The 115,343-nt window shown below is 71.1% G+C and carries 99 protein-coding genes and 1 pseudogene; 46 read left to right on the forward strand and 54 right to left on the reverse strand.

Translation table 11 applies throughout. The features are described from left to right. From AB0C12_RS32795 to AB0C12_RS32810, 4 genes are all read right to left on the reverse strand, one after another. The coding region (locus AB0C12_RS32795; protein ID WP_360553749.1) for a non-reducing end alpha-L-arabinofuranosidase family hydrolase at positions 1 to 1,673 on the reverse strand (1,673 nt) is incomplete at its 3' end. A 463-nt stretch (positions 1,674 to 2,136) separates the two neighbouring features. Next, the gene (locus AB0C12_RS32800) at positions 2,137 to 2,997 is read right to left on the reverse strand and encodes a hypothetical protein (RefSeq protein WP_360553750.1); all 861 of its coding nucleotides are present in this window, start codon (positions 2,995 to 2,997) and stop codon (positions 2,137 to 2,139) included. Positions 2,998 to 3,014: 17 nt separating this feature from the next. Continuing rightward, on the reverse strand, positions 3,015 to 9,872 hold the full coding sequence (locus AB0C12_RS32805) for an RHS repeat-associated core domain-containing protein (RefSeq protein ID WP_360553751.1): 6,858 nt from the start codon (positions 9,870 to 9,872) through the stop codon (positions 3,015 to 3,017). A 49-nt stretch (positions 9,873 to 9,921) separates the two neighbouring features. After that, entirely contained in the window at positions 9,922 to 11,067 is a 1,146-nt protein-coding gene (locus AB0C12_RS32810) for a kelch repeat-containing protein (RefSeq protein WP_360553752.1), read from the reverse strand. Positions 11,068 to 11,302: 235 nt separating this feature from the next. Here AB0C12_RS32810 and AB0C12_RS32815 point away from each other — a divergent pair, with 235 nt between their 5' ends. The 10 genes from AB0C12_RS32815 to AB0C12_RS32860 all read left to right on the forward strand — a co-directional run bounded on the left by AB0C12_RS32815 (position 11,303) and on the right by AB0C12_RS32860 (position 21,195). Next, entirely contained in the window at positions 11,303 to 11,941 is a 639-nt protein-coding gene (locus AB0C12_RS32815; RefSeq protein ID WP_360553753.1) for a response regulator transcription factor, read from the forward strand. 98 nt (positions 11,942 to 12,039) lie between these two features. Next, positions 12,040 to 12,387, forward strand: coding sequence for a hypothetical protein (locus AB0C12_RS32820; protein WP_360553754.1), 348 nt, complete (start codon positions 12,040 to 12,042; stop codon positions 12,385 to 12,387). A 114-nt stretch (positions 12,388 to 12,501) separates the two neighbouring features. After that, positions 12,502 to 13,182, forward strand: coding sequence for a hypothetical protein (locus AB0C12_RS32825; RefSeq protein ID WP_360553755.1), 681 nt, complete (start codon positions 12,502 to 12,504; stop codon positions 13,180 to 13,182). A 159-nt stretch (positions 13,183 to 13,341) separates the two neighbouring features. Next, entirely contained in the window at positions 13,342 to 13,866 is a 525-nt protein-coding gene (locus tag AB0C12_RS32830) for a MarR family transcriptional regulator (RefSeq protein ID WP_360553756.1), read from the forward strand. 127 nt (positions 13,867 to 13,993) lie between these two features. Beyond that, the gene (locus AB0C12_RS32835) at positions 13,994 to 14,200 is read left to right on the forward strand and encodes a hypothetical protein (protein WP_360553757.1); all 207 of its coding nucleotides are present in this window, start codon (positions 13,994 to 13,996) and stop codon (positions 14,198 to 14,200) included. A 53-nt stretch (positions 14,201 to 14,253) separates the two neighbouring features. Further along, positions 14,254 to 14,928 (forward strand): putative glycolipid-binding domain-containing protein, encoded by a 675-nt coding sequence (locus AB0C12_RS32840; RefSeq protein ID WP_360553758.1) that lies wholly within the window; start codon positions 14,254 to 14,256, stop codon positions 14,926 to 14,928. A 33-nt stretch (positions 14,929 to 14,961) separates the two neighbouring features. Beyond that, on the forward strand, positions 14,962 to 16,266 hold the full coding sequence (locus AB0C12_RS32845) for an FAD-dependent oxidoreductase (protein ID WP_360553759.1): 1,305 nt from the start codon (positions 14,962 to 14,964) through the stop codon (positions 16,264 to 16,266). Between the two features lie 46 nt (positions 16,267 to 16,312). Beyond that, the gene (locus AB0C12_RS32850) at positions 16,313 to 17,374 is read left to right on the forward strand and encodes a glucose 1-dehydrogenase (RefSeq protein WP_360553760.1); all 1,062 of its coding nucleotides are present in this window, start codon (positions 16,313 to 16,315) and stop codon (positions 17,372 to 17,374) included. Positions 17,375 to 17,380: 6 nt separating this feature from the next. Next, complete coding sequence (locus tag AB0C12_RS32855; protein WP_360553761.1) at positions 17,381 to 19,210, forward strand: glycoside hydrolase family 15 protein; 1,830 nt, start codon at positions 17,381 to 17,383, stop codon at positions 19,208 to 19,210. 332 nt (positions 19,211 to 19,542) lie between these two features. Then, positions 19,543 to 21,195, forward strand: coding sequence for a S8 family serine peptidase (locus AB0C12_RS32860; protein ID WP_360553762.1), 1,653 nt, complete (start codon positions 19,543 to 19,545; stop codon positions 21,193 to 21,195). An 89-nt stretch (positions 21,196 to 21,284) separates the two neighbouring features. Here AB0C12_RS32860 and AB0C12_RS32865 read toward each other — a convergent pair whose 3' ends face one another. After that, entirely contained in the window at positions 21,285 to 22,070 is a 786-nt protein-coding gene (locus AB0C12_RS32865) for a methyltransferase domain-containing protein (protein WP_360553763.1), read from the reverse strand. A gap of 141 nt (positions 22,071 to 22,211) precedes the next feature. Beyond that, positions 22,212 to 23,636, reverse strand: a complete 1,425-nt coding sequence (locus AB0C12_RS32870; protein WP_360553764.1) for a M1 family metallopeptidase — start codon at positions 23,634 to 23,636, stop codon at positions 22,212 to 22,214. A gap of 349 nt (positions 23,637 to 23,985) precedes the next feature. On the opposite strand from AB0C12_RS32870, the gene AB0C12_RS32875 reads away from it, so the two are divergent. From AB0C12_RS32875 to AB0C12_RS32905, 7 genes are all read left to right on the forward strand, one after another. Beyond that, positions 23,986 to 24,540: an RNA polymerase sigma factor gene (locus AB0C12_RS32875; RefSeq protein ID WP_360553765.1), complete on the forward strand. Its 555-nt coding sequence runs from the start codon at positions 23,986 to 23,988 to the stop codon at positions 24,538 to 24,540. Further along, on the forward strand, positions 24,537 to 25,358 hold the full coding sequence (locus tag AB0C12_RS32880) for a zf-HC2 domain-containing protein (RefSeq protein WP_360553766.1): 822 nt from the start codon (positions 24,537 to 24,539) through the stop codon (positions 25,356 to 25,358). Before AB0C12_RS32875 ends, AB0C12_RS32880 begins: the two co-directional genes overlap by 4 nt. Continuing rightward, positions 25,355 to 26,218 (forward strand): ATP-binding cassette domain-containing protein, encoded by an 864-nt coding sequence (locus AB0C12_RS32885; RefSeq protein ID WP_360553767.1) that lies wholly within the window; start codon positions 25,355 to 25,357, stop codon positions 26,216 to 26,218. The genes AB0C12_RS32880 and AB0C12_RS32885 overlap by 4 nt, the downstream gene beginning before the upstream one ends. Continuing rightward, complete coding sequence (locus AB0C12_RS32890) at positions 26,218 to 27,102, forward strand: hypothetical protein (protein WP_360553768.1); 885 nt, start codon at positions 26,218 to 26,220, stop codon at positions 27,100 to 27,102. The genes AB0C12_RS32885 and AB0C12_RS32890 overlap by 1 nt, the downstream gene beginning before the upstream one ends. Next, positions 27,087 to 27,809, forward strand: a complete 723-nt coding sequence (locus AB0C12_RS32895) for a hypothetical protein (protein WP_360553769.1) — start codon at positions 27,087 to 27,089, stop codon at positions 27,807 to 27,809. Before AB0C12_RS32890 ends, AB0C12_RS32895 begins: the two co-directional genes overlap by 16 nt. 159 nt (positions 27,810 to 27,968) lie before the next feature. Next, positions 27,969 to 28,283 (forward strand): sigma factor, encoded by a 315-nt coding sequence (locus AB0C12_RS32900; RefSeq protein WP_360553770.1) that lies wholly within the window; start codon positions 27,969 to 27,971, stop codon positions 28,281 to 28,283. Then, complete coding sequence (locus AB0C12_RS32905; protein WP_360554300.1) at positions 28,211 to 28,540, forward strand: sigma factor-like helix-turn-helix DNA-binding protein; 330 nt, start codon at positions 28,211 to 28,213, stop codon at positions 28,538 to 28,540. Before AB0C12_RS32900 ends, AB0C12_RS32905 begins: the two co-directional genes overlap by 73 nt. Positions 28,541 to 28,622: 82 nt before the next feature. Here the strand turns inward: AB0C12_RS32905 and AB0C12_RS32910 are convergent, their stop codons facing one another. After that, on the reverse strand, positions 28,623 to 29,045 hold the full coding sequence (locus AB0C12_RS32910) for an ester cyclase (RefSeq protein ID WP_360553771.1): 423 nt from the start codon (positions 29,043 to 29,045) through the stop codon (positions 28,623 to 28,625). 130 nt (positions 29,046 to 29,175) lie between these two features. Between AB0C12_RS32910 and dhaK the strand changes: the two genes are divergently transcribed. From dhaK to AB0C12_RS32930, 4 genes are all read left to right on the forward strand, one after another. After that, complete coding sequence (gene dhaK / locus AB0C12_RS32915) at positions 29,176 to 30,177, forward strand: dihydroxyacetone kinase subunit DhaK (protein ID WP_360553772.1); 1,002 nt, start codon at positions 29,176 to 29,178, stop codon at positions 30,175 to 30,177. 4 nt (positions 30,178 to 30,181) lie between these two features. Then, entirely contained in the window at positions 30,182 to 30,823 is a 642-nt protein-coding gene (dhaL, locus tag AB0C12_RS32920) for a dihydroxyacetone kinase subunit DhaL (RefSeq protein WP_360553773.1), read from the forward strand. After that, a complete protein-coding gene (ptsP, locus tag AB0C12_RS32925) occupies positions 30,792 to 33,242 on the forward strand; it encodes a phosphoenolpyruvate--protein phosphotransferase (protein WP_360553774.1) in 2,451 nt (816 codons plus the stop codon). The genes dhaL and ptsP overlap by 32 nt, the downstream gene beginning before the upstream one ends. Before the next feature lie 81 nt (positions 33,243 to 33,323). Continuing rightward, positions 33,324 to 34,487 (forward strand): MFS transporter, encoded by a 1,164-nt coding sequence (locus AB0C12_RS32930; RefSeq protein WP_360553775.1) that lies wholly within the window; start codon positions 33,324 to 33,326, stop codon positions 34,485 to 34,487. Between the two features lie 22 nt (positions 34,488 to 34,509). Here the strand turns inward: AB0C12_RS32930 and AB0C12_RS32935 are convergent, their stop codons facing one another. Further along, positions 34,510 to 35,097 carry a cupin domain-containing protein gene (locus AB0C12_RS32935; protein WP_360553776.1) on the reverse strand — a complete coding sequence of 196 codons (588 nt, stop codon included), beginning with the start codon at positions 35,095 to 35,097 and terminating at the stop codon, positions 34,510 to 34,512. Between the two features lie 77 nt (positions 35,098 to 35,174). Here AB0C12_RS32935 and AB0C12_RS32940 point away from each other — a divergent pair, with 77 nt between their 5' ends. Beyond that, positions 35,175 to 36,098 (forward strand): NAD(P)/FAD-dependent oxidoreductase, encoded by a 924-nt coding sequence (locus AB0C12_RS32940; RefSeq protein ID WP_360553777.1) that lies wholly within the window; start codon positions 35,175 to 35,177, stop codon positions 36,096 to 36,098. 32 nt (positions 36,099 to 36,130) lie between these two features. Next, entirely contained in the window at positions 36,131 to 36,391 is a 261-nt protein-coding gene (locus AB0C12_RS32945) for a hypothetical protein (protein WP_360553778.1), read from the forward strand. A gap of 229 nt (positions 36,392 to 36,620) precedes the next feature. Here AB0C12_RS32945 and AB0C12_RS32950 read toward each other — a convergent pair whose 3' ends face one another. The 9 genes from AB0C12_RS32950 to AB0C12_RS32990 form a co-directional block, all read right to left on the reverse strand. Next, complete coding sequence (locus AB0C12_RS32950) at positions 36,621 to 37,772, reverse strand: acyltransferase (protein WP_360553779.1); 1,152 nt, start codon at positions 37,770 to 37,772, stop codon at positions 36,621 to 36,623. Between the two features lie 79 nt (positions 37,773 to 37,851). Continuing rightward, the gene (locus AB0C12_RS32955; RefSeq protein WP_360553780.1) at positions 37,852 to 39,603 is read right to left on the reverse strand and encodes a HAMP domain-containing sensor histidine kinase; all 1,752 of its coding nucleotides are present in this window, start codon (positions 39,601 to 39,603) and stop codon (positions 37,852 to 37,854) included. Beyond that, positions 39,600 to 40,283 (reverse strand): response regulator transcription factor, encoded by a 684-nt coding sequence (locus AB0C12_RS32960; protein ID WP_360553781.1) that lies wholly within the window; start codon positions 40,281 to 40,283, stop codon positions 39,600 to 39,602. The genes AB0C12_RS32955 and AB0C12_RS32960 overlap by 4 nt, the downstream gene beginning before the upstream one ends. A gap of 117 nt (positions 40,284 to 40,400) precedes the next feature. After that, positions 40,401 to 40,940: a hypothetical protein gene (locus tag AB0C12_RS32965; protein ID WP_360553782.1), complete on the reverse strand. Its 540-nt coding sequence runs from the start codon at positions 40,938 to 40,940 to the stop codon at positions 40,401 to 40,403. Further along, a complete protein-coding gene (locus AB0C12_RS32970) occupies positions 40,940 to 42,991 on the reverse strand; it encodes an RICIN domain-containing protein (RefSeq protein ID WP_360553783.1) in 2,052 nt (683 codons plus the stop codon). The genes AB0C12_RS32965 and AB0C12_RS32970 overlap by 1 nt, the downstream gene beginning before the upstream one ends. Positions 42,992 to 43,329: 338 nt before the next feature. Further along, on the reverse strand, positions 43,330 to 43,827 hold the full coding sequence (locus AB0C12_RS32975) for an NUDIX hydrolase (RefSeq protein WP_360553784.1): 498 nt from the start codon (positions 43,825 to 43,827) through the stop codon (positions 43,330 to 43,332). A 46-nt stretch (positions 43,828 to 43,873) separates the two neighbouring features. Further along, entirely contained in the window at positions 43,874 to 45,691 is a 1,818-nt protein-coding gene (locus tag AB0C12_RS32980) for an NAD-binding protein (protein ID WP_360553785.1), read from the reverse strand. A gap of 12 nt (positions 45,692 to 45,703) precedes the next feature. Next, positions 45,704 to 46,090, reverse strand: a complete 387-nt coding sequence (locus AB0C12_RS32985) for a DUF6394 family protein (protein WP_360553786.1) — start codon at positions 46,088 to 46,090, stop codon at positions 45,704 to 45,706. Positions 46,091 to 46,207: 117 nt separating this feature from the next. Further along, on the reverse strand, positions 46,208 to 46,516 hold the full coding sequence (locus AB0C12_RS32990; RefSeq protein ID WP_360553787.1) for a hypothetical protein: 309 nt from the start codon (positions 46,514 to 46,516) through the stop codon (positions 46,208 to 46,210). Positions 46,517 to 46,735: 219 nt separating this feature from the next. Between AB0C12_RS32990 and AB0C12_RS32995 the strand changes: the two genes are divergently transcribed. Together AB0C12_RS32995 and AB0C12_RS33000 are read left to right on the forward strand one after the other, a co-directional pair. Beyond that, positions 46,736 to 47,224, forward strand: a complete 489-nt coding sequence (locus AB0C12_RS32995) for a SigE family RNA polymerase sigma factor (protein WP_360553788.1) — start codon at positions 46,736 to 46,738, stop codon at positions 47,222 to 47,224. Next, complete coding sequence (locus AB0C12_RS33000) at positions 47,221 to 47,907, forward strand: hypothetical protein (RefSeq protein ID WP_360553789.1); 687 nt, start codon at positions 47,221 to 47,223, stop codon at positions 47,905 to 47,907. Before AB0C12_RS32995 ends, AB0C12_RS33000 begins: the two co-directional genes overlap by 4 nt. 1 nt (position 47,908) lies before the next feature. On the opposite strand, the gene AB0C12_RS33005 is transcribed toward AB0C12_RS33000, so the two are convergent. From AB0C12_RS33005 to AB0C12_RS33035, 7 genes are all read right to left on the reverse strand, one after another. Then, entirely contained in the window at positions 47,909 to 48,241 is a 333-nt protein-coding gene (locus AB0C12_RS33005; RefSeq protein ID WP_360553790.1) for a hypothetical protein, read from the reverse strand. Between the two features lie 15 nt (positions 48,242 to 48,256). Beyond that, positions 48,257 to 48,718: a hypothetical protein gene (locus AB0C12_RS33010; RefSeq protein WP_360553791.1), complete on the reverse strand. Its 462-nt coding sequence runs from the start codon at positions 48,716 to 48,718 to the stop codon at positions 48,257 to 48,259. Positions 48,719 to 48,826: 108 nt separating this feature from the next. Next, positions 48,827 to 48,994: a hypothetical protein gene (locus tag AB0C12_RS33015; RefSeq protein WP_360553792.1), complete on the reverse strand. Its 168-nt coding sequence runs from the start codon at positions 48,992 to 48,994 to the stop codon at positions 48,827 to 48,829. After that, entirely contained in the window at positions 48,994 to 49,494 is a 501-nt protein-coding gene (locus tag AB0C12_RS33020) for a hypothetical protein (RefSeq protein ID WP_360553793.1), read from the reverse strand. The genes AB0C12_RS33015 and AB0C12_RS33020 overlap by 1 nt, the downstream gene beginning before the upstream one ends. After that, the gene (locus AB0C12_RS33025) at positions 49,491 to 49,988 is read right to left on the reverse strand and encodes a hypothetical protein (RefSeq protein WP_360553794.1); all 498 of its coding nucleotides are present in this window, start codon (positions 49,986 to 49,988) and stop codon (positions 49,491 to 49,493) included. The genes AB0C12_RS33020 and AB0C12_RS33025 overlap by 4 nt, the downstream gene beginning before the upstream one ends. Before the next feature lies 1 nt (position 49,989). Next, complete coding sequence (locus AB0C12_RS33030) at positions 49,990 to 50,532, reverse strand: MauE/DoxX family redox-associated membrane protein (RefSeq protein ID WP_360553795.1); 543 nt, start codon at positions 50,530 to 50,532, stop codon at positions 49,990 to 49,992. Next, a complete protein-coding gene (locus AB0C12_RS33035) occupies positions 50,532 to 51,278 on the reverse strand; it encodes a hypothetical protein (RefSeq protein WP_360553796.1) in 747 nt (248 codons plus the stop codon). The genes AB0C12_RS33030 and AB0C12_RS33035 overlap by 1 nt, the downstream gene beginning before the upstream one ends. Positions 51,279 to 51,721: 443 nt before the next feature. On the opposite strand from AB0C12_RS33035, the gene AB0C12_RS33040 reads away from it, so the two are divergent. Further along, positions 51,722 to 52,093: a hypothetical protein gene (locus AB0C12_RS33040; RefSeq protein WP_360553797.1), complete on the forward strand. Its 372-nt coding sequence runs from the start codon at positions 51,722 to 51,724 to the stop codon at positions 52,091 to 52,093. After that, positions 52,090 to 53,919, forward strand: a complete 1,830-nt coding sequence (locus tag AB0C12_RS33045; protein WP_360553798.1) for a serine/threonine-protein kinase — start codon at positions 52,090 to 52,092, stop codon at positions 53,917 to 53,919. The genes AB0C12_RS33040 and AB0C12_RS33045 overlap by 4 nt, the downstream gene beginning before the upstream one ends. A 26-nt stretch (positions 53,920 to 53,945) precedes the next feature. On the opposite strand, the gene AB0C12_RS33050 is transcribed toward AB0C12_RS33045, so the two are convergent. The 4 genes from AB0C12_RS33050 to AB0C12_RS33065 form a co-directional block, all read right to left on the reverse strand. Then, positions 53,946 to 54,524 carry a hypothetical protein gene (locus AB0C12_RS33050; protein ID WP_360553799.1) on the reverse strand — a complete coding sequence of 193 codons (579 nt, stop codon included), beginning with the start codon at positions 54,522 to 54,524 and terminating at the stop codon, positions 53,946 to 53,948. 303 nt (positions 54,525 to 54,827) lie between these two features. Further along, positions 54,828 to 56,069: a family 16 glycosylhydrolase gene (locus AB0C12_RS33055; RefSeq protein WP_360553800.1), complete on the reverse strand. Its 1,242-nt coding sequence runs from the start codon at positions 56,067 to 56,069 to the stop codon at positions 54,828 to 54,830. Between the two features lie 116 nt (positions 56,070 to 56,185). Continuing rightward, the gene (locus AB0C12_RS33060) at positions 56,186 to 56,974 is read right to left on the reverse strand and encodes an SDR family oxidoreductase (protein ID WP_360553801.1); all 789 of its coding nucleotides are present in this window, start codon (positions 56,972 to 56,974) and stop codon (positions 56,186 to 56,188) included. A gap of 16 nt (positions 56,975 to 56,990) precedes the next feature. Continuing rightward, positions 56,991 to 57,353: a nuclear transport factor 2 family protein gene (locus AB0C12_RS33065; protein WP_360553802.1), complete on the reverse strand. Its 363-nt coding sequence runs from the start codon at positions 57,351 to 57,353 to the stop codon at positions 56,991 to 56,993. Between the two features lie 78 nt (positions 57,354 to 57,431). Between AB0C12_RS33065 and AB0C12_RS33070 the strand changes: the two genes are divergently transcribed. Then, a complete protein-coding gene (locus AB0C12_RS33070; RefSeq protein WP_360553803.1) occupies positions 57,432 to 58,226 on the forward strand; it encodes a MerR family transcriptional regulator in 795 nt (264 codons plus the stop codon). A gap of 5 nt (positions 58,227 to 58,231) precedes the next feature. Here AB0C12_RS33070 and AB0C12_RS33075 read toward each other — a convergent pair whose 3' ends face one another. The 7 genes from AB0C12_RS33075 to AB0C12_RS33105 form a co-directional block, all read right to left on the reverse strand. Further along, a complete protein-coding gene (locus AB0C12_RS33075; RefSeq protein WP_360553804.1) occupies positions 58,232 to 59,275 on the reverse strand; it encodes a Gfo/Idh/MocA family oxidoreductase in 1,044 nt (347 codons plus the stop codon). Continuing rightward, positions 59,272 to 60,273 carry an ABC transporter permease gene (locus tag AB0C12_RS33080; RefSeq protein ID WP_360553805.1) on the reverse strand — a complete coding sequence of 334 codons (1,002 nt, stop codon included), beginning with the start codon at positions 60,271 to 60,273 and terminating at the stop codon, positions 59,272 to 59,274. The genes AB0C12_RS33075 and AB0C12_RS33080 overlap by 4 nt, the downstream gene beginning before the upstream one ends. After that, positions 60,270 to 61,229 (reverse strand): ABC transporter permease, encoded by a 960-nt coding sequence (locus tag AB0C12_RS33085; protein WP_360553806.1) that lies wholly within the window; start codon positions 61,227 to 61,229, stop codon positions 60,270 to 60,272. The genes AB0C12_RS33080 and AB0C12_RS33085 overlap by 4 nt, the downstream gene beginning before the upstream one ends. Further along, a complete protein-coding gene (locus AB0C12_RS33090) occupies positions 61,222 to 62,754 on the reverse strand; it encodes a sugar ABC transporter ATP-binding protein (RefSeq protein ID WP_360553807.1) in 1,533 nt (510 codons plus the stop codon). The genes AB0C12_RS33085 and AB0C12_RS33090 overlap by 8 nt, the downstream gene beginning before the upstream one ends. Positions 62,755 to 62,829: 75 nt before the next feature. Then, positions 62,830 to 63,909, reverse strand: a complete 1,080-nt coding sequence (locus AB0C12_RS33095; RefSeq protein WP_360553808.1) for an ABC transporter substrate-binding protein — start codon at positions 63,907 to 63,909, stop codon at positions 62,830 to 62,832. A 199-nt stretch (positions 63,910 to 64,108) separates the two neighbouring features. Continuing rightward, a complete protein-coding gene (locus AB0C12_RS33100; protein WP_360553809.1) occupies positions 64,109 to 64,918 on the reverse strand; it encodes a DeoR/GlpR family DNA-binding transcription regulator in 810 nt (269 codons plus the stop codon). 41 nt (positions 64,919 to 64,959) lie between these two features. Further along, a complete protein-coding gene (locus AB0C12_RS33105; protein WP_360553810.1) occupies positions 64,960 to 66,411 on the reverse strand; it encodes a rhamnulokinase family protein in 1,452 nt (483 codons plus the stop codon). Between the two features lie 197 nt (positions 66,412 to 66,608). On the opposite strand from AB0C12_RS33105, the gene AB0C12_RS33110 reads away from it, so the two are divergent. From AB0C12_RS33110 to AB0C12_RS33120, 3 genes are read left to right on the forward strand one after another with little or no spacing between them, the layout of a single operon-like run. After that, entirely contained in the window at positions 66,609 to 67,199 is a 591-nt protein-coding gene (locus tag AB0C12_RS33110; protein ID WP_360553811.1) for an NUDIX hydrolase, read from the forward strand. Beyond that, positions 67,183 to 67,416 (forward strand): hypothetical protein, encoded by a 234-nt coding sequence (locus tag AB0C12_RS33115; RefSeq protein WP_360553812.1) that lies wholly within the window; start codon positions 67,183 to 67,185, stop codon positions 67,414 to 67,416. Before AB0C12_RS33110 ends, AB0C12_RS33115 begins: the two co-directional genes overlap by 17 nt. A gap of 1 nt (position 67,417) precedes the next feature. Continuing rightward, positions 67,418 to 67,867 carry a hypothetical protein gene (locus AB0C12_RS33120; RefSeq protein ID WP_360553813.1) on the forward strand — a complete coding sequence of 150 codons (450 nt, stop codon included), beginning with the start codon at positions 67,418 to 67,420 and terminating at the stop codon, positions 67,865 to 67,867. Here the strand turns inward: AB0C12_RS33120 and AB0C12_RS33125 are convergent. The 5 genes from AB0C12_RS33125 to AB0C12_RS33145 all read right to left on the reverse strand — a co-directional run bounded on the left by AB0C12_RS33125 (position 67,853) and on the right by AB0C12_RS33145 (position 77,891). Continuing rightward, complete coding sequence (locus AB0C12_RS33125) at positions 67,853 to 70,381, reverse strand: hypothetical protein (RefSeq protein WP_360553814.1); 2,529 nt, start codon at positions 70,379 to 70,381, stop codon at positions 67,853 to 67,855. The two genes, AB0C12_RS33120 and AB0C12_RS33125, sit on opposite strands and share 15 nt — an antisense overlap. Then, the gene (locus tag AB0C12_RS33130; protein ID WP_360553815.1) at positions 70,374 to 71,786 is read right to left on the reverse strand and encodes a hypothetical protein; all 1,413 of its coding nucleotides are present in this window, start codon (positions 71,784 to 71,786) and stop codon (positions 70,374 to 70,376) included. The genes AB0C12_RS33125 and AB0C12_RS33130 overlap by 8 nt, the downstream gene beginning before the upstream one ends. A 26-nt stretch (positions 71,787 to 71,812) precedes the next feature. Next, positions 71,813 to 74,770, reverse strand: a complete 2,958-nt coding sequence (locus AB0C12_RS33135) for a CHAT domain-containing protein (protein WP_360553816.1) — start codon at positions 74,768 to 74,770, stop codon at positions 71,813 to 71,815. A gap of 168 nt (positions 74,771 to 74,938) precedes the next feature. Continuing rightward, a complete protein-coding gene (locus AB0C12_RS33140) occupies positions 74,939 to 76,246 on the reverse strand; it encodes a hypothetical protein (protein ID WP_360553817.1) in 1,308 nt (435 codons plus the stop codon). 16 nt (positions 76,247 to 76,262) lie between these two features. Next, positions 76,263 to 77,891: a hypothetical protein gene (locus AB0C12_RS33145; RefSeq protein WP_360553818.1), complete on the reverse strand. Its 1,629-nt coding sequence runs from the start codon at positions 77,889 to 77,891 to the stop codon at positions 76,263 to 76,265. A gap of 259 nt (positions 77,892 to 78,150) precedes the next feature. On the opposite strand from AB0C12_RS33145, the gene AB0C12_RS33150 reads away from it, so the two are divergent. Then, complete coding sequence (locus tag AB0C12_RS33150) at positions 78,151 to 78,624, forward strand: hypothetical protein (RefSeq protein WP_360553819.1); 474 nt, start codon at positions 78,151 to 78,153, stop codon at positions 78,622 to 78,624. Between the two features lie 86 nt (positions 78,625 to 78,710). Here AB0C12_RS33150 and AB0C12_RS33155 read toward each other — a convergent pair whose 3' ends face one another. Next, positions 78,711 to 80,969: an MMPL family transporter gene (locus tag AB0C12_RS33155; protein WP_360553820.1), complete on the reverse strand. Its 2,259-nt coding sequence runs from the start codon at positions 80,967 to 80,969 to the stop codon at positions 78,711 to 78,713. A gap of 175 nt (positions 80,970 to 81,144) precedes the next feature. Between AB0C12_RS33155 and AB0C12_RS33160 the strand changes: the two genes are divergently transcribed. The 3 genes from AB0C12_RS33160 (at position 81,145) to uvrA (ending at position 85,547) form a co-directional block, all read left to right on the forward strand. After that, positions 81,145 to 82,317, forward strand: coding sequence for a sensor histidine kinase (locus AB0C12_RS33160; RefSeq protein WP_360553821.1), 1,173 nt, complete (start codon positions 81,145 to 81,147; stop codon positions 82,315 to 82,317). Next, positions 82,292 to 82,954: a response regulator transcription factor gene (locus tag AB0C12_RS33165; protein ID WP_360553822.1), complete on the forward strand. Its 663-nt coding sequence runs from the start codon at positions 82,292 to 82,294 to the stop codon at positions 82,952 to 82,954. The genes AB0C12_RS33160 and AB0C12_RS33165 overlap by 26 nt, the downstream gene beginning before the upstream one ends. Positions 82,955 to 83,078: 124 nt before the next feature. Beyond that, positions 83,079 to 85,547 carry an excinuclease ABC subunit UvrA gene (gene uvrA / locus AB0C12_RS33170; RefSeq protein WP_360553823.1) on the forward strand — a complete coding sequence of 823 codons (2,469 nt, stop codon included), beginning with the start codon at positions 83,079 to 83,081 and terminating at the stop codon, positions 85,545 to 85,547. Between the two features lie 7 nt (positions 85,548 to 85,554). On the opposite strand, the gene AB0C12_RS33175 is transcribed toward uvrA, so the two are convergent. Next, positions 85,555 to 86,694 (reverse strand): hypothetical protein, encoded by a 1,140-nt coding sequence (locus tag AB0C12_RS33175; RefSeq protein ID WP_360553824.1) that lies wholly within the window; start codon positions 86,692 to 86,694, stop codon positions 85,555 to 85,557. A 5-nt stretch (positions 86,695 to 86,699) separates the two neighbouring features. Here AB0C12_RS33175 and AB0C12_RS33180 point away from each other — a divergent pair, with 5 nt between their 5' ends. The 3 genes from AB0C12_RS33180 to AB0C12_RS33190 are packed head-to-tail and all read left to right on the forward strand — an operon-like array spanning position 86,700 to position 93,020. Continuing rightward, positions 86,700 to 92,222, forward strand: a complete 5,523-nt coding sequence (locus AB0C12_RS33180; protein ID WP_360553826.1) for a VWD domain-containing protein — start codon at positions 86,700 to 86,702, stop codon at positions 92,220 to 92,222. 28 nt (positions 92,223 to 92,250) lie between these two features. Then, a complete protein-coding gene (locus AB0C12_RS33185; RefSeq protein ID WP_360553828.1) occupies positions 92,251 to 92,559 on the forward strand; it encodes a hypothetical protein in 309 nt (102 codons plus the stop codon). Next, a complete protein-coding gene (locus AB0C12_RS33190; RefSeq protein WP_360553830.1) occupies positions 92,556 to 93,020 on the forward strand; it encodes a DIP1984 family protein in 465 nt (154 codons plus the stop codon). The genes AB0C12_RS33185 and AB0C12_RS33190 overlap by 4 nt, the downstream gene beginning before the upstream one ends. Before the next feature lie 265 nt (positions 93,021 to 93,285). On the opposite strand, the gene AB0C12_RS33195 is transcribed toward AB0C12_RS33190, so the two are convergent. Next, positions 93,286 to 95,118 carry a ricin-type beta-trefoil lectin domain protein gene (locus AB0C12_RS33195; RefSeq protein ID WP_360553831.1) on the reverse strand — a complete coding sequence of 611 codons (1,833 nt, stop codon included), beginning with the start codon at positions 95,116 to 95,118 and terminating at the stop codon, positions 93,286 to 93,288. Positions 95,119 to 95,298: 180 nt separating this feature from the next. Beyond that, complete coding sequence (locus AB0C12_RS33200) at positions 95,299 to 95,811, reverse strand: MarR family transcriptional regulator (RefSeq protein ID WP_360553833.1); 513 nt, start codon at positions 95,809 to 95,811, stop codon at positions 95,299 to 95,301. 85 nt (positions 95,812 to 95,896) lie between these two features. On the opposite strand from AB0C12_RS33200, the gene AB0C12_RS33205 reads away from it, so the two are divergent. Genes AB0C12_RS33205 through AB0C12_RS33215 form a run of 3 tightly spaced genes read left to right on the forward strand, consistent with a single transcriptional unit; the run spans position 95,897 to position 97,909 of the window. Further along, positions 95,897 to 96,487, forward strand: a complete 591-nt coding sequence (locus AB0C12_RS33205; protein WP_360553834.1) for an NAD(P)H-dependent oxidoreductase — start codon at positions 95,897 to 95,899, stop codon at positions 96,485 to 96,487. A 26-nt stretch (positions 96,488 to 96,513) separates the two neighbouring features. Then, positions 96,514 to 96,963, forward strand: a complete 450-nt coding sequence (locus tag AB0C12_RS33210; RefSeq protein WP_360553835.1) for a nitroreductase family deazaflavin-dependent oxidoreductase — start codon at positions 96,514 to 96,516, stop codon at positions 96,961 to 96,963. Positions 96,964 to 96,976: 13 nt separating this feature from the next. Further along, a complete protein-coding gene (locus tag AB0C12_RS33215) occupies positions 96,977 to 97,909 on the forward strand; it encodes an NADP-dependent oxidoreductase (RefSeq protein WP_360553836.1) in 933 nt (310 codons plus the stop codon). Between the two features lie 43 nt (positions 97,910 to 97,952). On the opposite strand, the gene AB0C12_RS33220 is transcribed toward AB0C12_RS33215, so the two are convergent. Genes AB0C12_RS33220 through AB0C12_RS33250 form a run of 7 tightly spaced genes read right to left on the reverse strand, consistent with a single transcriptional unit; the run spans position 97,953 to position 106,086 of the window. Continuing rightward, positions 97,953 to 99,194 (reverse strand): iron-containing alcohol dehydrogenase, encoded by a 1,242-nt coding sequence (locus AB0C12_RS33220; RefSeq protein WP_360553838.1) that lies wholly within the window; start codon positions 99,192 to 99,194, stop codon positions 97,953 to 97,955. Between the two features lie 39 nt (positions 99,195 to 99,233). After that, entirely contained in the window at positions 99,234 to 100,694 is a 1,461-nt protein-coding gene (locus AB0C12_RS33225; RefSeq protein ID WP_360553840.1) for an NAD-dependent succinate-semialdehyde dehydrogenase, read from the reverse strand. 5 nt (positions 100,695 to 100,699) lie between these two features. After that, positions 100,700 to 101,776: an ABC transporter ATP-binding protein gene (locus AB0C12_RS33230; RefSeq protein ID WP_360553841.1), complete on the reverse strand. Its 1,077-nt coding sequence runs from the start codon at positions 101,774 to 101,776 to the stop codon at positions 100,700 to 100,702. Further along, positions 101,776 to 102,843, reverse strand: a complete 1,068-nt coding sequence (locus tag AB0C12_RS33235; protein WP_360553843.1) for an ATP-binding cassette domain-containing protein — start codon at positions 102,841 to 102,843, stop codon at positions 101,776 to 101,778. Before AB0C12_RS33235 ends, AB0C12_RS33230 begins: the two co-directional genes overlap by 1 nt. Beyond that, a complete protein-coding gene (locus AB0C12_RS33240) occupies positions 102,843 to 103,754 on the reverse strand; it encodes a carbohydrate ABC transporter permease (RefSeq protein WP_360553845.1) in 912 nt (303 codons plus the stop codon). The genes AB0C12_RS33235 and AB0C12_RS33240 overlap by 1 nt, the downstream gene beginning before the upstream one ends. After that, complete coding sequence (locus AB0C12_RS33245; RefSeq protein WP_360553846.1) at positions 103,754 to 104,686, reverse strand: sugar ABC transporter permease; 933 nt, start codon at positions 104,684 to 104,686, stop codon at positions 103,754 to 103,756. The genes AB0C12_RS33240 and AB0C12_RS33245 overlap by 1 nt, the downstream gene beginning before the upstream one ends. 14 nt (positions 104,687 to 104,700) lie before the next feature. Continuing rightward, positions 104,701 to 106,086 (reverse strand): extracellular solute-binding protein, encoded by a 1,386-nt coding sequence (locus tag AB0C12_RS33250; protein WP_360553847.1) that lies wholly within the window; start codon positions 106,084 to 106,086, stop codon positions 104,701 to 104,703. A gap of 321 nt (positions 106,087 to 106,407) precedes the next feature. On the opposite strand from AB0C12_RS33250, the gene AB0C12_RS33255 reads away from it, so the two are divergent. The 3 genes from AB0C12_RS33255 to AB0C12_RS33265 all read left to right on the forward strand — a co-directional run bounded on the left by AB0C12_RS33255 (position 106,408) and on the right by AB0C12_RS33265 (position 108,688). After that, positions 106,408 to 107,151 (forward strand): GntR family transcriptional regulator, encoded by a 744-nt coding sequence (locus tag AB0C12_RS33255; RefSeq protein ID WP_360553848.1) that lies wholly within the window; start codon positions 106,408 to 106,410, stop codon positions 107,149 to 107,151. Between the two features lie 90 nt (positions 107,152 to 107,241). Continuing rightward, entirely contained in the window at positions 107,242 to 107,811 is a 570-nt protein-coding gene (locus AB0C12_RS33260) for a DJ-1/PfpI family protein (protein WP_360553849.1), read from the forward strand. Between the two features lie 97 nt (positions 107,812 to 107,908). After that, on the forward strand, positions 107,909 to 108,688 hold the full coding sequence (locus tag AB0C12_RS33265; RefSeq protein ID WP_360553850.1) for an alpha/beta hydrolase: 780 nt from the start codon (positions 107,909 to 107,911) through the stop codon (positions 108,686 to 108,688). 61 nt (positions 108,689 to 108,749) lie between these two features. Here the strand turns inward: AB0C12_RS33265 and AB0C12_RS33270 are convergent, their stop codons facing one another. After that, complete coding sequence (locus AB0C12_RS33270) at positions 108,750 to 111,341, reverse strand: tetratricopeptide repeat protein (protein WP_360553852.1); 2,592 nt, start codon at positions 111,339 to 111,341, stop codon at positions 108,750 to 108,752. A 257-nt stretch (positions 111,342 to 111,598) separates the two neighbouring features. Between AB0C12_RS33270 and AB0C12_RS33275 the strand changes: the two genes are divergently transcribed. Both AB0C12_RS33275 and AB0C12_RS33280 read left to right on the forward strand, forming a co-directional pair. Then, positions 111,599 to 112,234, forward strand: coding sequence for a hypothetical protein (locus AB0C12_RS33275; RefSeq protein WP_360553853.1), 636 nt, complete (start codon positions 111,599 to 111,601; stop codon positions 112,232 to 112,234). 116 nt (positions 112,235 to 112,350) lie between these two features. Further along, the gene (locus AB0C12_RS33280) at positions 112,351 to 112,830 is read left to right on the forward strand and encodes a hypothetical protein (RefSeq protein WP_360553854.1); all 480 of its coding nucleotides are present in this window, start codon (positions 112,351 to 112,353) and stop codon (positions 112,828 to 112,830) included. A gap of 70 nt (positions 112,831 to 112,900) precedes the next feature. Here the strand turns inward: AB0C12_RS33280 and AB0C12_RS33285 are convergent, their stop codons facing one another. Both AB0C12_RS33285 and AB0C12_RS33290 read right to left on the reverse strand, forming a co-directional pair. Further along, on the reverse strand, positions 112,901 to 114,025 hold the full coding sequence (locus tag AB0C12_RS33285; RefSeq protein WP_360553855.1) for a peptidase: 1,125 nt from the start codon (positions 114,023 to 114,025) through the stop codon (positions 112,901 to 112,903). 896 nt (positions 114,026 to 114,921) lie between these two features. Then, positions 114,922 to 115,317 (reverse strand): annotated as a pseudogene (locus tag AB0C12_RS33290) (cellulose binding domain-containing protein); the annotation flags it as partial. Positions 115,318 to 115,343 lie beyond the last annotated feature (26 nt).

Here is a 115,343-nt window from a genome sequence, read left to right on the forward strand (position 1 = left end):
CCGTACGAGCCGTTGGACACGTTGGACGCATAGACCAGGTGCTTGCCGTTGTAGACGACGTTGGTGAAGTCCTTCAGCGACGTCCAGCCGTTCTTCGGACTGGCCAGCGCACCGGTCGACGACCAGCGGTAGCTCGACGGCAGCGTGCACGTACCGCCCGGCGTCGACGGCGAGACGGTCGGAGTCACGGTCGGGGTCGGGGTGGTGGTGCCACCGCCGAGGGAGACGAGCTGGAACGTCTGGTTGGCCTGGCCGTTGCAGTCGTAGATCTGGACCTGCTGGCCGTTGCCGGTGCCCCAGACGTCGAGGCAGCGTCCGGACTGGACTCCCGTGATGGTGCCGTTGCTGTTGACGTTCCATTGCTGGTTGCCCTGTCCGTGGCAGCTGTAGATCTGCACGGCCGAGCCGTTGCCGGAGCCGGCGGCGTCCAGGCACATGGTGCCGTACACCCGCAGTTGCTTGTCGGAGGTGTACGTCCACTGCTGGTTGGTCTGGCGGTTGCAGTCGTACAGGGCGACGCGAGTGCCGTTGCTCTGCGAGGCGTTCGGCACGTCGATGCACCGGCCCGACTGCGTACCCCTGATCTCGTTGGCGCCGCCCGGCGGGTTGGGCGTGGGACTGCCGGGCGTGGAGGCGGAAGGTGTGGGGCCGGACGGCGTCGGGGTGGCCGCGTTCAGGGCGTTCAGGACCGAGGTGTACGCGGCCTTCTTGTTGCCGTTACCGTCGAACAGCAACGGGTTCTCGTTCGAACGCCACGAGTCACTGTCACGCACGCCCCATACCGTGATGCCCACACAGCGCGGCACGTTCAGACACGCCTGCGTCAATCCCTGATACTGCGAGGTCGACGAGTTCGTCACGTCCACCTCGGTCAACGCCACATCCACATCCAGCGCCGCGAAGCTCGACAACGTCTGCTGGAAATTACCCGGCAACGAACTTCCACCGGTGAAATGCGTCTGCAGACCCACACAGTCGATCGGCACACCCCGGGACTTGAAATCCCGGATCATGTTGTACACACCCTGCGTCTTACCGTACGACCAGTTCTCGATGTTGTAGTCGTTGTAACACAGCTTCACACCCGGATCAGCGGCCCGCGCCGCCCGGAACGCCGCCTCGATCCAGTCGTTACCGGTCTGCTGCAGGTTCGAGTTACGCCGGCTGCCGTTCTCCTCGAACGCCTCGTTCACCACATCCCAGTACGCCAGCTTGCCCTTGTAATGCGCCATCACGCCGTTGATGTGATCGATCATCGCCTGGCGCAGACCGCTCCCACTGAGGCTGCCCCAGAAACCCGGCTGCTGCGCGTGCCACGCCAGGGTGTGGCCGCGCACCTTCAGACCACGCTGGGTCGCCCAGTTGTAGATCTGGTCGCCGGCGCTGAAGTTGAACTGGCCCCGGTTGGGCTCGGTCGCGTCCGGCTTCATCTCGTTCTCAGCCGTGATCATGTTGAACTCACGCGCCGCGATCGTCGCATACGCCGAGTTACTGAGCCGGCTCGCGGCGATCGCCGTACCGAAATAGCGGCCCGACTGCGCCGCCGCCGCACCCAAGGTGCTCTCCGCGGCGTTCGCGTCCGGCACGAGAACCGCCATGCCGGCTGCCACCAGCAGACCCGTTGCGGACGCCAGCATCACCCGATACCGGCTGGATCTCTTCAAGCGTTCCATGACTCTCCCTTGCGACCTCGTGCTCAGCGGGGCCATCTGCTGCACAGGCTCGATGTGCGTACCGGTTGCCGCTGTCGGCTCAAGGGGATGACCGCCGTCGCGAAGTCTCCGTGAGGGCGGACGAGCCCCGGAAGCTTTCGAGAGTGATCGGTAACAATTCCGAAAGTTCCGAAACAATGCGGCAACTTTCGGCGAACGCTACTCGACGGATGGCTACCGGTCAATGCCTCACTGAGGGTGCAAGATTCGCGATCGGGCGGTTCCTTGCTGGCAATATCGGCGCAAGCGGGCGATCGGGTCATTGACCTGTAGCGATGGGTCGTTCAGACCCGCATTGACCGATGTTGCAGTTCGCGAAACGGCTGTGGACCGAAACTACCGGTGACTTCTGAAACTTCCGGTGATCGGGCGGTGGTCGTGAGGGAACGGCTCTCCGTGACCGCGGTCAGCCGGCCCCCTCGGGTCACGTGATCCCCAGTGCTGCCTTCACCGCGGCGAGCGGTGGGACGTAATGCCGCCGGTTCATCATCCGGAGGTCTTGCAGGTGGTGCAGGCCTAGCAGTGGCCGCAGGTCACCGTCCGTGATCCGGGTCGACTCGCTGAGGTTGAGCCGGGTCAGTCCGGTCAGCCCGCCGAGGGGGCCGGCGGAGGCGATCGGACCGCAGTTCGCCACCGCCAGCTCCGTCAGCCCGGTCGACGTGGCCAGATCGTCCAGCGCGGTGATCCCGCCGCAGCCGCGGAACCAGAGGTGCCGCAGCGCCGTCAGCCGGCCCACCTCCTCGATGTCCTGAAGCCCGGGCGCAGCGAAAATCTCCAGGCTGGTCAGCGTGCCGGGGGCCGCTCCGAGGGCGGCCAGGCCGGGAGCCTGTTTGATGCGCAGGGAGGTCAGTCCGGTCAGCCCGTCCAGCGGCCGCAGGTCGATCTCGTCGTATCCGCCGGTGCCGAGATGGGTGAGCCGTTGCGCCCGCGCGACGGTCGCGCTGATCTGCGGCCAGTCGGAGGCGATCAGCGACGTCAGGTTCGGCAGCCGCGCGCAGTCCAGCGCCGCCCGGGGCGAGCTGGTCACACTGAGCTCGCGCAACGTCCCGGCCAGCCGGTAGATCGGCGTGAGGTCGGTGAGCGTCCGGGCCAGCACGTCGAGCCGCTCTATCGGCCAGGGCCGCAGCATCTCGAGGTCGCGCTCCCGGAAGCCGCGCGCGTAGTTGAGCACCAGGCCGCGGACCCGGCCGGACGCCAGGACCGCGGAGATCTCCGCGGTCCAGCCGCCGGCGACCACCAGCACGTCGCCACTCGGGTCAGGTTCGATCGCGAACGAATCCGGCACTGTCTCACCTGGGCGGGTCATGGGCGGGTGTACCCCGGCGGCATCAGGTGCAGGCGGGCGTCGCCGATGGGATTGACCTCGTTGAGGATACCCGGGGCGTCCCGGCCACCGAACGAGTCGAGTTTGAGCTGCTCGGCGATTTCTCGTTGCGTCTTGCCCCCTGGCACCGAGAACCGCTCCGCGCATTCGACCTCGGCCTGGGTGAACTTGCCCCGGGCGACGTGCTGTCCCAACCGGCGGGACATGTGGCCGGACTGTCCGACGTAGATGCCGTCGGCGCTGCGAACCACGTACACGCCCTCCTCGACGAGCGCGGCACCCTCGGCCTCGGCCAGCCCGGCCGCCACGGCGGCGCCGGCCCGCAACTCCAGCACGGCCTCGATCGCCAGCGGGACCGCAGCGATCACGGCGCCGGTGACGCAGCCGGTCAGGGCCGATCTGCCGACGTCACCCCAGGTGGTCTTCTGACCCTTGTGCAGCAGCGTGCCGAGGACGTCGAAGGCGGCCCCGATCAGGCAGCCACCAAGGATGGCCGGGTTCTCGCCGTACGGGTCCGCGACGTCGGTCGGGTTGTTCCCGGCGTACGAGTAGAGGTTGGTGTCGCCGCCCGCCATGCCCCGCGGGTCGGGGCTGACGAAACGCTGCTGGTCGGCGTTGTACCAGCGGGCCCGGTTGAACTGCAGTCCGGCGGGAAGCAGCCCGCCGGAGGGCCGGCTGGTCCACCGCGTCGTGTTGGCGTCGGCACCGGCGCCGGCCGGGGCCGCTCGGCCGAACGGCTCGTAACCGTAGGTGGCGGGGGTGCCGGCGAGCGCCAGGACCGAGCCGAGACCGTCGCGCAGGAGCGCCTTGGCGCCGGAGCCGTCGGTACGGGCGAGCGGATCGTCGGTGCCCGGCTCGGCCAGGTAACTGGCCGCGGGCGGCGCGTTCGGCGCGGCCGACGAGAGCTCGACGGCGACGTTGTCCCCGTCGTAGCGGTAACCGCCGGACACGGCTCCGGCGGTGAGGGTCGCCGGCCGGCCCAGCGGGTCGTAGGTCACCGCCGTGGTCGTCCCGCCGCCGGTCACCGAGGAGAGCTGCCCGCGGGCGTTCCAGTGGTAGGCGTGGGTGCCGTCGTCGGTGAGGTTGCCGGCCGCGTCGTAGGTGTGTGCCGTCCCGCCGTCGTCGACCAGGCGGTTCGCCGCGTCGTAGAGCAGGCCGCCCCGGGCGTCCGGCAGCACGGCCGAGGTCGTGGCCGGGGTGTTCCGGCTGCCGGTGCGGCGGCCCACCTGGTCGAAGTCATAGTCGACGGTGGCCAACGAGGTGCCGCCGGCCGCGGTGTAGGTCACGCCGGTCAGCTGGGACGCCGCGTCGTAGCCGTAGGTCGCGGTGACACCGCCGGGCAGGGTGGCGCCGTCTCGGCGCCCGGACGGGTCGTAGCCGAACGTCGCCTGCTGAGCGCCCTGCTCGACGGAGATCAGCGCGTCGCTGTCGTCCCAGCCGTAGGTGACCTCCGGCTGGCCGGAGATCGTCATGCCGGTCCGCCGGCCGGCTCCGTCGTACGTGTAGCTGACGCTGCCCTGGGCGGTCGACTCGCCGTTGACCCGGTCGAACGCGTCATAGCCGAAGGTCGCCGTGCCCGCACCGGGCGTGCTGTCGGCAACCTTGACGATCCGGTCGCCGGCGTCGTGGGTGTACTGCAGCACCGACTCGAAGCAGTATGCGCCGGCGGTTCCGCTGCGGCCGAAGCCGACCTGCGCGACCCGCCCGAGAGCATCGTAGTCGGTGGCGGTGACCTCGCCGCGGGCGTCGGTGCGCAGGATCGGGCGGCTGAGTCGGTCGTACGCCGTGGCACTGACCTGACCGAGCGGATCGGTGCGCGACGTCGTCCGGTCCATCGCGTCGACCGTGTAGGACGTGACGTGTCCCAGCGGATCCCGCACCGACATCAGGTTGTCGCCGGCGTCGAAGGTGTAGCCGGTCGTCCGCCCGAGCGGGCTGACCGTCGCCACCGGGCGGCCGGCGTCGTCGAAGGTGCCGCGCCACGCGGCACCGCCCGGCAGCGTGGTCTGGATCCGCTGGCCACGGCTGTCGAAATCGAACGACGTCACCCGGCCCAGCGGATCCTTGAAGCCGGCGAGCTGCCCGGCCCGCCACGTGACCGCGGTCGCGGTGAGACCCGGCGGCGTGGTGGTCGCCGGTGATCCGTCCGGCAGGTAGCCGATCCGGTTGACCCGCTGCATCGGATCGGTCTGAGTGAGCAGGTCGCCGTCGGCGTCGTAGGTGAAGCGGGTGGTCCGGCCGAGCGGGCCGGTCATCGCGTCCGGCAGTTGCGGCAGCGGCGCTTTCCCGTACGTCATGGTGGTCGTCTCGGCCGCCGCCGTGCCGTCGGCCGCCGTGACCGAGCGGATCTCCGCGTCCGGGCCGTACGAGATGCTGGTGAGCCGGCCGAGCGGGTCGGTGACGCGGTCGGGCAGGTGACTGCCGTCGAGCCGGTGCGTGATCGTGGTGCGCGCCAGCGGTGTGCCCACCGCCTCGTCCAGCCGGATCAGGTAGCCCGCGTCGTCGTAGCCGTAGCGCTGAACCGCGCCAACCGGATCGGTCACCGTGGCGGCGGCGACCCGGGCCCCGGTCAGCGTGTAGGCGATCCGCCACGTCCCGCCGTCGGCCAGCGTCTGGGCGACGACCCGGCCCGCGTCGTCGTAGGTGTTGGTCAGCCGGGTACCGCCGCGCGGATCGGTGATGGTCCGCATCCGACCATCGCCGTCGTAGGTGTACGTGGTGACCCGGCCGAGCGGATCGGTCACCGCCGACAGTCGGCCGTCCGGGCCGTACGCGTACCGCACGGTGCGTCCCGCACTGTCCCGCGCGGCCACCACGTGCTTGTCCGCGTCGTCGTACTCGTAGTGGATCCAGCGGCCGTTCGGGCTGCGGACGGCGACCACGTTGCCGCTGCCCCGGCCACTGTCGGCGGTGAACTCGCGGACCACGGTGATGGTGTTGCCGTGCCGGTCCCGGATCTCCTGCAGCGGCATGTGGTCGCCGTGCACGTAGACGGTGCCGTCCGGGGCCGCCAGGTTCCAGCCGTCCCCGTTCCAGGCGAGCACGGCGTGGTAGAACGGGCCCGGAGTGGCGTCGGCGAGGAAGACCGCGTCCGCGAAGCCGGTGCCGGGACTGATCCGAGCGAATCGGATCTGGCTGCCGTCGGTCAGATTCATCTCCGCGTCGGCGTAGTTGCCTATCGTGGTCAGCTCGTCGGTGTCCGAGGACAGGAATCCGCTGAACAGGTCGTTGCCGCCGACCCCGAAGGCCCGGTCCTTCCGGTCGCCGGAGTTGTAGGCGCGGAGCACCTGCAGCGGCAGCGTGTCCGGCAACGCGAGATCGGTCCGGTCGAAGGTGAACAGGCCGGTCGACAGATCGACCGGGTCGCCGCACTGGCCGAGCGAGCAGGGCGTCGGGGCGTCATCGGCGGGCGGCTGGTTCCCGATGTTGATCATCGCGCCGTCGAAGTCGTGGACGAAGGCCGCTCGATCCGGGACGACCTGGCTCGCGTCGGCGGAGACGGTGCCGTGCCCGTACGTCTGCCAGCCGTCGAGATCGTCCGGCTCGGCGTCGTAGTGCCAGAAGTTGACCCGGGTGCCGGGCCGCTGGTGCCGGAAGTTGGGGTAGAAGATCTGGGCACCCGGTCCGGTGATCGAACCGCCGGCGGGCTGGATCGTGTAGAAGACCGGCACCTGGACGCCCCGGGGGAGCGGAACCGGGGTGCGGTCCAGGGGGAGCGGTGTGATGCCGAGCCGGGTGACCGGGAGACCGTCGGCGTCGTACACCGTGGTGCCCTCCGGCAGGTGTACGGCGAGGCCGGGGATGCGCGGGTTGGTCAGCACGACCGGAGCGGCCAGCGGCATCCGGACGGAGATCTCGTGCACCGTGTCCAGTGGGGTGAGATAGGAGGTGAAACCCAGCTGGTTCACCCGGCCCGGCCGCAGCCGTACCGGGGTGCGGTAGGTGCCGTACCGCTCCGGGCCGGCCACCGTCCGCCCGTCGATGACCAGCGCCCGGGTGCCGGCGGGCAGGCCGACGAGATTGAACCGGCCGTCCGCGCCAGTGCGCGCCGAGGTGTTCTCGACGGTCACCGTGACCCCGCTGAGCGGCTCTTCGCCGGCGTCCAGGATCTGCCCGGTCAGGCTGGTGGCGGCCACCGGAGGGGTCACCACGACGCCGGTGCCCGCCTCCGCCTCCGGCCCGGCGGCGCGGAGGCTTCGTGGTGCGAGGGCCGGCGGAGCGGGGGCGACGGTCAGGGTGAGACCGCCGGTGGCGGCGCCGTCCGGATCCACGAGGACGCGGTACGTCCCGGTCGCCGGCAGTGACGCGTCCCAGTCGGTGGTGGTGTCGTCGACGACGGTGCTGGTGACCGTCTGCCCGGCCGGGTCGACGAGGCGCAGCGAGGTGTACCCGGTCAGCGTCGTGGCGGTCGCGGTGAAGCGCAGGTCCTGTCCGGCCGTTCCGGAGAAGGTCACCGCCGCGTCCTGGCCCGGCTTGGTGGTCGTCACCGTGACCGGGGCACCGGAGACGGTGGCGGCCGCGGTCGCGTCCGGCGGCACCGAGGTCACGGTCACCGTGATCGTGCCGGCCGCCACACCGTCAGGGTCGAGCGTGATCAGCTGCGTACCGGCCGCGGGCAGCGTGGCGGTGTCGATGAACGAGTCCGGGTACCGGCAGGTGCCGTATCCGATCGAGGTGGTGTCCGGCTGGTGCAGCACCGCGGTCGTGCACGAGCTCTCCGGGTACTGCTCGTGGATTGCCACGAACACTTTGTCGCCGGCGTTGCCCGGGAAGCCGACCGTGGCGTTCTGGCCGGCGGTAGTGGTCAGAATGACGGCCGAGCCGTCGACGGCGGCGGTCGCGGTCACGTCGGCCGGGGCCGAGGCGATGGTGACCACGGTGTCGCCGGTGGCCGCACCGGCCGGGTCCAGCCGCAGGTGGTACTGGCCGGACACGGGCGGGGTGTACTCCAGGAACCCGGAGTCCTCGGCGCATCGCGAGGCCTGCATCGTGTCGCCGTCGTCGTCGACCAGGGTCAGAGCCAGCGGGCACGGGCCGGTCCAGCCCGGCGTCGCCCGTACGATCAGTCGCTGCTGTGCCGTCGCGGTGAAGGCGACGTCGGCGTTCTGGCCGGGTGCGGTGCTGATGGTCTGCGCCGGGCCGTCCACCGTGGCGGTCACCGCGACGTCGGGTGGCACGCTGCGGACCGTGGCCGTGACGACGCCGGCGGCCTCGCTGTGGCCCGGATCGGCCAGGATCAGGTACCGGCCCACGGCGGGCAGCCGCATCCGGTCCAGGCTGACCGTGCACACCGGGCCGTCCGCGGTGGTGGCAGAGACCGGCATCGGATAACCGCCGGGATCGCGCAGGACGACGGTGGGGCAGTCGCCGTCCAGTGCGGCGCTGACGTCGAGCTGCACGGTGCTGCCGGCGGCGGCGGCGAACCCGAAGGCGGCGCGCTGCCCGGCGACAGTAGTGGTGACCGATACCGCCGGCCCGTCCACCGTCGCCGTGGTGACAGCGTCGTCCGGGATCCCGTGGACCGTGGCCGCCAGCTTCCGTGCCTGGTCGTCGGCCGCCACGACGAGCCGGTAGGTGCCGCGTACAGGCAGCGTGACCGGTCGGATGACACCGCAGCTCGCGTCGCCCAGCGAGGCGCCGGTGGGGGTTTCCAGGTGTACCGCCGGGCAGCCCGACGCGGGACTGTCGACGGAGGCGGTGATCCGCTGGCCGGCGGTGGCGGAGAAGGTCACGATGCCGCCACGGCCGGCGGCGAGGTCGAGTTCGGCCGGATCGCCGTCCACCTCGACCGGCACCACCACGTCGGCGTCGACCGGCACCGGCTTGATCGTCAGCGACCCGGCCTGCCCCTGCGGGTTGACCACGACGACGTAGTCCGCCGCCGTCGGCGACGTCAGCGGCGGTGACGTGTCCCCGGCCTGCGCACAGGACGACCGCCAGACCGGCCGTTCACCGGGCGCGAAGACCCGTACGTCGGCGCAGTCGCCGAAGTTCTCCTGGGTCACCGAGACCGCGAAAGGCGCGCCGGCGGTGACCGGGACGAAACCGGCGGCGACCTTCCCGACGGCTGTCGTCACCGTGGTGGCCTGGCCGATCGGCAGCGCCCCGGTCCACCCGACGTCCGCGGCCAGGAACGGGAACGGCGCGACCGTCACCGGCCCGGGCGACGTACCGGCACCCGTGGTGGTCCGTACGGTGAGCGGCCCGGCCGGCCGGAACGGGGGTGCCTGCACGGTCAGCGAGGTGGTGGTGGCCGCGGTCACCACGGCCTGGGTCCCGCCCAGGTAGACCGTGTTGTCGGCCGGTGTCGTGCTGAACCCGGTGCCGGTGACGGTCAGGCTGGTGCCCGGATCCACGATCGCTGGTGTGACGGCGGTGATCGCCGGTGGGCCGGTGAGGTCCACGCTGAACTGGCCGCCGGGAGCGGACTCGCCGTCCTGCGTGACGACCAGCGGGCCGGCCGTCGCCGTGGCCGGCACGGTCACCCGCAGCCGGTTGGCCTCGACCAGGGTCGGGGTCGCCGGTGTGCCGTTGAAGCCCACCACGGCGGTGCTGGTGAAGTGGGTGCCGTAGATGTCGACGGTCGCGCCGCGGCGGGCGCTGCGCACGGAGACCTCCGCGACGGCCAGCGTTGCGGCGGGCATGGCGACGACGGACGTGAGGTTGCCGGCGCCGTCGTAGACGTATCGGCGGCCCGCGCCGGTCGGGTCGAAGACCGCGGTCAGCCGCCCGTCGGAGTCGTGCGCGTAGGTCGTCGAACCGGCGGCGGCGCTCGCCGCGCCGCCGGCGGGTGTGACGACGTGCGTTCCGGCGGCGACGACCAGCAGCGCCAGCACCGCCGGCCACCGCCGGCGTCCGCGGTGTGCCCCTCGCGTCCGCATGACCTCACCGACCCGCGCAGAGTTGGAAGATTTCCGCGGTCGCCAGCGGCTGGCCGTCCGCGCCCAGGCCACCGGCGACCAGGAACCGGTCCGGTGCCAGGCCCGTCGCGGCGTGGTTCGCCCGGTGGTGGGCCATCGGGCCGAGCGCCGTCCACGTGCCGGTGTCCGACCGGTAGGCCTCGGCGGAGGCGGCCGGGCCGTCGTCGTCGTAACCCCCGGCCACCACGACGATGCCGCCGCGCAGGACCGAGGCGGTGTGCCCACCGCCGCGGGGCGCCGTCATCGCGGAGGCGGGTGACCAGGTGCCACTCGCCGGGTCGTATCGGTCGGCGGAGGCGAGGGTGCCCTCGTGCCAGCCACCGATCGCCAGCACGCCGGCGTCGGGCAGGACCGCCTCCTGGTGGCAACAGGCGTCGTCGTGGTCCCGCGGCGTGGTCATCGCACCGGACGCCGTCCAGGAGCCGGCCGCCGGGTCGTAGACCTCGGTACCGGCCAGGCCGTCCTGGTGGTCGGTGTTCACGCCACCCGCGACCAGCACCCGTCCGTCCGGGAGCACGGTGGCGTGGTGCAGGTACCGGGGCGTGCTCATCGGTGGCCCGGGTGACCACCGGCCGGTCTCCGGGTCGTAGATCTCGGAGGTCGCCAGCGCGGCGCCGGCCGGCCGGTCGTATCCGCCGGTCACCAGGACCTTGCCGGCGATCAGGACGGCCGCCGCGGACTCGCGCGGGCACAGCATGGGCGCGGTGGCGGTCCAGACGCCGAGCCGGGCGTCGTAGATCTCGGCGCTGCGGACCGGCTGGTCGCCGTTCCATCCGCCGAGCACGAGCACCTTGCCGTGCGGCAGCGGCACCGCGATCTGGCCGCCCCGGGCATCGGCCATCGAGCCGGTGGGTGTCCAGGTGCCGGTCTCCGGGTGGTAGATCTCGGCGCTTGCGGTCGCGGTCGCGGCGTCGTCGGCGATGCCGCCCGCCGCCAGGATCGAACCGTCGTCGAGCCGGGTGAGCACCGCCGCCCAGCGGGCGGTGTGCATCGAGCCGGTTGCGCTCCAGACGCCGACGACGCCGGCCCGCGGGGCATCGGCCCGGGCGACGGCCGGCGCCGGGACGAGCAGCAGAGCCAGAAGCGGCCATAGTCGCTTGCGGGCGTTCATGCCTTGCGACGCTAGGGTTCCGGACCGACCCGGGAAATGAATCCCGGTGTCTGTAAGGGATATCCACCGGGTCTGGGTCCAGGCACTCGAGCAACGCCGGATCGCCGGTGAGACCGCAGGTCAGGCGGCAGAGGGCGGGATACAGACCGGTGTCGAATCGTGGACAGAGCACCGTGGTGCGGCTCCGCGTACCGATAGCTTCAAATCCGCTTCAGCAAATCCCGGGGGTGGCGCCATGCGCGTGCTCGTGGTCGACGACGTCGCGGTGCACCGGACCGCACTGGCCGAGTGCCTGGGGCGCGAGCCCGCCATCGCGGCCGTGCTGACGGCCGCCGACAGTGTCGCCGCACTGCGGCACCTGGCCGCGGTGGCCCGGCCATCCGTTGTGATCCTGAATATGGCGACGCGCGGGAGCCTGCCGATCCTGCGGCGGCTCGGCGCTGCGGTGCCGGTGATCGCACTCGCGGTGACCGAGGCCGAAGAGGAGATCATCGCCTGCGCCGAGGCGGGCGCCGCCGGGTTCCTCTTCCGGGAGCAGCCGCTGATCGACCTGCTCGCGCTACTGGAGAGCGTCGCCCGGGGCGAGACCCGCTACTCACCGAGCGTCGCGGCGACCCTGCTGCGTCACGTCGGCCGGCTGACCGTGAACAGGCGGTCGGCGGCGCCGGCGGCCCGGCTCACGCCGCGCGAGCGGGAGGTGCTCGAACTCATCGAGCAGGGGTTGTCCAACAAACAGATCGCCCGGCGGCTCTCCATCGAGCTGCGTACCGCCAAGAACCACGTGCATCACATCCTGGAGAAATATCAGGTGCACCGGCGTGCCGACGCGGCCGAGCGGTACCGCCGGAGCTTCCCGGAGCCGGCGAGGTTGTAGACCCCGGCCGGTATCCAACATAGATCCCGCGGTTCATTCGCGCCCCGCGTGGCCCGCCCTACGCTGTCGGCAACAGCAACAGGCAAAGGCCGGTCCTCATGGCGATCCGGGTGTTCCTCGCCGTACCACCGCCGCTGCGGGTGGCGTTGCAGGAGGCCATATCGGCGGCTGGTGACTGTGAAGCCGTCGGTACGGCGGACCGGCCGCTCGACACGCTGCTGGCCACCGGCGCCGCCCATGCGGACGTCGTGATCCTCGGCGCCGAGGGCAACGGTGAGCCACCGGGGATCGTCAGTCACCTCCTGGCGGAGTACCCCGACGTCAAGGTGCTTTGTGTCGCCCCGGACCGGGCGATGTTCGTCCTCCTGCAGCCGGTCGAGGTCCCGGTCGCCGACATCTCACCGGCCGCGCTGTTGAACGCCATCCGGACGCTAACGCACGAGTGAGGTCAGAACACCATGACAGCTCGACATCGCGCCAGCACCGCTCCGGCCCGCCCGTCGGGACGGCACCGTCGCGCACGGCCTCGGCCGTCGTACCGGAAAGTACTCTCCCTCGCCGTGCCGCTCGCGCTGTCCGGTGCGGCGGTGTTCGCCTCGGCGGCGAGCGGCGGAGCGGCCGGGCCACCGGCCCGGCAAGCCGCCGTGCCTTTCATCGAGAGCAGCCCGGCCACCGCTGCGGCCGGCGACGAGGTGGGCTTGCGCGGTTCCTGCGGTGACGACCCCGCGACGTCGGCGCAGGTCTTCTCCTCGCTGGCCGGGCCGGTCACGCTGAACCCGGCGGGGGGCTTCCTCGTCGCCACTTTCCGGGTGCCGCTCGACGCCGAGGAGGGTGACTACCAGCTGGCTCTGCGCTGCACGGACGGTCAGAGGGCGAACAGCGTTCTGCACGTGCGGGAGGGCGGCACCGAACCAGAGACGCCGACGTGCCCGCAGTCCTGTCCGCCGCCGACCACTCCACCGGCCTGCCCGCAGACCTGCCCGCCGACCACCACTCCGCCGACCACCACGCCGCCGGCCTGCCCGCAGACCTGCCCGCCCACGACCACCCCACCCACGACCACTCCGCCTACGACCACTCCGCCTACGACCACTCCGCCCACGACCACTCCGCCCACCATCTGCGTGCCGACGACCACGCCGCCTACGGATTCGCCGGACGAGCCCCTGCCCGGCTCCTCCGAGCCGGACTCGGACCCGGACCCGGGGAGCCTCCGGATGCCCTTCCCCGGCAGTGGATGACGCCGGGGAGGCGGGACGATATCGGCCCGGGTGCCGCGTGCCTCGGTCAGCGCGCCCGCCTCCGGCGAACGATTGTCCGATCGCAGCCGAGTCGATCCGGTCCGCGGGCAGAGATCAACTGCTCGTATCGATCGACGCGCGCAATGCAATGATGACCCTATGCAAAGAATTTCCTCAGAGGCCGGCGAGGCTGCCGTGCAGGCGTTGATGCTGGCCAGCCGCGCGTTCGTCGGGCTGACCGCGCGCTCCCTCGCCGCCGTTGAGGGCGAGGTCACCCTGCCTCAGTTCCGTGCTCTGGTTGTGCTGGCCGTACGCGGCCCGCAGCGCAGTATCGACATCGCGGAGGAACTGCAGGTCAACCCGTCCACCGGCACCCGCATGCTCGACCGCCTGATCCGTAAGGGCCTGGTCCGGCGCCTGCGCTCGACGGCGGACCGCCGGGTCGTACGGGTCCGGCTCACCCCGGCGGGGCACGACGTCGTCGAGCAGGTCCTCACCCGCCGTCGCGCCGATCTGGAGCAGCTCGTCGCCGCCACCGCAGACCTGTGGCAGCCGGCCGTGACTCAAGCGCTCACCGCGTTCGCCGAAGCGGCCGGGGAGATCGGCGAGAAGGACTGGTGGCTCGGCTGGGCCGCACACCGCGACGACACGGACGACTACGAAGCGACGCCCGCGGACACCTGAGCTCGCCGGCCCGTGACGCGCGGCGCTGATATCTCACTGCGACAGCACTGGCCGGAACACTTGCATAGTGCAAAGATGGTCTAGTGCACGTCAAGAGGAGTGCGACAGGCAGAAAAGAGGAGGACACATGGACGCCACCGGTGAACACCATGTGGCTCGCATCGACGACACCGTGACCTCGGAGAACTTGCATGCCCGCGCCGAGGCGGTCGCGGTACCGGATTTCAACTATCTGGAACAGATGGTCGAGGGAATCGTCGCAGGGCTGACGCGCGGGCGCCGCCGCCGCGATGACAGCCCGACAACGTCGGATACCACTGCGCCGAAGCGTTGATGATCCCGGTGGCGGGAGTCCGCGGTTGTCACGCACGCCGAAAGGTAATGATCATGAGCATCGACTCGGCCCGGATCACTCACACGCCAGGACCCGTGCTCACCGGCGGAGACCGTGGCCCGTACGGGCCGCTGGTGTGGCAGCGCACCGACATTGTCGGCACAGAGCTCGTCTTCCAGTCCGGGACGGAGCCGCGCACAGTAACCGGATGTTCCGTGGTCGCGGGCGTGCTGCCCCACACCACTCGCTTCCACGCCGAGATCGACACCGGCTACGCGGTCAGCGCGCTCACAGTGACCTGCGCAGGCGCGGACTGGAGCCGGGAGCTGCGGATGAGCCGCGACCAGGACGGCGGCTGGTCCTGCCGTACCGCGGAATCCGGTGATTTCGGACGATCAGCGGCGCACAGCGGCCACCCGGCGCCGCTGCCCGGTATCGACGACCCCGATCGACTCACCGGCGCCCGCGTACTGCGACTGGCCGACTCACCGATCTTCGTGACCTGGGCACTGCGCCACTTGCACCTCGCCGCCGGCGAGCCGTCCAAGGTCGCGCCGACGATCCGCGTGCTCACCCCGTCGCTGGTCGTGGAGCCGGCCAGGTCGGCCTACCAGCTGGTCAGTGAGCATCGGCTGCGGATCAGCGGCGGCGAACGGCCGACGACCTACGAGCTCGACCGCGGCGGCCTGGTGCTGGCCCAGCCGGCGCGGCTGAGACTCGCCCGCTGATCGCGCCAGACGTCCACCAGGGGAAGGATCGCCGTGAGCAACGAGGACATCGTCATCGTGGGTGCCGGGTTCGCCGGCTATCACGCCGCGCGGCGCTTGGCGAAACGCCTGCGCGGCACGGCTCGGATCACGGTGCTGAACCCGACTGACTACTTCCTCTACCTGCCGCTGCTACCAGAGGTCGCCGGGGGCGTCCTCGAACCTCGGCAGATCACCGTCCCCTTGGCCGACACCCTGTCCGGGGTGCGCATCGTCCTCGGCCAGGCCACCGGGGTCGACCCGGCTCAACGACGGGTGGTCTACCGCGACCCGGAGGGCCGCGACGGCGAACTGCGCTACGACCGGCTGCTGCTGACCGTCGGCAGCGTCAACAAGCTCCTGCCCGTTCCCGGGGTTGCCGACAACGCCCACGGTTTCCGCGGTCTTCCTGAGGCGCTTTACCTGCGCGACCATCTGATCCGGCAGGTCGAGATGGCCGCCGCGAGCGATGACCCCGCCGAGCGGCAGGCGCGGTGCACCGTCGTCGTGGTCGGCGCCGGATACACCGGCACCGAAGTCACCGCCCAGGGGCAACTGCTGACCGTGCAGGTCGCCGCCCGCCACCCGCGGTTGGCTGACGTGCGTCCACGCTGGCTGCTGGTCGACCAGGGGGAGCGGATCCTGGCTCACCTGGATCGGCGCCTGTCCGACGCGGCCACGCGAACTCTGCGGGGACGCGGAGCCGAGATCCGCACCGGTACCTCCGTTTCCGAGGCCACCGCCGAGGGCGTGCACCTGGACGACGGCACGTTCGTGGCCAGCCGCACGCTGGTGTGGTGTGTCGGCGTGCGCCCGGACCCGTTGGTCGACACCATCGGCCTTCGCACCGATCAAGGACGGCTCGTGGTCGACGCCGGCCTGAGGGTTCCCGACCGGCCGGACGTCTACGCCTGCGGTGATGCGGCCGCCGTGCCCGACCGCGCCCGGCATGGCGAGTTCTGCGCGATGACCGCCCAGCACGCTCAACGGCAAGGCGTCCTCGCCGCCGACAACATCATCGCCGACCTGCGCCACCGACGCCGTCGCGCCTATCGGCACGCCGGCCTCGGCTTCGCCGTCGATCTCGGCGGACGAGCCGCCGCCGCGAACCCGCTCGGGGTGGCCCTGACCGGCCTGCCTGCTCTGGCGGTGACCCGTGGCTACCACCTGGCCGCCCTGCCGGCCAACCGGGTCCGGACCACCGCGGCGTGGCTGTTCGCCGCCGCCGGGCGCCGTCCCGACACCCAGCTCGGCCTGGTGCCGAGCGCCGCGGTGCCGCTGGACACCGCCGATCCGGAAGTGGCGCACACCGGCACCTGAGCCCGAACGGGATCTCACCGTTCGCATCGATCTGTTGGGAGACCACATGCGTGCCCTCACCGTGCAACCGGGAACCGCCGGCCCGGCCAGGATCGACGACCTGCCCGATCCGGTCGCCGGCGACCACGAACTGCTGGTCGAAGGCCTGGCGCTGGGAGTCTGCGGTACGGACCGGGAGATCGTCGCCGGCGGCTACGGCTGGGCACCGCCCGGTCGTGACCGGCTCATCCTCGGCCACGAGTCGCTGGGCCGCGTCCGTCAGGCCCCGTCGGGCAGCGCCTTCACCGCCGGCGACCTGGTGGTGGGGGTGGTGCGCCGACCTGACCCGGTGCCCTGCGGGGCGTGCGCGCACGGCGAGTTCGACATGTGCCGCAACGGCCGCTACACCGAACGCGGCATCAAACAGCTCGACGGCTACGCCGCCGAGCTGTGGACCGTCGAGACCGACTACGCCGTCTCCCTCGACTCCCGGCTCGCTGACGTCGGGATGCTGATGGAGCCGACCACCGTTGTCGCCAAGGCCTGGGAGCAGATCGACCGGATCGGCGCCCGCGCCTGGAACGAGCCGAAGACGGTACTGGTCACCGGGGCCGGCCCGATCGGGCTGCTCGCCGCCTTGCTGGGCGTCCAGCGGGGCCTGGACGTGCACCTCCTCGACCGGGTCACCGACGGGCCCAAGGTCGGCGCCGTCGCGGCGCTCGGTGCCACCTACCACCACGACCCGGTCACCGACGTCGCCGGCAAGCTGCGACCGGACATCGTCATCGAGGCCACCGGTGCCGGATCGGTGGTGTTCGACGCCATCGCCAACACCGGCACGTACGGCATCACCTGCCTGACCGGCGTCTCCACCGCCGGCCGGACGATCACCATCGACGCCGGCGCCGACAACCGGCAGCTCGTGCTGGAGAACGACGTCGTCGTCGGCAGCGTCAACGCCAACCTGCGCCACTACCAACTCGCCGCGCAGGCGCTCGCCCAGGCTGATCTCGGCTGGCTGCATCAGCTGATCACCCGTCGGATACCCCTCGAGCGTTTCGCTGACGCGCTGACCGCCCGCCCGGACGACATCAAGGTCGTGCTGACCCTCACCGACCAGGGCCGGTGACGCGGCGTGCCGTCGAACATCGAGGACTATGCCCTGGTCGGAGACCTGCACACCGCCGCGCTGATCAGCCGCGACGGATCGGTGGACTGGCTGTGCCTGCCCCGATTCGACTCACCGGCCTGCTTCGCCGCCCTGCTCGGCGACGACAACAACGGCCGCTGGCGCATCGCCCCGGCCGGTGCCGGTGTGGCAACGCGCCGCCGGTACGCCGGCGACACACTCATCCTGGAGACGGAGTGGGACACCGGCGACGGCACAGTGCGCCTGATCGACTTCATGCCACCACGCGGCGAAGCCGCCGACCTCGTCCGTATCGTCGAAGGCGTCACCGGCTCGGTACGGATGAGCTCGGAACTCTCGTTACGCTTCGACTACGGCCACGTCGTGCCATGGGTGCGGCACCACGACGACGGCATCTCCGCCATCGCCGGGCCCGACGCGATCTGGTTGCACACCGACGTACCCCTGCACGGCCGTGACCGGAGCACCACCGCCGAGTTCACCGTCACGGCCGGCCGGCGCATCACCTTCGTGCTCACCCATCAGCTCTCCCATCTCCCGGAGCCGAAGTCGGCGCACCCGGAGCAGGCGCTGCGTGACACCCGCCGATACTGGGACGACTGGATCGGCCGGCACACCTACGACGGGCCGTGGACCGACGCTGTGCGCCGTTCACTGATCTTGTTGAAGGCGCTGACCTACGCGCCGACCGGCGGCATCGTCGCCGCCGCGACCACCTCGCTGCCCGAACAGGTCGGTGGCGTCCGCAACTGGGACTACCGCTACTGCTGGCTGCGTGATGCCACATTCACCCTTCAGGCGCTGCTGGGCACCGGTTACATCGCCGAGGCCACGGCGTGGCGGCAGTGGTTGCTGCGCGCGGTCGCCGGCGATCCGGCCGACCTGCAGATCATGTACGGCCTCGACGGCACCCGCCGGCTACCCGAGTCCACTCTGGACTGGCTGGCCGGATACCAGGGCTCCGGTCCGGTCCGGGTCGGTAACGCCGCCGCCGGGCAGTTCCAGCTCGACGTGTGGGGTGAAGTCCTCGACGGGCTGCACCTGAGCCGCGAGGCCGGCATCGCCGCCACCGACGACGGCTGGGACGTCCAACGCGCCCTGCTCGACTTTCTCGAAAGCCATTGGCAGGACCCGGACAACGGCCTGTGGGAGGTTCGTGGACCCAGACGGCACTTCGTGCACTCCAAGGTGATGGCCTGGGCGGCATTCGACCGCGCCACCACCGCCGTCCAGGAACACGGGCTGCCCGGGCCCGTCGGCCGATGGCGAGCAGTGCGCGACGCCATCCACGCCGACGTCTGCGCTCACGGCTACGACCCCGCCCGCAACACCTTCACCCAGTACTACGGATCCACCGCCCTCGACGCGGCCCTGCTGATGCTGCCCCGGGTCGGCTTCCTGCCCTACGACGACCCCCGCATCATCGGTACCGTCGACGCCGTTCAGCGACAGCTGAGCCACGAGGGATACCTGCTGCGCTACCGGCCCGAGCACGACGGCGTCGACGGCCTGCCCGGCACCGAGGGCGCCTTCCTGGCCTGCACCTTCTGGCTGGTGGAAGCGTTGCACGGCATCGGACGTCGCGAAGAGGCGGCCACGCTGTTCGAACGGCTGCTCACCTTGCGCAACGACGTCGGCATGCTCTCGGAGGAATACGACCCGGGCACAGCGCGACAGCTCGGCAACACCCCACAAGCTTTCACCCTCGTCGGCCTGGTCAACGCCGCGCGCCGCCTCGGCGGGTCCACCACCACGACCAGCGACGACACCTCCGCCCAGCGCCTCGACACGCCGGCGCGCGCAGACCATCGATGACGGACACCTGGTGAGGAAGGGAATCCATGCCGCACCGGCCGCCGGCCGGGGGGCCTGCTGTTGTCGCTCGTCACATCCGCGATTCGCGTCAGAAAAGGTCAAGTGCGGGGCGAGCCGGCCGATGCGATGGCGGTCAACCCGGCGACCGGGCACGGCCACCCCCGGCTGTGCACCGTCGCCCAGGAGGAGCCTCAATGCGGGCGAGAACGTCACGCAGGACTACGGCCACCGGACTCGCGGTTCTGCTCGCACTCGGCGCTGTCACCACGACGGCCACTCCTGCCGCCGCCGGGCGGGCAACGTCCGTAACGTCGGCGCCCGGTGCTGAGGTCGTGGTGCGCGCCGACTCGGTCGCGGCGCTGACCGCGGCGCGGGCGCTGGTACGGCGCAGCGGTGGCACGGTGAAACAGGATCTCGGCGTGATCCACGGCTTCTCGGCCACAGTTCCGGTCTTCGCGGTGCCTCAGCTGAACACGATGCCGGGTGTACGAGTCACCAGCGACGCCGCCGTACGGATGAAGGGTATGAACAGCTGGGCCGACCAGGTCGGCATCACGATGCTGGCCCCGGTCATCAAAGCGGCCGGCGGTGACAAGGCGGACAAGGACAGCCCCGACGACGGCGTCACCCCGACCGGCTCGGTGCTGACCGGCGCCGGCGTCGGTGTCGCGTTGATCGACTCCGGGGTCGCGCCGGTCAAGGGCCTCTACAACGTGGGCCAGGTCGTCTACGGCCCCGACCTGTCGTTCGAGTCGCAGATCGCCAACCTGCGCAACCTCGACACCTACGGCCACGGCACCCACATGGCCGGCATCATCGCCGGCAACGACCCGACCAGCGGCACCGGTCTGCACGGCATGGCGCCCGGCGCGAGGATCATCAGCTTGAAGGTGGCCACGGCCGATGGCGCCACCGACGTCTCGCAGGTCATCGCCGCGATCGACTGGGTGGTGGCGCACCGCGACGATCCGGGCCTCAACATCCGGGTGCTCAACCTGTCGTTCGGCACCGATTCGGTGCAGTCGGCAGCTCTGGACCCGTTGTCGTTCGCGGTCGAGCAGGCGTGGAACAAGGGCATCGTGGCTGTGGTGGCCGCGGGCAACGACGGCTTCGCCGCCGGGAACCTGACCATGCCGGCCGCCAATCCGAAGGTGATCGCCGTCGGCGCCGCCGACCCCATGGGCACCGACGCCCGCGGGGACGACACCGTCGCCTCGTTCACCAACCGGGGCAACGCCGTCCGGCATCCTGACGTGCTCGCGGCCGGCCGGTCGATCGTGTCGCTGCGCGCGCCCGGCTCGTACATCGACCGCACCTATCCCACCGCGCGGATCTCCGCCGCCCTCGACCCGGAGCAGCGGCTGTTCCGCGGCAGCGGAACCTCGCAGGCCGCCGCGGTCGTCTCCGGGGCGGTCGCACTGCTGCTGCAGCAGCGGCCCGGCCTGACCCCGGACCAGGTCAAGAATCTGCTCATGACCACCGCCATACCGATCAGGAACGGCGACCTGTACGCGGCCGGCGCGGGCCAGATCGATGTCGTCAAAGCGGCCGGCAAGAAGACACCCGCGTACCAGCAGACCACCACCGCCACCGGCCTCGGCAAACTCGAGGCGTCTCGCGGATCGGCGCACGTTTACGACTCGGTCACCGGCGCCGCACTGACCGGCGAGACCGACATCTTCGGCAAGCCCTGGGCACCGGCCACCTGGACCGCCGCCGCCAAGGCGCAGCGCAGCTGGACCGGCGGCACCTGGAACGGTTCCGCGTGGACCGGAACCACCTGGGGCGCCTCCGCGGTCGGGCAGCAGGCCTGGACCCCGGTGACCTGGAGCGGACGGTCCTGGTCCGGCGCGGCGTGGACCGGCCGTAGCTGGTCCAGCGCGGTCTGGACCGGCCGAAGCTGGTCCTCCGAGACGTGGCTCGGCCGGTCGTGGAGCGGCCGCAGCTGGTCGTCGGCCGGCTGGACCGGAGACCCCTGGCGGTAGCAACGAACGAGCCGGGCGGACGACACCGCCCTACGGACGGTGCCTCTGTGCGGCTCGGGTCGTGCCGGCCGGGGGTGTCCCGCCGTGGATCAACGTGCCGTGACGACCAGGGCGGCCATGTCGGCACGCACTTCGCCGTGGCCGAAGGTGTCCGTCAGGGCGGAGCGCACCGCGTCGGTGACCGCCGCCAGGTCTGCGCCACGGCTGACGATCTCGTTGCGGATCGGGGTGCCCTGGCAGAAACCGATGGCCGCGTCCCCGGCGGAAGGCGAGACGCTCGGCAGCGTCACCGTCGCCACGTCGACCTCATCGAAACGGGCAGCTCGCAGCGCCTCGCGAATCGTGGACGCGTCGTGGTAGCCGTGCGGTATCCGGGACAGGAACTGCGGCGGATCCTCGGGGAAGTAGCCGGCCAGCGCCGTCTGGACGGTCGCGGCGATCGGGTTGTCGTCGATGCCTTTCCAGACGCTGATCAGCAGCGTGCCGCCGGGGCGCAAGACCCGGCGCATCTCCCCGTACGCCCGCGCCTTGTCCGGCAGGAACATGACGCCGAACTGGCACAGGACCGCATCGAAGCTCCCGTCGTCGAACGGCAGATCCTGGGCGTCGGCGGCCTGGAACATCACCCCGGACGTTTCCTCGCGGCCGGCGGCGACCTCCAGCATGGCCGGGCTGAGGTCGGTGGCCACGAGGTGCGCGCCGGGCAGGGCCTGCGCCGCCCGGGCGGTCACGATGCCTGTGCCGGCCGCCAGCTCGAGCACTCGCCCTGGCCGCTCAGCGGCCAGCCGGGCCACGAGGTCCTCGGCGTACGGCCGGAACAGCAAGCGGCCCAGGTGGCGGTCGTAGATGGCGGGAATCGATCCGGCGAAGTCCACAGACTCACCTTAGGCCCAGCGGACGCGCCGAACGACCATCAGCGGTCAAGCCGCGCACGATGCCGGCGAGCATGGCCACGATCGACAACGCGGCGGCGACAAACATACGGACTGATCGCTGTCGCCCAGCGCTGTTTCCCGTCACGGCAGTGCCGGGCGCGCCGGGGAGTACAGCCAGGTCTTGAAGAAGCCACCCAGGTTGCGGCCCGACACGCGGCTTGCCGTGGCGGTGAAGTCGGCCGTGGTCGCGGTGCGGTGCCGGTAGGTCTGCGTCCAGGTCCGCAGGACGGCGAAGAACGTCGCGTCGCCCAGCTCTTCGCGCAGCATCTGCAGCACCATCGCGCCGCCGAAGTAGATCCGTTCGCCGGCCTCGTCGGTCGGTTGCGCCGGGCCGGTGAGGGGCACGCTCCAGAAGGGATCCCCTTCGGGATGGTCCTGGTAGATCTGCCGCGCCCGGTCGTGGGCGCTCGCCCGGCCGTTCAGCTCGTCCCAGTACCAGGTCGCGAACATGGCGAAGCCCTCGCTGAGCCACACCTCGTTCCACCGGGCGAAGCCGACGCTGTCGCCGAACCACTGGTGGGCGAGCTCATGGGCGACGATCGTGTCGCTGTCCGCCGCCGAGTACACGGGACGCGTCTGGGTCTCCGCGGAGAACGGGATCTGCACACCGTCGTGACTCGCCCACACGACGATCGCGCCGGTGGAGTCGAACGGGTACGGACCGAAGCTGCTCGCCCATCGGTCGGTGACCGCGGCGGTCGTACGCCAGAAGTGCGACATCAGATCCGGCCCGGTGAGCGCGGGATCGACCGCGACGTACTCGGGGATCCCGCCGGGCGTCGCGCCGCTGCGGACCTGCCACCGCCCGACGTCGACGGTGGCCAGATAGGTCGCCATGGGCGCGCGCTCCGACCAGACGTGGGTCGTCCACGAGCCGTGGGTGCTGCGCCCCACCCGACGCCCGTTCGCCACCACGTCCAGATCCCGGGGTACGCGTACCGTGAAGGTGAACGACGCCTTGTCCGACGGATGGTCGTTGCCCGGGAACCAGGTCGACGCGCCGTCCTGCACGTTCAAGGTCACCATGCCGTCGTCCGTACGGACGAACCCGTACGGCGTGTCCGCGCCCAACGGCTGCGGGACACCCCCGTAGGCGACCTCCACCTCGAACCGCGACGACGCCGGCAACCCCCGCCGCGGCGTGACCACCAGCTCCTGACCGTCCCGGCGGAACGCCGCGGCCCGGCCACCGACGGACACCCGGGTAACGGTCAGCTGTTGCAGGTCCAGGTCGAAGCGGGACAGGTCCTGCGTCGCCACGGCCGTGATCCGGGCGACCCCGTCCAGCCGTCCGCTCGCCGGGTCGTAGGTGAGATCCAGCGCGTAGTGCTCCACGTCGTATCCGCCGTTGCCCTCCATCGGGTACCACGGGTCACCCACCCCGGCGGACCCCGGCCGGAAGTGGTGCCGCGCCGCCGCGGCCGCCGGGGTGCCGGCCCCGATCAGCAAGGCGCACACCAGCGCCGAACTTGTGAGCTGCAGCCCCGTCGATCCATGCCGTTTCATCGTCCGCCTCCTGTCGCAGCACCGTCGTCGAACTCGATGCTTTCCGACGGCACGGGCGCGGGACACCGAGCCAGCCGCCCATCGCCGGTGCGGCTACCTCACCGCCCGGCAGCCGGGTCCGTGAGGGGCGACCGGCAGGATCAGCCAAGGGTCTCCCGTTGTCCCGAGGCGGCGGAGCGCACGATCGCGTCCAGGAGCCGGTGACGTCCGAGCAACCTGCACGATTCCGCCGATATCCGCCGCCACCTGACCGCCTGAGGCCTCTCGGCAATCGGGCTCTCGCGTACCCATTTTGATTCCGCCGGAATTCTTGTGATCCGATCGGGGCCCGCCGCGCGACAGTGTGTTCGTGGAGACGCCCTCGGATGCGCAGCTCCTCGGCCGGATCGCCGAGGGCGATGAACTCGCCCTGCGCGAGCTGGTCGAGCGGCACACCGCGTGGCTGACGCTGCGCCTGCGCCGCCGCACTCCGGACGAGGACCTGGCCGCCGAGGCCCTGCACGACACCTTCGTCGCCGTGTGGCGCCGGCCGCGGGCTTTCCGCGGCGACGGCGATGTCGGCGCCTGGCTGTGGGGCATCGCCATCCGGCAGCTGGTGACCCGGCTGCGCAAGCGCGCCGAGCCGACCCCCGTGACCGGCCAGGTGATCTCGGCCCTGTCGCCGTCGGTCCGCAGCGCCGAGGACGAGCTGCTCATCGCCGTCGAGCACGGCCCGGTCGGTGCGGCGTTGCGGACGCTGTCGCCCGAGCTCCGGCGGGTCATGCAGGCGACGGTGATCGACGGGCTCTCCACCCGGGAGGCCGCGCATCTGCTCGGCATCCCGCAGGCCACGGTCAAGAGCCGCGCCCGGATCGCCAAGTCGCGGCTGCGCGAGCAGCTGATCTCTCCGGAGGGATGGTCATGAGCTGGCACCTGGAGGAGGACACCTGGGCGGCCTACGCCGCCGGGCGGCTCGACCCGGTGGCCGAGGCGAGCGTCGAGACCCACGTCAGCGGATGCCCGCAATGCCGGAACGCCGCGCGGTCGACCGTCCCGGCCGCGCACACCACGGCGATCTGGGACGCGGTCCGCACCTCGATCGCCGAGCCCGTGCTACCCGCGCCGCTGCGGTTGTTGCGCCGCCTCGGGGTGCCGGCCCATGACCTGGTGGTGGTCTCGGCCGCCCATTCGCTGCTCGTCCCGTGGGCCGCTTCGGTCGGCTTCGCGGTCGTGGCGGCCTGCCTGGTCGGGCTCACCGGTCTGGGCCCGGCCGACCGGGACGCCACGTTCCTCGTGCTCGCCCCGCTGGTGCCGGTGCTGGCCGTCGTCCTGGCCTACGATGCCCTCGACCCGCTGCGCGAGGTCGGTCAGGTCACGCCGTACAGCAAGCTGCGGCTGGCCCTGCTGCGGGCCACGGCCACGCTGGCCGTCGCGGCCCCGGCGACCCTGGCCGTCGGCCTGGTCGTACCCGGCATGCAGGATCTTGCGTTCGTCTGGCTGCTGCCGTCCCTGGGCCTGACCACCACCGCGCTCGCGCTGCTCAACTGGCTGCGGGCGGCCGCGGCCGCCGCGATCGTGGCGGGCGCGTGGGTCGGCGTGGTGGGTTTCCTGAGGTACGGCGGGAACGTTCTGCTGCTCACGTCAGCGCCGGCCCAGTTCGCCGCCGTCGGGCTCGCCCTGGCCGCGGGCGTCCTTCTGCTGATGTGCACCTCGACCCTCCGGCTGCAGGGGGGCCACCGATGACCACGACGGCGAGGCTGGCCGGGGCCTGGAAGACGTTCGGCGGCGTCCCCGCGGTCCACCCGACCTCGATCGAGTTGCGGCCGGGAGTCGTCGGCCTGCTCGGCCCCAACGGCGCCGGCAAGACCACCCTGCTGCGGCTGCTGTCCACCGCGCTGGCGCCCAGCGGCGGCCGGATCGAGGTGACGGGGCTGGACGTCACCGCGTCGCACGCCAACCGGGTGCAGGCCCGCCGCCGGATCGGCTACTGCCCGCAGGAGGTCGTGTACCCGCGCGGCATGACCGCGGTCTCGTTCCTGGACTACATCGCGGTGCTCAAGGAGTGGAAGAACGCCGCCTCCCGAGCCGCCGAGGTACGGCGGGTGCTGGATCTGGTCCACCTCGGCGACCGGGGTGCCATGAAGGTCTCGAAGCTGTCCGGCGGCCAACGGCGCCGGCTGGCCATCGCGCAGGCCCTGATCGGCCGGCCCGACCTGCTCATCCTCGACGAGCCCACCACCGGGCTCGACCCTGAACAGCGCGCGTCCCTGCGAGGCCTGCTCTCCGGCCTCGCCGGGACGGTGTTGACCTCGACGCACCAGACCGAGGACGTCTCGGCCATGTGCGATCGGGTGCTCGTCATCGACGACGGAGCGATCCGCTTCGACGGCACGGTGCCCGAGCTCATCGCCACGGCAGCCGGTCGTGTGCACCTCGGACCGTCCGCCTGTGCCGGCGCGGTCCAGACCTGGAAGACCGGAACCGGGCTGGTCCGGTCCGTCGGGGGACAGCCCGCTCCCGACTCCTGCGTCGTCGACCCCTCGGTCGAGGACGCCTACCTGCTGCTCCGCTCCGCGGGGCGCACCCGACAAGGAGTCACCTGATGAGTTCTGCGACCAGCACCGGATCGACCGTGGGTGTGCTCGCCCGCCAGGAGATCCGCAACTATCTGCGCCACAAGTTGTTCTGGTTCGGCGCTGCCCTCGTCCTCGTCGTCGACGTGGTCATGGTGCTGCATCTGGACGACGACCCGAGCTCCAGCGGGTCGTACATGATCGCCCCGGCCGCCCTGCTCGGCGTCCTCGGCGTGGTCGTGATGTTCGGCCTGACCCGACGCTCGGACCGGGCCGCCGAGGCGGCCGGGGTGGTCGCCGTACCCGAGAGAACCCGGACCCTCGCCCTGGCCGGCGCGACGGTCGTGCCTTTCGCGCTGGCGCTGGTCTCCTTCGTGGCCGCCGTCGTCGCCTGGAACGTGCATCCGCCGGCCGACTACGTCGTCCCGCCGGGTGTGTCCGACACCTTCGTGTACGCGCAGATGTTCGGCGACGGCGTGCTGTGCGCCGTGGGCGGACCGTTGCTCGGCCTGCTGCTCGCGCGATATCTGCCGCGACGCGGGGTGGCCGCCGTGGCGTCGGTCGTGCTCGTGCTCGTGACCATCCTGCTGCAGGGCGGCCTCTTCCCCGGCGGGCAGCCCTACCGGGTCTTCTGGTTTCGGACCTACTTCCTCAGCCAGAGCATCGAGGGCGGCCCCGGGCAACACCACTTCACCACCTTCCCCGGCAATCCGTACATCTGGATCGGCTACCTGGTCGTCGTCTGCGCCCTGGGCCTGGTGCTGGCGGTTCGGCACGATCCGGACGCCGACCGGGCCACGCTCGACAAGGTCGCCGGCGGACTCGTGGTGGCGGCGGTGGCGCTCGGCGTGCTCGCCATGACCGTCGGGTTCACCACGAGCATCGTGCACCCGGCCGTGTGCCCGACCTGCTGATGATCCGGTACGCCGTGAAGGGCGTCCCGTGGACGCGGGTCGCCCTGGGCGCCGGTCTGGTCGTGCTGCTGATCGAACTGGTCCGGTGGAATCCGTGGGTGCTGTGGCCGCTCCAGGGCACCGCGGTGGGCCTGCTCGCCGGCACCGCAGGCTGGTGCTTCGACGAGACGTCGGCCGTCGTGGTCGACGTGACGCCGCGCAGCCTGGCCTGGCGGACGGCCGCGCGGACGCCGGCGGTGCTGGCCCTGGGGCTCGTCTGGTGCGGGGCCGTCGCGCACGCCGGGGACGAGGCGCTCTTCGGCCGGAGTGCGAGCGTCCTCGTCGAAGGGTTCGCCGCCCTCGCGGCCGGGTCGGCCTACGCGGGCTGGCGGCGGGCCTGGGGCGAGCCGACGCCGGGCCTGCTGCTGGCGGCAGCGGCGGTGCCGGCCACCGCGGCGTGGGCGCTGGTGCGGCCGTTCGACGCGCGGCTGCCGGTCTTCCCGTACGGCACCAGCTCGGCCGCCGCGTGGACGGCCAGTACGGCCGGATGGGTCACGCTCGGTGTTCTCGCCGTGGCCGTGCTGGCAGCCGCACTCACCGATGCGCCGTGGTGGCGCTGCTGCTGCAGAACCTGCCGGAGGGCAGGACCAGCCAGTACGCCGGCAACGTCGAATACGGCGACGTGTCGGTCCAGACCTTCCTCGACCGGGGGCAGGGGCCGGGCATGATCCGGTTGCACGTGATGGGCAGATGACGTCGCCCCAGATCCTGACCGCCGGTGAAGCCGCCCAGGTGGGCGCGGATCCCCGGTGGGGCGTGAAGATCGATCCGGCCATCAACCGGCAGGGCGCCGCTGACTTCCCGCACCTGTCGACGGAGTTCGACCGGTGGGCCGAGCCGACGACGACTTCGTGGAGGACGCCCGGGCCTCCGCGAACCAGTTGCGGCGCACCGCCTACCTGCTGTGCCGCGACTGGGACCTGGCGGCCGATCTGACCCAGACGACGCTGGCGCGGATGTTCGTGCACTGGCCGCGGATCACCCGGCGCGACAACCCGCACGCGTACGCCCGGCAGGTGCTCTCCCGCGCTTTTCTGGATCACCACCGCCGCGCGACCGGGCGATCGTGGTGCTGCGCTACTGGGAGGATCTCAGCGTCGAGTCGGTCGCCGAGATCCTCGGGCTGCCCACCGGCACGGTGACCTCGCAGAGCGCCCGCTCGTTGGCTCGACTACGCCACCTGCTCGGCCAGCCGGCCGGGGTGGGCGCCCGGAAACTCGTTGTTCGCCTGAACTCCGCCGAACCAGACCGGGATCGGGGCCCCGGACGTCGTACGGGCCAGCTGGGACGCGAACGGCTTCGTTCCGCTGGTCGAATCCGCCGAGCCGGCCCAGGGCCGCCCCGGTCTGGCCGCGAAGATGACCGGAGAGGGATACCTGCCGACGGACTGGAATCGTGAGCAGAGGTTCCACCGCCGAGCCCATGGGTGGTCGCCGGACGTCGCCGCCGGGGTGATCGAGGTCTGCACGGACGCCTTGCCCTCAGGCCGGCACCCGGGGGTCGTGCACCTGCAGGATGCGCTGCAGTTCGTCGGCCAGCACCCAGATCCGGGTGATCCGCTGGTCGGCGTCGATGGTGAGGACGTCGATGCCCAGGCCGCTGACCGTACGCCCGGTCGGGGGCAACACCCCCAACGGGGTGTGCCACGGCCCGGTGTGCCGCGCGCTGTGCCGGAACGCGATAGTCAGCTTGCCCGGCGCGCCGACCCGGTCGACGATCTCGATGACGTGGTCGGTGAACGCGCTGTGCAGCGCCTCCGCGCGCGCCACCAGGTCGGCGACGGACATCGGGGTGCCGTTGATGACGACGGGATCGGCGTAGAGCCGGGCGAAGGCCGCGGCCGGATCCGGATGCACGCCGGGCGGCACCCGCCACAGATCGAACAGCTGCTGCTCGATGTCCACGGGACCCAGGATCGCGCTGCGCGGCCCGGCTGGCAAGCCTGCACCGCGGGACGGTTCCCTTTCGGAGATCCGGGCGTAATTTGTGGGGTAGCAGGTCGTCCCTCCGGCACTCAGCGGCGAGGAGTCATCGATGAACCAGCTGATCAACGACCCGGCGAAGGTGGTCGCGGACGCGCTCCGCGGCATCGCCGCCGCCCATCCCGAGCTTCACGTCGATCATGAGAACCGCATCGTCCGGCGCGGCGACGCCCCGGTCCAGGGCAAGGTCGGACTGGTCTCCGGCGGCGGCTCGGGTCACGAACCGCTGCACGCCGGTTTCGTCGGTCCGGGCATGCTGGACGCGGCCTGCGCCGGCGAGATCTTCACCTCCCCGGTGCCCGATCAGATCATGGCGGCGACGAAGGCCGTCGACGGCGGTGCCGGGGTGCTGCACATCGTCAAGAACTACACCGGCGACGTGATGAACTTCGAGATGGCGGCCGAGCTCGCCGCGGCGGAGACCGGCGTCACCGTCCAGGCCGTCGTGACCGACGACGACGTGGCGGTGCAGGACAGCCTCTACACCGCCGGGCGCCGCGGGGTCGGGGTGACCGTGCTGGTGGAGAAGATCGCCGGTGCCGCCGCCGCGCAGCGCCGGCCGTTGGCCCAGGTGGCCGACATCGCCCGCAAGGTCAACGCGAACGGCCGCAGCATGGGCGTGGCGCTCTCCTCGTGCACGGTCCCGACCGCCGGCAAACCCACGTTCGACCTGCCGGACGGCCAGATGGAGGTCGGCATCGGCATCCACGGCGAGCCGGGACGCCGCCGCGTGCCGCTGGCGCCCGCCGCCGAGATCGCCGAGATGCTCGTCAGCCCGATCCTCGGCGACCTGGACTTCACCGGGCGGGACGGCGTGATCGCGTTCGTCAACGGCATGGGCGCCACCCCACTCATCGAGCTGTACGTCATGTACCACGAGGTGGCGGCGATCCTCGCCAAGGCGGGCGTCTCCGTCGCGCGCTCGCTGGTCGGCCCGTACATCACCAGCCTCGACATGGCCGGCTGCTCGGTCACCCTGCTCAAGGCCGACGACGAGATCCTGCGGCTGTGGGACGCGCCGGTGCGGACCCCGGCCCTGCAGTGGGGGACCTGACCCGATGGACGGCAAAGTGGACACCGTGGCGCTGACGAACTGGGTGCGGGAGTTCGGCCGGCTCGTCGCGGTCGAGAAGGAACGGCTGACCGAGCTGGATTCCGCGATCGGCGACGCCGACCACGGCGTCAACATGGACCGCGGGATGACCGCGGTCCTGGCGGTGCTCGCCGGTGAAGCGCCCGCCACCCCGGCCGACGTGCTCAAGCGGACAGGAATGACCCTGGTCAGCAAGGTCGGCGGGGCCAGCGGCCCGCTGTACGGCACGGCGTTCCTGCGAATGGCCGCCGCGGCCGGGGGCGCCGACGCGCTCGACGCAACGGGTTTCGCGAAGGTGCTGCGGGCCGGGCTCGACGGGGTGGTCACCCGCGGCAAGGCCGAGGCCGGCGACAAGACGATGTACGACGCGCTGGCCCCGGCGGTGGACGCCCTGGACGAGGCGCTGGCCGCCGGTCAGCCGCTCGGTGAGGCGTTGCGGACAGCGGTCGCCGCCGCCGAGCGCGGCCGGGACGCGACGATCCCGATGGTGGCCCGCAAGGGCCGCGCCAGCTATCTGGGGGAGCGTAGTGCCGGTCATCAGGATCCGGGGGCGACCTCGGTGACGCTGCTGCTGAGTGCGGCCGCGACAGTGCTCGGCGAGGGCTGAGGGTGTGGTCGGCCTGGTGGTGGTCAGCCACAGCCGGGCCCTGGCCCGGGCCGCGGTAGGACTCGCGGCGGAGATGATCCGGGGCGCGGCGGTGCCGATCGAGATCGCCGCCGGGGTCGACGACACGGCGTTCGGCACCGACGCCGTCGCCATCACCGAGGCCGTGGCCGCCGCTGACCGTGGCGACGGCGTGGTCGTGCTGATGGACCTCGGCAGCGCCGTACTCTCCGCGGAGCTCGCGGTCGAGCTGCTGGCGGACGACCTGCGCGAGCGGGTCGTGCTGTGCGCGGGGCCGCTGGTCGAAGGGCTGCTGGCCGCGGCGGTGGCTGCCGCCGGCGGAGCCGGCCGCGACGAGGTCGCCGCCGAGGCCGACGCCGGGCTGGCGGGCAAGCAGTCCCAGCTCGGCGGGCCGGTCGCCGGCGCACCGGACACCGGCAGCGGAAAGGGGGACGGGCCCTCGGCCACGGTCACCGTGCTCAACCGGCACGGCCTGCACGCGCGGCCGGCCGCGCGGCTCGTCACCCTCGCCCGGTCGTTCGACGCGGAGGTGCGGGTCCGCAACGCCGAGACGGGATCGCCGTGGGTGCCGGCGTCGAGCCTGTCGCGGATCGCCACCCTGGGCGTGCTGCACGGACACCGGATGCAGGTACGCGCGTCGGGCCCGCAGGCGCGGGCGGCTGTCGAGGGGATCGTGGCGCTGGCCGGGCGCGCGTTCGATGAGACCGAGCCCGCCGCCGAACCGGAGGGCCCGGCCGCGCAGGGCCGGGCGGCGTCACCGGGGATCGCCATCGGGCCGGCCCGGCACCTGTCCTCCGCACCGCTCGACATTCCCGACCGGCCCGCGCGCGGACCGGCGCAGGAGTGGCAACGCATCGACGACGCCCTCGCGTCCGTGCGGCAGGACCTGGCGAAGCTCCGGGCCGGCGCCGGCTCCATCTTCGACGCGCACCTGCTGCTGCTCGACGACGCCGATCTGCTCGCCGAGGTCCGATCGCGGATCGACGCCGGCGAGGCCGCGCCCCCGGCCTGGGCGGCGGCCACGGCCCGGGTCGCCGGCGAGTTCGAGGCGCTGGCCGACCCGTACCTGAAGGCGAGGGCGGCCGACGTCCGCGCGGTCGCCGACCAGATGCTGCGCGCCCTGCTCGGCGTGCCCGCCGCGGTCACGCGGGGGTCCGGCGTGCTGATCGCCGCCGACCTCACACCGGCCGAAGCCGCGGCTCTCGATCCGGGGCAGGTCGCCGGTGTCCTGCTCGCGTTCGGCAGCCCCACCGCGCACAGCGTGATCCTGCTGCGGACCCGCGGCATCCCGGCCGTCGTCGGTGCCGGGCCGGCCGCGCTCGAGGTCGCCGACGGTACGCCGGTCGCGCTCGACGGCAGCACCGGCGAGGTGCTGGTGGCACCGTCGGAGGCGGCGCTGGCGGCACTGCGCGAACGGGCCCGCGGGCAGGCTGCGCGCCGGGAGCAGGCGGCCGGCCGAGCCTCGGCGCCGGCCGTGACCCGCGACGGCGTGCCGGTCGCCGTCGGCGCGAACGTCGGGTCGGCGGCGGAGGCACGCGCCGCCGCGGAGCACGGCGCCGACCTGATCGGGCTGATCCGTACCGAGTTCCTGTTCCTGGACCGCGACGCCGCGCCCGGGGTCGAGGAGCAGGAGGCCGCGTGGCGTGAGATCGCCCAGGCGCTCGGCGGACGCCGGATCACTGTGCGGACCCTCGACGTCGGCGGCGACAAGCCGCTGCGCTATCTGCCGGCACCGGTCGAGCAGAACCCGTTCCTGGGCGTCCGCGGCCTGCGGTACACGCTGCGGCATCCCGGGCTGCTCGCCGACCAGCTGCTGGCCGTCGTCCGGGTGGCCCGCGACGTGCCGGTCAGCCTGATGTTCCCGATGGTCAGCACCGTGGACGAGGTGGTGCACGCCCGCCGGATGCTCGACGAGGCCGTCGCGCGGCAGGGCGGCGGCGAGCCCGCCGGCCTGCGGGTGGGAATCATGGTGGAGGTGCCGGCGGCCGCGCTCAAGGCCGCCGCGTTCGCCCCGTACGTCGACTTCATGAGCATCGGGACCAACGACCTGACCCAGTACGCGCTCGCGGCCGAACGCGGCAACCCGGCGCTGGCCGCGCTGGCCGACGGCCTCGACCCCGGGGTGCTGCGGCTGATCGAGGCGGTGTGCCGGGGCGTCGGCGAGCGGGTCACCGTCGCGGTCTGCGGCGAGCTGGCCGGCGACGAGGCGGCGGTGCCGCTGCTGACCGGGCTTGGCGTGCGGGAACTCAGCGTGGCGCCGCGCAGCGTACCGGCCGTCAAGGAGGCCGTCCGCGCCACGGACCTGGCGACGGCCGCCGCAACGACGCGGGTGGCCCTGGAGATGCCGGACGCCGCCGCCGTGCGGGCTCTGCCTCGACGAGGAACTGCGAACGAGTGCTGACCGCCGCCGTCGGGGACATCCACCCGGCCTCGCTGACCTAACCTGGTGGCGCAGGGCCGCGGCGTACCGAATGATCGGACGGTGGCTCCCGTCAGCATCCGCGCGTCTTCGCCCCGCCGCGTCGTCGTTCTGGTCAGCGTGATCGTTCTGATCGACGTGTGCTTCTTCTCAGCGGTGGCGCCTCTGCTGCCGTCGTACGTGGTGGAGCTGGGCCTGTCCAAGAGTCAGGCCGGTGTGCTGGTCGGCGCCTACGCCGCGGGGACGCTGCTGGCGTCCCTGCCGGCCGGGTGGCTGACCGCGCGGCGCGGCGCCCCGCGGGTGCTGGTCTCCGGGCTGCTTCTGCTGGCGGTGGCCAGCGTCGCGTTCGGTGTGGGCTCCTCGTTCGTGGTCCTCGCCGGTGCGCGCCTGCTGCAGGGGGTGGGCGGTGCCGCATCGTGGGCCGCGGGGCTGACCTGGCTCGTCCAGGAGGCGCCCCGCGAACGGCGTGGCCAGATGATCGGCACGGTTCTCGGAGCCGGCGTCGCCGGCGCGATCGGCGGTCCCGTGCTGGGTGCGCTCGCCCACGCCAGCAGCCCCCGGCTGGTCTTCAACGTGGTCGGGATCGTGGCGCTCGGTCTGGCCGCGGCCGTGGTGCTGACTCCCTCCCGGAAGCACACGCCGCAGGAGGGGACGCTGCGCCAGGCGTTGCGTCAGCCGGCGGTACGCGTCGGGGCCTGGCTCACCGTCCTGCCGGCCATGTACTTCGGTGTCGCCGGTGTTCTGGTCCCGCTGCGCCTCGACGAGCTGGGACTCGGTGCGACCGGTGTCGCCGTGGTGTTCCTCTGCGCCGCCGCGGTGGAGGCCGCGGGCAGCCCGCTGGTGGGTCGGCTCTCCGACCACTTCGGCCGGCTGCTGCCGCTGCGGGCCGGTCTCGGCGGCGTGCTGGGCGGCTGCCTGCTGCTGCCGCTGCCGGGCCGGGCCGTGCTGCTGGCCGTGGTGGTGGTCTTCGCGGCGGCCATGAGCGGGATGCTGATGACCCCGGCGTCCGCGCTGCTGTCCGACGGGGCCGAGGCGGCCGGCCTGCCCCAGGGGCTCGCTTTCGGCCTGTTCAACTTGGCGTGGGCGGCAGGTCAGGGCATCGGCTCGGCGGGAGGATCACGCTTCGCCGAGAGCGTCGGTGACACCGCGTCGTATCTGGCGGTTGCTGTCCTGAGCGCGGCGACGCTGGCCGTGCTGATCGTCCGGGCACCCACCGGAGTGCGCTGACGCTCGTGGCGCGCCCGGCGCATCACGTCTGGGGCGGCGGTGTTCGGACGTTCATGCGTTCGCCCGGTCGCGCGAAGATGCTGAGGATCTCGGCGGGTTCGTTGCCGGTACTGCCGAACCAGTGCGGCTCCTGGGTGTCGAACTCGGCGACCTCGCCGGGTCCCAGTACCCAGTCCTGGTCACCGAGGACGAGACGCATGTGCCCGGACAGCACGTAGATCCACTCGTGGCCGTCATGGCCGCGTGGTTGCGGGTCGACCTTGCTGGTGGGGATGACGATCTTCCATACCTGCATGCCGTCCGGCTGCCGGGTCAACGGGATGACCGCCCTGCCCTTGACCCGGTCGGGCCGGAGCCGGACACGCGGGTCGCCCACCTCGGGCGCGCCGACGAGATCGTCCAACGGCACCCGGTATGCCTGCGAGAGTGCCAGCAGGAGTTCCAGGGTAGGTCGGCGCTGCCCGTTCTCCAGCCGTGACAACGTGCTCTTCGAGATGCCGGTGGAATCCGCCAGGGCAGTGAGGGTGATCCGGCGGCGGGTGCGGACCCGCTTGAGGCGGGTTCCGACCTGATCGAGTACGGCGGTGATGGCCGCTGACGTGTCATCCACGCCCTCATCCCACTCCGATTTCCCAGGAACGGCAACGTTCGTTGGTCCGCGATTCATCGGGGTCCAGCGTGGTAGCCATGAGTCAGTACGACGTAGCCATCATCGGCGGCGGGGCCGCCGGATTGTCCGCAGCCTTGGTCCTGTCCCGGGCCCGCCGCAAGACGGTCGTGATCGACGCTGGACATCCGCGCAATGCCCCCGCCGCTCACCTGCACGGCTACCTTTCGCGGGACGGCATGCCGCCCAGCGATCTCATCAGGTCCGGCCGTCATGAGGTTCAGCACTACGGCGGGGAGATCCTCGACGCGTCAGTTGCCCAGCTGGGGTCGGACGGGCGCGGCGGGTTCGAGGCCGGCCTCGCCGACGGGCAGCGGATCTCGACGCGCCGGCTGCTTGTGACAACCGGCCTGCGGGATGAGTTACCGGACCTGCCGGGACTGCGCGAGCGGTGGGCCCGCGACGTCCTGCACTGCCCCTACTGTCATGGATACGAAGTCCGTGACCGCCGGCTCGGCGTCATCGGTGGTGCCGCGGGTTCGGTGCGGTACGCGCAGATCGTCCGGCAGTGGACCCACGACCTCATCTACTTCACCGCCCCCGGCACCCTCACCGCCGTCGAGCGAACCGAGCTGGCCGCCCGCGGCATCGGCATCGTCGAGGGCACCATCGACCGGCTGGTCATCGACGACGACCAGCTGCGCGGGGTCCAGCTGCACGACGGCTGTGTCGTGGCCCGCGACGCGTTGTTCGTGCCGCCCCGCTTCCTTGCGAACAACTTCCTGCTCACCGGCCTCGGCTGCGACGTCGACGACGACGGCTGGGTCACCGCGGACGCCACGGGACGCACCAGCGTCGCCGGAGTCTGGGCCGCCGGCAACGTCATCGACCCGCGCGCGCAGCTCATCACCGCCGCCGGCGCCGGCTCCGCGGCCGCCATCGCACTCAACGCCGACCTCGTCGACGAGGACGTCCGCGCCGCCGTCCGACACCACCAGCCCTGACAAGCCACGAACCTGTAATCGAAGGAGTCACCATGACCGATCCGATGTCGAATCCCCGGCCCGCCGCGGTCGGACCGCCGAGCAAGCACCAGCTGGCTCTGATGATCTGGCTGGCCGTCTTCCCGACCCTCGTCGTCCTGAACGTCACCCTCGACGACTGGCTCAGCAGGCTCACCCCCGTGGGGCGCACCTTCGTCCTGGTCACCATCGCGGTGCCGATCGTGATCTACGGACTGATGCCACAGCTGCACAAACTCCGCGGCAGGCTCCTGACGCGCCTCGCCAGCCGCTAGCTCATCAGCGACGCCGCGCCCACCTTCATCGCCATCATGCTCGGCGCCACCGAACGCGGCTCCGCGCTGCCGGGCATCGCGACGATCCCGGCCCGGCGCGAACGGAGGCTGGTCCCCGGTCGGCGCCGGCTGCGCGTCAGCACGTACCCGGCATAGGCGGCAAGCGTGACCGCAGCGAATGCCGCGGGTCATGCCGTACGCCGGTCCTCAGACCCTTGCCGGCGCAACGCTAGCGACCGGGATGGACCAAAGACTGAGGCTCTCCGTCCAAGGAGGGACGTCCGGCTTCCGGCAGCGGAGGATCGACTCGCGGTTGGCTCGGGCGGATGGAGCCGGTGGCGATCCAGCGGCGCAGAGCGGGGGCGACCGGCCGTTCGATCAGGCGGTGGACCAGCCAGGCGGCCACGATCAGGATCGCTACCGCGGTGATGATGAGGGCGGGCACCGGTACGCCGGTGCGGTCGTAGGCGTACCGGATCATGGTGTAACCGATGCGCGGATGCAGCAGATAGAGGGGGTAGGAGATGGCGCCGGCCACGGCCAGCCAGCGCCAACTCCAGCGGTCGGTGACGCCCAGGGCGATGGCCAGCAGCACGATGTACGCGAGGGTGATGAGCAGCCACGCGGGCCAGACCGGCACCGGGAAGCCGGGGTTCGTGAAGAGCACGCGCTCGCGTACGCGGAAAAGGCTGAGCGCCCAGGCCGCGGCCAGCAGGGCCCACAACGGCAGGGCGGGGCCGTGGCGGCGGATGAGGTAGATCGTGATGCCCGCCACGAAGTAGGGGGCGAACTCGGGCATGACCAGCTCGGCGAGCGGCGCCTCGACCGGGACGAGGACGGACAGGACCAGCCAGCCGGCGCCGATGGTGATGACCCGGCGGCGGGTGGGGCCGATCAGGACCAGGATGGCGAACAGGGCGTAGAACCGCAGCTCGTACCAGAGGGTCCAGTAGACGGTGTCGACGTACGGCACGTTCAGCGGTTTGGCGAGCATGGTGAGGTTGACGGCGATGTCGGCGGCGCTCAGGCCGTGCGGCAGGGGGATGCCGTCGGTGAGCGGCAGGAAGGTCATGACCGCCGTGGTGATCAGGACGCAGGCCCAGAAGGCGGGGAGGAGCCGGGCGGCGCGGGAGGCGAGGAAGTCGCGCGGGGTCCGGTCCCAGCCACTCATGCAGATGACGAAGCCGCTGATCATGAAGAACATCTCGACGCCGAGGAAGCCGTAGATCAGCACCGAGTTCACTTCCTGCGGCAGGTACGCGGTGGTCGGCCGGACACCGTCGACCGACCAGGCCATGCCGAGGTGGTGGAAGGCCACCGCCAGAGCGCACAGCAGGCGCAGGCCGTCGAGGGCCAGCAGCCGGTTCGTCTTCGCAGCCACGATCGGCCGCCTCCAATGCGGGGGTCGTCGCCGCGAGTCGGCCGGGCCGCTCACGGTGGGGGATGGGGGATGGGGGATGTCAGGTGGGCAGGCGCAGGGTGAAGGTGCTGCCGTGACCGAGCCGGCTGGTCGCGGTGACAGTGCCGCCGTGGGCCTCGGCGAGTTTACGGACGATGGCCAAACCCAGGCCGCTGCCGCCGGTGCTCCGGTTGCGCGACTTGTCGGCGCGCCAGAAGCGGTCGAAGACGTACGGCAGGTCGTGCTCGGCGATGCCGGGACCGGTGTCGGCGACCTCGATCACCAGGTGGTCGCCGTCGAGCCGGGAGCGGACGGTCACGGTGGCACCGGGCGGTGAGTGCCGGACAGCGTTGGAGAGCAGGTTGCCGACTGCCTGCCGGATCCGGTTCGGGTCGAGCATGACCTCCGGGTCGCCCGCCGCCTCGACCTGGATAGTGACGCCGTCGGCGCGGCCGGCGTGCGCCGCGGCGACCTGACCGAGCAGTTCGTTGACGTAGAGCAGCTCGGGGTGCAGGCGGAGCCGGCCGGCGTCGGCGGCGGCCAGGTCGCTGAGGTCGTCGATGACGTGCTGGAGCAGCTCGGCCTCGTCGGCGAGCAGGTCCAGCAGCTCCGGGTCGGGTTCGGCCACGCCGTCGCGGGCGGCCTGGAGCCAGGCGCGGATGTTGGTCAGCGGGGAGCCGAGCTCGTGCGCGATGTCGCTGATCATCGCGCGTCGTTGCCGTTCGACGGTCTCCCGGCGCTCGGAGAGGTCGTTGAAGGCGGCCGTGAGCCGGCCGATCTCGTCGCGGCCCCGGACCGGGAGGTCACTCGCACCGCTCTCCACGGCGTGGGTGAGCGCGCGCAGCGGCCGGGAGATCCGCAGGCCGACCAGCAGAGTGACCGCGAACGCGACGGCCAGGACCAGCCCGGCCACGGTCGCGACCCGCGAGGTGCCGGCCCGGGAAAGGTCGAACACCGTGCCGGCCTCCCGGGCCGGGCCGGCGACATAGAGGTAGGCGCGCGGGGCCACGTACGGCGCGAGCTGTTTCCGGCGGGACGCAGTGATGCAGTCCTGCGGCTGGCCGGGGTCCAGTGAGGCCTGGCGGGTCGGCTTCCAGACGAAGCCGGGCAGCACGGTCACCACGGGCTCGGCTGCGGGTCCCACCAGGCACGCGTTGGTGAGCGCGGTCAGCTGGGCCAGAGCCGCACGTTCGGTGTCGGTGACCACGTCAGCGCCGGACTCCCGATAGCAGCCGGCCAGTTGCGCGGAGACCAGGTCGGCACTCGTGAGCAGTGGCGACAACGTCGGCCGGCCCGGGCCGGAGGTGTCGGTCCCGGCGGCTATGCCCTGCCCGGTCATGCACTCCTCAGCGCGGATGAACCGGCCGGACAGCATGCGGTGCTCGGCGGCGGTCAAGCGGTACGGACCGAGCGCCCGGTTGTAGATACCACTGGCGTCCGACTCGTCGGAGGCCAGAAATCCCTCGACCTGAAGGGGGTCGACCAGCGCCGACCGCCGGGCCGGAAGGTCCGGCCGCTTCCCCTCGGAACTGGCCAGGAAGGTGCCGTCCTCACCGGTGAGCGTGATCTCCCGGCCGGTCAGCACGCGCAGGTCAGCCAGCATCGGCTGCACACCGGACCACGTGGTGTGCACGGCGGCGTACTCGAGCACCTGCTCGTAGATCCGGGCGTCGAACGCGATGCCCTGGCCCAGCTCCTGCCGCAGCTGGGCCGTGGTGCTGTTCACCACCAGCCACGTGCTGGCCAGCACGGCGCAGAGCATCACCAGCAGTGACATGGCCAGCAGGCGCCCCACCAGGCTCGGGGACCTCACAGTGACCCGTCCGTGAGCTTGTAGCCGATGCCGTACACGGTCAGCAGGTACGAAGGCCGCCGCGGATCCGGCTCGATCTTGCGCCGCAGCTTCACGACATGCATGTCGACGGTCCGGTCGGTCGCCGAGACCTCGAACCCCCGGGTCTTCTCCAGCAGCTGCGCCCGGGTGAACACCCGGTCCGGGGCGGCGGCCATCGCGGCCAGGATCTCGAACTCGCTGGGCGTGCAGTCGACCCGGCGCCCACTGACGGTCACATGATGGCCCGGTACGTCGACCGCGACCGCCCCCACCCGCAGCGGGGCGTCCGGCGTCCATTCGTTGCGGCGCAGCATCGTCCGGATCCGCGCCATCAGCTCACGCGGGTTGTACGGCTTCACCAGGTAGTCGTCCGCGCCGGCCTCGAGCCCGAGGATCAGGTCGTCCTCGTCGCGCCGGGCGGTCAGCATGAGCACCGGTACGTTGCTCTCCCGGCGCAGCGCGCGGCAGACCTCGATCCCGTCCGGCCCCGGCATCATCACATCGAGGACCAGCAGCTCCGGCCGCGACCGGAGAACGAGCTCGATCGCGCTCCGGCCGTCGTGCACGACCGACGCCCGGTAGCCGGCCGCCCGCAGGTAACGCCGGACCACCTCGGCCTGCCGCACGTCGTCCTCGGCAACCACCACGTGCGCGCTCATGGCATGGACTATAGGAATGCCGGGCGGCCTGACTTGCGAACACTGACATTGCCGAGACATTTGCCCTGCGGAGTCAGGCCTCCGTGCGCAGCCAGGCCGGCCCGACCGTCACGGAAACTACGGGCGGCCGGCACGCCACCACGCCGCGGCCGCGATCACAGCTGCCGCGCCCGCCACTGCCAGCACCACGGTGAGTCCCACCGGCCAGGTGGCGCCGGAGTCCGGCGCGCGGGAGACCGCCGCCGGTTGTGGGGACGCGGCGCACCTGGTGGTGCCCGGTTCGGCCGGGGTGTCCGCCGCGGCGACGATGACCGGGGCCACGCAGTGGCCGATGGCCGGCAGTGCGACATCCACCGTGACCTGCCATGTTCCGGGCCGCAGCGTGCCTTCGTGAACCAGCGTCGAGGCGCCGGGCAGCCGGGTGAGCGGAGTCGGGCCGACCTGCGCGCCGTCGGTCCGGATCGCGAGCAACGTGCCGGCGATCGGCTCGGCCACCGGGTGGCCGTCAGCCCAGGTGACGTCGACCGACATGCTGCCCCGACCGTCGTTGTTGACCATCAGGGCCAGGCTGGCGTGGGCCAGCGCGGGCGTGGGCGCGGCAACGGCCGCCGCCAGGATGGCGGCGGCCGTTGCCAGCAGACGTCGTGTCGTGCTCATCAGGCGGGTGCCGCGACCCATGTCTGGTGGCGTACCTGCTCGCGCTGCTGCAGGACCAGGACACTCTGTCCGCCGTACCGCTGGCTGCCGAGACCGACCACCAGGCTGCCGTCAGCGGCAGCGCTGGTGAGGGTCAATCCGGCCGGGGTTGTGGAGATCTTGAACACCTGGGCCCGGTCGGTGGAGCACGCCCGCTGAGCCAGGGGTACGCCCGCAACGACTTTGCCGGCGAGCGGTGTGACGCATTTGCCGGTGGCGCGGGAGACCAGCCGGACGCCGCCGTCGACCGTCTCGAAACGCCACTGTTCGCTCGCCGCGCCGGTGGCCTGGTGCAGGACGAGGGGTGTGCGGTCGGCGGCGCGGGCGCCGTACAGATCAGCGGTGGTTCCGGTCAGTGCGTTGGTGAGCGCGAACCATCCATCACCTCGCGGCGTGACCGCCGCATCGGTCGTGAGGGACACCTCTTCGGTGTACGGCTGTCCGCCGGCGGTCACTTGCAGCCGGTACGCGGTGCCGGGGCGCAAGCCGACGATCTGCACGCCGGTGCCGGCGACCTGGCCGAGCGTCCGGCCGTTGACGACCACGCCGTACCGGGTGGTGCCGGACCTGGCCGGCCAGCTCAGCCGGACCGAGGTCGGCTGGGCGTCACTGACGGTCAGCGTGGTCAGGCCCTTGCCCGGACCGGACGTGGGGGTGGTGGTGGGAGAAGGAGGCACCGTGGGCGACGAACTCGTCGGCGCCGGTGAGGAGGGGGACGGCGAGGACGGGGACGGTGAGGAGGGGGACGGCGAGGACGGAGACGGTGTGGAGGTCGTCGGCTTCGTCACCGAGGGAGACGGAGCGGCGCTGCTCGGCCGCGGCGATGACGGCGTGGGAGACGGTGAGCCGCTCCCGCCAGGGGTACCGGCGATGAGGAACTGGTTGTCCGCGACGTTCCAGTGGTCCGCGAGGTAGCTGCTGGGCTTCACGTCGGTGCTGTAGTAGTCGTCATGGTTGCAGTCCAGGCGGTTCTCCTGCGCCCGGTTCGGGCAGACCGTCTTCAGCACGGTCGTGGCGGTGTCCTTGTAGCACATGACGTCGTAGTCATCGACGCAGTGGCCGGCCTTGCTGGAGTTCGGCGCGCTGTTCGACACGGCACCCAGGTTGTGGCCGAGTTCGTGGGCCGCGACGGCGGCCGTCCAGCATCCACTGTCGTTGCGGCCGTACGACGCTCCGGAGTTGTTGCGGTTGGTCGCGTCCTTCCGGTCGTCGCCGGTGAAGGTCCCGATGCCGCAGTACACCTGGGACTCGGCGAAGATCATGTACTTACGGTCAGCGCGGTTCCAGCTGAGCTTCTTGAGCGCGGACATGGTGGCGCTGAAGTCCTTCAGGCCGCCGGCCGGAACCTCGACCTCGCGAGCGTCGACCTGACAGTCAGCGGTGGTGACGTAGCGCAGGTGGCGGGACCCGCCGGTCTCCTTGGCGCTGGCGTCGTAGATGGTGTCGACACCGGCCGCCCAGGTGCGGAACGACGCTTCGTACTGGGCGAACCGGCTGGTGGTGCCGACCTCGTAGACGTACAGCACCTGGACCCGCTTGCCGGTCTGCCCGTCGCCGTCGCAGACGATGCCGTTGGCGCCGACCTCGGGCGCGGCAGCGGCAGCGACGCCGGCCGCCAGGGCCGGGGTGCTGTAAGTGCCGGCGTCCGGGACGACGGTGAGTGCGCCGCCATCGGCCAGGCGGCCACCCGCGGCTTCGGCCGCGTCCGCGTCGGCCGGGACGGACCTGCTGCCGGCGGTCAGCTCGGGCGCGGCCGCGGTACGGGCGATCGGCGCCACGCGCTTCTTGACGTCCAGGCCCGCGGGCGGCTCGTCGGGGCCGTGCGAGCAGTTCGCGGTCCCGACGATCTGATATTCACCGGCGCAGTGTTCGCCCTTCTTGCCCGGCCTCAGGCCGGAGTGGACAAGGCCCCGGCCGCGGTCGTCGCCGGGAACCTCGGTGATGACGTCGGCATTCGCGGCGAGACCGACGGCCGACTCGGCACCGTTCTGGTTCCAGGGTTGCCAGGCCATGCCCAGCGCGGACGGGACACCGGCGAACGCGACAGCTGCTACGGCTGTGACGACAATGATGACGCGCCGGGAGCGGCGACGAGTGGGTGACGCGGGTGCCGGAGTTCCGGCTGGGCGGCGTCGATACGCGGACACGCGTGTGGCCTCCGTGTGACGAGGTGGCCTGCCCGGTGGTCGTGGGGGCACCGGGCGGACATCTGAGGGGGTAGGGACCGCCGGTGACGTCGGCGGGCCGCGATCACCCTAGGCGGCATCGGGACTGCCGCAATGCCACTTAATCCAGGCATAAGGCAGCCCTAGAGCCTGGTAAATATGGGGAGCTGTCGGCGCTGAGTGCCTCAAGGAATGATCCCCGGTACGGGGCGGCCGTCCTCGAGATAGCGCACCTGTTTCGTCTTCCAGGCGGCGCGTACCCGACGTCGGACCGGTCCGCTGAGCAGCGGCAGGGCCGTGTCGACCGGCAGGATCCGGCTTTCGGCGATCTCGATCGGCTGGATGACCACGGTGTCCAGGAAGGCTTGGTCGAAGACGCCGCAGTCGAACAGGAACCGCATACCACCCGGGCGGTCGGGCCGTGGGCGCAGGAAGTCCACGCAGACGAGCCGCCCCGTGGTGACGTCGAGGCCGCACTCCTCCTTGGTTTCGCGGCGACACGCTTCCCAGGGTGACTCGCCGATCTCGACGATCCCGCCCGGGATCGTCCAGCCGCCCTTGTACGTCGGCTTCAGGATGAGCAGCCGGCCCTTGCGGCCGCGTACCAGAGCTCCGGCGGACGCCGGGATGGTCGGGAGTGTGAACGTCAGCTCGGGCAGCTCACCGGCATTGACGTCGCTCATGGAAATCATGCTAGAGCCGGCGTGACCGATCGGCTGAGTGCGTCCTTCAGGCGTCTGGAAAGCCCTCATACCGGGAAGAGTGCGGCACCCGGCCGGTCAACCGTTGCCACAGCCAACCCGACGGGACGGACCGTCCGGTCAGGACGTACTCGCTGACGGCATGGTGGGTCATGGTGTCGAGCAGGGACCGGCGTGCCGAGGGTCGTCCGACGAACAGGAGCTGGTCGCCGGGCGCCAGGATGGTGTCGCCGTTCGGACCGAGGATGCTCTCGGAGTCACGTTGCAGCAGCAGCGGCACAGCGGCGAGGGGCGTGCTCCGGTCCTGCGGGCTGTTCAGCATGGTTCCCAGCCGGGCGTCGCCCGCACGCAGCCAGGAGACAAGGGCGGGTGCGTCGCGGTCGTTCAGGGTGACCTTCCAGACGCTGCCGAGGCGTCGGCCGCACTGCTGACGGAGGCGGCCGATGACTTCTGCTGCCCAGTCGTCGCCGCGTGCCGGCATGTGCTGCAGGAAGCGCCACAGCAGTGGGGTGCTCAGCTGGGCGTAGACCTCGCGCGCCACCATCTCGGTCGGCACCAGCAGCCGGTCGACGTCCATCGCCGCGAACAGCGGTGCGCTGGCGGGCCGGTTCTGCCGCGAGGCGATGAACAGTGCGGGGTTCACCTGGCGGGCAGCGGCGATCAGGGACAAGTTCGTCGTGTCGTTGTCGGTGCCGGCGACGAAACCCACCGCCTGCTCCAGGCCGGCGCGCGCCAGCACGGCGGGCTCGGACGCGTCGCCCACGACGACCGCGGTGCCCGTCAGGTCGTCCGGCTGCCGGTCCAGGATGACCACGTCCAGGCCCTCGGCGCGCAGGTCCTCGGTGAGCTTCCGGCCGAACCGGCCGTAGCCGCAGATGACCCAACGTCCGGCCCTCGGCAGCCGGCCCGGCTCGGGCAGGTCGGCGCCCGGGCCGCTCTCCAGCCAGGACATCAGCTGGTACGACGCGGGGGATCGCAGGGCGAGCCCCAGATGGTCGCCGAAGCGGTCGAACGGGTTGACGACCGTCGGTGAGCCGAAGGCCCGCATCCGGTGCTCGATCGCGGGCGAGACGGTCCGGGCGATGACCGGTAGGTCCGGGCGGACGAGAGCGGCGGTCATCGCGACGACCAGGTTGACCTCGTCGTTGTCGGTGAGTGCCAGCACTCCTTCACACCGGGGGTGCTCCAGACCGGCGACGGCCAAGGTGTGCGGGTTGCCGGCGTCCCCGGCCAGCCCGGGTACGTCGGCGTGGTACGAGTCGACGTCCAGCGAGTCGACGCGTTCCCCGGACATGTCGAGCACGACGAAGCGCCGGCCGATGGCGTCCAGCGAGCGACCGAGCAACTTGCCGGTTTGCCCGTACCCGACGATCAGCAGGAACGGCTCGCGCAGCCTGCTCACCGTACGGGTGAAGCGCTGCAACCGCAGCGCCTGCCGGAACGCCCGGTCCTGCAGCAACGTCAGCAGCGACCCGATGGCGTACGCCCACCCGATCACGGTGAGGTAGATGGCGGCCATCACCCACAGCCGCTGGGCGCCGGTGAACGGTTGGGGAATTTCGCCGTACCCGATCGTGGTGGCCGTGTAGCTCATGAAGTAGAACGCGTCGAAGAACCCCATCCGGGTGGGGTGTCCGGCGGCGTCCCGGCCGGGAATCAGGGTCAGGCCCAGGACGCTGACGGCGAAGATCGTGATCAGGACGATCAGCGGGGCCCGCATGCGGCGCAGGATCAGGAAGACCGTGGACGACGTCTCCGCCGACCGGGCGGAGAACGCCCGCCGGGGTCGCCAGTGCCGCCGGTTGTCGCGGTCCCGGAACCGGTCCTGCCTCGCCGGATCAGCCACGACTCCTCCCCGTCACCGGCGGTGGAACGACACGGTCTCGATCACCAGGAGCACGACCGAGACGAGATTGGCCAGCAGTGCGCCCCCGGACAGCGACACGACGCTGGCCATCGCCGCCCCGTTGAGGCCGCTCGACGCGATCTGGGAGGCGTACCCCCAGGCCAGCGCGGCGGCGATCAGTTGCAGGTCGGCGACGAGGCTGGTGGCCAGGTGCACCGCCCCGATCTGGGTACGGTCGCCGAATTTCAACACGGTCGCGATGAGGCTGACCACGATCGCCGCGAACAGCTCGTACACGTTGTGCAACGACGGGTCGGACAGGTCGCCGATGAAGAACCCGAAGTTGAGCGTCGCGGCCAGCAGCACGAAAAAGCCGAAGATCACCTTTTCGAGACTCATGCGTGCCTCCTCCAGGTCGGAAACTCACGCTAGCTCGATACCGCCTCAGCCGCTGGGCCGCCCGCGGAATGCTGGACCGCCTGGACGAGGCGACCGCCGCCGTCACCAGGCCTGCCGTCACCGGTGACCGGTGGGACGCAGAAGCACGGCGTACAGGTCACGGGAGCCGGGCTCGTGGACGTTTCCGTCGGCATCGCGTCCGAGCGGAGCCGACTCGCCGGTAGCTGGGAAGTACCAGACCTCTTCCACATCAGCCAATGGTGAACAGTCATCCCCTCCTGTTTCGTCCAGGCCGACGATGACGACGGCCTCGCCGGGAAGGTCGGCCAGGATGCCGCGCAACTCCGCGACGGTGATCGTCCCGAGGGTGAGCATCGGATCCACGCGCGCATTCTGATCCCGAACGTAAGTGTTGTCCTCGGGCACACTGCCTCCGTTCGCCGTGACGTCACCATGGGATGTCGCTGTTCGACGATAAAAGGCCGAGGCTGCACGAGGTGTGCCAACGCCCAGCCGCGCCGGTCGCGGCTGTCACCGCTCGGTCATGGCTGTTTCCGGGGCACTGCGGGACACCGCGAACGGCAGTTTGCTCGAGTTCCTCGCGACGGCATGCAACAAAGCCGGTCCCCGGCGTGTAATCAAGGTATGAGGGGTGCGGACTTCGAGGCGTACGTGCGTGAGGTCAGCCCTGGGCTGCTTCGGTTCGGGCACGTCCTGACCCTCGATCGGTCCGAGGCCGAAGATCTCGCGCAGGAGACGCTCATCCGGGTGGGACTGGCCTGGTCGCGCGTGCGGCAGGACGGCAACCCGGTCGGTTACGCCAACCGGACCATGGTCAACCTGTTCCTCAACCGGCGCCGCGGACGCGTGGACATTCCCGTCGCGGCGATGCCGGAGCGGGGCGAGGAGGATCTCGGCATCGCTGCTGTCGATGCCGCGGGCGCCCTGCGCGACCTGCTGGCCGGGCTGCCACCGCGGCAGCGGGCAGTGGTCGCGTTGCGGTATGTCCACGACATGCCGGACGACGAGATCGCCGCGCTGCTCGGATGCAGTCCGCAGACCGTGCGCTCCCAGGTGTCCCGGGGCCTGGCCACCATGCGCTCCCACCGGCCCGACGAGGAGGTGACGTCGTGACCGACCGTGAGCTGGCCGAGTTCGACATCCCGGTGCCCCAGGATTTCGTGCAGCGCGTGCAGCGGGGCGTGCGTCGCCGCCGCCTGCGGCGGGCCGCGGCGACCGGGAGCGCCGCGCTGGCCGTCGCCGGGGTTGTTGCCGGCGGCTTCGCGCTGGCGCAGGGCGGCTCGCCGCAGGCGCCGGTCACGCCGCCGGTCGCCGCGTCGTCCGGGAGGAGCGGGCCGGCCGGCTCCGCCCTGGACGGCTATGTCGTCACCTCGCTGCCGCAGGGCGCGGTCCGAGCCGGTGAGGACAGCTTCTACACGGCCCGGGTCACTGACCAGGGCCTGGTCAACGACGGTACGGGACCAGGGCCGGGTGACCCGGGCGCGTCGGTGACCATGCGGCGCTACGACCGGGCCGATGGCGCCAGCTTCTTCGTCACGGTGATGCGGCCGGTGACCGGTGACGCCGCCACCGTCGGGGCTCAGCTGTTGACGGGTGCGACGGCCGGCGTGACGCCGGCCGCCGCCCGGTTCGACACGTCGGTCGGTACGGCTCAGGTGTTCCGGAGCGTGGGCGACGAGATCACCACGTACCGGGCGGTCGTCGCCACCCCGGAGCACGTGGTGATCACGGTCGAGGGCAACGGGAAGGCCCGCGCCCCGGAGATCCAGGATCTGGCCCGGAGCATCGACCGCTGAGCTAGCAGCGGGGGATCGTTCCACTGGTGACGCTGATCTGACCGGAGTGGCTGTACCCGGTCACGCCGGTGGCCCGGTTGCGGTGGTAGTACCAGATGTTGGTTCCGCCGGTCTGTTCGCCCAGTTTGTAGCAGGTGATGTTGGCGCCCTGGCCGGGATACCCGAGGCCGTGCACCGCGCAGCCGGAGGTCGTCTGCGGACATTTGCGGATGCGTACGCCCGAACCGGTGTAGTCGCCGCTGGCGGCCGCGAAGGCCGGGGCGGCCGGGATCAGCGCGACCGCGCTCAGCAGCACACCGGCCGCGGCCGTGCCCAGTATTCTCCTCGTTCTCATGGCATCTCCTCTTCGCTAGGTCACTGCGTGGATCACGCCGGCGACGGCCAGCAGCGTCGTCGCCACCGTCGTCAGCCGGAACGGCCGGCCGGCGACGCTGTACCGCCTGTCCCAGTCGGAGCCGTCGCCCCAGCCGAGCCGGACCAACGGCATCACCGCCCGGCCGGCCCCGAACGCGGCACCGGCCAGTAGTGCACAGGGCCACCAGGCCAGCAGGGCCACGGTCAGCGCGGCCAGGTGCGGCACACTGCTGGTCATGAACGTGCGCAATCCGGTGCCCATCTCGAAACCGAACTGCCAGGCGCCGATCCGGCCGCCCTCCTGAATCACGGTGGACGGCACCTGCCGGCCGTTCTGGGGCAGCCACACCCGTACCAGACCGGACTCGTTGCCGACCACCACGACCGCGAGCACCCCGATCAGGGCCAGGCGCAGCCAGGTGGGCAGCACCGGCCGCAGCAGCGACCCGAGCAGCACCAGCAGCGCGCCGGTCGTGACGCCACCCAGTACCTCTCCGGCGGCGAAGTGCCACCGTGCGTTTCCCCGCCAAACTGACGAGCTCAGCAGATCTGCCGAGTTCAGGCTTCAAACGGAGCCGGAGATGGCGTACCCGGACACCAGCCCGAGCAGCAGCCACCACAGGACAGCGACCGGCGGCCCGCCGGCCAGGACCGAGGCCGCGGCGGCGGCGGCCGCCGCGGCGAGGACGACGGCCGGTGTCCACGGATGGAACAGGGGCCGGACCAGGAGCATCAGATGGCCGTCCGGCAGATGCTGAACGTGTTGCGCGACGTGCTGCCGTCGCGGTAGACGGTCCAGCCGTCGGAGCACTTGCGGTGGACACCGCCACCGGTCCAGCGCCACGCGTTCCGGCTACTGCAGCTGGTGTTGTCGAAGGTGTAGTTGTAGGTCACGGAACTGCCGGAGTAACTGTCGTTGCGGTGCCAGGAGCCGTTGCAGGTGCTGCTGTACCAGGCGCTCGCGGGGACGCACGTGGACGGGGAGCCCGAGTAGTAGCCGCGGCAGTCGTTCCACACCGACAGCACCGGGTTCGGGTTGGTCGCGCGGCTCGGCAGCACCCGGGTGACCAGGTCCAGGGCGCTCAGGCCGAGGCCCAGCGCGCCACCGCCGACCAGCCGCAGCAGCGTGCGCCGGCCCAGGCGGGAGCCGCGGATCGTCGCGGTCACCACGCTCGGGGTGGCGTCCGGGGGCGCGGTGTGGAAATCGGGCAGGGCGGCTGCGGTGATCGTCATGACGGGACCTCCGTGGTGGGCGTGGATGTGGGGTCGAGGGCAGCCCGGAGCGGTCTCAGGTCACCACCGGGAACCGCCTCGATGACAGTGCCGTCGGCGGCGATGACGACGATGCCGGGCGACCAGGACGGGGCGAGGTCCCGGTACGCCTGCGCGTCGACCAGCACCTCCACGCCGTCCGACCGCTGGTAGTCACCGGACGCGGCGAGGACGGCGAACTCGGCGGCGCCCGCGTACGTCGCGGCCAGCTTCCGGAACTCCGGCAGGACCTCGGCGCAGATGCTGCACCCCGGTTCGGCCGTGAACACGTACCGTCGGGAAGCGGTGAGCGGGCGCAGTGACCGTGCGGAATCGGGCAGGCCGGCGCGGGCGCCGGCCGGCAACCGCAAGGCCGCCTGCAGAATACGGACCTGTTGCAGCAGTGCCGCGAAGCCGAAGGCGAGCACGATGATCGCCAGCCAGGCGAGGATCAGGGCAGCGGTGGTGAAGCTCATCTCAGAGTGTCCTCCGGGGTGTCGGAGCGGCGACGGCGGTCAGGACGACGGCCGCGCCGGCACCCACCATGGCGGTGAGCGCGGCGAGCAGTCGCCAGCCGGCGATCTCGGTCAGGGCAGGTGCCGGCCACGGCGAGGCCAGGGCCGCGCCGGCGGCGAGCATCGCGACCGCCCGCAGCAGCGACCGGCCGGCCCGTTCGCCGGTGGCGCCGAGGCACCCGCAGGAGGCAGCCGGGTCGCGGTAGGTCAGGACGGCCAGGTAACCGGCGAAGATCAGGTAGACGAGCGCGACCGCGGCGCCCGCCAGCCGCGCCGCACCGGGGGAGTGCACCGGCGCGACGGCGGAGGCGACGCCGATCCCGATCGACCCCGCCGGCAGCAGCCCGGCGACCGCGTCGATCCACCGGCGGGGAACGATCCGGTGCGCGCGCAGGTGGTGGCGCAGCATCGGGGGGTCACGGTGGTGCCGGAACCCGGCCACGACCAGCAGAGTCGCCCCAGCCTGAACGACGATCAGCAGGACCAGGGCCGCGAGCGCCGCCACTACTTCCAGTGCAGTGCGCTGAGTCCGGTCAGGAAGGCGAGGGCCTCGTCCTCGGAACTCTCCCGTGGATTCAGCGTGGCCACCGCGGTCGGCGTCGCGCACACCAGCACGGGCTTCGGTGCGGCCTCCTTGGCGTCACTGATCTGCCGCCACACCTCGCCGACCGCCACCCGGTGACCGGACCAGGCCGGGAGGCTCGCCTCTTCGGTCTCCGCCTTGCGGACGGTGAGGTAACCGACCGGAGGCAGGTGCTTGAACGCGGTGATCCGCTGCCACGACTGCCCGGACGGCAACCCCACCTGGAGCCCGGCCGGGGCGTCGGCGAAGGTGAGATCGTCCAGCTTGCTCAGCATCTGCGCGTGGGTCGCGCGCGGTTCGTTGACCCAGCAGTACGCCTCATGCCAGCGGCCCTGCCACGCGACGAGGCCGACCGATCCGTCGACGTTGGCAGCGAGCAGAAAGGTGCCGCCCTGGGCCGGGTACTCGGCGATGTACTTTCCGTTCAGCAGCACCGCGACATGACCGTCCACAGTGCCGGCCGGGCCGGTCTCGAACGCGCGCCCCCCGATGCTGCTCGCCTCGGGGGTTCCGCTGAACCGGACCCGGTTCTCGGTGAACCACGGCTCGATCAGGCCGGAGTCCGCGTGTTTGACCGTCAACGTGCTGCCGTCGGGCGCGACGAGTCGTCCGCCGGACCGTGGGCGCCACGCTCGGACCGCCTCGCGATCGATCGTCCGCACTGCCATGGAGATCCCCCCGCTCACTCTTGGTGTGACACACGTTACGGAGCGGAAAGATCCTTCTCGATCTCCGAGGGGACATCATCCACAAACGACAAAGCTGCGCACACCGACCGATCTCCGCGTTGTTCGGATTGAGCGCGATATGGCTGTCGGGCTCGCAAATGCCGACGGCGACGCTGCTCGGGGAGAGGCACGCGGCAGCTGCGCGGCCGGCGATGCGTCCTCGCGCCCATCATCATGCTGGCTCGCGCGCTGGGCGCCCCGGCTCGCAAGGGCGGCCAGCCGGGCTGCAGATCAATATGTCCACTGTCGACGGCAGTGCGCCGGCCGACGGCGCCCGCACCGGCCCGGTTGGTGTTGTATCCGGCCGCGCCGCTGGAGATCGGCAGCGGAGTGACCGGTGACCTGCTGGAGCCCGGCCCCGCACGGTGCTTGAGGAGACGCCGGTGACCGTGATCATGCTCGCCGGGCCACCGCCGGCGCCGGTATGTGCGATCATCGCTCGGATCACCGGCGACGCGTCCGCGAACGCCGTCCTCCGGGCGGCGGCCGAGCCGGCCTCGGCGTACGGGGTCGAGCTGGTCGTCGACGCGGGTCTCCGGCAGTGTCGCGGCGGCCCTGCGCGAGCTGCGCCGCCATGGTGTGGCTGTGCGGCCGAGCCGGCCGTCGTGGCCGGCGACGGGTCGGACGGCGCGCATGTCGTCGTGCGACCCGGAGCGGATCAGGTCGAGGAGACCCCGGCGCAGGGGGTGCCCCGACTGCGCAGCCCGGCAGGCATCGGATCGGATGGGGAAGCGACGCAGGTGACGAGAGCATGACCGGTGGTGCAGGCCCGGCGGACGGGCGGCCGCTGCTGCCTGGCGACCCGCGGCAGCTGGGCCGCTACGAGCTGATCGGCCGGCTCGGTGAGGGCGGCATGGGTACGGTCTACCTGGCGTCGACGCCGGAGGGCCGCCGGGTCGCCATCAAAATCATCAAGTCCGATCTGGCCGACGACCCGCAGTTCCGGCAGCGGTTCCGCACCGAGGTGGAGCGGGCCCAGGACGTCCCGCCGTTCTGCACCGCCGAGGTCCTCGACGCCGACCCCGACCACGCCCAGCCGTACCTGGTCGTGGAGTACGTCGCGGGGCCCAGCCTCGCCTCGGTCGTCGCCGAGCACGGGCCGCTGAGCTCCTCGAACCTGCACGGCCTGGCCATCGGGGTGGCCACGGCGCTCACCGCGATCCACGGCGCCGGCGTGATCCACCGCGACCTCAAACCCAGCAACGTGCTGCTCGCTCCCGGCAGCCCGAAGGTCATCGACTTCGGGATCGCGCGGGCTGTCGAAGGGGCCGTGAACCACACCCGGACCGACCAGATGGTCGGCACCGTGACCTACATGGCGCCGGAGCGCTTCGACTCCAGCACCGGCCGCAACCTCACCCCGGCGGCGGACATCTTCGCCTGGGGGGCGGTGATCGCCTACGCCGGCACCGGCCGCACGCCCTTCGCGGCGGACCTGCCGCACGTGGTCGCGGTGCGCATCCTGACCATGCCACCCGTCCTGGAGGGCCTCACCGGACCCCTGCGCGACCTCGTCGAGCAGGCGCTGGCCAAGGATCCCGCCGATCGGCCCACCGCGCGGGAGCTGCTCGACCGGCTCCTGGCCACCGGGCCGTACCGGGCCGGCAGCGCCGCCGCCGCCCTGGAGCGGCAACCCGCGCTGCGCGAGGCGGTCGCCGACGCGCGTGCCGCCGACGACGTGCAGGCCCGCGAGCGTACGGCCGCGATGCAGCTGCCCTCGCCGACGACCCGGTCCGACCTGCCGGGCCGAGGCGCCGCGGAGGGGGCCCTGGCGGGAGCAGAGCCGACGGTGGTGATTGCGCCGCAGATGGTCCCTCAGCGTGCGTCAGTCCCGCGGCGCGGATTCCGGGCGGCGGCCACCGCCGTCCTCGCCGGCACCGCCGTGATCGCGGTGACCTTGCTCGTCGGCATCGTGACCGGGTTGATCCCGGTGAACCGGGGCAACGACGAGAATCCCCAGGCGGTCGGGCCGAGTGCCACGCCGGGCGTTTCGGCTGCGGCACCGTCGGTCGCGCCGGACGGCGTCACCGTCATCGCCGACCCGCTGACCTCCGAACGGGACTGGCGGGTCGTGCGGGATCCGGCGAACAAGGCGAGCTGTGAGTTCGACGGCGCGCTGGTGGTGGAGAAGCGGTCGGCCGGACCGTACAGGTGCCCCGGGCCGCGGCGGCTGCTCACCGACTTCACCGCCACCGTGACGGCCAAGCTGCTCACCGAGGGCGCGTGCGCGGCCGTCTGGCTCCGCTTCGACAAGGTCGATGCCACGGCGAACCGGGAAGCCGGCTACGTGCTGGCGATCTGCGCCGACGGCTACACGCTGATGACCCATGGTGCCACCGGGGTGAGCGACATGGCCGAGCTGGCGTCGTTCCCGTTCGCCGAGCCGGTAGGGCTGGGTGAGCCGATCGCGGTCGCCATCACCGCCGACGGGTCCAAGCTGTCGTTCAGCCGCGACGGCACCGAGGTCGGCAGCTGGAAGGACTCCGAGTTTCCCAGCGGGCGGGTGGTTTTCGGCATGCTGAACAAGTCAACGAAGTCGCCCGCCCAGGTGTCGTTCAACGACGTGGCGATCCGCGCCTGAGCTGTCGGTCCGCTCGGCGTGGGTGGTCAGAGGTCGGCCGCGGCGTCGTACCGGCGGCGCAGGTCGGCCATTTCGGAATCGGTCAGCGCTTCCTTGGTCGCCTGCTCCGCGTACTTGGCCGGGAACATCTGCCGGAGCCGGTCGATGAACTTGACGTCGTCGGTCGCCTCGACCACCTGGATGCCGACGGGCTCGGTCGACATGTCCAGGATCACCGGGCCGGCGAGCTTCACCGCCACGTCCCACGGGCGCTTCTTCTCGGCGACCCCGCAGAAGTGGAAGCCGTAGACCGTCCGCACCTCGGCCAGAGTGGTTGCCTGAGCGGGCTCGTGGCCGTACACGTGGACCCCGCAGATCACCGGCGCCGACTGTTCCTCGGTCGCCACCTGCTGGCCACCGTGACCGGTGTGGTTGTGCTGCTCCGGTTTCGACTGTTCGAGCGTGGTGCGCATCCGATTCATGATCTGCCCTCGCAGATCCTCCGGAGCCGCCTCCGGGCCGGCCGATCGGGTGAGGGCGACCACGCCGGCCGACAGCAGCAGGATGAGCGTCGCCCACACGTAGCGGTTCCGGTGCCACCCTGCGATGCCCGCCCAGAACTTCATGATCGCTTCTCTCGTCGCTCTTGCGCCGCCGCGGAAACGACCGGTGACGCGGCGCGCTTGCGCGAAGCGGCGGATCGCGGGCCTCCGCACGGAACGTCAGGCGATGTCCTGGGCCGCAGCGTCGCCGGAGTGGTGGCAGCGGGTGGAGTCACGGAAGGTTCCCCCGTTCTTCGGCGCGAGCATGGGAGCGCTCCCAGACAGAATGACACCGATCTGCCCAGCTATCAACCGACGTCGATGGATTTCCGTGACGAAAGGTCAGCAGGCAGGAGCCTGCTGACCTTTCTGGCGCTCACCGATGACTCAGGCCCGGGTCCATTTCTGGCTGCTGGCGCCCGAGCAGTCCCAGAGGTGGAGCTGCGAGCCGTTGGCGGTGCCTCGGTTCACGATGTCCACGCAGCGGTTGGCGGCCGGATTGACCAGGTCGCCGGCGGCCGAGAGGGTGAACTTCTGCGCGTTCGTGCCGTTGCAGGTGTAGAGCTGGATCGCCGTACCGTTGGCGGTGCCGGCGGCCGCGGCATCCATGCACTTGCCCAGCGCGCGGACGCTGCCGTCGCTGTTGAACGACCACTGCTGCGCGGCGGTGCCGTTGCAGTCGTAGGTCTGCAGCCGGGCGGCGTCCACCGGGTTGGCCCCCGGGATGTCGATGCAACGGCCGCTGAGGCTCGACTTGAGCGCGGTGCCACCGCTGGGCGGCGGCGTGGTCGGGCCCGAGTTCGACGTGCTGACGTGCACGTAGTCGATCAGCATCCGGCTCTCGGCGGGCAGCCCGGCGGGGTTGCCCTGACCGAAGTTACCGCCGACGGCCAGGTTGAGGATGATGAAGAACGGATGGTTGAAGACCCAGCTCACGTTGCCCTTGGCGGCTGACAGCGAGGCCGGGGTGGCCCGGAAGTACTCCTGGCCGTCCACGGTCCAGACGATCAGGTTCGCCGACCAGTCGACGGCGTAGTTGTGGAAGGCCTGGTACCACGGCGAGCCGGCGACGAGGGTGTTGCCGTACGAGCTGCCGCCGGAGTAGCCGGGGCCGTGCAGCGTGCCGAACAGCCGGTTGGGGTCCCGGCCGACGACCTCCATGATGTCGATCTCGCCGTCGGCCGGCCAGTTGCCGCCGCCGAGCATCCAGAAGGCGGGCCAGAGGCCGGAGCCGTTCGGGACTTGGATGCGGGCCTCGATGTGACCGTACTGCTGGGTGAACTTGCCGGCGGTCTGGATGCGGCCGGAGGTGAACTGGCAGGTGCCGTTCCAGCAGTCGTTGTGGCCGCCACTGCCCTTCCGGGCCGTGATGACCAGGTGGCCCTGCCCGTCCATGGCGACGTTGTTGGTGCCGCTGGTGTAGTACTGCAGCTCCTGGTTGCCGAAGCCGCTGCCGCCGGTGTCGAAGTTCCACTTCGACGAGTCGACGCCGGTGCCGGCGCCGCCGTTGAATTCTTCGTTCCAGACCACGGCTGCTTCGGCTGTGTCGCCGCGTGAGGCGACGGCGAGGCCACCGCTGAGTGTCACCACGACGGCTGCCGCGGCGATGAGGAACCTGGACTTTCGCATGGGGGATGCCCTCCGGGGGAGAGGTTATATATGTTAATAGTCTTGTGAGATTGATTGGCATCAGTCAAGCGAAACCGGTTCCGGAACTGTTTCAGCAGCTCGAACCCGTTGGCGGCTCAGACGGTCGGGACTGTTCCGCCATCGATCACGTACTCGGCGCCCACGATGGCCGAGGCGCGGTCCGAGACCAGGAACCCGACGAGGTCGGCGATCTCCTCGGTGTGGGCGAACCGTCCCAGCGGTACGCCTCCGAGAGAGTCGAAGATGCTCTGCTTGGCTTGTTCGCGGCTGATCCCCTTGCCCTCGGCGATCCGGTCCACGAACCTCTCGTAGGCCTCAGTCTCGATCCCGCCCGGGCTGATCGCGTTGACGCGGACGCCGCGCGGGGCGAGTTCGTTGGCGAGCCCCTTGCTGTAGGTGCGCAACGCGGCTTTCGCTGCCGCGTAGGCCAGGGACGCTTCGTACTGAGGAAGCTCACGCTGGATCGAGGTGAAGTGCAGCACGACCGCCGACCCGGCCTCGATCATCGCCGGGAGGAGAGCTCGATCCAGCCGCACCGCTCCGAGGAAGTTCAGGTTCAGCTCGATCATCCACTGGTCGTCGGTGATGACCGCGAACCCACCGGACGGCGTCGAGGCACCTCCGACGACGTGCACCAGGATGTCCAGTGCGCCGCCGGTCTCGGCGATCCGGTCGGCCACCGCCCTCGCGCCCTCGACCGTCGAGGTGTCGGCCGCGATGAACCGGTCGGGGCGCTCGTAGCCCTCGGGCATCGTCCGGGCCGTCACGTAGACGTCGGCGCCCATCTCCCGCAGTCTTGCGACGACGGCCGCGCCCGAGCCTTTCGATCCGCCCGTGACCAGCGCGCGGCGTCCATCGAGACGATCGCGATCTGAAGTAGGCATGCTCTCTCCTCCGACGTCAGGATCCGTGGTTGGCGATGACAAGTTCGGTCACAACGTCCTCACGGATCGTGAACCGGTAGTCGAGCTCAGCCACGCCGCCCGGGAAGGTCCCCTCGAGCCGCAGGGTCACCACCCAGTGGTCGTCGTCGACGCGGGCAGCACCGATCTGCTCGGTCGTGTACTCGAACTCCGAGCCGGCGTCCCGCAGGAACGCGTGAATCTGCTCTCGGCCGTGGAAGGACTCGCCCTGATCGACGGCCACCGCATCCTCGGCGAAGAAGGACGATGCTGTGTCGGCATCGCGGACGATGTGAGCGGCGAGGAAACCGCGGACGGTGGTGGGGAGTGAATCGGACCGGAGGTCGATGTGGTGTGTCATGAGCCCACCGTGTGGCCTCGCGGCGCAGGAAGGTCAAACGCTGGACTCTCTCCCGGGGAGAGCCCTCATACTGCGGGGGTGCTGACGATCGGCGAGTTCTCGCGCCTGACCCACCTGAGCGTGCGGACCCTGCGCCGGTACCACGAGGGCGACCTGCTGAAACCCGCCGTGGTGGACGAGACCTCCGGCTACCGCTACTACGCCGTCGAGCAGATTCCGACCGCCCAGGTCATCAACCGGCTCCGCGAACTCGACGTCCCCTTGAGCGACGTGCAGCGGATCCTGGGGTCCCCGGACCCCGGTGTCCGCGCGAGCCTGATCGCCGACCACCTGCAGCGCCTGGAGGCCGAACTCGACCGCACCCGAGTCGCGGTCGCGTCGCTGCGCCGCCTGCTCCGGCCCGACCCGGCGCCGATCGAGGTGGAGCTCCGCGCCGAGCCCGCCCGCACGGTCGCGGCGGTGGCGGCTGTCGTCGACGAGGGCGAGGTCGAAGCCTGGTTTGCGGGCGCCATGGCCGAGTTGAAGGTGGCCGTTGGCGACGCGCAGACCGGTCCACCGGGTGGCACCTACGACAATTCCCTGTTCGAGCAGGGCCGCGGTCACGTGCTGGTCTACCTGCCGACGGACGCTCCACCTCGTACCGGGCGGGTGCACGCCGCGACCCTGCCCGCCGCGGAACTGGCCGTGGCCACCCACGTCGGCGAGCACGACGGCGTCGAGGTCACCTACGGCCAGCTCGGTACCTGGGTCGTGAAGAACGCGATGTCGGTGGCGGGGCCCGTGCGGGAGGTCTACCTCGTCGGACCTCAGGACGCGGACGATCCGGCCGCGTGGCGCACCGAGATCGGGTGGCCGGTGTTCCGAGTGACCTGAACCGGTCATTCCACGGTCGCGACCCGGGTTCCGCTCTCGAACGACCGGATGACGGCTTCGGCGAGCAGCAGCGCCCGCCGACCGGCGCTGACAGGTACGGGAGGAGGGCCGCCGGCCCGCAGCGCGGCGAGCAGCTCGTCGACGTGCCGGTCGAAGGTGGCGTGGAAGCTGCGGTCGGTGTCGTTGAAGTATCCGGCCTGCCAGACGTGGGCGGTCTCGTCCGCGGCGCGCTGGAAGCTGTAACGGCGCACGGTGTCGTCGATGAGAATCCTTCCCGCGGTGCCGTTGAGCTCGAGCCGGTGGGTGTCCTGGTAGGCGTAGGACGAGTCGTACGAGCCGACCAGGCTGCCGACCGCGCCGTTGCCGAACCGCGCCGCCACGACGAGCGTCGACCAACCGTGCCCGCTCGGGTCGGTCATCTGCGCCATGACCGACTCGATCGGGCCGCAGAGGTGTTCCAGCAGATCCAGGCCGTGGCACTGGGTCTCGATGAGGTTCGCGTGCGAGTGGCCGCTGGTGCCGGGCTCGCCACCGAAGCGCCAGGTCGCGAAGGCCAGCCGGCCGAGGTCTCCGCGGTCGATGGCTTCGGCCGCCAGGCGCACGGGTCTGGCGTACCGGTGATTGAAGTTGATCCCGACGAACAGGTCTCGCCGGGCCGCTTCGGCGATCAGGGTGTCGGCCTCGGGCAACGCGAACACGAGCGGCTTCTCCAGCAGCAGCGGCACTCCGGCCCGGATCAGTCGCAGTGTCGGCTCGTAGTGCCGCTCGTTCGGCAGGCAGACCGTGACCAGCTCGGGCCGGGCCCGGTCCAGCATCTCGTCGAGGTCGACGTAGCCGGTGGTGCCGAACTCGGCGGCCCGGGCCGCGGTCCGGGCCGGATCCCGGCCGACGACCGCGACCAGGGAGGTGTCGGCCCGGCCGGCGAACAGCTCCGCGTGCTGCCGGCCCCACCAGTCGCCGGTGCCGACGACGGCGACCCGGACCGGCACCGGTGCCGGGGACCTCGGGGGCCGGACGACCCCCGGTGCGTATCGGGCCGCGACGTTCATCGCATCCTCCGGCGGGTGAGGCGGGACTGGATCAGCACCACGACGACGAGGAACGTGCCGCTGACGACCTGTTGGTAGTAGGTGGTGAGGGTGCCGACCTGGTTGATCAGGTTCTGGATGACCTTGAGCAGCAGCACCCCGGCGAGGGTTCCGCTGAGCGAGCCGGCCCCACCGGTGAGCAGGGTGCCACCGATCACCACGGCGGCGATCGCCTCCAGCTCGCGGCCCTCGCCGATGGTCGGCAGGCCGGACTGGGTCTGCGCGGCCACCAGTACCCCGGCGAGGCCGGTGAGCAGCGCACTCAGCACGTACACCAGCACCCGGACCCGGGCCACCGGCAGGCCCATCAGCTCGGCCGCCTCCTGGCTGTCGCCGATGGCGAACGTGGCCTGGCCGAACCGGGTCCGGTTGAGGACCACGACCCCGGCGGCGAAGGCCACCAGCGCGCACCAGACCGGCGCGCTGAGGCCCAGCCACCGGGCCTGGCCGAGCTGGGTGAGGGTCAGGTCGGCCGGGATGATGTACACCTTGTTGCCCTCGTCCGCGACGGCGAACGCCAGGCCGCGGGCGAAGAGCAGGGTGGCGAGCGTGACGATGAACGGCGCGATCCGGGCCCGGCCGATCAGCAGTCCGTTGATCAGTCCGATGACGCCGCACACCGCGAGGGGCAGCAGCACCGCGGCGAGGGTGCCCCAGCGGGAGCCGTACGCGGTGAGCACCCCGCTGAGCGCGAGCAGCGACCCGACCGAGAGGTCGATCCCGCCGCTGAGGATGACGAACGTCATGCCGGTCGCGATGAGCAGCAGGTAGGAGCTGTCCAGGGCGATGTTGCCGAGGTTCCGGCCGCTGGCGAAGCTCTCGCCGAAGATCAGCGAGCCGGCGACGAGTACCAGCGCGAGCACGATCGGCGTACCGGCCCGGTCGGGACGCCACCACAGCAGGCGGGCGACGGTCCTCGGCTCGGCCCTGGTCGCTGCGCTGTCCTCGACGGCGGTCATGCTCGGGTCCGTCCGCGCTGGACGTACACGGCCGCGACGATGATGCCCGCCTGCAGCATGCGGGCCGTCGAGTCCGGCAGGTCCTGCTGGATCACGGTGGCGGTGATCAGTTGCATCAACAGGGCTCCCATCAGCGTGCCCAGGATGCGCACCCGGCCGCCGGACAAGGGGGTGCCGCCGACGACCACGGCGGTGATCGCGCTGAGCTCGATGAGCAACCCGACGAACGAGGGATCGCTGGCGCCCTGCCGTGCGGTGGTGAGCACTCCGGCGGCAGCGGCCAGCACTCCGCTGATGACGTAGACGATGACCAGGGTGCGTTTGACCGGCAGGCCGGCCAGGGTGGCCGCGGCACGGTTGCCGCCGACGGCCAGCAGCTGCCGCCCGAACGCGGCCCGGTGCACCGCGATCGCCGCCGCGCCGGTCACCACCAGCACCAGGAGCACGCTGATCGGGATGCCGAGGACCGAGTCGCTGCCCAGCGCGCCGAGGATCGGGTCGAAGATCTCGGTCAGCCGGCCGTCGGCGAGCACCAGGGCGAGCCCACGGCAGGCGACCAGCGTGCCGAGGGTGGCGATGATGGGCTGCATGCGGGCGAACGCGACGAGCGAACCGTTGACGCATCCGACGGCGGCGCCGGCCAGCATGGCTATCGCGATGGCAGGCCAGGTGCCGTAGCCCAGGTACAGCGGCAGCAGCGCGGCGCTGATCGCCATGGTCGAGCCGACCGAGAGATCGATGCCCTCGGTGGCGATGACCAGGGCCATGCCGATGGCCACGATCATGACCGGCACGACCTGCACCAGCTGCAGCCGTAGGTTGGCCACGGTGGCGAAGTTCGGCGTGCAGGCGAGGTTGAAGAGCAGCAGCAGGGCGATGGCGAGATACACCCCGCCGGCCTGGAGGAAGGTCAGGATGTCCGGACGGGTGGGCCGGGCGGTGACGGTGTCAGACATCGGCACTTCCCCCGGACGCCTGGGCGATCGCGTGCATGATGCGGTCCTCGTTGACGTCGTCGCCGCGCAACATGTCGACGACGGCCCCGTCGCGCAGCACGAGCACCCGGCCGGCGCCCTCGACGACCTCCTCGAGTTCGGAGGAGATCAGCAGGACGCCCAGGCCGAGCGCGGCGAGTTCGCTGATCAGCGACTGGATCTCGGCCTTGGCGCCGACGTCGATACCGCGGGTCGGCTCGTCGAGAATGAGCACCTTGGGGTGCAGGCACAGCATCCGGGCGAGCAGGACCTTCTGCTGATTGCCGCCGGACAGGTCGCTGACCCGCTGATCCGGGCTCGACGTCTTGATCCGGAGCCGCCTGATGAACGTGTCCACGATCTCGTCCTGCCGGCGCCGGGAGACGAACCCCGCGATGGTGAGCCTCGGCAGCGCGGCCAGCACGATGTTGTCGCGAACACTGAGTTCCCCGACGATCCCCTCGGACTTGCGGTCCTCGGGCACCATCCCGATGCCGCTGCGGATCGCGGCGGCCGGGTTCCAGCGCCGGGCGGAGTCGCCGTCGACGCTGACGGTTCCGGCGTCCAGCCCGACGACCCCGAAGATGGCCTCGGCGGTCTCGGTGCGGCCGGAGCCGAGCAGCCCGGCCAGTCCCACGACCTCACCGGCGTGCACCTCGACGCTGACGCCGTCGAGCAGCGGCCGGCGCGTGAGCCCCTCGGCCCGTAACACCGGCGTGCCGGTGACCTCGCGTTGGTGGTCGTCGAAGGTCGTCGCGCCGTGCCGGCGGATCTGGTCGACGTCGCGGCCCAGCATCGTGGCCACCAGCCGTAGCCGGGTGGTTCCGGCGACCGGCCCGGTATGCACCAGGCGTCCGTCGCGCAGCACGGTCACCCGGTCGCAGATCCGGAAGACCTCGTCGAGCTTGTGCGTCACGTAGAGCACCGCGGCCTGCCGGCTGCGCAGCAGCGCGACCACGTCGAGCAGGAGATCCACCTCGCGGGGCTCCAGCGAGGAGGTCGGCTCGTCCATGATGACCACCCGGGCGTCGGTGGACAGCGCCCGGGCGACGGCGATCATCTGCTGCACGCCGAGGCCGAGTTCGCCGAGCTTGCGCCGTACGTCGACGGCGATCCCGTAGCCCGCCAGGATGTCCCTGGCGTCGCGGTGCATGCGGCGGAAGTCGATGAGGCCGATCCGGTTGGTGGGTTCCCGGCCCAGATACAGGTTGCCGGCGACACTGCGCATGGGCACCAGGTTGACCTCCTGGTAGATGGTGCTGATGCCGGCGGCCTGGGCGTCGCGGGGGTGCGCGAACGTGGCCGGTTCGCCGAGGTAGCGCACCTCGCCGTCGTCCGGCCGGTACACCCCGGTGATGAGTTTGATCAGGGTGGACTTGCCCGCGCCGTTCTCGCCCACCAGCGCGTGCACCTCGCCGGGGTGCAGTTCGAGGGAGACGCCGGTCAGGGCGCGGACGCCGGCGAAGTGCTTGCTCACCGAGCGCACGTCGATGGCGGATGTGGTCATCGGGGCCGCTCACTCTCCACGGGGAGGTCACCGGGGGAGGGCCGCTCGCCCTGCCCCGGTGCTCAGACTTGGGCGTCAGTAGGCGTTGGCGAGCTCGGACTCGGCGTTGTCCTCGGTGTACTCCTTGTCGGAGATGATGGTCTTCTCGACGACGCCCTTACCGCTGTAGAAGTCCTCGAGGGCCTGGAAGGCGAGCGGACCGAAGCGCGGGTTCGACTCGATGACACCGGCGATCCAGCCGTCGAGGATGCCCTGAACGGCGCCCTTCGTACCGTCGATGGTGATGATCTTGATGTCGCCCGGCTTCTTGTCGGCCCCCTTGAGGGCCGCCACCGCGCCGAGCGCCATCTCGTCGTTCTCGGCGTAGATGGCGCTGATCCCGGGATTGGCCGAGACGAGCTGCTCCGTGACCTTCTGGCCCTTCTCCCGGGTGAAGTCGCCGGTCTGCTCCGCGACGACCTTCAGCTTGGAGTTCTTGGCGGCCAGCTGATCCTTGAAGCCCTTGGTGCGGTCGACCGTCACGTTGACCCCCGACGCGCCGAGCAGAATCGCGACCTCGCCCTGGTCGCCGGTCGCCTCGATCAGGGCATCCGCGGCGCGCTGCCCCTGCACCACGAAGTCCGAGCCGATCCAGCCCAGGTAGTCCTGGCAGGCTGTCTTCGTGGTGAGCAGCCGGTCGATGGTCATCACCGGCACTTTGGCGTCCTGAGCCGCCTTGAGCGCGGGATCCAGGCCTTCGGAGTTGAGCGGCGAGATGATCAGCGCCTGGGCGCCCTGGGCGATCATGCCCTGGATGTCGGCGATCTCCTTGTTGAGGTCGGACTGCGCGTTGGTGGTGATGAGCTTGATGCCGCGCTTGGCCGCCTCGTCCTTGATGGACCGGGTCTCGGTGATCCGGAACGGGTTGGCTTCCTTCTCCGACTGGGCGAAACCGACGGTGACGGTCTTCAGGTCGAGTTTCGGGACACCGCCGTTGTAGCGCTCCGGCGTGCATCCGGTGGCTCCGGAGGTGGCCTGGACCTGCTGTGCCGCCGAACCGTTCGCGCTGGGAGTGTCGCTGCTGTCGGCGGCCTTGGTGCACCCGGCGGCGAGCAGGAGCGCGGCCAGCGTGGCGCCGGCCGCGGCACCACGGATGAGCTGTCTGGGGCGAGGCATCGCTGGCGTCCCTTCACATGGGGGCATGACGGACCAGGGCCCTGCACGGTGCGGACAGGTGCGCAGGTGCCAGAAGTTGAAAGGCTTTGACTTGAACGTGGGCAGATCGTAGCCATGTTGTGGCAACTGCTGTCAAGAGCCGATTCAAAATGACCAGCGATGGTCGAGAGTGACGCGAAGGCGCAGGGGGGTGCCGCCATTACGCCATCTGCACGTCGATGCCTTCCGCGCGCAGCCGGCGTACCACCCCGGGGTCCGCCGCGTCGTCGGTGACCAGCACGTCGATGCGGTCGCTCGGCACCGTCTGGCACATCGTGTCGTGGCCGAGCTTCGTGTGGTCCGCCAGGACGACGACCTGCTTGCCGGCGGCCATCAGCGCCTGGTCGGTCGCGGCCGCGAAGACGTTGGGCGTGGTCAGGCCGCGCTCGGTGGTGACCCCCTCACCGGAGAGGAACACCTGGGCGCCCCGCAGGCCCTGCAGGACCTGCTCGGTGATCGGGCCGACCATCGCACCGATCGAACGGCGCAGCGCGCCGCCGACGAGCACGACGTCGATCTGCGGTGAGCCGATCAGCTCCTGGGTCACCGGGATCGAGTTGGTCACCACGGTGAGCTGGCTGATCCCGGTCAGCCGCCGGGCCAGGGCGGTGGTGGTGCGACCCGGCCCGAGCAGCACGGCGCTGCCCGGCACGACGAGCCCGGCGGCATGCGCCGCGATGGCCTCCCGTTCGGCGCGTACCGGATCGGGCGACGGGCCGTCCGGGGCTGCCGCCGGCCGGCCCGCGACCGCCTCGGCGGGCGGGCCCGGCGGCGCTGCCGGGGGGTCGGCCGGTAGTGGGCCGACACCGCCCCGCGTCGCCGCGAGCAGGCCGTCCGCCACCATCGAACGCAGGTCGCGGCGCACCGTGGACTCGGAGATCTCCAGCGCCTCGGCGAGCTCGCGGAACGAGGCGTAGCCCCGGTCCCGGACCTGCTCCAGCAGCCGTCGACGCCGCTCGGCGATCAGCACCGAGACACCTCCCTGCCCGTACGTGGTCGATGCAGAATATGTCAGATCCTGTCATCGGTGTCGAGCAGGGTCAGGAAGCGAGCGTACGCGGCGTCGGTGGCGTCCGAGATCCGCGGCTCGAACCGCCGTGGTGGCAGCGAGGCCCGCACCACCTCCCGCATCTCGGCCAGCGAGGACAGCTCACCGGCGGCCCGGGCCTGGATCAGCAGATTGCCGACGGCGGTGGCTTCCACCGGCCCGGCCAGGACCGGCCGGCCGGTCAGATCGGCGGTCAGCTGGCACAGCAACGGGTTCGCCGCGCCGCCCCCGACGATGTGCACGACATCGGCGTGGGTGCCCGCCAGCGCCTCGGCGCGCTCCAGGGTCCAGCGATGCTTGCAGGCGAGGCTGTCCAGCACACACCGCACCATCGCGGCCCGGTCCACCGGTACCGGCTCGCCAGTCGCCCGGCACAATTCGGCCAGCCGCGCCGGCATGTCGTCGGGCGCGATGAGGCAGGGCGCGTCCGGCTCGATCAGGGACCGGAACGCCGGTGCGGTGCCCGCGGCGGCCACCAGCTCACCGTACGGCGGTGAGCCCCACGCCGCCCGGCACCGCTGCAGCAACCACAGCCCCGTCCCGTTGCGCAGGAACCGGATGGTTCCGTCGACTCCGGCCTCGTTGGAGAAGCCGGCCAGTCGCGCGGCATCGGTCAGCACCGGCGCCGGCAGCTCCAGGCCGGTCAGCGACCAGGTTCCCGACGAGATGTACCCGTAGCTGCCCGCCCCGGCCGGTACCGCGGCGACCGCGGAGGCGGTGTCGTGCCCGGCCACCGCCCACAGTGGTACCCGCCGGTCCGCCAGCAACGAACCGACCCGGGTGCCGGGCGCCACGACGTCGGCGCCGAAGAGCCGGCCCGGAATGCCGAGCGCCTCGATGACGCCGGTGGCCCAGCCCCGGGTGACGACGTCGAGCAGCTGGCCGGTGCTCGCGATCGTCTGCTCCGTGACGAGCTGTCCGCTGAGCCAGTACCCGAACAGGTCGGGCAGCATGGCCAGCCGCTCGGCGACGGCCAGCTGCGGCGAGTCCTCCATGGCCACGAGCTGGCTGGTCGTGTTGATCGGCAGAGTCGCCGTGCCGGTGGTGCGGTAGAGCACCGCGGGATCGACGCGCTCGGCGACGAGCCTGACACTGGACTGCGTTCGCCGGTCACGGTAGTGCCACGGGTTGCCGATGAGCCGGCCGTCGCGGTCCAGCAGAGCGAAGTCGTTGCCCCACGCATCGATGCCGATCCCGGCGATCCGGTCCCCGCCCCGTTCGGCCAGCGCCGCGGTCAGCCCCGCCGACATGTCCGCGAACAGAGCCAGCACGTCCCAGTGCAGCCCCTCGGGCAAGGCCACCGGCCGGTTGACGAACCGGTGCACCTCCCGCACTTCGAGCCGGCCCTCGTCGAGCGCGCCGCGAAGCACGCGGCCGGTCTCGGCACCGAGGTCGACCGCCAGGAACACAGGCATCGCAAGAGCGTAGCCGCGCCGCAACGACTTATCGTCGCGGCGCGGGACCGACTCAGCGGTGGGCCTGCGGATCAGGTCCGGCGCCGGCGTGGCCATGGCTCGGACCGCCGGCCGTCTCACCCCTGTGCGCTATGGCCTTTGCTCCCGGGACCGGGAAAACTGACGGGAGCACCCGCCGAGCTCAGCCGAGGAGTCCCATGGAGATCGAGACCCCGTCCGCCGACACCGATCCGGGCCTGCCCCGGATCGAACGCACGGCGGAGCGCGAGGTCTTCGCCAACGACTACGTCACGGTCTACGACGACGACGTCATGTTCGGCGGCGTCTTCCCGGGGCGGTACCTGCGTATCGTGGAACGCGACGGCCGGCCCGGCGCGGCCATCCTGGCCCGGTGCGCCGGCCGTTACGCCCTGGTGCTCACCTACCGCTACCCGACCGGCGGTTTCGAATGGGGCATACCCCGCGGCTTCGCGCACGGTGACGACCCGGCGATGACCGCCCGCGACGAGCTCAGCGAGGAACTGGGCGGGCCACCCAGTTCCCTCGTTCCGCTCGGTGCGGTCAGCCCGAACTCGGGTCTGCTCGCCTCCCGGGTGCACCTCTTCCTCGGCGAGTTCGACACCGAGGTGGCCGCCCCGGAGGATCCCCAGGAGGTCCTCCACGTCCGCTGGGTCACGCTGCCCGACCTGCTGGACGCGGTGGCCCGCGGCGAGATCGACGACGCCTTCACCCTGTCCGCGCTGACGCTCGCCTCGGTCCGGGGTCTGCTCGATGCTGATCGCCGGTAGCGTCGCCTTCGGGCTGGTCGCGGGCTGGTGCCTCGGGTTGCGACCGCGGCGGCCCGGGCCGGTCGCCGCCGTGGTGATCGCGGTGGCAGCCACGGCCTGGCTGGCCGGCGACGCCGCCTCGGCACCGGCCGCTATCGCCGGCGTCATCGTCGGCGCGGCGCTCCACCTGACCCTGCGCCGCGCCATCGCACACTCCATCTCCCGGCAGAAAGGCTGACATGAACGTCACCGAGTTCGGCGCCTTGGCGTTCGGCGTGGTCATCGGCTGGTTCACCTACTTCGTGAACAGGTACCGCGAGGAGGTGACACTGGCCGACGTCGCCACCGTCATCGGCGCGATCGGCGGTGGTGCCGTGCTGACCCTGTTCCCCGAGGAGAGCCGGCTGTTCGGCTTCTACGGCATCGGCCTGGCCATCGGGTTCTTCGCGTACTTTCTCGTGCTGGTCTGTCTCGTGGGGCGCAACCGGAAACGCGGCTGGACGTCGGAGTGGTTCCTCGACGGCCGGCGCCCGCCCGAGCGCAAGGGCGTGCATGCGGGCAAGTCGTCCCGCGGCCTGAACGACGCCCGGATCGACGAGAGCCTCGATCTGCCGTCCCGCGGCAACGGCGACAGCGGCGGCAGAGACGAGGGCAGGCCCGGCCCGGACCCCGAGCTACGCCGGGGCTGACTCCATGCGCAGGTTCGGTGGCGCGTACGGGGTGTAGATCAGGCCGAGCGGATTACCCTGCGCCAGCAGCATCAGGCGAGCACTTCGGACGGCCTCGGCCAGGGTCTGCCGGCCGGAGAGGAAGCGGGGCAGCATGGCCTCGGCGAAGTCGGCCGCGAGCCGTTCGTAGGTGATCGTCTCGGTGCCGATCAGCCCGGACGCCTGCGCGGCCCGGACGAAGACGTCGACGAAGGCGGACGCGTGCTGCGGCTCCACCGCGCTGGTGCGGCACCCGTTCAGGAACACCAGCGGTCGGCTGTCCGGCCAGTAGGCGACCTGGCGGATGTCGTCTCCGATGATCTTGTTGACCTCGGTCCTCGGCCCGACCCGCAGCGTGGGCCGGAAGCCCTGGACGCCGCCGTGGCAGTACAGGTAGATCAGGTGCGGTTCGACGTCCGGATCCTCGAAGGCGTCGAGCAGGTCCCGCCGGCTCTGCTGGACCGGCAGCCCCGCGCCCAGCCGCCGGATCTGTTCCGGATGATCGAGGCCCAGCTCGGTGGCCAGGCCGATGACCACGTCGGGCCGGCCACGGTAGCGGATCGTGGTGGCACCGCCGGACAGATCGGCGCCGGTCTCGTCGAGGGTGTTCGCGGCCGACTGCGGCACACCGAGGTAGTGCCGGAAGCCCCAGAATCCGCTGGGACAGATCACGTCGCGGCGCTGGTAGTCCGGGCAGGCGCCCAGGAAGCACGGGATGCCGGCCAGATCGGTGCCCTGGTCGAGAGCTGTCTGGAAGGTGGCGCAGATGCTCTTGGCCGCCGTCCGGTCGTACGGATGGTCGTAGAACAGCGCGGCGGGGACGGTCTGCCGAGCCTCGGCCAGGTTCGCCACCTCGATCACGGTCGGCGGCTGCAGCATCCGGCTGAACCGCCACAGCGGTGGCTCGCGCCGCGACTGGGCGGCCGGCAGCAGGCCGGTCGGGGAGAGCTGCAGGGCCGCGCCGTCGGCGATGCCGCCCCAGAGCTCGCTGCCCCGGGTGGCGAGCACCTGCAGGTCCGCCAGCAGGGTGCCGGGAGACCGGACGTCGTACCGGAACGTGCCGTGGAACGTCTCGTCGTCGTCGGCCTCGGCCGCCGGCTCGTAGAGGACCCACTGCAAGGCCTTGCGGGCCTCGGCCACCAGCGACGCCAGCTGGTCGGCCGGCACCGGCAGACTCACCGTCACCAGCTCGGCCTGTCCGGGCAGACCGAATCCGGCGAGCGAGACGCGCTGGGCGTTGCCGTCGTGGTGGCCGACCAGGATGGACAGGCCGGCCGGCGCGGCCGGGCCGGGCGCCCGGTCGTCCAGCGCGGGTCCGACATAGTCGACGCGGGCGGTCAATGCCCGCGGCCGGTCCATGGGCTCGGCGTCCACCCACGCCTCGACCAGCCGTGACTGCAGCAGTGTGCCCCCGGCGTAGAGATTGCAGCGGACCCGGTGCCGGCCCGTGGTGTCCGGCGTGCGGACCGGGAACGCCAGCCGGATGCCGCCCGGTGCGGAGCCGTCGGGCTGCCGGCTCACCACCATCCGCCCGTTCTCCGCGATGGTCAGCTCGCCGGTGTCCTGTCCCGGGGTGATCTCCAGCTCGCCGAACAGCGGCACGAGAACGACGTGCAGTCTCATGCCGGGCCGTTCGCCGGGCAGGGTGGGCAGGGCGGTCGAGCGCTCGATGCTCGCCGCGTGCACGCGGTCGGTGATCTCGAACCAGAAGTGGTACGGCGTCGCGATTCGCAGACCGCGGTCAGGGTGTGACTCGGCGCCGGTCACCGGGTTGGCGAAGCCGGTGCTCACCCACCGGGGCGGCCCGGTGTCGGCGGGCCCCAGCCGGCGTGGTGGCGGGGTGTCACCCCGGCGCTGCGCCAGCAGCTCCTCCCGGGTTCCCGGGCGGCCGGGTGGCGCCGCGACGTGGGCCGCGAGCAGCCGCAGCGTCTCCCGGACCGGCCCGGCATCGACCAGCAGCGGGCCGGCCGCGGTCGCCAGCTCGGCTTCCGCGGTCCGGGGCCGGTGCCGGGACCGGAGGATCTCCCGCAGGTGGGCGGCCCAGGGACCGGACGTCTCCGGGACCTCGGGCAGAAACGGCGCGATCCGCGCCGCGATCGCGGCCGCGTACCAGCCGGTGCCGGAGTGGGCCGCGGCGACGAATGCGGCGACCGCCCGCCGGTGCGCCTCCGGCCGGTCGAGGAGGGCGGGCAGGCAGTAGGCGATCGCGTCGTCGCTGAGCCGGTCCAGGTCGGGCCGCCCGTCCGCGTCGCGCACCGGGTCGAGCAGGCGGAGGACCGACAGGCTGTGCGCGGGGTCGTACGGCGCCGCCCGGCCGCCGGCCCGGTCCGCCATCACCTCGGCGACCGCCTCGCCGATCAACGGCCAGCCGGCCGCCGGGCGCAGGCCGCCGAACCGGGCGGCCAGCTCGCCGACCGTGCCGAGATCGCCCGGGCCGGCGTGCCGGGCGAGCCAGCCGAGCATGGTCGGCGCCGGGCCGCCGAGCTCGTCAGGCATCGGGGTCCAGTCCCTCGGCGACGTCGCGCAGGTCGTCGAGGTGTTCGCCGGCGGCCAACGCGTTGTCCAGCGCGGCCCGTTCGATCTCGCCCAGCTGCTGGGTCTGGACGAACTCGGTGGTGCCGTTGCTCATCGTGACGGCCAGCTCGCCGTCGTTGGCGGCGACCACCCGGGGCAGGTCGCGGGCCAGCTGGGCGATGTGCCCGCGCCAGGCGTCCCGGAACGCCGGTACGTCGACGGCCCCGCGACCCAGCTCCTCGTGCAGCAGGTCGATGGACTGCGCCCAGGACCGGCTGCGGTCCGGGTCGGCGAGCAGGCCCCAGTACTCGGTGAGGATCCGGTCCAGGCTCTCGGCCGGGATGCCGGGCAGCACCGACCCGGCCGAGAGCAGGCCGCTCATCCGGGTGGTGATCCGTTCCGCGACGGCCTCCCGGCCGGTCGCGGCCGGATCGCGGGTCGTCCGGATCACCCCGAGGGCCAGGGCGTTCATGTACTTGAGCTCGTCGCGCCCGTCCAGCCGGGGCACCGACGACATGTACTCGAACTCGGCGTGCGCCGAGTCGGCGAGCACACCGTTGTAGGCGGTGTCGACGAACTCCCGGACCAGCTCGGGCAGGGTCACCTCGTCGCGGTCGGTGCCCTGGGCGTTGACCGCGTCGTGGGCCCAGCCGCGGACGAAGTTGGGATCGAGACCCCGCCGGAGGCCCTCCCGCACCGCGTCGCGGACCTGAACGGCGAGGTCGCGCGGACACCGCTTCTCGTCGGCGAGGTCACCCAGTGCGAGGTCGTCCAGGCCGACCAGCTTCTTCACGTACGTCTTGAGCGCGATCTTCGGCGCCCGCGCGGTCCGGTCGAAATCCGGGTTCTTGAAGTACGCGTCGAGCCGCAGAACGGTCTCGTACTGCCGGGCCAGCAGCGGATGGTCCGTGGCCAGGGTCGCCGGGAACGGCTCGTCGTAGTGCTCCCGGGTGAGTACCCGCTCGAGGGCGTCGGCGATGGCCGTACGCGCCGCGACGTCCTCGTTGATGTCCTCCCAGGCCGACATCCGGAAGTAGTTGCGGGCTTCGTGGTCGTGGCGGCGGAACTGGTCGACGCAGGCCGCGAGGAAGTTCGGTTGTCCCCAGCGGAACAGGACGAACGGCATCGAGGCGCCGAGCCGCTCCCGCGTGGCCTCCTCCTTCTGCTCACCGATGACCCGGTTCCGTACGGTCAGCATCACGTCGGCCAGCTCGAGGAAGGTCCGCGAGTCCAGCGCGTACGTGTTGTTGACCGCCAGGCTGCGGCCGAGCAGCAGGCTGATCACCGCCTCGATCTGGCCCTGGGCCAGGTTGGGGTCGTCCCGGGTGGTCGCGGCGGTGGCACGGGTCGAATCGAACGACTCGTGAAAGACCAGACGGTCGGGCAACGGAGTCTCCCTTCGCGGAGCACGGGTCAGGACGCGGCCGGGAAGACCGCGCCGGTGGAGCCCTCTCGCAGGTAGAGCAGCGGAACGCCGGCCGCGGCGGGCTGTCCGCTGAGCACGTAACGGCGCAGGGCGACAGTGAAGGCGCGGTCCACCGGTACGCCGCGCAGGGTCGCAGTGGTGACCTCCTCCACCAGCGTGTGGACGGTGGTGTTGTAGACCGCGATCCGCATCCCGACGACGGCTTCCACACCGAGCCGCACCAGTCGGCGGGCGAGCGCCGACGAGGAGCATCCGACCAGGACGATCAGCCTGGCGCCGGTCTCCGCCAACGCCGCCGCGACCTGGTCGTTGGGCAGCCCTACGCCGTTCAGCCGGACGACGTCCGGTTCGGCGTGCGCCCACAGGTGCACGACGTCGGCCGGCTCGCGCAGGTCGGCCAGGCCGTTCGCCCGCAGCGGTGTGCCGTGCAGCAGGGTGACGGCGACCCGCCGGGTACGCCGGCGCAGCTCTTCGTAGGCCTCGGTGACCGGATTCAGCGCGTCGTCGGCGTCGCGCAGCACCAGCATCCGTCGCCGCGGCGCCACCGGCTCCGCGGCCGTGGGGACCTCCGGCGCGACCAGCCGCACCATGGACACCGGCGGGTCGTCGAACCACGCCAGGGGACCGGTCCGCGGATGCAGCAGCTCCCACGGCACGTCGGCGAGCTCGGCCTGGTCCTCGGCCCGGATCCGCAGGTCGAGCCGCACCGGCCGGCCGGGATCGTCGCCCCGCGCCCGGTCCAGTTCCACGTCCAGGCCGCCGGACCAGAGCTGGTCCCCGAGCCGGCCGGCCAGGTCGACGGCCTGCGTCTGCTGGTCGACGCGCTTCTTGCCGGCCAGCACGACGAGTTTCGCCAGATCCGCCAGCGGCAGCCGCACCGGCTCGGCCCGTTCGCCCACCGTCACCGCGCAGCAGGCGCCGTCGACCGACGGCCGCAGGGCGACCGTTCCGCTGCCGGACGTGGCGGCGTGGGGGACCACGACGTCGTAGCCGGTCAGCCGCAGGCCCGCCGCCGTGACCACGCGTCCCGCGCCGGCCGCGATGACCTCGGCGCCGACCGGCAGCGCGGCCACGACCGAGGCACTCGGTGGGTCGGCGTCCGCGGCCTCGGGCTCGATCACCGCCGTACCCGCCGCGTAGACGCCGGCGTAGCGGTCGCCGTCGAGCGGCACGAGGCGGCTGGGCTTGACGGTCAGCCGGAGCCGGGCGGTGACCCTGCCCGCCCGGCGCTCCCGCACCAGCATGGCGGTGGTGTCCACGGTCAGCACCGCGCCGCCGGACACAGCCAGCAACATGTCGTCGGTGGTCGTCCCGCGCGTCGTCCCGCTCTCGTCGCGCCGCAGCAGAGTGCCGTCGCGGGCCAGGACGGCCAGGGTTTCGCCGTCGGCGGCCAGCCCGGTCACCGTGCTCGGCAGGGTCTCCCGCCAGCCCTGCTCCGGGATGACGACCTCATCGGCGACGGCCAGGACGGCGTGCCCGCGCCATGAAGTGACTGCCTGGCAGAAGCCGGTCTCCAGGCGTACCGGACGTTCCCCGGGCTGCCATTGCCACGCCCCGGTGTACGCCGCCACCAGCCAGCCCTCACCGTGCCGGACGATCTGGCGCACCTGTCCGCCGACCGTGGCGGGCTGCCAGTCGGCGAAGAGCCCCCGCGCGTCGTACCGCTGCAGGTGGCCCGTCTCCGTGCCGACCACCGAGTAGCCCTCGTCGGCCGGGTCGAACGCCACCGCGGTGATCCGGTCCGCCGAGCCGAACGTGGGGTCGTCGCTGCCGGCCAGGTCCAGATCCCACTGGCACAGGCGGTCGCCGGTCGCGGTGATCAGGTGCCGCTCGCCGGCGAAGGCCGGCGCACCCGGATCGCCCTCGACGTTCACCACGACCGGCGCCGTGCCGGGCACGCCCGCCCGCAGCGTGCCGTCGCGACCGGCGGACGCCAGCAGACCGTCCGGCGACCAGGTCAGGCCGGTGATCCGCCGGCCGTGTGTCCACAGCGGCTCCGCGCGGCCGGCCAGCCGGACCTCGGGGCGGCCCTCGATCGCGTACGCCGCCTGCCGCCCCGGCCGGTCGAACGCCGCCGCCGCGACCCGGCCACCCAGCTGCTGCTCAGCCGCCCAGCCGGCGCCGCCGGCCCACACGGCCAGCACGCCGTCGGCCCAGACCAGTCGCACCGTGCCCCGGTCGAGACCGATGGCCCGGACCGGCGAAGCGCGGCGCGGCAACGGAGTCCAGCCGCCGTCACCGGGCCGCCAGAGCGCGATCCGGCCGCTCTCCTGGCCGAGGCAGATCGCCTCGCCGTCGGTCGCGATGGCGACGATGCCGGACCGGCGCTCCGGCGCGGGCGGCCCCGCGCCCGGCGGCCAGCCGGACGCCGCGAACGCCCCGTTGGGGCCGCCGGCGACGATCCGGCCGTCGCGCCCGGCCACCGTCAGCACCCGCCCGCCGACCAGCAACGACGGCAGCTCGGCGATCGTGCCGTCCACCGCCCACGTGCTGACCGCGCCGGTCGTCGTACCGATCAGCGCGGCCCCGTTGTAGCCGACGAGCGCCGACACCGTGCCCTCGCGCAGCTGCCGCTCCCGGCGCTGCCGGCCGTTGCGCGACCGCGACGACCAGCGGGTACGCAGGAACGGCAGGCCGGACGCGGTCAGCCAGGCCACCGCCCACCGTTCCACCTGCGGCATCCGCCACTCGACGGCCAGGTCGAGCACCGCCTGGCCGAGCAGCACGTGCTCGGGCAACCGGCGGCGCAACAGCTCCGACCGGTAGTCCTGCACCCGGGCCTCGGCATAGCGCAACGCCGTCGCCAACTCGGCGTCCTCCTGGTCCGCCGGATCCAGCCCGGCCAGCAGCACGGGCAACCCGATCTCCGGCGAGCCGCCCAGCCAGGGCGTCGGCAGACCGGTCCGGCGCGAGGTCGTTCCGCCACGATCCACTGCGTCACTCAATCAGGTCCGGATCCCTCCTGAACAGACTGACGGTCCGATTGTCCGGACACGATGGACGACCGGAACGTGAACGCGTCCCGACGGAGGGTTGCCTCCGCGCGTTCCGTCCCCCGGCGCCGCTGCCCGGCCCGGTGGATCCCGCCACCGCGGCGCACACCCGCGGTTCTTCTAGGTGGAAGTGGTGCGCAGAAGGGCGGCCAGATCGCCCCGGCCGACCGTCTCGAGTGCGGCGCCCAGCTCGCCGAGCCGGCTGCGGTCCGCCAGCCACTCCCACAACGCCCGGGGCTCGTCCCCGCGCTGGAACCGGCGCTGTTCGAACGGCGGCACGCCGAGCACGTCGGCGACATCCGGCCAGTCGTACTGCAGGCGCCGGCACACCTCCACCTTGACCCGGCCGGCGGGTCGCGGCGCCGCCTCCGATGCTGACAGCACCCGGGCCAGCAGGGAGTACAGCACCTCGGCCGAGGCGCGGGCGGCGAAGTGCTTGAACCGGTCGTCCTTCTCCGGGTTGGCGCCGTCCATCACCCCCTTGGCCACCAGCCAGTGCGGCACCTGGTTGTCGTGGGCCACCGTCGCGATCGTGGCCGCCTCCATCTCCAGCGCCAGGATCTTGCGTTCGCCCAGGTTCTTGAGCATCTCCCAGATGCCGGGGCTCTCGATCACCGCGCTGCCGCTGGCCATGGGCCCGGCCAGCACGGCGAACGGCAGCGTCTCCGGTCCGTCCACGTCGTCGGCCAGTAACCGCTCGATCCTGGCGCGGCCGGTGCCGGTCAGCGCCAGGCCGCTTCCGTGCCGGACGATGAGGCCGCGTTCCTCGAGCGTACGCAGCCGGGTGTTCCAGGTGCCGCGAGGGAAATAGCGTTCGCGCGCGGGATGCTTGCGCGCGTCCTGGCCGTGGTGGAGCCGTTCCAGGAGCCATACCGCCGACTCGTCCTCGGTGGCTTCGCCGTGGCTCGGCAGGCCGGCCGGGTCGAACTCCTGGGCGGCGCGCAGCCAGCGGGTGTCCTGCGGGTAGTGCCGGTGGTCGCCGAGGAACCGGCCGCCGGTGTGCTTGCCCTCGTCGTACTCGTAGGCGGGGTCGGCGACCACGATGTCGCCGGGCGCGGTCCAGCCGGGGTTGCCGGCGCAGACGCCGGACATCGCCAGGCACCGGGGGCGCAGCCGGAGGACGAGGGCGGTGGCGAGGGAGGCGATGGTGCGGCCGCCGGTGCCGGTGGCCCGGGCGAGCGCGATGCTGAGCCCGGCGTGGGTGCCGGTCAGGTACGGCGTGGCTGTGCCTGCGTCATGCTCCCGCCAGGCCGTCGTCACCGCCGCCTTGGCCGCCGCGTACTCCTCGCGGAGCGCGGTGAGGATCAGGACGTCGACCGCGTCCGCCGGTCGCGGAGATCCACCGGTGACATTGCTGACCTTGCCGGCCACCGTGCCGTTGTTGGTCCAGGAGCCCAGGTTGATCGCGCCGATGGTGGTTTCGGTCATGGACGGAATCTCCTCGTCAGCTCTCGGTCTGCTCGGTGGTGGTCTTCGTCCCGACGACTTCGCCGTGGTTGACCACGTCGCCGTTGTTGATCATGCCGACGTTGAAGACCGAGGCGCTGCGGGCGCGGTACTCGGTGGTGTCCACGTCGTGCTCGTCGAGGAAGTCCAGCACGTGGGCGTAGACCCGGTTCTCGATCAGCCGCCGGAACTTGAGCACGTCCCGGCTCTGGGTGAAGTTGCGGAGTTTGTCCTTGGTGCCGAGCTGGCGCACGCTGACCTGGGCGCCGCGGTCGGTCAACCGGCGCGTGCGGCGGCCACGGCGGGAGTTGCGCAGGCCGATCGTCTCGGCCGAGGCGAGGATCAGCCGGCCGGGCGCGTGGGTGATGGTCGACGAGGTCTCCCGCACGCCGGTGAGGAAGGCGCGGATCCAGGCTCTCGACCCGCGGCCGCCCTCGAGGTCGACGATGCGGTAGCGCTCGTTGCAGGGGGCCATCAGGGTGGTGGTGACCTCGAGGTACAGGGACCGGCCCTGGACGGCGATGTGCACGTGAACGGTGGTGACGACCTCGCCGCCCCAGGAGACGACCTGGCAGACGAGGTAGTGCCGGGCCGGCTGGGTCGGGTTGCGGATGATCTCGCGCATCTGCTCGGGATCGGTGGTCAGCGAACGGCGGCCGTCCTCGCGGGCGGAGAGGAAGACCCGGTCGGTGACGGTCAGGTCGGGGATGAGCGTCTCGGCTTCGCCGGTGGTGAGCCGCTGCAGGTGGCCGCGGACGTAGTCGACGATCTCCTCCGCGGTGAACGGCGGTGCGGGGAACTCGCGCTTACCCTCGTCGAGCCGGCCGGTGTCGGGCAGCGCCGACTGCTTGCGGACCAGCCGGACCGCGAAGCCCCAGGTGCTGAAGATGTCGCCGGCGCCGATGAACGGCTCGAAGTCGCTGTAGACGATCGTGTTCGCGTCCTGCTGGTCCTCGATGTCCCGGAGCCGGGCGTTGATCCGGGTCGCCGGCATCGGCCGATCGGACGCGAACTCCTCGATCCGCTTCTCCTGCCACAGCGAGAACAGGGTGGGCAGCACCAACGCCGCGGCGGCGGCCGCGATCGCCGCGCCGGCGGCCCGGGGCGCCCCCATCAGGGGCTGTGGGTCGAGGAGCAGAACCGTGGCGACGAGGATGGCCAGGGTGATCCAGGCGGCTGCCCAGCCACAGAGGATCGCGAGCGTACGCCGGTTGCTGCGGATCGCGGTGCCCGGCGTGGCCGCGCGCCACTGCCGCAGCCGCTCGTCGACGACGTTCTTGGCCGTGTGGGTCGTGCGCAGCGCGATCAGGCCGACGATGATCGCGGTGAAGGCCCGCCAGTCGAGCGCGGCGGTGACGAGCAGGGCCAGGACGATGGAAGCGTCGCGCCCGATCGCCAGCCGCCGGGCGCGCAGGCAGTGCCAGAGCACGGCGCTGAGATCGAAGCCGTACGACGGCGCCACGAACCGCCGGGGCTGGTGGTAGACCTCACGCAGGCAACGGCCGCGGAAGTAGGGGTCGGCGTAGGCGCCGACCGACAGGTACCGGGTGGCGGTGCTGGTGGCGACCACGGGTGGCGCGGAAGGCGGATCGTCGAAGGTCGGGGGCTCGACTGTCTGGATGGCCATGGGACCGTCCTCTATCGGCTGGACCGGCTTAATGTCGGACTGACATGAAGAACTATGACGCGTTCGTCCATTACTGTCAATCTGACATCTTCTAGCCGACGTGATCGAGCCGATGATGCTCGACCGCCCTACCGAACATCTACCGCGGTCGTTCCGGAGGCACCGCCGGTGCCGGCCTCACCCGTGCCGGATGAGCCGCCCGGCGCCGGGGGCGGGTGAGATGACCTCAACTGAGCCATGACGCAGGGAAGGAACCACGATGGCCGACAAGGCATGGGCCGGTTGGATCTCCTTCGCCGGCACGCTGCTCGGGCTGGTCGGCATGCTGAACGTCGCGCGGGGTGCCGTGGCGTTGATCTCGGACAAAGAGATGGTGGAGTTCGCCGACAACGTCGTCGTCGACAATGTGACCGCCTGGGGATGGACGGTTCTGCTGTCCGGCGTGCTGTTGATCGCCATCGGTGCCAGCGTGTTCGCCCGGCGGACGTGGGCGCGGATCGCGGCGATCGTGCTGATCCTCCTGCATGCCACCACACAGGTCGCGTGGCTCGACGCGTACCCGATATGGGCGTCTCTGATGATCGGCCTGGACACGGTGATGCTCTTCGCGCTGACGGCCCGGTGGTCGCCGGACCGCGACGACCTGCCCAGCCTGCGCGATGCTGCCGGCGGCACGCCGCGCAGCGCCGGCAGTCTCGTCGGGGAGACGGATCTGCAGCCCAGGATGAGGTGATTCCCGACGCCGCACGCCGGTACGGAGGCTTCGGCCCGGGCGCCTCCGCCGGGCCGGGCGGAGGCGCCTCGCGGGCGAGGGTTGCGTCAGTGGATCCGGGCGAGCACCTGTGGATCGGCGGGCGTGCCGTCCCGCACGGCGTCGGTGCCGGCCGGGCGTCCGGGTAGCACCCGGTCCAGCCACCTCGGCAGCCACCAGTTGGCCCGGCCCAGCAGCGTCATGGTCGCCGGTACCAGGACCATCCGCACCACCGTGGCGTCGATGAAGATCGCGGTGGCGAGGCCGAGCCCGAACATCTTGGTCGACGGATCGTCGGAGATGGCGAAGGACAGGAACACCGCCACCATGATGAGGGCGGCCGAGGTGATCGTCCGGGCGGTGCCCGAGACGCCCCGCACGATCGCCTCGTTGTTGTCACCCGTTCGCAGGTACTCCTCCCGTACGCGGGACAGGAGGAACACCTCGTAGTCCATGGACAGGCCGAACAGGATCGCGAACAGGAACATGGGGATGAACGACACGATAGGTACCGTCGCTTCCAGCCCGATCAGCGCACCACCCCAGCCCCACTGGAACACCGCGACCATGACGCCGTAGGCCGCGCCGATGCTCAGCAGGTTCAGCAGCACCGCCTTCAGCGGTACGAGCACCGACCGGAAGGCCAGCATCAGCAGCACGAACGACAGCGCCAGCACGGCGGCCACGAAGAACGGCAGGCGTTGGCTGGTGCGGCGACCCACGTCGGACAGGCCGGCCGCGGCACCGCCGATGTGGGCGTTCGCCGGGCCCGGCCCGACCGCGGCCGGGAGCACCTCGGCGCGCAGCCGGGCGACGGTGTCGGCCGTCGCCCGCTCCTGCGGTCCGGTGGTCGGGAACACCACGAGGGTCGCGATCCCGGTGGCCTGATCGACCCGCGCCGGCGCGACCGAGGCGATGCCCGGGTCGGCGGCGACCGCCGCGGCGACCCGGCCCGCCGATCCTGGATCACCCGCGAGGTCGACGGCGACGATGAGGGGACCGTTGGTGCCCGGGCCGAACCCGTCGGCGACGAGGTCGTACGCCCGGCGCTCGGTGCGGCTGTCCGGAAGCGAGCCGTCGTCAGGTAGCCCGACGCGCAGGCCGAGAACGGGCAATGTGGCGGCCAGGAGCAGCCCGGCCGCGCCGACCGCGTACGGGATCGGATGCCGGTTGACGTGCCCGATCCAGCGCCGCCAGCCGGGCGCGGGCCCGGCGCCCGCCACCGCGGCGCGCCGCGGCCCGGACCGGCCCCGGCCGAACAGCCGGCCCAGCGTCCCGACCCCGGCCAGGCGTGGGCCGGCGGCGCCGAGGAAGGCCGGCAGCAGCGTCACCGACGCGACCACCATGATCAACACGACGATGGAGACCGCGAGCCCGCCCATCGTCATGAACGGCACGTCCGCGACCGCCATGCCGAGGATCGACACGACCACGGTGCCGCCGGCGAAGACGACGGGTCGCCCAGCCGTGGCCACCGCTCGCCCGGCCGCCTCGCGGGGCTCGAGCCCGAGCCTGAGGTATTCGCGGTGCCGGACGAGCACGAACAGCGCGTAGTCGATGCCCACCCCCAGCCCGACCATGCTGCCGAGTACCGGGGCGAATGTCGGGATCTCGATCACCCGCGCGAGCACCGTCATCGTGGCGACGCCGACGGTGAGGCCGAAGACCGCCATACCGATCGGCAGCGCGGCAGCGATGAGCGAGCCGAACGCCAGGAACAGGATCGCGGCCGCGGCCAGGAGACCGATCAGCTCGCCGGTGCCGCCGCCGGTGCCGGAGAAGGCGAAGAACAGGTCCCCGCCCATCTCGATGCGTAGCGGCACCTCGCCGCGCAGCCGGTCCCCGAGGTCGACCAGAGCGTCGAGGTCGTCGGCTGACAGCCGGCTCTGGTCGGGGTACTGCACGCGGACGACGGCGATCCGTCCGTCGGCCGACACCAGGCCGGCGCTGACGCCGGCATCCGCGCCCCGGCCGAGCGCCTCCGCCGGGTCGCTGGTGCCGAGCACGTGCGGGAGTTGCCTCACCTCGGTCTGCAGCCGCGTCAACGCGGCCCGCGCCGGGCCGTCGTCGAAGAACGACGCCCCGCTGTCGACCGGGGTGACGACCACCTGGGCGGTCATCCCCTCCTGGCCGGTGCCGGCCCGCTCGATCAACTCCGCGGCCCGCTGGGAGTCCAGTCCGGGCGCGGTCATCGTGTCGGCGGTCCGGCCGCCGAAGGCGGTCGCGGCGAGGACCGCCAGCGCGGCGGCGAGCAGCCACGCCGCTATCACCTGCCACGGATGGCGGGCGGCGCTGCCGCCCAGTCGGGAGAGGGCTTTCGAGAGCATGGGGGTCCTCCAACCACCTCGTCGGCCGCGTTCGCACGACCGCCGATGACGAGAGTCGTCGCGGCGGCGCTTCCGGGCATCGGCCCGGGAGCCGCGGATCGGCCCGTCCCCGGGCGGACAGACGCCCCGTTCTTTCGGCCGATGCGCGGCGCGGTGGGCTCCCTAGGCTGAGACCGTGCTGCGAGACGACCTGCGAAACTTCTGGACCGAACCACGGCCGCCCGATGCGCCGGAGCGGTTGTGGCGGGACTGGGCGCTGGTCGCCGCGGCCCTGGGCAGTGTGATGCTGGAGGCCACGCTGCGGGACGACGTCGTGTGGCGGCCGGTTGCGGTGGCGTTGGGCGTCTGGCTGGCCGTCCTGCCGCTGTGGCGCCGGACCCGCCCGCTGGCGATGATCGCTCTGGCGTTCGGCGCGATAATCCTGCTTCAGGTGGCCACGGTGGTGGCCGACCCGCCTGAGCCGGTGGGCCTGTACTCCGGCATGGTGGTGCTCGTCCTGGTGTATGCGTTGCCGCGGTGGGGATCGGGCCGGGAGGTCGTGCTGGGCGGCGTGGTGATCCTCGCGGGCTTCGCGGTCTCGGCGGCGACGGACGACACCCCGGTCGCCGAGGAGATCGCGGGCCTCGTGTTCCTGCTCATGCCCGCGGTGATCGGGGCATCCGTACGGTTCTGGGCGACCGCCCGAGAACGGCAGCTGGAGCGGATGCGCTCCCATGAGCGGGAGCGGCTCGCCCGGGAGCTGCACGACACGGTGGCCCACCACGTCTCGGCCATGGTGATCCGCGCCCAGGCCGGCCGGGTGGTCGCCGGCGCCGACCCGGCCGCCGCGGTCGAGGCGCTGGAGGGGGTCGAGGAAGAGGGCGCGCGCACGCTGGAGGAAATGCGGGCCATGGTCGCGACCCTGCGCGACCGCGGCGCCGGCGCCGAACTCGCACCGGCGGCCGGTGTCGCCGACCTGAACCGCCTGCTGCGCGCCCCGGGGGTGCGGCTGCGGGTGGACCTGGGCCTCGACGGCGACCTGGACGCGCTGCCCCCGGCCGTGGACGCGGCGGTCTACCGCATCGTCCAGGAGTCGGTGACCAACGCCATGCGGCACGCGGTGGACGCGACCGAGGTCACGGTCCGGGTGACCGGAGAACCGCAAAGGGTACGGGTGACGGTGCGCGACGACGGCGCGCGAGCCGGCCGTGGTCGCGACGGGTACGGTCTGGCCGGGCTGCGAGAGCGCGCTGCCCTGCTCGGCGGGGAGTTGAGCGCCGGGCCGGGCGCCGACCGGGGCTGGCATGTCGACGCGGAGCTGCCGCGGGGGAGGGCGGACAACCGTGTCCATCCGCGTACTGGTCGCTGACGACCAGCCGGTCATCCGTACCGGGCTGCGCATCATGCTGAACGCCCAGCCCGACGTCGAGGTGGTGGGCGAGGCCGCCGACGGGCGGGAGGCGGTCCGGCTGGCCCGTGACCTGCGACCCGACGTCTGCCTTTTCGACATCCGGATGCCCGAGGTCGACGGCCTGCAGGCCACCCGGCTGATCGCCGGTCCGGGCGTGGCCGATCCGATGGTCGTGGTCGTGATCACCACCTTCGATCTGGACGAGTACGTCTACGGCGCCCTGCGCGCAGGGGCACGCGGGTTCCTGCTCAAGGACGCGGGGCCCGATCTGCTGGCGCAGGCCGTACGGTCGGCCGCCGACGGCGAGGCGCTCATCGCGCCGAGCGTCACAGTGCGCCTGCTGCGGGCGTTCGCGGAGGTGACGACCGGGCGGCCGGCCGCTCAGCCGATCTCGCCGGTCACCAGCCGCGAGGAGGACGTGCTGCTGGCCGTCGCCCGGGGGCTCACCAATGTCGAGATCGCCGACGCGCTGCACATCAGCCTGAGCACGGTGAAGACGCATCTGGCGAGCCTGATGGCCAAGCTCGGCGCCCGCAACCGCGTGGAGATCGCGATGTGGGCGTACGAGACCCGCCGGATCGTCCCGGGACCCTGAGCGACAGGCGCGAGGAGCCGGTGGAGGTCATGAGCGGATCATGCGGTGCGCCGGTTGTCCTCGCGGCCACCCGGATCCGCTCGTGGCGGTGATTCGGCGCCGCCGAACAGGGTAATCAGACCTGGTGAAACACGACGTGGGTGACCGGTTCGTGCGCGTCCGGGGCGCCACCGAGCACAACCTTCGGAACGTCGACGTCGACATTCCCCGCGATGCCATGGTCGCCTTCACCGGCGTCTCCGGTTCGGGCAAGTCCTCGCTGGCCTTCGGCACGCTCTATGCCGAGGCTCAGCGCCGGTACTTCGAGTCCGTCGCGCCGTACGCCCGCCGGCTGTTGCAGCAGGTCGGTGCGCCGCACGTGCAGGAGATCACCGGCCTGCCCCCGGCCGTGGCCCTGCAACAGCGGCGGGGAGCACCCAGTTCGCGGTCGACGGTCGGCACCATCACCACGCTGTCCAACCTGCTGCGGATGCTCTACTCGCGTGCCGGGACCTACCCGCCGGACGCCCCGCGGCTGGAGGCCGAGGCGTTCTCGCCCAACACCGCGTCCGGCGCCTGCCCACGGTGTCAAGGACTGGGCGTCGTGCACGACGTCGCCGAGGACCTGCTCGTCCCGGACCCGTCGCTGAGCATCCGCGACGGCGCCATCGCGGCCTGGCCGGGCGCCTGGCAGGGCGCCAACCTGCGCAGCGTCGTGACCGGCCTGGGGATCGACATCGACCGACCGTGGCGCAAGCTCAGGAAGAAGGACCGGGACTGGCTCCTCTACACCGACGAGCAGCCGTCCGTCCTCGTCGAACCCGAGCGTGACCGCATCGACAGCGGCTACTACGGGAAGTTCTGGAGTGCCCGCCGGCACGTCATGCACGTACTCGCCGACTCCAAGAGCGACCGGATGCGCGAGCGGGCGATGCGGTTCGTCCGGAGCGTGCCCTGCCCGGTGTGCCATGGCAGCGGCCTGCGCCCGGAGGCGCTCGCGGTGACCTTCGCCGGCCGTACCATCGCCGAGGTCAACGCGATGCCCCTCGCCGCCGTCGTGGCTCTCCTGCGGCCCGCCGCGGGGTTGTCCGGGGCCGGGGCGGCCACGCCGACCGCCCGGTCCGGGGAGACGACCGAGGTCGCGGTCCGGCTCTGCGCCGACCTGGTCGCGCGCATCGAGGTGCTGCTCGACCTCGGCCTGGGCTACCTCAGCCTCGGGCGCCGCTCGACGACGCTGTCGCCCGGCGAGGCGCAGCGCCTGCGTATCGCCACCCAGTTACGTTCGGGGCTGTTCGGGGTCGTCTACGTGCTCGACGAGCCCTCCGCGGGCCTGCACCCGGCCGACGCGGAGCCGCTGCTGGACGTGCTGGACCGGCTGAAGGCGGCGGGCAACTCGCTGTTCGTCGTGGAGCACGACATGGACGTGGTCCGGCGGGCGGACTGGGTGGTCGACATCGGCCCCGGCGCGGGCGAGAGCGGCGGACGCGTGCTGTACAGCGGTCCGGTCCCCGGCCTCGAACAGGTCGAGGAGTCGGCCACCAGCCGGTACCTGTTCGGCCGGGCCGAGATGCTCGACCATCACCCGCGTACGCCCCAGGGTTGGCTGCACCTGCGCGGCGTCTCCCGCCACAACCTGCACGGCGTGTCCGTCGACGTGCCGCTCCGGGTGCTGACCGCGGTGACCGGGGTGTCCGGGTCCGGAAAGTCGACGCTGGTCACGCAGGTGCTCGCCGAGGTCGTGCGCGGCCACCTCGGGCTGGCGAGCGACGAGCCCGACGAGGCGGAGCTCGACGTCGACGTGCGGGACGCGGCGGGGCTCGACTCGTTCGACCGGCTGGTCCGGGTCGACCAGCGGCCCATCGGCCGCACGCCCCGGTCCAATCTGGCCACCTACACCGGGATGTTCGACGCGGTGCGCAAGCTGTACGCGACGACCGACGAGGCGCAGGCGCGCGGGTACGCGGCCGGGCGGTTCTCGTTCAACGTCGCGGAGGGGCGGTGCGAGACGTGCCAGGGTGAAGGGTTCGTCGCGGTCGAACTGTTGTTCCTGCCCGGCACCTACGCGCCGTGCCCGGCCTGCCACGGCGCGCGGTACAACGCGGAGACGCTGGAGGTGACCTACCGCGGCAAGAACATCGCGGACGTGCTGGCGATGTCCGTCGACGACGCCGCCAAGTTCCTCGCCGATGTCCCGGCCGCCTCCCGGAGCCTCGAGACGCTCCGGGAGGTGGGGCTGGGCTACCCGCGGCTGGGCCAGCCGGCGACCGAGCTCAGCGGGGGCGAGGCCCAGCGCATCAAGCTCGCCACCGAGTTGCAGCGGGCCCGCCGCGGCCACGCGCTCTACCTGCTCGACGAGCCGACCGCGGGGTTGCACCCCGCGGACATCGCGTTGCTGCTACGGCAGCTGCACCGGCTCGTCGACGCCGGTAACACCGTCGTCCTGGTCGAGCACGACCTGGACACGATCGGAGGCGCCGACTGGGTCATCGACCTCGGTCCGGGTGGTGGGGACGCGGGCGGCCGGGTCGTCGCGACCGGCCCTCCCACCACGATCGCCCAGGCCGGGGAGAGCGCGACCGGGCGCCATCTGGCGCGCCACCTCGAACGCTCCTGAGCGGCCGTCAGCCCTCGGCCTTGATCACCTCGGGGGTGAGCAGCACGTCCGCGAAATCGGCGCGGGCCGCGGCCACCACTGCCGGATCGGGCTCGCCGGAGGCGAACCACGGTTCCAGGTCCCGGGCCTGGACCAGGTGCCGGCCCCCGGCCAGGGGGCGCACGTCCCAGCCCGGCAGCGGACCGAGCCGGGACAGGTGGGCGTCGGTCACCACCTGGATACCGTGGGCGTCCGGCACGTACCGGTCCCACAGCCGCCGGTTGCGATGGACCTTGGCCTCGGTCACGTGCGGCAGCGCCGGAACGGCGCCGCCCAGGTCCATCCAGGAGATGACCTCATAGCGGCCGGTCCGGACGAAGGCGGTGTCCAGCCGGTCCGCGAATTGCAGGAGTGGTGCGCGCAGGTGCTCCACCCGCTCGCGCCAGTTCGGGTTGTCGTCGCCGACCTGACAGGTGGCCTCGCCCCAGACCCCGAGATCAGCGCGCCTCACCACCCCCGGTGCGCGGTACGCGATTCCTGCGGCATGGTCGTGCTCGGCCGCCCACACCAGGTGCTCCGCGATGCCCCCACCGGAGAACTCCACGCGGGACCGCCCCATCGTCAGCTGGACCGCGGCGCCGGGCAGAGCCGCCCAGGTCGCCAGGTACCGGCACAGCGCCGTGGTGGTCCCGGTGTCCACTGCCCACCGCGGCGGTCCCCATCGGCCGACAGTGCCGGGCGGTGGTTCCTCAGCCAGCCGGAAGCCGAGGTAGGCCGCCGGCCTGATCGCGGTGTCGAGGCCGACCGTCGCCTCGGACGGCGGCGCCGGGGCCGGGGCCACCGTTCCGGACCAGCCGTCGTGCGTGAGCGCTTCGGTGAAGGCGGTGAGCCAGGACCGGTTCTGCTCGGCCGTCCCGATCAGGTCGAGGAAGACCACCGGACCGTCGGGCGACGGTTCGACGCTCCTCGCCCACACCGCGTCCGGGCGCACACTTTCGTTCGCACGGGTCATCGCAGCACCGGCCGCGGCCATCGCGTCGGCCAGCGACCGGGGTGAATCCCCCTCGGTGCCGCGGAAGAGCAGTTCCAGGCTGTCGGCGTTGAGTGCCAGCCGCCGGTTGATGGCGGCCAGCTCCGCCACCACTGCGGAACTGTTCGCTTCTGTCATCACTCTTGACCCTCCGTGCCCGCACGCATACCTTCTGGGCACATTACCGGGGCCGACCCGTTCCACTTTGCTGGTTCGTGGGCCCCGCACGGGGGAGGGCATCGATGATGCGCGCGTTCCGACGGACTCTGCCGGCTCTGCTCATCTGGCTGGTGACAGCCGCGATGGTGGTGTCGGCCGGCACCAACCGGGCCGTCGCGGCGCCGCCCCAACCCGAGCCCGGCCTGACCGCGGCGGGGATCGGAGACCCCTGCAAGCCCAACAGCACGCAGAGCGTTCTGATCGATCCCAGCCCGCCCCAGTGCATCGCCGAGGAGACCCGTTCCACCCGGGTGCGTGTCACCAACAGCTGCATCACCCGTACGAAGGCACTGTGGCCGGACGCGACCTACTCCAAGGCGGAATGCCGTGGCGGTGACGGCCTCCAGGCCGAGGCGATCGCCCAGGCCCGGGCCATCGCCCAGCTGAACGCCCGCGGGACCTACGGCCCCAGCTCACCCGGTGGGATCAGCCCCAACCTGCAGTGGGAGACCCAGATACCGGGTGGCGGACGGCCCGACCTGTTCATCTACGACCGCGGCAACCCGGACGGTCCCGTCGGTCTGGTCGAGATGAAGGTCGATCAGGCGGGCGGCGGCAAGGGCATTGCGGGTGCTCAGAACGACCTGAAGGACTATCGTGCCGCCTTCCCGGAAACGGAGAGCGGTCGCGATGTGGTTCCGTACGCTGTCCCCGGCGGGTTCACCGACCGGTTCTTCATCACGTTCGGACCCTGTAAGTACTTCCCCGAGCAGGAGTCCGGCAACTGGTACACGACGCACACCGTGCCGAACATCCCCGGCGTCCTGGTGTCGGACACGGTACGCCAGGAGTGCCCGCGGCGCTCCGGGCAGGAGAACGAGGAAGACGAGTACGAGGGCGAGATCGGGGCCGACCGCAACCACAACAACATCGACGACTTCCTCGACTACGTGGCTGAGCACCCCGAGCTGTGGCGCCTGCCCTTCCGGATCCCGAAGTGGTTCGCGCCGGCCAAGGAGCCGGTCCGGGTCCTGCTGGCCGATGACGCGCTGCTGGCGTTCGAGCGGGCCCTCGTGAGTGCCGGTGAGAGCGGCCTGCCGGCGCTGGTCGAGGCGATGAGCGGCGTCGCGGTCGAATCGGAGGCGGCGATCATCGCCGGTGACGCGGTCGCCCTGGGCATGACCGCGGAGGAGCTGGCGGTGGCCGAACTGCTGCTCGTGGATGCCGGAGTGGTGACGCTGGGCACCGCCCTGGTGATCGCCGCGGTGGTGGTCGTGGTGGCGGTCGCACTGGTGGCCCTGTGGAAGCTGTATCACGGACAGGGCAACGTCTACGGTGAGCCCCATCTCGGCACTCTGGACGGTCTGGCCTACGACCTGCAGTCGCACGGCGAGTTCCATCTGATGCAGATCCCCGACGCGGACGTCGACCTGCAGGCCCGGTTCGAGCCCGGGGCGATCACGAACGCGACCCGGCTGAAGGCGATCGCGTTCCAGATGAACGGCACGCCGGTCGAGATCCGGGACAACGGCACCCTGTTGGTGAACGACGAGGTCCAGCCGACCAGCAAGGTGTGGATCGACCTGGGCAACGGCGGCGTGCTGTGGCGCCACGGCAACCGGATCATCGCGACGTTCCCGGGGGCCGACCCCACCACGCTGTCCCTCAACGGCACCGACTTCACCATCAAGGTGCCCGCCGGCGTCGCGACCCGGGGGCTGCTCGGCAACAACGACGGCATTCCCGGCAACGACCTGGTCACGGCCTCCGGTGAGCAGGTCACCGGGGCGTCGGCGGCGGTCCTGCACGGACGGTACGCCGACTCGTGGCGGATCACCCACTCCGAGTCGCTGTTCACCTACGCCGACAACGAGGACACCGAGACCCACACCAACCGGTTGTTCCCGCCGAACATCCTGACCCTGTCCGACTTCTCCGAGGCCGAGCTGAACGTCGCCGCCACCGCCTGCCGGGCCCAGAACGTGCCCGAGGGACCGCAGTTCGACGACTGCATGTTCGACATCGCCCTGACCGGCGACGACTCGTACGCGCAGTCCGCCGCCGCGGTGACGGACTTCCTGCAGGACCCCACCGCCCGGAGCGTGTCCGCCGGCGGCACCCTGACCGAGGGGTACGACGGGACCATCCCGGCCAACCTCAAGCCGGTGAGCCTGGTGGCGGTGCCCGACGGCAAGGCGGCCGGCCCGATCTTCGACAAGAGCGGTTACAGCTTCTCGGTCCCCGCGCTGCCGAGCCACGCGGAGGTCACGGTCGCCCTCGATCTCTACGTGTTCGGCATGCGCGACGGTGAGCCGGCGACCGGCAGTGTCGCGATCAAGGCCGACGGGCTCACCCCGGTCACCGTCGGATTCACGCCCACGGCGGCCACGGTGACCGCCGGACCGGGCCAGGTCACGCCGCTCGGGGTGGGTGAGTCGGCGGCCGGGCAGTTCAGCCGGTACCGGGTCACCCTGCAGGGCGGGCACCTCTCCGACCATCTGCGCGTCTCGGTGGAGCCCAACGGGTTCCGGGGTCTGCTGGGCACCAGCCTGGCCGTGGACAACCTGTCGATCGCGATGCCGTTGGTGGCGCCGCAGAACTTCACCGTCGCGACGACGAGCACGGTGTCGGACGGGGTGCCCGCGGCGGGCGCCGGCCGGATCGAGACCCGCGCCTCGCACGACGTCTACTCCCTCACCGTGGCGGCCGGGGCGTCGGAGTACCTCGACCTGCGAACCTGTCCGAAGGGGCTGGCCTACGACGTGTACAACGCGGCCAGGGCCAGGGTGAAGAGCGGGACCTGCTCGGACGCCGAACTGCTGAACCTCGCCGCCGGGACGTACACGATCGATGTGCACGTCTCGCCGACGGCCACGGTCCCGGCGATCTACTCGTTCGCGCTGAGCCCGGTGACCGCCGACGCGACCGGCACGCTCGCCACGAACGGCACCGCAGCCACGGTCACCACGACGGTGCCGGGGCAGAACGCCCGGGTCACCTTCTCCGCCACCGAGAATCAGCGGGTGATCGTCACCTGTGCCGAGACCTCCGCGCTCAGCTCGGTCCGGTACACGCTGCTCGATCCGTCCGGCGCGACGGTGAAGACGGCCTACTCCTGCCCGAGCTCCGGCGTGGCGTTCGACACCGTCACCCTGCCCACGGCCGGGACCTGGACGATCGCGATGAACCCGGCGGCGACCGACGTCGGGGCGATCACCCTGGCTGCGCGCACCGTACCGGCCGACGTGACCGCCACCGCGACCGTGACCGGCACGCCGGTCACGGTGAGCACGACCGCCCCCGGCCAGGACGCGAGGGTGACGTTCGCCGCCACCGCCGGGCTGCGGATCTACGTCAAGTGCTCGGAGACCGCGAGCCTGTCGTCGGTGCGCTACACGCTGCTGGATCCGGCCGGGAAGGCGGTGAAGACGGCCTACTCCTGCCCGTCGTCGGGCACGGTGTTCAACACGATGACGCTGGCGACCGCCGGTACGTACACGGTGCTCCTGAACCCGGCCGCGACCGAGGCCGGCGGCGTGACCCTGGCGCTGTTCACCGTTCCCGCGGACGCCACCGCGACCTCACCGGCCGACGGCTCGCCCGTGACCGTCACCACCACCACACCCGGGCAGAGTGCCCGGGTCACCTTCACCAGCACCGCCGGGCAGCGGGTGTACGTGACGTGCGGCGAGACCACCGGGATCGGTGGCGCCACGTACACGCTGTCGGACCCGGCCGGGGCCGCGGTGAAGACCGCGTACTCGTGCCCGAGTTCCGGCACGGCGTTCGACACCACCGAACTGGCCACCACGGGCACGTACTCGATCACCGTCGACCCCGACAACGCCGAGATCGGCACGATCACCCTGACGGTCCACTCGGTGCCGGCCGACGCGACGGTGACGGTGCCGACGAACGGAACGGCAGCGACCGTCACGACTACAGCGCCCGGGCAGAATGCCAAGGCCACCTTCACGGCTACGGCGAACCAACGGGTGTTCGTCACCTGTACCGAAACGACGGGCCTCGGTTCGGTCAATTACGCGCTGCTGGATCCGGCCGGAACCACCGTGAAGACGATGTCGAGCTGCCTCAGTGGTGGCACGCTGGTCGACACCCTGACGTTGGCCGCGGCCGGTACGTACGCGATCACCGTCAATCCCGACAACGCCGAGACCGGCACTGTCACCTTGGCGATCTACACCGTGCCCGCGGATGCGACGGTGACGGTGCCGACCAATGGGACGGCAGCGACCGTCACCACGACGGCGCCGGGCCAGAATGCGAAGGCGACCTTCACGGCTACGGCGAATCAGCGGATCTTCATCACCTGTGCGGAGACGACTGGCTTGGGGTCGGTCAACTACGCGCTGGTGGATCCGGCCGGAGCCACGGTGAAGACATCATCATCGTGTCTCAGTTCCGGGACGCTGGTCGACACCCTGACGCTGGCCGCGGCCGGCACGTACGCGATCACCGTCAATCCCGACAACGCCGAGACCGGCACTGTCACCTTGGCGATCTACACCGTGCCCGCGGATGCGACGGTGACGGTGCCGACCAATGGAACGGCAGCGACCGTCACCACGACGGCGCCGGGCCAGAACGCGAAGGCGACCTTCACGGCTACGGCGAATCAGCGGATCTTCGTCACCTGTGCGGAGACGACTGGCTTGGGGTCGGTCAACTACGCGCTGGTGGATCCGGCCGGAGCCACGGTGAAGACATCATCATCGTGTCTCAGTTCCGGGACGCTGGTCGACACCCTGACGTTGACCGCGGCCGGCACGTACGCGATCACCGTCAATCCCGACAACGCCGAGACCGGCACTGTCACCTTGGCGATCTACACCGTGCCCGCGGATGCGACGGTGACGGTGCCGACGAACGGAACGGCAGCGACCGTCACGACTACAGCGCCCGGGCAGAATGCCAAGGCCACCTTCACTGCCACCGCGAACCATCGGGTGTTCATCACCTGTACCGAAACGACGGGCCTCGGTTCGGTCAATTACACACTGCTGGATCCGGCCGGAACCTCGGTGAAGACGGCATCGTCCTGCCCCAGCAGCCGCACTCTGATCGACACGGTCACGTTGACCGCGGCCGGCACCTACTCGATCACCGTCAATCCCGACAACGCCGAGACCGGCACTGTCACCTTGGCGATCTACACCGTGCCGGCCGATGCCGCGGTGACGGTACCGACCACCGGAACGGCAACGACTGTCACCACCACGGCGCCCGGCCAGAACGCCAAGGCGACCTTCACCGCGACCGCGGGTCAGAAGATCCTGGTCACCTGCGCGGAGACGGCGAGCCTGGGATCGGTCAACTACGCGCTGCTCGACCCGGCCGGGACCTCCGTGAAGACCGCCAGCTCGTGCCCCAGCTCAGGCACGCTGTTCGCCAGCACCACGCTGACCGCGGCCGGCACCTACACGATCACCATCAACCCCGACAACGCCGAGATCGGCACCGTCACTCTGGCGGTGAAGCCGGGATAGGGCGCGACAGCGGGGTCGCGCCGTACGGATGAAGGGGTTGGACAGCTGGGCCGACCAGGTCGGCATCACGATGCTGGCCCCGATCATCAAGGCGGCCGGCGGCGACCTGGTCCGGACGTTCGTGGTCCGGTGCCGCGTGGACCGGACGCAGCTGGTCCAGCGCGGTCTGGACCGGACGCAGCTGGTCCTCCGACACCTGGCTCGGCCGATCGTGGAGCGGCCGCAGCTGGTCGTCGGCCGGCTGGACACCGGAGCCCTGGAAATGACGCGGGCAACCGGGCACCGCGGGAGAACTCGGAGGCGCCGGCGATCGTGGATGGCCATACTGCTCGCATGAAACTTGCCGAAGCTCTCGCGCTGCGCGCGGATGCGTCGCGCCGGGCCGAACAGCTCCGCTCCCGCATCACCGGCAGCGCGCGCTTCCAGGAGGGCGAGACGCCGGCCGAGGACGCGGTTTCCCTGCTCGCCGAGGCGGCCGATGTGCTCACCGAGCTCGAGTCGCTGATCAGGCGGATCAACCGGACCAACGCCGCGACCCTGGTCGAGGGCGGCACACTGACCGACGCGCTCGCCCGGCGGGACGTGCTGCGCCTGCGCCACAGTGTGGTCACGTCCGCGGCTGACGCCGCGGCCGGCGAGGGCCAGCGCGGATACCGGCAGCTGCGGTCGGAGCTCAAGATGATCCCGGCCCTGCCGGTTGCCGAGCTGCGCCGCCAGGCCGACGATCTGGCCCGGCAGGTGCGGGAGGTGGACACGCTGATCCAGCGGATCAACTGGGAGGCCGAGCTGCTCGACTGAGGCGACGCGGAGCAGGTAACCGACGTGGAGGCGTGCGCGCACCCGAGAGCCGGCGGGTCATCCGGTTCACGCCTGGCGCGCCGGGGGCAGGCGCGGGGGTTCGATTCCCCGACACACATCGCATGCCCAGCACACGGCACAAGTGACGGCGCACAGGGCACAGCACACCACCGAGCGCAGATCCACGACGGCGAGGGCGGGAACGGGGAAACTCCGCGCCGGCCGTGCGGGTGAGGGAGCCGTCCCGCACCCGCACGGCCCGGGGTCAGGCCGGCAGGCTCCATTTCTGGTTCGCCGCGCCGGTGCACGTCCACGTCTGGAGCTGGGTGCCGTCAGCGGTGCTGTTGCCCTTGACGTCCAGGCACTTGCCCGAGCCCACGTTGATCAGGTCGCGGCTCGCCGAGACGGTCCACCGCTGGTTGGGTCCGCCGAAGCAGTCCCACAGCTGGACCACCGCGCCGTCCGCGGAGCTGCTGTCCTTGAGATCGAGACACTTGCCCTGCGACCTGATGGTGCCGTCGGAGCCGACCGTCCAGTTCTGGTTCGGACCGCCGGTGCAGGACCACATCTGCGGCAGGTTGCCGTTCGTCGTCGAGCCGTTGGTCAGGTCGAGGCACTTGCCGCCGAGCCCGGTGATCGCTCCGGTCCGCCCGTTCGGCGGGGTGGTCGGGGTGCTGCCGCCGCTGCCGGGCCAGGTGAACGTGGCCATGGAGCCGGCCGGCAGGCTGTAGCCGAACGACGAGCCGCCGTACGAGACCCGGAAGTTCTGGGTGCCACCGGTGTTGACGGCGACGAGCACGATCGTGCCGTCCGGGTTGCGGAACGCGACGTTCTCGATGCCACCCTGACCGAATCCGGTCGAGTCGATGCGGACCGCGCCGGGCTGGACGAACTTGCTGAGGTGGCCCAGGACGTAGTACTCGGCGTTGTAGGTGACCGATCCACCGTCCACGGTGACCACGCCGGTGCAGTTGGTGCAGCTGCCGATGACCGGGCCGTGCTGGGCGTTCAGGGCCAGGTTCCAGGTGGTGACCGTCCGAGCCCAGTGCCGGGTCGTGCCGATCGCCAGGTTGCGACCCTGCCACCACAACGTGTCGGCGAACGTGTTGCCGGACTCGGTGCCCGAGCACTCGGTGAAGAACACGTCCTTGCCCGGCTGCGCGTTGTGCACGTCGGACTGCGGGCTCGGCTCCGTACCCCCGTAGCAGTGCCAGGCCGACCCGGCGACGTTGTCGCCGGCGCCGGCGTTCACCGCTTTCGGGTAGTCCTGGTCGTCCCAGTTGTGGTCGTACCCCAGGATCTTCGTGCTCAGCCCGGCCGCGCGCAGCTTCGGAGCCAGGTTGTTGATGATGGCCACCTGCTGCTGAGCGCTCATCAGCATCCCCGGGTAGCCCGGCGGCGAGAACTTCGGCTCGTTCTGCACGCTCAGATAGGCGATCGGTACGCCCGCCGCCTGGTACGCCTGCACGAACTTGACCAGGTAGTCGGCGTAGACGCCGATACTGCTGTCCTTCAGGGAGCCGCCGATCAGGTTGTTGTTGTCCTTCATCCAGGCCGGCGCGCTCCAGGGCGTGGCCATCACCGAGATCTTCGGGTTGATCGATCGGGCCTGCGTGACCAGGGGCAGGATATAGGCGTTGTCGTGAGCGACGGAGAATCGCGACAGGCTCGGATCGGCGGCGCCGTCGTCGTAGGTGTAGAAATTGCGCGAGTAGTCGCTGGCCCCGATCGGCTGCCGCAGCCAGCTCAGCCCGATGCCGCCCGGGCCGAACAGCGCGTTCATGATCGCCGTACGCTGCGGCGAGTTGAAGATGTTGTAGGCGGCCGAGTCGGTGAACGAGGCGCCGAACCCGACCATCGACTGGTACGTGGTGCCGGGGTTGACCGTGATGGTCGAGCCGCTGCCACCGCCGTCGAACGTCGCGTTCGCCTTGGGGGTCAGCAGATTCGCCCGGTCCGGAGTGGTGAGCCAGACGTTGGCGCTGGTCGCGGCGACGGAGGTGCCCGCGCCGGCGACGACGGCCGCGCCCACGCCGGCCAGCAGCACGCAGCTCACGGCGGCGACGGCGGCCCGCCGGCCCGATGATCGAAGTCTCATGGTGCTCCTTCGGGGGTCAGGGAGATCTTCACCGCGGCGGTCGGTAGGGGATGGACCGCCGACTATGAAACAGATGAAACAAGCGAATCATCCGTAGACCTCATCAGACCTCGGGCAGAGCGCGTCGGTCAAGCGGCAATGTGTGAAACGTGCGATGTAACAAACGCTGTGCCAACTGCCTCACGATGAGGGATTGATGGCCTTGCGAATTGTCGGCGCGAGCGGCAGGTCCGTGACGCTGAGCGCGGCCACGATCCGGTCGGCCGCGTTCTGCAGCTGCTCCAGCCCGGGCCCGCCGAGACCATCGAAGATCAGCTTGCGGACGGCGGCGACGTGGGCTGGCGCCGCCGACCGGACGGTCTCCCAGCCCTTCTCGGTGAGCACCGCGTTGGTGTAGCGGGCGTCGTCGGGATCGGGGCGGCGCAGGACCAGGCCGCGCTTCTCGAGGCGGACGACCAGGTGCGAGATGCGGGACAGTTCGGCTCCGGTCAGGATCGCCAGGTCACTGAGGCGCAGCGTGCGATCGGGCCGCTCGGAGAGCCCGGCCAGCGCGTAGTACTCCAGATGGCTGATCTGGGCGTCGCGTTGCAGCTGGGCGTCGAGAGCGACCGGCAGCACGACGATGACCGCGTGCAGAGCGCGCCAGGCGCGCATCTCGTCGGCGCTCAGCCACTTCGGCTCCTCGGTCGTCACCCGGCCCACTCTAGCTTTACGTGAACGTTCATACGTTGCCATGCTACTGTCACGCATGAAACTTCACGTAATCTGAGGAGCGAGTATGTCCGCCTTGAAAATCGCCGTCATCCTGGGCAGCACCCGGCCGGGTCGCAACGGTGCGGTCGTCGCCGACTGGGTGCTCGCCCAGGCCGCCGGGCGCACCGCCGCCGAGTACGAGCTGCTCGACCTGGCCGACTACCCGCTGCCACACCTGGACGAGCCGGTCTCCGCGAAGGCCGGCTCCGACCTGTACTCCAAGGACCACACCAGGGCCTGGGCGGCGAAGATCGCCGGGTACGACGGCTACGTGTTCGTCACTCCGGAGTACAACCACTCCACCTCCGGCGTCCTCAAGAACGCGATCGACTTCCTCTACCACGAGTGGACGAACAAGGCGGCCGGCTTCGTCAGCTACGGCGGCGTCGGTGGTGCCCGGGCCATCGAGCACCTGCGCGGCGTCATGAGTGAGCTGCAGGTGGCCCACGTCCAGCAGCAGTTGAGCTTCTCCTTGTTCACCGACTTCGAGAACTTCGCCGACTTCCGGCCGGCCGACATGCACGCCGGCAGCGCCCAGCTGATGTTCGACCAGCTCGAGAGCTGGGCCGGCGCGCTGCGGACCGTACGCGAAGCCGCTCTGACCCCGGCCGCCTGACCGACGACCACGAGGAGTGAGGCGTCATGCCGCTGCACGGTGAGTACGCACCCGGGTCCTTCCAGCTGTCCGCTGAGCAGGTCGCGGCGTTCGAGGCCGACGACGGCCGAGGCGACACCGGGCTGAACCCCGCCGGCGCGCCCATCGTCATCATGACCAGCGTCGGGGCCAGGACCGGCAAGCTCCGCAAGTCGGCGCTGATGAGGGTCGAACACAACGGCGACTACGCCGTGGTCGCGTCCCTCGGCGGCGCTCCGCGGAACCCCGCCTGGTACTTCAACCTCAAGGCGAACCCGCACGTCGAGCTCCAGGACGGCGCGCGCAAGCACGACTACCGGGCCCGCGAGGTCGAGGGCGACGAATACCGGCGCTGGTGGGAACGGGCGGTCGCGATCTGGCCGGACTACGGGGACTATCAGGCGAAGACCGAGCGCAAGCTGCCGATCTTCGTGCTCCAGCGCATGACCGACGTCTGACGGGCGGCCGGCTGTGAGCAGGAAAGTCCAGATCGACCGGTACGGCGGCCCGGAGGTGCTGCGGATCGTCGACGTGGCTCGCCCGCGCCCGTCGGCCGGTCAGGTCCTCGTCGAGGTCGTGGTCGCGTCGCTCAACCCGGCCGAGGTCGGCATCCGGGAGGGGGCGTTCGCGAGAGTCTGGCCCGCCGGCTTCCCGCAGGGCATGGGCCACGACTTCGCCGGCGTCGTCGCCGGTGTGGGCCCGGACGTCACCGGCCTGGCCGTCGGTGACGGGGTCGTCGGGTACACCCCGCGCGGCGCGATGGCCGACTTTGCCCTGGTCGACGTCGGTGCGGTCGCCCCCAAGCCGGCGGGTCTCGGCTTCGCGCCGGCCGCGGTCGTCCCGGCCGCGGGCGCCACCGCCTGGGCGACGGTCGCCGCGGTGGATCCGGCTCCCGGCGAGACGGTGTTCGTCTCGGCGGCCTCGGGCGGGGTCGGCGTGCTCGCCGGCCAGCTGGCCCGCCTGGCCGGTGCCCGGGTCATCGGCGCCACCTCGGCCCGGCACCGGCATGAGCTCACGGCTCTGGACATCGAGCCCGTGGAGTACGGCCGGGGCCTCGAAGCCCGTGTCCGCGCGATGACGCCGGAGGGCATCGACGCGTTCATCGACACGTTCGGCGGTGGATACGTCGAACTGGCCATCGCGCTGGGCGTGGCACCGAAGCGGATCAACACGATCACCGACCACAGCGCGGTGCACCGGTACGGCGTGCAGGCTCGCGGCAACGCCGACGCGATGTCCCCGGCGATCTGGAGCGAGGTGCAGACGTTGATCGCGTCCGGTGACCTGGTGGTGCCCATCGAAGCGGAATATCCCCTCGAGGACATCGCCCGCGCGTACGTCGATGTCGCGACGCGACACGGCTTCGGGAAGAGAGTGGTCCGGCTCCGGCCCGACCCGACCTGAACCGGCGCCTGCCGCACCTGATCGCCCGGTGCCGGACGTTCACTCAGTCAGCGGGCCGGCTCGCGGTCAGGCCGGGCCGGCTGCGGTCCCCGGTCCAGGCCGCCTCCAGGATCGCGGTCAGGCCGGCGGTGTCGGTCGGGCCCGGATGGTTCTGGATCAGGCGGGTGACGCCACCGGCCATCTCCGCGAAGCGGGGGAGCTCGGCGCGGGCCACGCCGAGCTCCGCCAGGGTGGCCGGGATGCCGATGTCGGCCAGCAGCCCGTCGAGCCAGGTGAGGAACGTGTCGGCGGCCTCGGCCTCCGAGGCGCCGGTCACGTCGAGTCCGCACACCCGGGCCAGGATGGCCAGCCGGTCGCCGACGGCATCTTTGGCCGCGTCCAGGGCGTAGGGCAGGAGCAGCCCGACGCCGAGGCCGTGCGGCGTGTGCGTGGCTGCGCCGATCGGGTACTGCAGGGCGTGCGGGGCCGCGTTGCCCGCGTGGGAGAACGCGATCCCGGCCAGCATGGACCCGTAGGACATGTCGGCGCGCGCCTTCGTGTCGCCTCCGTCCTCGACGGCGCGGCGCAAGCTGCGGGCGATCAGCTTCGCGGCCCGCAGCGCGTAGTGGTCGGTGATCGCGTTGCGGCCGAGGAACACCTGCTCCACCGGGTCGCGGGGGCCGTGGGGCCGGGGCCGCGCGGTGTAGCTCTCCACCGCGTGACAGAACGCGTCGATGCCGGAGTGGGCGGTGACGCTCGCCGGACACGTGTAGGTGAGCTCGGGGTCGACGATGGCGAAGTCGGGCACGATGTGGACGCTGGAGACCCCCACTTTCAGCTCGCGGTCCGGGTCGGTCAGCACCGAGACGGGGGTGAGCTCCGAGCCGGTGCCTGAGGTCGTCGGGACCGCGACCAGCGGAGGCGTCGGTCCCGGCACCCTCGACTCGCCGTAGTAGTCGCGCGGTGTCCCGCCGTGGCGGCGGATGACGCCGACGATCTTGGCCAGGTCGATCACCGTGCCGCCGCCGATCGCCAGGATCACGTCGGCGTCCACCTCAGCGGCGGCCGACACGGCCAGGGTGACATCGGTGAGTGGCACGTCCGGAGTCGCGTCGGAGAACACCTCGACGGCCTTGACCTGCTGCCGCACGGCGGCCACGATCTCGGCCACGCCCGGCTGCCCGAGCAGGACCCGGTCGGTCACGATGAGGACCCGTGAGCCGCTCTCGGCCACCAGTCGGGGGATGTTCTGCGCGACGCCTTCGCCCACGATCAGCTGGCGTGGTCCGCGGACGGTCTCAAGCATGGCAGTGCCTCTCTGGCGGCGCCTGGAGCAGCGGGCCGGTCACGGCAGGTCGATCGCCGCGTAGGTGACGTCGAGGTACTCGAGGATGCCCTCGTGCGATCCCTCCTTGCCGATCCCGGACTGCTTGACGCCGCCGAACGGAGCCGACGGGTCCGAGATCAGACCTCGGTTGATGCCGAGCATCCCGGTCTGCAGCCCCTCGGTGAACCGCAGCGCCCGCCGCAGGTCCCGGGTGAAGACGTATCCGACCAGGCCGTGCTCGGTGTCGTTGGCCTTCGCCAGCACCTCGTCGTCGGAGGTGAACGAGATGATCGGGGCCACCGGACCGAAGATCTCCGTCCGCAGCATCCGGGCATCCGCGGGCACGTCGACGACCACCGTCGGCGGGTAGAAGTGGCCCGGCCCGTCCGGACGCCCGCCACCCACCACGACCCGGGCGCCGCGGCCGACCGCGTCGGCGACGAGCTCCTCGAGCTTGGTGACCGCGGCCTCGTCGATCAACGCCCCGACGTGCACGCCAACGTCGAGACCATGACCCACCGAGAGCGCGCCCATCCGCTTGGCGAAGCGTGCCGTGAACTCCTCGCGTACCGGCTCCTCGACGTAGATCCGGTTGGCCGCGATGCAGGACTCCCCGATGTTGCGCATCTTGGCCACCATGGCGCCGTCGACCGCGACGTCCAGGTCGGCATCGGCACACACGATCAAGGCCGCGTTGCCGCCCAGTTCCATGGAGGTGCGCAGCACGTTGTCCGCTGCCTGCCGGAGCAGCACCCGCCCGACCTCGGTCGACCCGGTGAACGAGAGCTTGCGGGTCCGTCTGTCGGCCAGCAGTGCTGAGACCACCTCGCCGGCACGCTTGGTGGTCACCACGTTGACCACGCCGGGGGGAACGCCGACCTGCTCCATGATGCGGGCCAGGAGCAGCATGGTGAGTGGCGTCTGGGCCGCCGGCTTGGTGATGGTCGTGCAGCCCGCCGCCAGCGCCGGAGCGATCTTGCGGGCACCCATGGCCAGCGGAAAGTTCCAGGGCGTCACGAAGACGCACGGTCCGACCGGCTTCGGCACGGTGAGAATGCGATATCCACCTGCGGGAGCGGTGCCGTAGCGCCCCTCCACGCGCACCGCCTCCTCGGCGAACCACCGGAAGAACTCGGCGCCGTAGGCGACCTCGGCCCGGGCCTCGGCGAGCGGTTTGCCCATCTCGAGCGTTATCAGCCGGGCGACCTCCTCGGATCGCTCGGTCAGGGCCCGGTACGTCGCGGTCAGCAACTCCGACCGTTTCCGCGGCGGGGTCGCCGCCCATTCCGCCATGGCCCCGCTGGCCGCGTCCAGAGCGGTGAGCCCGTCATCAACACCGGCGTCCGCCACCTCGGCGATGGTCTTGCCGGTGGCCGGGTCCTCGACGGCAAAGGTTGCTCCGCTCGCGGCGTCGCGCCAGGCGTCGCCGATCCGGAGCCGCCGGTTTTCAGGGGCCAGGACGTCCATCGGATCACTCATCGCGGCTACCGCCCGGCCTCGGACAGCGACAGCCCGGTGCCCGCGTCGAACAGGTGCGCACGGTCCAGGTCGACCGTGACAAGCAGCCGCTCGCCCGGCGTACCGGTGATGGTGGGTCTTGCCTTGACCTTGAGGATCTCTGTGCCCACTCGGACGTCGACCACCGTCCGGTCACCGAGCGGCTCGAGCTCGTAGAGCTCACCTGACAATGACGCGTTCCCACGCCGCTCGACCGACAGGTCCTCCGCGCGCAGGCCCAGCAGCAGGGAACGACCGTCCTCAGCCGTGGTCCAGCGGGGCCGCGGCAGCGTCCAGCCTTGGGCGCCGACCAGACGATCTCCCTCGGCGTGGCAGGCGAGCAGGCTGATCGGTGGGCTTCCGACGAACCCGGCGACCCACTGGTTGGCCGGCCGCTCGTACACCTCGGCCGGCGTTCCGACCTGTTGCACCTTGCCCTCCCTGAGCACCGCGACCTGGTCGGCCATGGACAGGGCCTCGACCTGGTCGTTGGTCACGTAGACGAAGGTTGCGCCGAGGCTGGAGTGGATGCGGGTGAGTTCGGTGCGCATCTCGACGCGGAGCTTGAGGTCGAGGTTCGTCAACGGCTCGTCCATGAGAAACGCGCGCGGGCTACGGACCAGCGCCCGGGCCAGGGCGACGCGCTGCATCTCACCGCCCGACAACTGCGCGGGGCGACGCTGCAGCAGACGTTCGATGTGCAGCAGGCTCGAGATCCGCTCGACAGCAGCGGCGATCTCGCTCGAGGAACAACGGCGTGCCCGCAGCGGCGAGGCGATGTTCTCGTACACCGTGTGCCGCGGATAGAGGGCGTAGTTCTGAAAGACCATGGCCAGATCCCGTACGGCCGGAGCGTCACCGGTCGCATCCCGCCCGTCCAGATGCACCGACCCGGCGTCAAGCTTCTCCAGGCCGGCGATCGCTCGCAGAGTCGTCGTCTTGCCCGCCCCGGAGGGCCCGAGCACGACGAAGAACGAGCCGTCCGGCACGTCCAGCGTCACCCCGTCCAGGGCCTGGACCCTGCCGAAGGACTTGCACAGCCCGTGCGCTGCCACGGTTCCCATCAGGCCACCAGCTCTTCCGTGCTCACGTCGTAGACCGCCGGGGCGCCGCCGCTGTGCCGCAGCCCGACCTTGGCGTCAGCGGCGAACCGGACCGTCGATGGCATCCGGACCCGTACGTCGCGCCGGCCGCCGTGGTCGACCACGTAGATGATCTCGTCGCCCAGCCACTCCGCCGAGACCACGCGGGCCGGTACTGAATCTTCCGCCCCCGGCTCGGCCACCTCCAGCGCCTCCGGCCGGACGCCGGCGACCAGGCGACGGTCGCGCGGCAGGCCCGGCGGTGGCGTGAGGGCCAGTCCGCCTTGCCCGCGCAGCTTCCCGTCGGCCACCTCCACCTCGATCAGGTTCATCGGTGGGGAACCGATGAACGCGGCGCAAAAAAGACTCACCGGACGGTCGTAGACCTCCAGCGGCGTACCGATCTGCTCGACGCGGCCCCTGTTGAGGATGGCGATCCGGTGACCGAGCGACATCGCCTCGACCTGGTCGTGGGTGACGTAGACCATCGTCGTCCCCAGCTGTCCCTGCAGGTGCTTGATCTCCGTACGCATGTCGGCCCTCAGCTCCGCGTCCAGATTGGTGAGCGGTTCGTCCATGAGGAAGGCGCGCGGTCGTCGCACCAGGGCGCGAGCGAGCGCGACGCGCTGCTGCTCCCCGCCGGACAACTGGCGCGGTCGCCGGTTCAACAGCGGACCGAGCCGCATCAGCCGGGCGGCCTCGTCGACCCGCTCACGGACCTCCGCCTTGGGCAGTCCCTCGGCCCGCAGTGGGAACGCCAGGTTGTCGCGGGTTCTCAGGTGCGGGTAGAGGGCGTAGAACTGGAACACCATGGCGATGTCGCGTTCGGCGGGTGGCAGGTCGTTGACCAGCGTGGCGCCGATGTGGATGTCGCCCGTCGTCTGCCGTTCCAGGCCGGCTATGGCCCGCAGGGTGGTCGTCTTGCCGCAACCCGATGGGCCGAGCATCACGAACAGCTCGCCGTCAGCGATGGACAGGTCCACGTGCTCAACTGCGACTGTCCCGTCCGGGTAGCGTTTGTGCAGCCCGGTCACCTCGATGCCGGCCATCAGCGTCGCACCGCCCCGAGCGTCACACCGGCGACGAGGTGCTTGCGCACCAGGTAGGCGAAGACGAGCACCGGCAGGGCGAACACCACGGACGAGGCGGCCACGAGACCCCAGTCCACAGTGGTGCCGCCGATGAGCCCGGCGATGGCGGGTGGCGCGGTCCGGACGTCGTCGCTGGAGGTGAGGAAGATGGCGAAGACGAACTCGTTCCACGAGAAGATGAGTGCGAAGACGGCCGTCGCGGCGATGCCGGGCACGAGCAGGGGAAGGGTGAACTTCCGGAACGCCTGCAAGCGGGTGTAGCCGTCGAGCATGGCGGCATCCTCGTACTCCGCGGGTACCTCGTCGACGAACCCCTTCATCATCCAGATCGTGAACGGGACGTTGAACGCGGTGTAGATGAGAATCAGGCCGAGCGCGCTGTCGATGAGTCCGACCTGGCGGTACATGAGGAAGATCGGGACGACGACCACCACGGGCGGCATGAAGCGGGTGGACAGGATGAAGAACAGTTGGTCCTTCTTGGCCCTCAGGTCGAAGCGGGAGTAGGCCCAGGCCGCCGGAACGCCCAGCACGGTGGCCAGCACCGTGGAGACGCCGGCGACTATGACGGAGTTGAGGAACGAGCCGGACAAGGTCGAACGACCGCCGCCGGAGGCGACGAACACGTCCTTGTAGTGGTCCACGGTGACCTTGAAGTCGATGAACTTGGCCGGGATGGCGTAGACGTCCCGGTTCTCCTTGATGGACGTCTCGATCATCCACAGCACCGGAAAGAGCATCACCACGGCCAGTACGGTCAGCAGCGCGACCTCCAGCACGGATCGGCCCCGGCCGCCACGGCGGCGCGGGGGAGGATCGTGATCCTGGACCGGGCCTGTGGACACGGCCTCGCCGACGGAGAGGGCCATCAGTCCTCCTTGAGCTTGTTCAGGTAGCGCAGGTAGAGCTGCGTGAGGACGATGACGACCAGGACCATGAGGATTCCGTACGCCGAGGCGGTTCCGGTGTTGAAGCCGAGGAACGCGACCTTGTAGACGTGGAACGACAACGTCTCGGTGGAGACCCCCGGACCTCCGCTGGTGAGGATGTAGACGAGGTCGAACAGGCGGAAGGCCTCGATGGACCGGAACAACACGGCGATGAGGAGCAGCGGCCACACCAGCGGCAGAGTGATGGTGCGGAACCGGAACCACTCGGATGCCCGGTCGATGGAGGCCGCCTCGTACAGGTACTTGGGCACTGCGGTGAGGCCGGCGAGGGCGATGAGCATGATGAACGGCGTCCATTGCCAGGTGTCGACCACGATCAGGGAGATCAACGCCGTCCGCTGCCGGGTGAGCCACTCGACCTGCCCGAGGCCGAGCGAGCCGAGCATGCTGTTGACCACGCCGAACTGCGCGTCGAGCATGAATCGCCAGAACAGCCCGACCACGACCGGCGACAGCATCATCGGAACCAGGAACAGTGTGGTCAGCAGTCCTCGCCCGTGCGTACGCCGTGAGATCAGGTAGGCGATGGTGAAACCGAGCACGGTCTGCAGACCGACCGCGCCGACCACGTAGATCAGCGTCGTCAAGGCCCTCAGGTGGACCTGGGCCGACGTCAGGATGGCGGTGTAGTTCCCGAACCCGATGAAGTTCGCGGGCCCGCCGCGGGTGGCCGAGTAGTCGGTGAAGGACAGGTACAACGCCCACAGCAACGGGAACACCGACATCGCGAGCAACAGCAGCAGCGCCGGGGCGATGAAGGCCACGGCGAGCCCGCGGTCGCTCAACCGGCGGGACCGGCCCCGGGCAGGCGGCGCCGCCGGCGTCACCTGCTCGGGGCGGTCGGTCGTCAAGGGGACGGCGTCACTCACAGTCCGCCGCCGCCCTTGCGGCCGCTGGAGTCGAGCACGCTCTGCTGCTCCTTGGCGATGTCGTCGAGCGCGTCCTTCGGCTTCTTCGCGCCGTTGAGAGCCGCGTTGACGTTGGTGTTCTCGATGTCGACGAGGCGCGCGTACTCAGGCACGTTCCACATGTCCCGCATCCGCGGCACCGAGTCGGCGTACACCTGGTTGAACGGCCCGGCATTGAGGAACTCGGGCGACGCCAGGGCGTCCGTACGCGATGGCACACCGCCGGCGGCGGCCCACTTCTTCTGGATGTCAGCCCGCTCGAACCACTTCATGAAGTTCAGGGCCTCGGCCTGGTTGGCCTTGGGGGAGTAGGCCGACACGTGCATCCCCATGCCGCCGAGAGGCACCAGGTCCGTCTTCTGGCTCGGCAGGGTGGCAAAACCCAGCTTGTCGAGAATCTGCTTGCGCGTGGTGCCGAGCGTCGACTGCTTCGGGTCGAGCAGGCCGCCGCTCGCGGCGATCCAGTTGAACGCGATGCAGGCCTTGCCCTGGGCGACCGTCGCGTTCACCTCGTCGATGAACCAGTTGCCGGAGCCCTTGGCGGTCAGCGGCTTCATCTTGTTGACCAGGACGTCCATCGCCTCCTGGCCCGCCGGGTCGTTGATGACGCCCTCGATTTTGCGGGTCCCGGCGTCCCAGAGGTTGCCGCCGTAGACGCCGTTGACCGTGTTGTAGGTGACGGCCGCGGCGTCGGAGCCGTTGGCCTGGTGGAAAGCCAGCCCGCTGACGCCAGGGTTGTCCGCCTGGCACTTCTCGGCGGCTGCGATCATCTCGTCCCAGGTCCGCGGTGGCTTCTCGCCGATCAGGTCCTTGCGGTAGATCATCGTCCAGGTGTCGCCGAGCAGCGGCAGTCCGTACAGGCTGGCGTTCTCGTCGCGCTTGCCGGTCTCCGCCTGCGGGAACTGGCCGTAGGCGGCCAGCAGGTACGGGTTGTAGGCCTGGACGTCGATGTTCGACTTGACGAAGTCGGTGAGGTCGAGAATGTTGCCGTTCGTCACGGCCTCGCCGATGTGCTGCGAGTCCAGGATCGCGATGTCGAAGTCGGTCTTGCGCGCGGCGAACTGGGTGAACATCGCGTCGTGCCAGTTCGCGTTCGGTACGGTGTTGACCTTGATGGTCGCGTTGGGTCGCTCTTTCTTGTACTCCTCGTTCGCGAAGGCCTCCAACGCTTGGGCGGGGGGCCACTCGAACCAGATGAAGCTCAGGGTCAGCGGGTCCTTGGTGAGCTCGGGGATGGCCGCCGGGGCCTTGGGGGCGCTCGCCTTCGCGTCGTCGTCCTGGCTGTCGCCGCAAGCCGCCGTGGTCATGGTCAGCAGCAGCAGGGCCGCCGTCGCCAACCGCACTCTTCGACCCGGAACGGGCGGTCCTGTTCGCTTCGGATACCGCATCTTCTTGCCTGCTTTCTGGGTAAGGACTGCTAGGGCCTCGCCAGGTGCATCGCCGAGCAGTTGCTGGTTTTCAGGCGTTCCGCGGGCTGTCGGGAGGGCCGGCCCGCAGACCGGGAGGGAGCTCGCGACGATCGAAGTAGAGCGATGGCGGGCGGTTCCGCGATGGCGAGCGACCGCCGAATTTCCTATACGATCCGGTGAGGGCGTCAGCATGTCGCAGCGTTGTGATCGATGTCAACAGGTTCGCCGGGACGCAAGAAAGGACCTCACGTCACGATGGACGACGAAGCGGTGATCGCGCGCGACCGTGGCGCCATGGCGGGCGGGACGCCGCCGGGCCGAGCTCATGGCCGGCTGGCCGACGAGGTGTACGACACGCTGCTCGGACAGCTGATGTCACTACGGATCGAGCCCGGCTCCCGGGTCACGATCGACGTCCTGGCGCGGGAGCTGGGGGTCTCGCAGACGCCGATCCGGGACGCTCTCAACCGCATGGAGGCCGAGGGCCTGGTCGTGCGCGTGCCGCATGCCGGCTACCGCATTCCTCCCCAGATCACCCGGCACCGGTTCGAGGACATGCTCGAGATCCGCCTGCTCCTCGAGCCGGCGGCGGCGCGCAGATCCGCCGAACGCGCATCGTTGCAGCAGGTGGCTGGTCTGCGGCGAATGCTGGCGGAGATGGCGGAGCTGGAGGGCGGCAGCGGGCCCACGGCCTATGGCGCCTTCGGGTTACGCGACGCCGCTTTTCACGATCTCGTGGCCCTGAGCGCGGAGAACCAGATCATCCGTGAGGCGCTCGCCCGCCTGCACAGCCACGTGCACCTGTTCCGGCTGCACCACGACACCCAGGTCACCCACCTGGCCATGGCCGAGCACGAGCAGGTCGTGGCCGCGATCGCCGCGCGTGACCCCGATGCGGCCGCCTACGCGATGCGCCGGCACATCCTGCGGTCCGGTGATCGTTTCCGGCGATTGTTCGACGAGGTCAAGGACGCGGACGGAATGGCGGCAGAGGCTTGACGGGCGTGCCGGCCCGAGCAATGCTGACTCAATCGGATCAGATCGGATTGGATCTAACCTCACGCGCCCCCCAGATGCGAGGAGAAGCAGGTGCCCAGAGCGCTGCTCCTGACCGGCGACGCCGCCGAGGAGCTCGACACCATGTATCCCTACTATCGCGTGCAGGAGGGCGGCTGGGACGTCGACGTCTCGTCACGGACGCTGCGTGACGTGCAACTGGTCATCCACGAGTTCGACCCGAACTCCGACGCCTACGTGGAGAAGAACGGCCGGAAGCTGCCGGTCGACGTGCCCTGGGCCGAGGTCGACGTCGAGCGCTATGACGCCCTCATCATCCCCGGGGGACGGGCCCCCGAGTGGATCCGGGTCGACGCCGACGTCAGGCGCATCACCGAGCACTTCTTCGCGCGCAACCTCCCCATCGCGCTGGTGTGCCACGGCGCGCAGGTGCCGGCGGTGTACGGCCTGCTGAAGGGTCGGAAGACGGCATGCTTCCCGCCGATCACAGGTGACATGGAAAACGCGGGCGCGACGGTCATCGACGCCCCCGACGTCGTGGACGGCAACCTCGTCTCCTGCCGGGGATGGCCCGACATGCCGCAGTTCGGCCGGGCGATGATGGAGCTGTTCTCGAAGTCCGTCGGCTCCGCACCGGCATGAGCACGCCTGGCCGGCCCCGGTGACAGAACTTCGGACCGTCACAGTCGACGGTTCCCCTGTCCACGTCCTGGCGGGCGGCACCGGGCCGGCAGTGCTGATGCTGCACGGCTCCGGACCCGGGACGACCGGGTCCGGCGCCTGGACGACGACCGCGCAGGCGCTGGGCCCGTCCTGGCATCTGGTTGCTCCTGACCAGGCGGGGTTCGGCCGCACCCCGATCCCGGCGGGCTCCCGGGGCGGGCTCCGGCTGTGGACGGAACAGGCCGCGAGCCTGATGGACGCTCTCGGTCACGAGCACTACGCCGTGGTGGGCCACTCCATGGGCGGTGCCGTGGCGCTGGCGTTGGCCGTCGCGCGCCCCCGGCAAGTCACCTGTGTCGTGGCGGTCTCGACGATGGGCGCCCCCGGGGCGCCGCTGTCCGCCGAGCTCGACGCGATCTGGGCCGCCCCCGCCGATCCGGTCGGGGCCCGGGACATGCTGGGCCGCCTCGTCCTCGACCGGGCGCTCGTGACCGATGCGGCCGTCGAGGCCCGGGCAGCTGCGATGCGAGCGGGGGCGGTCACCTTCGCGTCATTGTTCCCTCCACCCAGGGCCCGATGGGCCGACGAGCTCACCCTCTCGGCGCAGACGCTGACAGCGGTCCGCGCGCCGGTGCTGCTCGTGCACGGCGCCGACGACCGGGTCACCCCGCTCGGGACGGCAGCGCTGCCGTTGCTCGGACACCTGGCCGACGTCCGTCTGCACGTGCTCGGCCGATGTGGTCACGTGCCGGCCATCGAGCACCCGTACGAGTTCAGGCAGCTCCTGTCCTGCTTCCTCCGCCGGCACCTCAACTCGCGCGACGGGACCCATCCGGAGCCGCCGGACGGCCACTGACCGGGTGCGTTGCTGGACGCCACGGCGCGACAACGTCTGACCCGGGGCGTCCGGGTGAGGATCAACCGCGGCCGGTCGCGGTGAGGTCCAGGGCGGTGAGGTGGGTGCGGATCTGGTCGGCTTCGGGCAGGCCGAGGTCGGCGTAGATGGTGAGGGCGTGTTGGTAGTGGTGGCGGGCGCGGACGGGATCGCGGAGTGTGCGGTGGGCGTGACCGAGGCCGGTGTGGGCCCGAGCCAGCTCTGCGGGAGAACCGATGGCGGTGGCGGCGCTGTGGGCGGCGGTGTGGTGGGTGAGCGCTTCGGCGGGGCCGCCGGCGCGGTGGGCGGCTTCCCCGAGACCGTTGAGCGCTGAGGCTTCACCGGGCCGGTCGCCGGTCTCGCGGAAGATGGCCAGGGCCCGGTGATAGTGCTCTGTCGCTTCGCGGGGCTGGGCCAGACCGACATGCAGAGCGCCGAGGCTGTCCAGCGTCCAGCCTTCGCCGAGGCGGTAGCCGGCCTGCCGGCGCAGGCTCAGGGCCTCCTGGAGGTACTCGGCGGCCTGGGCGTACCGGCGTAGTGCCTTCTCGCCCTGGCCGAGATTGGTCAGCGCGCTCGCCTCGCCGACGCGGTTGCCGACCTGCCGGAACAGCGTCAGGGCCTGCTGAAGGTGATCGGCAGCCAGGGAATGGTTGCCCAGCAGCTGCTCGACGATACCGAGGTTGTTAAGGTCGCCTGCTTCGCCCACCAGGTCGCCGGCCTTGCGATGCAGGGCCAGGGCCTGCGCGATGTGCTCGCCGGCGGCACGGTAGTCGCCCAGCAGTTGCTCGACGTTGCCGAGGTTGTTCAGGGCGCCTGCCTCGCCTGTCAGGTCGCCGGCCTTGCGGTGCAGGGCCAGAGCTTGTCGAAGGTGTACGACAGCGGTCTCGTATCGTCCGAGCTGGCCACAGATGCCGCCGAGGAATGTCAGGGCATGACCTTGCGCGGCCGGGTCACCGGTGCGCCGGGCGGCGTCGCACGCGTGGCCGTGCACCGTCAGAGCGTCGATGAGATGGCCGTTGGTGATGAAGTACCGATGCAGGACGCGGGACAGCCGCGTGGTGTGGGTCGCCCAGCCGTGGGTGGCGGTGTGCGTGGCGATCGCGACCAGGGTGGTGCGGTCGATGTCCAGCCAGGCGAGGGCGGCTCGCGGGTCGGCCAGGTCCGGGACCGGGGTTCCGGCCGGAGGAATCCGTGGCCGGCGGGAGGCCTCGGCCGGGTACAGGGCGTTCATGGCGGCCGCGGCTGTGCCGAGGCAGTGGTCGAACAGACGGGTCAGCGCAACCCGGCGAGCAAGTGGTGGATCTTCGTCCGCGGCGCGGCTGGTGGCATAGGCCCGGATGAGGTCATGGAACGTGTAGCGGCCCGGTGTGTTCTGTTGCAACAGGTGGTCGCGATGCAGATTGCCGAGAAGAGTCCGGGTCGTGGCGAGGTCGGTGTCGGCGAGAGCGGCGGCGGCGTAAGCGTCGGAATCCTGGCCGGGGTGCAGGGCGAGCAGACGCAGCAGCCGCCGCTGGTCGCCGGGCAGGTGCTGGTAGGACAGGTTCAGGGCGAGTTCGACGCCGGTGTCCAGGCGCCGCTGGTGGTGGCGTTCGTCGAGCCGGTCGGCGTGGTCGGTCAACGTCCAGCCCGGCGTGTTACGGACGTGCCCGGCGATCAGGCTCAGGGCCAGCGGCAGGTAGCCGCAGCACCGGGCGATACGGGCGGCGGCCTGCAGGTCGGCACCGGCGGGAACCGCGGGGACGGCCTGGGCGAGATACGCCAGGGCCTCGTCGGGGGTGAACGCGTCCACGGTGAGGTGGGTCGTGGGGTGCAGGTCGGCCAGACTGCGCCGGCTGGTGACCAGGGTGAGACACCCCGGTGTGGCCGGCAGCAGCGGGCGGACCTGTTCGGTGGTGGCGGCGTTGTCCAGCACCACCAGAGCCCGCACGCCGGTGAGCCGGTCGCGGTAGGCGGCGGCGCGCGCGTCGAGGGTGTGCGGGATCTGCTGGCCGGGCATCCCGAGCAGGCGCAGGAACCCGTCCAGGACCGCGGCCGGATCGGCCGGTGGCAGGGCCGGGTCAGGATCGAAACCGCGTAGGTTGACGAACAGCACCCGCTCGAACGGCTGCTGTTGGTGGAGCAGGTGCCCGGCGTGCACGGCGAGTTGGGTCTTGCCGACCCCGGCCATCCCCTCGATCGCGGAGATCACCACCGCCTGTCCGCCTCGTACCGCGTGGCGGAGCCGGTCGAGTTCTTCGGTGCGGCCGGTGAACCCGGCCAGGTCCTGCGGCAGGCTGTCCTGCACCCGGACCTGGGACACCGCCTCGATCTCCCCGCCGATCACGCGCAACGCCTGACGCCACTGGGTCACGTACCCGGTGTCCGGGTGCAGCGCCCGGACCACCGCGACCACCAGATCGGTGTCCAGGCGCCGCCGGCCGGGCCGGAAGCAGTACGCGACGGTGGACTTGCACACCAGCTCGGCGACCGGTCGGCCCGCCGCGGTCCAGGCCACGTTGACCCGGTCCTTGATCGTCTCGTACGAGGGGTTACCGGCCCAGACCTTCAGCAGGCGCATCCGCTCGACCAGATCGTCGAGGCTGCCGGCCCGTGTCGGATCGGGCGGCGCCGTCAACGCGTCCTTCGACAGCGGCATCGCACCCCCAAGAATCGAGTTCGATGTCTCGATGTCGAGGCTAGCCACTTGCCACCCGGCGATGGTGCCCACCGGACAGTTCGCGTATCTGCCCCATAACGGACCCGATGTCGGCACCCGATGTCGGCGTCCGAATTCGTCCTAACTTCAGCGTCACCGGGAATCGACGCCCCAAGCTCGACGGCAAGGCCTGGCGACGAATGGAGAGAAGGATGACGAGATCGAAGATGGCAAGGGCGGCCGCAATGCACCGATGCATGGCCCGGATCGCCGTGGTGACCGTCGCGGCGGGTGTCGCGCTGCTGGGCGGTGTACGCGCGGCGTCGGCCGAGTCGATCGTGAGCGCGCCACCAACCGGTTACGGGACCCTGTCCGCCGCCGACCACAAGCGACTCGGCATCCGCACCGTCAACCAGCTCGACTCGTGTAGCTGGGTGTACCTGGCGTTCCGTACGCCGGCCGGCGAGACGAAGTACGTTTCGGTGGAATGGAAGCACACCGGCAACCAGCACGCCATGCTGCGGGCCCGGGCCGATACGGTCGGTAAGTGGGAGTGGCTCTACCGGTGCCGCAACTCGGCCACCGGCGCGTACTACTTCCAGGCTCCGGTCGAGGGCGAGCCGTCGCTGGGATGGCGCTATGTCACCGCGGACTTCACGCTGGCCGGTGGCGACAACGGTCTGCTGCGCGCCCGTGGCGAGAAGGTCGACATCTACGAACTGTTCTTCCTGACCCAGTTGCCGGACACCTGGTTCAACCTTCAGGGCTGGCATGAGAACGGCAGCCGGCCGTACGTCGCGGCTGAGTACGGTGACACCGGCGAGAACCACAACCGCCTGCGCGCCCGGTCGGGCGTGGCGGGCGCGTGGGAGAGGTTCGCGATCTACTCCTGACCTCGACCTGGGAAGCGGCCGGCGTTCGGGGCGGTGCTACGCCGCCCCGAACGCTCGAGGCGCGAGTCTGCGGCGCAATGCCGGAGGGCCGACATGCGGCAGATTAGAGTGCGGTCGTGACCGACGCATCCGTTTACCTCGCCGCCCAGCCCCGCCTCGACACGCTCGTTACGGTGTTTCCCTCCGACGCTCAGCGGCTGCGCACCGACTTCGCCGGGACGGCCTGGATCGGCGACATCCCCGACCCGGCATCCGGAATGATGGGACCGCGTTACCAGCGGCGCGCCGTCGACTCCCAACTGTTTCTGCCTGACACCCACTGGTACTCCGTTCTCGAACTCGACGACGCCGAGGTGCAAGTTGTCGTCGGCCTGCTCCAGGTGCCGGGCACCACGCAGGGCACGCAAGGTCTGGTCGGCGCGATCGCGGACCCGCGGGCGGATTTCTTCGAGCACCCCGAGCACGACGACCGGGTCGGCATCTGCCTCACGCTGCGGGGCCAGATCTGGTCCAACGTCGGCCTGTCGTATCGCGTCACCGTGCTGTGCCGGCCGGAGTCGCTGCTGCGCTCATCGATGACCGCCACGCCGTCGTGACCGCAGGGCGCTGACGGCCACGCGGCGTGACAGCAACGATGAGAGCCGGTCGCGTTCACGGGTCGCGGTGCTACTCCACGATCCAGATGCCGTAGTCGCGAGTCGCGGTGCCGAAGTCCTGGAAGCCCAGGATGGTGTTGTTGCCGACGTAGGTGTAGTTGTTGATGCCCTTGGCGATCACTGTGCCGTTCGCGCCCGGGCCGTAGACAGGCCCGCCGCTGTCGCCTCCGCGCACCGCCGGCTGGCCGTCCACCTGGCGCGCCTCGACGGCGTCGCCCGGGTCGGTGTTGTACTTCTCGACCCGCAGTCCGCACACGGGACCGCCGATGTCGCGGGCGGAGGATCCGCCGGACTGGCAGAGGTACTCGCCGGGGAACGTCCAGTCCCACCCGGCGACGGTGGTGACGGCGTTGCTGTCCAGTCCGCCGACGTACATGACGTTGTCCACGTTGCCCGGGGTGCTGATCAGGGCGATGTCGTGGCCGTCGTTGTCGGCGGTGAACGTACCGATGAATTCGCCGGCGCCGTCGCGGATCTGATTGCCGTTGCTGCCGCAGTGTCCGGCGGTCAGGATGAACCGTTCGTTGTTGCCGTTGCGCACGGGGAAGCCGGTCGTGCAGCGGGAATTGCCGTTGATCTGGTCGGCGCCGCTCTTCCAGGGCGCCCAGTCGTCGCGCCTGCTGGTCAGCACCTTCGCGCCCTGGTCGACAACTTCGACCGGTACCCCGACCTCCGGGGCCAGCCGGGTGGCGCCCGTCCGCGCGCTTGTGGCAACGACGATTTTGCTGCCGTCCACGGCGTACTTGATCCTTGGCTGCTGTGCGGCGTACGCCGAACGCAGTCTGGCGCCCGCGGCCCGCAGCTCACTCAGGGAGTTCTCGGCCGCGCCGACTCGCACGGGGGCGATCGACCGCGAGGTGGCGATCGTCTGCTTGATCCGGGTGGGTAGTGCGCCCTTCCACCACACGACGACCTGCTTGTCCTGAAGCTCGATCCCGGCGTACCCGGGGTAGGCGTTGCGCTCGATCTCCCTGCGGATGGCGCTGGCTGCCTGAACGAGCGGAATCTGCCGGCGGGCGTTCTCGGGGAACTGGAACGTGGCGGGGGAGGAGGCGGAGGCGGGGGCAGATGCCAGGGCGGTGGCCGCCAGAACGGCGATGCTGACAGCTGCGCCGAGGCGCTTGCTACGTGTCATCCGAGTGCCTTTCGCTGGGCACGCGTGCGGAACGCGCACCGGTGGGGATGGTGACGCTGAGGGGTTTCGTCGACAGCGGCGGGGAAGACACCTCCTCTTGTCGACCGATGGGGGAATCGGATGTGAATGACCGGACGGTGCGTGCGATGAAGGCAGCAACAAGCGCCTGTCGAGCCGAGCGCCGTTCACCGTGCTTCATCGACTGACATCGTTGTCAACGGTAGAGCGTCGGCGTGTTGTTAACAACCCTGCACATCGATATCGACAAATACACTTCGACGGTGGCGCCGCTGCTGGTCGCGAGGTTTCGACGTTCCTCAGGACAGGAAACTGGCGAACGGACCGTTGAGGATGCCGTTCTTCTGGGTCTGGCTGAAGGTGCAGTCGGGGTAGTCGTAGAGCGAGGCCGACATGCAGGTGCCGTCGGTCGACGTGGCGTCGGGCAGACCGAAAGCGTGGCCCAGTTCGTGGACCATTCCGCCGTACCAGCGGTTGACCGGGCCGTTGACCCTCGCGGCGCCGTCCGCGTCGTGGCCGCTGAGCAGCACCCAGCCGTTGCCCCCACCGCCGCCGGACCGGTTCGGCTCCTCGGCGCTGACCTCCTCGACGTTGATCCACCGGCTGTCCGCGCCGAACCGCTGCTGCAGCTCGCGCCGGCCGTTCTCGACCACACACCAGTGGTGGTCGCTGCCGGTGCAGTTGTTGGTGATGTACCAGTTGGTGTCGTGCAGGCCGTTGACCACCTCGACGACCGGGTTGTTCAGCGTGAACGTCTTGCCGAGCTGAGCCTTGAAGAACCGTTGCGCTTCCCGCATGACGCCGGTGATGCCGTCGGGGTACCGCTGGTCGAACGCCTTGTCGGTGGGCTTGAGCCAGTAGACCCGGACAGTCCTGGCCGGCGGCGTTGCGTTCGGCGGCGTCGTGGTCGGTCCGATGGTGGGCGGGGTCGTCGGGGGCGCCGTGGTGGTGCCGCCGGTGCAGGCGACGTTGTTCAGGGTGAAGCCGGTCGGCCACGGGTTCGACCCGGTCCAGGTTCCGTTGAAGCCGAACGACGCGCTCGCGCCGGTGGCCAGCGCCGCGTTGTAGCTCATGCCGGCCGCGGTGACCGCCGCTCCGGACTGGGTCACGGTGGCGTTCCACGCCTGGCCGACGGTCTGCCCGGCGCCGAACGACCATCGCAGCGTCCACCCGTTGATCGGGTCACCGAGGTTGGTCACTGCCACGGAGGCGCCGAAGCCGCCCTGCCATTGTGAACCGACCGTGTACGACACCTGGCAGCCGGCGGCGCCAGCTGGACCTGGCCGGTGACGGTGTGCCG

Source organism: Actinoplanes sp. NPDC048967, from assembly GCF_040649415.1.
Lineage (GTDB): Bacteria > Actinomycetota > Actinomycetes > Mycobacteriales > Micromonosporaceae > Actinoplanes.

Coding starts and splice junctions, on each gene's coding strand:
- AB0C12_RS32810 (WP_360553752.1), bottom strand. CDS start 11,067: ATGAACGCCCGCAAGCGACTATGGCCGCTTCTGGCTCTGCTGCTCGTC.
- AB0C12_RS32815 (WP_360553753.1), top strand. CDS start 11,303: ATGCGCGTGCTCGTGGTCGACGACGTCGCGGTGCACCGGACCGCACTG.
- AB0C12_RS32820 (WP_360553754.1), top strand. CDS start 12,040: ATGGCGATCCGGGTGTTCCTCGCCGTACCACCGCCGCTGCGGGTGGCG.
- AB0C12_RS32830 (WP_360553756.1), top strand. CDS start 13,342: ATGCAAAGAATTTCCTCAGAGGCCGGCGAGGCTGCCGTGCAGGCGTTG.
- AB0C12_RS32835 (WP_360553757.1), top strand. CDS start 13,994: ATGGACGCCACCGGTGAACACCATGTGGCTCGCATCGACGACACCGTG.
- AB0C12_RS32840 (WP_360553758.1), top strand. CDS start 14,254: ATGAGCATCGACTCGGCCCGGATCACTCACACGCCAGGACCCGTGCTC.
- AB0C12_RS32850 (WP_360553760.1), top strand. CDS start 16,313: ATGCGTGCCCTCACCGTGCAACCGGGAACCGCCGGCCCGGCCAGGATC.
- AB0C12_RS32870 (WP_360553764.1), bottom strand. CDS start 23,636: ATGAAACGGCATGGATCGACGGGGCTGCAGCTCACAAGTTCGGCGCTG.
- AB0C12_RS32880 (WP_360553766.1), top strand. CDS start 24,537: ATGAGCTGGCACCTGGAGGAGGACACCTGGGCGGCCTACGCCGCCGGG.
- AB0C12_RS32885 (WP_360553767.1), top strand. CDS start 25,355: ATGACCACGACGGCGAGGCTGGCCGGGGCCTGGAAGACGTTCGGCGGC.
- AB0C12_RS32890 (WP_360553768.1), top strand. CDS start 26,218: ATGAGTTCTGCGACCAGCACCGGATCGACCGTGGGTGTGCTCGCCCGC.
- dhaK (WP_360553772.1), top strand. CDS start 29,176: ATGAACCAGCTGATCAACGACCCGGCGAAGGTGGTCGCGGACGCGCTC.
- dhaL (WP_360553773.1), top strand. CDS start 30,182: ATGGACGGCAAAGTGGACACCGTGGCGCTGACGAACTGGGTGCGGGAG.
- AB0C12_RS32940 (WP_360553777.1), top strand. CDS start 35,175: ATGAGTCAGTACGACGTAGCCATCATCGGCGGCGGGGCCGCCGGATTG.
- AB0C12_RS32945 (WP_360553778.1), top strand. CDS start 36,131: ATGACCGATCCGATGTCGAATCCCCGGCCCGCCGCGGTCGGACCGCCG.
- AB0C12_RS32960 (WP_360553781.1), bottom strand. CDS start 40,283: ATGAGCGCGCACGTGGTGGTTGCCGAGGACGACGTGCGGCAGGCCGAG.
- AB0C12_RS32965 (WP_360553782.1), bottom strand. CDS start 40,940: ATGAGCACGACACGACGTCTGCTGGCAACGGCCGCCGCCATCCTGGCG.
- AB0C12_RS32970 (WP_360553783.1), bottom strand. CDS start 42,991: ATGGCCTGGCAACCCTGGAACCAGAACGGTGCCGAGTCGGCCGTCGGT.
- AB0C12_RS32975 (WP_360553784.1), bottom strand. CDS start 43,827: ATGAGCGACGTCAATGCCGGTGAGCTGCCCGAGCTGACGTTCACACTC.
- AB0C12_RS32985 (WP_360553786.1), bottom strand. CDS start 46,090: ATGAGTCTCGAAAAGGTGATCTTCGGCTTTTTCGTGCTGCTGGCCGCG.
- AB0C12_RS32995 (WP_360553788.1), top strand. CDS start 46,736: ATGAGGGGTGCGGACTTCGAGGCGTACGTGCGTGAGGTCAGCCCTGGG.
- AB0C12_RS33005 (WP_360553790.1), bottom strand. CDS start 48,241: ATGAGAACGAGGAGAATACTGGGCACGGCCGCGGCCGGTGTGCTGCTG.
- AB0C12_RS33015 (WP_360553792.1), bottom strand. CDS start 48,994: ATGCTCCTGGTCCGGCCCCTGTTCCATCCGTGGACACCGGCCGTCGTC.
- AB0C12_RS33020 (WP_360553793.1), bottom strand. CDS start 49,494: ATGACGATCACCGCAGCCGCCCTGCCCGATTTCCACACCGCGCCCCCG.
- AB0C12_RS33025 (WP_360553794.1), bottom strand. CDS start 49,988: ATGAGCTTCACCACCGCTGCCCTGATCCTCGCCTGGCTGGCGATCATC.
- AB0C12_RS33035 (WP_360553796.1), bottom strand. CDS start 51,278: ATGGCAGTGCGGACGATCGATCGCGAGGCGGTCCGAGCGTGGCGCCCA.
- AB0C12_RS33045 (WP_360553798.1), top strand. CDS start 52,090: ATGACCGGTGGTGCAGGCCCGGCGGACGGGCGGCCGCTGCTGCCTGGC.
- AB0C12_RS33050 (WP_360553799.1), bottom strand. CDS start 54,524: ATGAAGTTCTGGGCGGGCATCGCAGGGTGGCACCGGAACCGCTACGTG.
- AB0C12_RS33055 (WP_360553800.1), bottom strand. CDS start 56,069: ATGCGAAAGTCCAGGTTCCTCATCGCCGCGGCAGCCGTCGTGGTGACA.
- AB0C12_RS33060 (WP_360553801.1), bottom strand. CDS start 56,974: ATGCCTACTTCAGATCGCGATCGTCTCGATGGACGCCGCGCGCTGGTC.
- AB0C12_RS33065 (WP_360553802.1), bottom strand. CDS start 57,353: ATGACACACCACATCGACCTCCGGTCCGATTCACTCCCCACCACCGTC.
- AB0C12_RS33075 (WP_360553804.1), bottom strand. CDS start 59,275: ATGAACGTCGCGGCCCGATACGCACCGGGGGTCGTCCGGCCCCCGAGG.
- AB0C12_RS33080 (WP_360553805.1), bottom strand. CDS start 60,273: ATGACCGCCGTCGAGGACAGCGCAGCGACCAGGGCCGAGCCGAGGACC.
- AB0C12_RS33085 (WP_360553806.1), bottom strand. CDS start 61,229: ATGTCTGACACCGTCACCGCCCGGCCCACCCGTCCGGACATCCTGACC.
- AB0C12_RS33090 (WP_360553807.1), bottom strand. CDS start 62,754: ATGACCACATCCGCCATCGACGTGCGCTCGGTGAGCAAGCACTTCGCC.
- AB0C12_RS33095 (WP_360553808.1), bottom strand. CDS start 63,909: ATGCCTCGCCCCAGACAGCTCATCCGTGGTGCCGCGGCCGGCGCCACG.
- AB0C12_RS33105 (WP_360553810.1), bottom strand. CDS start 66,411: ATGCCTGTGTTCCTGGCGGTCGACCTCGGTGCCGAGACCGGCCGCGTG.
- AB0C12_RS33110 (WP_360553811.1), top strand. CDS start 66,609: ATGGAGATCGAGACCCCGTCCGCCGACACCGATCCGGGCCTGCCCCGG.
- AB0C12_RS33115 (WP_360553812.1), top strand. CDS start 67,183: ATGCTGATCGCCGGTAGCGTCGCCTTCGGGCTGGTCGCGGGCTGGTGC.
- AB0C12_RS33120 (WP_360553813.1), top strand. CDS start 67,418: ATGAACGTCACCGAGTTCGGCGCCTTGGCGTTCGGCGTGGTCATCGGC.
- AB0C12_RS33125 (WP_360553814.1), bottom strand. CDS start 70,381: ATGCCTGACGAGCTCGGCGGCCCGGCGCCGACCATGCTCGGCTGGCTC.
- AB0C12_RS33140 (WP_360553817.1), bottom strand. CDS start 76,246: ATGACCGAAACCACCATCGGCGCGATCAACCTGGGCTCCTGGACCAAC.
- AB0C12_RS33145 (WP_360553818.1), bottom strand. CDS start 77,891: ATGGCCATCCAGACAGTCGAGCCCCCGACCTTCGACGATCCGCCTTCC.
- AB0C12_RS33150 (WP_360553819.1), top strand. CDS start 78,151: ATGGCCGACAAGGCATGGGCCGGTTGGATCTCCTTCGCCGGCACGCTG.
- AB0C12_RS33155 (WP_360553820.1), bottom strand. CDS start 80,969: ATGCTCTCGAAAGCCCTCTCCCGACTGGGCGGCAGCGCCGCCCGCCAT.
- AB0C12_RS33175 (WP_360553824.1), bottom strand. CDS start 86,694: ATGACAGAAGCGAACAGTTCCGCAGTGGTGGCGGAGCTGGCCGCCATC.
- AB0C12_RS33185 (WP_360553828.1), top strand. CDS start 92,251: ATGAAGGGGTTGGACAGCTGGGCCGACCAGGTCGGCATCACGATGCTG.
- AB0C12_RS33190 (WP_360553830.1), top strand. CDS start 92,556: ATGAAACTTGCCGAAGCTCTCGCGCTGCGCGCGGATGCGTCGCGCCGG.
- AB0C12_RS33195 (WP_360553831.1), bottom strand. CDS start 95,118: ATGAGACTTCGATCATCGGGCCGGCGGGCCGCCGTCGCCGCCGTGAGC.
- AB0C12_RS33205 (WP_360553834.1), top strand. CDS start 95,897: ATGTCCGCCTTGAAAATCGCCGTCATCCTGGGCAGCACCCGGCCGGGT.
- AB0C12_RS33210 (WP_360553835.1), top strand. CDS start 96,514: ATGCCGCTGCACGGTGAGTACGCACCCGGGTCCTTCCAGCTGTCCGCT.
- AB0C12_RS33220 (WP_360553838.1), bottom strand. CDS start 99,194: ATGCTTGAGACCGTCCGCGGACCACGCCAGCTGATCGTGGGCGAAGGC.
- AB0C12_RS33225 (WP_360553840.1), bottom strand. CDS start 100,694: ATGAGTGATCCGATGGACGTCCTGGCCCCTGAAAACCGGCGGCTCCGG.
- AB0C12_RS33230 (WP_360553841.1), bottom strand. CDS start 101,776: ATGGGAACCGTGGCAGCGCACGGGCTGTGCAAGTCCTTCGGCAGGGTC.
- AB0C12_RS33235 (WP_360553843.1), bottom strand. CDS start 102,843: ATGGCCGGCATCGAGGTGACCGGGCTGCACAAACGCTACCCGGACGGG.
- AB0C12_RS33240 (WP_360553845.1), bottom strand. CDS start 103,754: ATGGCCCTCTCCGTCGGCGAGGCCGTGTCCACAGGCCCGGTCCAGGAT.
- AB0C12_RS33255 (WP_360553848.1), top strand. CDS start 106,408: ATGGACGACGAAGCGGTGATCGCGCGCGACCGTGGCGCCATGGCGGGC.
- AB0C12_RS33265 (WP_360553850.1), top strand. CDS start 107,909: ATGCTGCACGGCTCCGGACCCGGGACGACCGGGTCCGGCGCCTGGACG.
- AB0C12_RS33270 (WP_360553852.1), bottom strand. CDS start 111,341: ATGCCGCTGTCGAAGGACGCGTTGACGGCGCCGCCCGATCCGACACGG.
- AB0C12_RS33275 (WP_360553853.1), top strand. CDS start 111,599: ATGGCCCGGATCGCCGTGGTGACCGTCGCGGCGGGTGTCGCGCTGCTG.
- AB0C12_RS33285 (WP_360553855.1), bottom strand. CDS start 114,025: ATGACACGTAGCAAGCGCCTCGGCGCAGCTGTCAGCATCGCCGTTCTG.